Origin of the sequence: Comamonas faecalis (assembly GCF_039538025.1) — a bacterium.
GTDB classification, from domain to species: domain Bacteria; phylum Pseudomonadota; class Gammaproteobacteria; order Burkholderiales; family Burkholderiaceae_C; genus Comamonas_C; species Comamonas_C faecalis.
Genome location: NZ_BAABBP010000009.1, coordinates 1 through 114224, shown reverse-complemented (window position 1 = coordinate 114224; position 114224 = coordinate 1). Strand labels below are relative to the sequence as shown.

The window sequence follows — 114224 nt, the reverse complement described above, 5'->3', positions numbered from 1 at the left end:
AAGCCGGCATGCCGGCGATAGCCGACCCCGGCAGCTCGGTGGTGCGCGCCGCGCATGCGCTGGGCGCGCGCGTCGTGCCGCTCGTGGGCCCGGTGTCTCTCTTGCTGGCGCTGGCGGCCAGCGGCCTCAATGGCCAGAACTTCGCCTTCGTCGGCTACCTGCCGCAGGACGCGGGCGAGCGCGCCCAGCGCATCCGCGCACTGGAGGCGCTGGCGCTGAAGACCGGACAGACGCAACTGTTCATCGAGACGCCCTATCGCAACGCCGCGCTGTGGCAGGCCTTGCTGCAGCACCTGCAGCCGGACACGCGCCTGGCGATTGCCGCCGGCCTGACGCTGGCGGACGCCCAGGTGCACTCGCGCAGCGTGCGCGACTGGCAGCAGCTGCCGCTTCCCGCCGGCAAGCACACACCCGCGGTCTGGGCGCTGGGCCTGTAGCCGCCGCCCGCGCATGCCAGCCACTCGGGCGCCCATGCCCTGCCCCGCCGATGCTCTGGATTGAAGCCGCCGCCGCGCTGCTGGGCGTGCTCTCGGTGACCCTGATGGCGCGCCAGCAGCCGCTGGCCTGGCCGGTCGGGCTGGCCATGGTGCTGCTGTACATCGCGGTATTCCAGAACGCGCGGCTGTACTCCGAAATGCTGTTGCAGATGGTCTATGCAGTGCTGCAGCTGTATGGCTGGTGGTGCTGGCGCCGCGGCACCCCTGCCCGCACTGCGCTTGCCGTCACCACGCTGGCCTGGCCGCGCGCCGCGCGCGACCTGCTTGCCGGGCTGCTCGTCACGGTGGCGCTGGGCTGGCTGATGAGCCGCCATACCAACGCCCAGCAGCCATGGCTGGATGCGGCGCTGACCGGATTCAGCCTGGTCGGCCAGTACTGGATGGCGCACAAGCGCCTGCAGTGCTGGCCGCTGTGGCTGGTGGTCGATTGCGTCTACGTCGGCATGTTCCTGGCCGTCGGCCTGCAGCTCACTGCGCTGCTCTACCTGGTCTTCATCGCACTGGCGCTGTACGGCTGGCGCCAGTGGCACATGGCCGCACGAACGACGCAACGCGCGCCGGTGCCGGCATGAAGGTGGTGGTGCTCACCGGCTCCGAGTCGGCCGGCAAGAGCAGCCTGTGCCGCGCGCTGGCACAGCGCTTTGGCGCCCCCGTGGTGCATGAATACGTGCGCGAATACATCGAGGCGCACCAGCGCGACACCTGCTACGACGACGTCGAGCCGATTGCCCGCGCCCAGTGGCAGCGTGAACAGGCAGCTCGCGCGCTGCGCCCCCCGCTACTGCTGCTCGACACCCACCTGCTGAGCAACCGCCAGTGGAGCCGCACACTGTTTGGCAAAAGCCCGGCATGGATCGACGCCGTGCTGGCGCGCCAGCGCTATGACGCCATTTTTTTGCTGCCCCCCGAGGGCCTGCCCTGGCAAGCCGACGGCCAGCGCTGCCAGCCGCAGCTGGAACAGCGCCAGGCCTTTCATGCGCAGCTGCGCGACTGGCTGCAGGGCCACGGCCAGGCATTTACTGACGTGCCGGGCAGCTGGCAGCAGCGCTACCAGCAAATGGAACACGCCATCGCCGGCATGCTGCGCCCCTGTGCTTCCTGACCCATGGGCGGGCAGCTGGGCAAGCTCATGCCGCCGAGGCCCATGGGCATGCTTCAGGGGGCGGTGGTGCGTGGGGCAGCTTTCCTGGCCGGGGCTTTTTTCGCCTTCTTCGCTGCAACCTTCTTCACGGGCACTTTCTTCACGGCGGGCGCCGCGGTCTTTTTCGCCACCGCCTTTTTTCCACGCTTGGCAGGCTCCTCCGCCACGGCCAGATCGATGCCAAACACATCCGCCAACGCAGAATCGTCGAGCACCCTGGCCTTGGCCGGCTTTTTCTTCGGGGCGGACAGCACCGCCGCCTGGGCCGTCAGCAGCTCGCCCGCATCCACCTGGCGCAGCACGAACAGCAGCTCGGGCTTTTCGTCCAGGCGCGCGCCCACGCCGTAGAGCACGGCGGCCGCATGCTTGCACATCTGCGCCCAGTCGGGGCAGGAGCAGCCCAGGCCGATCTCGCCCGGCTTGGGGAACATGCCCTTTTCGCGCTCGCACACCCTGGCCATCACCGCCTGTGACAGCCTGCCCTGCAGCAGCTCGACCAGCGTGGCGATGGAGCCCGTGCAATCCGCCACCAGCGCCTGCCACTGCGCGGCCGGCAGGGGTGCAATGGCCTAGTAGAGATCCGAGCCCATGACCTTGGCGATGACCTTGCCCGGCGCGATCTGCAGGTCGATGACCGAGCCGTTGCGCACATAGGTTCTGCCGCGCGGCAGGCGGTTTTCGAAATCGCTATAAGTCTCCAGGTTGTCGCACCAGGCCTTGCCCCAGAAGGTCTTGGCGATGCTGCGCCCCTGCACGGCCACGGGTGACAGGCTCTGGCCCGCCTTGGCGGCCTCTTGCGCGGCGCGCTGCGCCTGTGCACGCCGCTTGGCGACGGGTACATATGGTTGCCAGCCCCAGCTCATGCTTCGATCCCCTGCAAGTCAAGTTTCACCAGGTCGAGCAACGCCTCGTCGCTCATCTCCGTCAGGTTGATTTCACCGCCGCCCTCCACCACGTCCTGCACCAGCTGCTGCTTGGTCCGGATCAGGGCGTCGATGCGCTCTTCGACGGTGCCGCGGACGATGAATTTGTGCACCAGCACGTTGCGGTGCTGGCCGATGCGGTAGGCGCGGTCGGTGGCCTGGTTTTCCACCGCCGGGTTCCACCAGCGGTCGAAGTGCACCACGTGCGAGGCGGCCGTCAGGTTCAGGCCCGAGCCGCCGGCCTTGATCGAGAGCACGAAGAACGGAACCTGCTCGTCCTCCTGGAAGCGCTTGACCAGCTCGCGCCGCCGCGCCACGGGGGTGCCGCCGTGCAGCACCAGGCCTTCGCGCCCGAAGACGCCGCCCAGAAACGCCGCCAGCGGCGCCGTCGTCTCCTGGAACTGAGTGAAGACCAACATCTTTTCCTGCCGCGCGGCCACGGTCTCGGCGATCTCGCGCAGGCGCGCAAACTTGCCGCTGGCCTCGGGCAGCCAGGCGCCGTCGCCCAGCCATTGCGAGGGGTGGTTGCAGATCTGCTTCAGGCGCATCAAGAACGAGAGCACCAGGCCCTTGCGCTCCATGCCGTCAGACCGTTCCAAGACCTGCTCCAGCGCCTTGACGGCCTGCTGGTAATGCGTGGCCTGCACGGCGCTCAGGCTGCACCAGGCGGTGACTTCGGTCTTGTCGGGCAGGTCGGCGATGACACGCTTGTCACTCTTCAGGCGCCGCAATATGTAGGGCCCCACCAGTTGGCGCAGCGGCGCGTACTGACCCGATTGCGCCAGCCGCTTGGCGAAGTTGGCAAGCACGCGCTCGCTGCTCAGCAGGCCGGGGTGGGTGAAGTCAAAGATCGACCACAGGTCGGACAGGCGGTTTTCCACCGGCGTGCCCGTGAGCGCGATGCGCGTGCCGGCCAGCAGCTTCTTCACCGCGCGGGTCTGCCGGGCCGCGGGGTTTTTGATGGCCTGGGCCTCGTCCAGCACGGCCAGGCGCCAGCGCTGCGCAGCCAGGGCCGGGGTGCGCGACAGCTGGCCGTAGGTGGTGATGACGAGGTCATGCCCTGCCAGCGCATCCGCATCGAGCGCCTGCAGCTCGGCGCGCGCCAGCGCCGACGGGTGGGCCAGCAGGCAGCGCAGGCTGGGGGCAAAGCGCTCGGCCTCTTGCGCCCAGTTGGCCAGCAGCGACGCCGGCGCCACCAGCAAGCTGGGGCCGGCGCCGGGCGCGGCCTTCTTCAAGACCAGCAGCAGGGCCAGCACCTGGATGGTCTTGCCCAGGCCCATGTCGTCGGCCAGGCAGGCGCCCAGCCCCAGGCGCGTGAGAAAGTGCAGCCAGCGCACGCCCTCCTGCTGGTAGGGGCGCAGCTGGCCCTTGAGCAGTCGGCCCGGATCGACGGCGGCCAGCGCCGCGGGCGTGCGCAGGCCGCGCAGCGCCTCGGCCAGCCAGGGGCCGGCGCTGATGCTGCTCCAGTCGGGGTCGGGGTCGGAGGCGTCCTCGGCCAGCGTCGCGCCCGAGAGCAGGCGCATGGCCTGCGCCAGCGGCATGCCGCCCTCGGCGTCCTGCTGCATCCGGCGAAAGCGATCGAGCAGGCCCGACAGGCGCTCGGCATCGACCTGCACCCATTGGCCGCGTATCCACTGCAGGCCGCCGGACTGCTCCAGCAGCTGGCGGATCTCCTCGGGGCTGAGCGGCTCGCCATCCAGGCTCACGTCCATCTGGAAGTCGAGCATGGCAGAAAGCCCCACGCCGCCAGCGAGCTGGCTGCCCAGCGCCACGCGCACCTGGGGCCGCGCCGGGCGGCCGCTGCGCCACTGCGCCGGCATGCGCACGACGATGCCCGCGGCCTCCATGCGCGGCAGGTCGGCGAGAAAGCGCAGCGCGTCATCCACCTCCCAGCGCAGCGGGTGGTAGATCTCGCCGGCCTCCACCATCTCGGCGATCCAGGCGCAGTCGGCCGCGGCGCGCTGCACCGGCGTCAAGAGCGACAACAGCTGCGCCTTTTTGCGCGTACCCGAAAACTCCTTGAGCGCCTGCGACAGCGGCACATGCTGGGCCTTGCCATGGGCCGACAGCCGCGTGGTGTAGGTGGCCAGGAAGGCAAAGGGCGCGTCCGGATCCTTGCGGTTCTCGGCCAGGTTGAAATGCACGCGGCCCACCAGATTCCAGGCGGGGTAATGGCTGGCGAGGAATGGCTGCAGGGGCTGGCCTGCCGCTGCGCAGGCCGCGTGCAGCGCGGCGTCCATGCCTTGCCACAGGGCCAGCAAGACCTCGGCGCTCAGGTACTCTGCCCCGGCCATGGGCGGCGCGTTCAGCAGTTGGGCCTGCAACGCCTCGGCGTCGGGTGGGGGCACGGCCGCTGCCGCGCCCTCATCGCCCGGCTGCGTGGTACGCAGCACCGTGAAATAGCGCACGGCCCAGTCCCGCCACCAGGCCCAGACCGGAGGCAGGGCACTGGCGGCGCACACACCGCCCAGGTGCAGCAAGCCCGGCCCCGCGCCTTGCGCGAAGGCCGCGGCAATGGCGCCCTGCAGGCCTTCGGGCAAAGGCGCGGCATCGGACTCGGGACGGCAGGAGAGATGGCCCGCCGGGGACAGGACAAGGGCCAGAGGTGCGGCTGGGGGCGTCATAACGCGAGAAGTGCCGCGGGCAGGCAATTGAAGGGAAAAACCGGCCGCAGCCCAATACCATCAAGCGCTGGCGGCTACGGTTTTCAAAACGGCCGGGCGCAGCCCTCAGCGCAGCGCTGGCGCCGCTTGCATGCCGCGCAGCACGGCCTCGCCAAAGGTGGCGCCAAAGCGGCGCGCCAGGCGCTCTGCCACGTTGTCGCGGCGCGTGTAATCGACGATGTCCTCGGCCTTGACCACCTCGCGCGCCACGTAGTCCAGGCTGCCCAGGTGGTCGGCCAGGCCCATGTCCACGGCCTGCTGGCCAGTCCAGAACAGGCCGCTGAAGGTGTCGTCGGTCGCCTTCAGGCGCTCGCCGCGCCCCTTCTTGACCGCGTTGATGAACTGCTGGTGGATCTGGTCGAGCATGGTCTGGGCGTAGGCGCGCTGCTCCTCGGTCTGCGGGCTGAACGGGTCGAGAAAGCCCTTGTTGCGCCCGGCCGTGAGCAGGCGGCGCTCGACGCCGAGCTTCTCCATCGTGCCGGTGAAGCCGAAGCCGTCCATCAGCACGCCGATGCTGCCGACGATGCTGGCCTTGTCGACGTAGATGTCATCGGCCGCCGCGGCGATGTAATAGGCCGCCGAGGCGCAGGACTCCTCGACCACCGCGTACAGCGGCTTGTCGTACTGAGCGCGCAGTCGCACGATTTCATCGTTGATGATGCCCGCCTGCACCGGGCTGCCGCCGGGCGAGTTGATCAGCAGCACCACGGCACGCGATCCGGAGTCGTCGAAGGCGTTGCGCATGGCCTCGACCACGGCGTCGGCGCCGGCGGCCGCGCCCGAGGCGATCTCGCCCTTGATGTCGATCACCGCGGTGTGCGGCGTGCTCTTGGTGGTGCTGGCCATGTCGCGCGTCATTGCTGCCCACACCAGCGCCAGCGCCAGCGCTATCCAGGCAAAGCGCCAGAAGATGCGCCAGCGGCGCGCGGCGCGCTGCTCGGCCACCGTGGCCAGCACCAGCTTCTCAAGCACCTGGCGCTCCCAGTTCGCCTCAGGGGCCGCAGAGGCTGGCCGCGCCTGCGAGGACCACAGGTCAGGGGCGGATGAGGCGTCGTCTTGTCCGCGGAAAGTGGGTTCGGTCATCGTGCTAGAACTCTACGGGTTGCAGTGTCGGGGCAGTATGCCAGTACACCTGCCCTGCTTCTTCGGTGATGTCGATCTTGGTCAGCGGCCCGCGCCCGGGCCCGCCGACGCAGGCGCCGGTGTCGGGCGCGAACACCGCGCCATGGGTGGCGCACACCAGCCAGCAGCCGCTGTCGTCGAAGAAATGGCCTTCCCGGTAGTCCATCTCCATCTGCACATGGGTGCAGCGGTTCAGGTAGGCGTGCACCTGCCCCTGGTGGCGCACCGCAAAGGCGCGCAGCACCTCGCCGCGCCAGCACACGTCAAAGGCCACGGCCAGGCCGCCGTCGGCCAGATCGGTGCTGGCGCACAGTGCGATGCGCCGGCTGGCTTCGTCGGCCATCAGGCGTTCTCCTGCAGCCAGCTGCGCAGCGCAGCCACCGTCGGCGCGACATACAGAGGCGCGAACGCGGCAAAACCCCGCGTGTCGTGCGCGCCATAGGCCACGCCCACGCTGGCGCAGCCGGCGGCGCGCGCCATCTCCAGGTCGTGCGTGGTGTCGCCAATCATCAACAGGCGCTGCGGCGCTACGTCGAACTCGGCCATCAGCTCCTGCAGCATCAGCGGATGGGGCTTGCCGGCGGTCTCGTCGGCGGTGCGCGAGCCGTCGAACACTCCGCGCAGCTGCGCCTGCGCCAGCGCCTGATCCAGCCCGCGCCGGCTCTTGCCGGTGGCCACGGTGAGCAGGTAGCCGTTGGCGCGCAAGTCGCGCAGCAGGTCGAGCACGCCGTCGAACAGGCTCAGCTCGTCCTGGTGCTGCAAATAGTGGTAGCGGTAGCGCAGCCCCAGATCGCGGTATTTCTCGCGCGGCACGTCGGGCGCGGCATGCGCCAGCGCGGGCTCCAGCGCCATGCCGATGACCCAGGACGCGGCCTCGTCGCTGGGCACGGCGTATCCCAGGTCGCGCACCGCCCCCTGGATGCTGCGCACGATGATGGCGGTGGAGTCGAACAGCGTGCCGTCCCAGTCGAAGGCGATCAGGTCGAAGCGGCGCGGGCGGGATTCAGGCATGGATGGGATCGGTAGAGAGAAAGGCCGCCAGCTCGGGCGGCAGCTCGGCGTGCAGGGTCAGGCGCTCGCCGCTGGCCGGGTGGTCGAACTGCAGGCGCCAGGCGTGCAAAAACATGCGCTTCAAACCCTGCTTGGGCAGCCGCTTGTTCAGCTCGAAGTCGCCATATTTGTCGTCACCCGCGATGGGGTGGCCCTGGCTGGCCAGGTGCACGCGGATCTGGTGCGTGCGCCCGGTCTTGATGGTCACCTCCAGCAGGCTCATCGCGGGCAGGCCCTGGAGCGGGCGGGCGGGGAGCTGCTCGCGCACCCTGACCAGGGTGATGGAGCGCATGCCGTCCGGATCCTGGGGCGTGGTCACGCGCACGCGGCGCTCGCCGTCTGCCTGCAGATATTTGTGCAGCGGCAGGTCGATGACCTTTTTATTGGCCGGCCAGGCGCCCTGCACCAAGGCCAAATAGGTCTTGCCGGTCTCGCGCTCGCGGAACTGATCCTGCAGGTGCTTGAGCGCCGAGCGCTTCTTGGCCACCAGCAAAATGCCCGAGGTCTCGCGGTCCAGCCGGTGCACCAGTTCCAGAAAGGGTGTCTGCGGCCGGGCGCGGCGCAACTGCTCGATGACGCCGAAGCTCACGCCGCTGCCGCCGTGTACGGCAACGCCTGCGGGCTTGTCGATGGCAATCAGCTGCTCGTCTTCGAGCAGGATGGGGAATTCGCGCGCCGGTGCGGGGCGCTCGGCCTTCTCCTGCACCTTGTCCGACACGCGCACCGGCGGCAGGCGCACCAGATCGCCCGCGGCCACACGCGCGTCGGCGCTGGTGCGGCCCTTGTTCAGTCGCACCTCGCCGCTGCGAATGATGCGGTAGACATGGGTCTTGGGCACGCCCTTCAGGTGGCGCATCAGGAAGTTGTCCAGGCGCTGGCCGGCACTGTCGGGGTCGACTTCCAGCAGCCGGGCGGCCGGGGCAGGCTTTGAATTGCCCCCTATAATCGGTTTCACCTGCGTGGCGGATGTGTAAGCGGTTGAAGCGTCTGGAGTGTACCGGACACGGCCCGACTAGCCGCGCAGCGTGGTCGATGCCGGCGATCGCGGTGCGGATTCAATCAAGCGCACCACGAGCGAAGGGCAGACGCATAGACACCAAGATACGGAATTTTCAAGCCGGTACGCGCTGATGCAACAGGGCGTGCCGGCCAATCAAAGCGAAATCATGTGGGTTGTACTGGTCTGGATCATGTCGCTGGGGCAAGGACGCGCGTCCTTGCCCCAGCCATGCGCCGTCCGGCCGCAGCCCGCGCACAAGACGCCCCGCGTGCCGTCCGGCACCATTGAGGCGTCGATTTTGCGACTCGCTCCCCTTCACGCACCGCCCTTGCGCGCGCGCAGCAGCAGCTAGTCGGCCCGCCCGGGCGCGCCCAGCGCGCCGGCGTTTCCTGGTGTTCTCATGCCTTGCCCGCGGCATCCCTGGCCTCTTCGGAGGTCGCTGGATGTTTGACGCGGCCCTGCACGGAGTGCAGGCCGCACGACAAGAACTGAAACAAAGGACACGCATCATGAAACGGATGCTCATCAACGCCACGCAGCCCGAAGAGCGCCGCCTGGCCATCGTGGACGGCCAGAAGCTGCTGGACTACGAGATCGAGATCGAAGGGCGCGAGCAGCGCAAGGGCAACATCTACAAGGCGGTGGTGACGCGCGTCGAGCCGTCGCTCGAAGCCTGCTTTGTCGACTACGGCGAGGATCGCCACGGCTTCCTGCCGTTCAAGGAAATCTCCAAGCAGTATTTCGCCGAGGGCGTCTCGCCGTCGCAGGCACGCATCCAGGACGTGATCAAGGAAGGCCAGGAGCTCATCGTCCAGGTCGAGAAGGAAGAGCGCGGCAACAAGGGCGCGGCACTGACCACCTTCATCAGCCTGGCCGGCCGCTACGTGGTGCTGATGCCCAACAACCCGCGCGGCGGTGGCGTCTCGCGCCGCATCGAGGGCGAGGACCGCGCCGAGCTCAAGGAGGCGATGGATCAGCTCGAATACCCCAAGGGCATGAGCATCATCGCGCGCACCGCCGGCATTGGCCGCTCGGCCCCCGAGCTGCAGTGGGACCTGAACTACCTGCTCAAGCTGTGGAGCGCCATCGACGGCGCCGCCAAGGCGGCCAAGGGCGCCTTCCTGATCTACCAGGAATCGAGCCTGGTGATCCGTGCGATCCGCGACTACTTCAACAATGACATCGGCGACATCCTGATCGACACCGACGACATCTACGAGCAGGCGCAGCAGTTCATGGCGCACGTCATGCCCGAGCATGCCGCCCGCGTCAAGCGCTACCGCGACGACGCGCCGCTGTTCTCGCGCTTCCAGATCGAGCACCAGATCGAGTCCGCCTACGCGCGCACCGTCACGCTGCCGTCCGGCGGCGCCATCGTCATCGACCACACCGAGGCGCTGGTCAGCGTGGACGTGAACTCGGCGCGCGCCATCAAGGGCGGCGACATCGAGGAGACCGCCACGCGCACCAACCTGGAGGCCGCCGACGAGGTGGCGCGCCAGATGCGCCTGCGCGACCTGGGCGGCCTGCTCGTGATCGACTTCATCGACATGGAAGAGTCGAAGAACCGCCGCGAAGTGGAGAACCGCCTGCGCGACGCGCTGCGCCAGGATCGCGCCCGCGTGCAGTTCGGCACGATCAGCAAATTCGGCCTGATGGAGATGAGCCGCCAGCGCCTGAAACCGTCGCTGTCCGAAGGCGCCCACATCCGCTGCCCGCAGTGTGACGGCACCGGCCACGTGCGCGACACCGAAGGCTTCTCGCTGCAGATGCTGCGCATGATCCAGGAGGAGTCGATGAAGGACAACACCGCCGCCGTGCACTGCCAGGTGCCGGTGGAGGTGGCCAGCTTTCTGCTCAACGAGAAGCGCAACGAGATCGCCAAGATCGAGCTGCGCAAGCGCGTGTCGGTCATGCTCATCCCGAACAAGAGCCTGTCCACGCCGCACTACCGCCTCGAGCGCTTGAAGCACGACGATCCGCGCCTGGACAACCTGGACGCAAGCTATCAACTGGCCGAAGTGCAGGAAGAGCAGACCCAGGTCACGCGCCGCTCGCAGGAGCCGACCAACAAGCAGCAGCCGGTGATCAAGGGCGTTCTGCCCGACGCGCCGGCGCCGGTCGCGCCCCCACGGCCCGAGCCCGCCGCGCGCAGCCAGGGCCAGGGTGGGGGCCAGCGCAGGACTGGCGCTCAGGGCGGCAGCGCCAGCGCGCCGCGCCCCGCGCCCGCCGCGCCGGTGCAGGAACAGGGCTTTTTCGCCTGGATCAAGAGCCTGCTGGGCTTTGGCCCGGCGCCCGCGCCACTGGCCCCTGTGCAGACTGCACAGCCGGCCGAGCCCGCCACGGCCGAAGGCCGCCGCGACGGCCGCGGCCGCCGCGGTGGCGAAGGCCGCGGCGAGCGCAGTGGCAGCGGCCGTAACGGCGAAGGCCGTGGCCGCCGCGGCGAAGGCAGAAACGCTGACACCCGCAATGGCGAAGCTCGCAACGGCGACGGCCGCAGCGGCGAGGCACGCAGCGGTGAAGCCCGCGAAGAACGCAGGGAACGCAGCGAGCGCCGCCCGGCCCGCGGTGACGGCGAGAGCCGCCGCGACGGCCGCAGCAGCCGCGACCGCGACGCAGCAGGCGTGAACGCAGCAGCCGACGACAGCGCCGCGCCCACGCAGCGCAGCGACGCCGGCGAGGGCCGCGAGCGGCGCGAGCGCAGTGAACGCAGCGAACGCGGTGAGCGCCGCCCGCGCGGCACGGCTCAGGAGCAGGCCGAAACCACCAATGCGAATCTGCTGCCCGAGCAGGCCGCCGACCAACTGCCCGCCGACGCCAGTGCACCCGCCAATGGCGAGGACGGCGCCGAGCAGCGCCGCGAGCGCCGCTCGCGCGACCGCTATGGCCGCGACCGTCGCCGCAGCGGCGGCCCGCGCACCATCGACGCCGACGCGCCGGCAGCCGCGCTGGATGGCGAGCCCGCAGAGGATCAGGCACTGGCAGCCGCCGCGCCCGCTGGCGAGGCTGCCGAGCCGCCGCGCCGCAGCTACTTTGCGGCTCCCGCACAGCAACCCAGCCCTGCGCCGGTCGCGGAACTGACCGAGACGGCCGAGGCCGCGCCGCAGCCAGCAGCTGATGCCACCGACAGCGCAAGCGCCGCCACACCCGCGGATGTGCAGGAGCCGGCCCAGCCCGAGCAAGCCACGCAAGTGGCACAGGAGGCAGATGCGGCAACGGCACCGGCCGAAGCGGTCACGCCGGCCAAAACGGCTGAAGTCGAGGCTGAATCCGCGCACCTGCCGCAGATACAGGGCTTCGAGCTTCCGATCCAGAAGCTGCAGGACATCGCCCAGGCTTCCGGCCTGCAGTGGGTCAACTCCGACGCCGACAAGGTGGCCGCGGTGCAGGCCGCGATTGCCGCCGAGCCGCAGCCCATCCACGTACCGCGCGAGCGCCCGCCGATGGTGGAGATCGACGAGACGCCGCTGATTCTGGTGGAAACCCGACGCGACCTGTCGGCCATGAAACTGCCGTTCGACACACCGGCCGACCGGGCCTGAACCACCGCGCCAACGCGCGCCGGGCGGCCCAGCCCCCGGCAACCCGCGCCATCGCCGTCGCCGCGGCGGTGGCGTTTTTTTCTGCTACGCTGGCCCGCTCCCATTCACGCACCGCCCACAGGAAGCCGTCGCATGCTGTTCGTTCTCTCGCCCGCCAAGTCACTGGACTACGACAGCCCCATCGACGCCGCCCTGCCCCACACCCTGCCGCAGTACGCGGCGCAGGCGGGCGAGCTGGTCGAGGTGCTGCGCGAGAAGTCGCCGCAGGACGTTGCGTCGCTGATGTCGATCAGCGACGCACTGGCCGCGCTCAACGTCGCGCGCTATGCCGCCTGGAGCCCCAGCTTCACGCCGGCCAACGCCCGCCAGGCGGTGCTGGCCTTCAACGGCGACGTGTACGAGGGGCTGCAGGCAGCCACGCTATCGGCACGCGACCTGGACTGGGCGCAGCAGCACCTGCTGATCCTGAGTGGCCTGTACGGCGTGCTGCGCCCGCTCGACCTGATGCAGCCCTACCGGCTGGAGATGGGTACGCGCCTGGCGACCGCGCACGGCGCCAATCTCTACCAATTCTGGGGCGGCCGCATTGCCGAGCACATCGACGCGCTGCTGCACGCCGACGGCCACAAGGGCGATCCGGTGCTGGTCAACCTGGCGTCGCAGGAGTATTTCAAGTCGGTCGACCGCAAGACGCTGCGCGCACGCGTCGTCGAATGCGTGTTCGAGGACTTCAAGGGCAGCGGCTACAAGATCATCAGCTTCTACGCCAAGCGCGCGCGCGGCCTGATGGCGCGCTGGGCGATCACCGAGCGCGTCCGCCACGTGCAGCAGCTGCAGCGCTTCGACCTGGACGGCTACGCGTTCGCGCCGTCGGCCTCCAGTGCCGACCGCCTGGTGTTTCGCCGCGGCGGCGTCTGAACGCGACCGCCGCCATGGCAACACAGTCCCCACAGCCATCCGAACCCTTCATCGCGCCGCAAGGCGCCCACATCGACCTGGATGGCCACCCCACCGACGTGCTGATGCGCCTGGAACACCCGCGCGTGGCGCTGCTGGGCGGCCTGCTCACGCCGGCGGAATGCCAGGCGCTGATCGACTGCGCCCGCCCGCGCCTCGCGCGCTCGCGCACCGTGGTGGCAAGCACCGGCGGCGAGGAGATCAACGCCGACCGCACCAGCCGCGGCATGTTCTTCGAGCGCGGCGAAACCGCGCTGATCTCGCGCATCGAGCAGCGCATTGCCCGCCTGCTGCATTGGCCGGCCAGCCACGGCGAGGGGCTGCAGGTTCTGCACTACCGCCCGGGCGAGCAGTACCACCCTCATTACGACTATTTCGACCCGGCACAGCCCGGCGCGGCCACGCTCTTGAGTCGCGGCGGCCAGCGGGTGGCCACGCTCATCCTGTATCTGAACCAGCCCGCACTGGGCGGCGACACCGACCTCCCGCAGGCCGGCCTGCACATTGCCGCGCACCCGGGCAACGCACTGTTCTTTGCCTACCCCCAGGCCCACCCCGACAGCGCCACGCTGCACGCGGGCGCGCCGGTGCTGGAGGGCGAGAAATGGATTGCCACCAAGTGGCTGCGTGAACGGGTTTTCTGAAAACCCGTTGGGATTCTGAAGAAACCTACTGCGCCACCAGCCGCCACAGCGACGTGATCTCGGCCGCGCGGGCGGCATGCAGCACGTCACCGGCGTCCCGCGCCTTGGCGTGGCCCGGGCGAGCATCCTGCCGACCGGCAACGCGCAGGCCTGCGTCCTCCACCCACTGCAGCAGCTGCGCGCGCGTGCGCAAGCCCAGGTGCTCGGCCAGATCCGACAGGATGAGCCAGCCCTCGCCACCGGGCGCCAGATGAGCGCGCAGGCCGGCCAGAAAGCCGCGCAGCATGCGGCTGTCCTCGTCGTACACCGCGTGCTCCAGTGGTGTGGCCGGGCGCGCCGGCAGCCACGGCGGGTTGCAGACGACGAGCTGCGCCTGCCCTTCGGGATACAGATCGGCGTCACGCAGTTCGACCTGTGCGCTGCAGCCCAGGCGCTGCAGGTTCTCGCGCGCGCAGGCCAGTGCGCGCGGCGACTGGTCGGTCGCCACGACGCGCGCCACGCCCCGGCGCACCAGCAGCGCCGCCAGCACGCCGGTGCCGGTGCCCAGGTCGAAGGCCAGGCGGCAATCGGCGGGCAGCGGCGCCTGGGCGACCAGGTCGACATATTCGCCGCGCACCGGCGAAAACACGCCGTAGTGCGGGTGGATGCGGTCATGCGGCGCGTCGCCCAGCGCCGGCACCGCCACGCCCTTCTTGCGCCATTCATGCGCGCCCACCAGGCCCAGCAGCTCACGCAGCGACGCCACCACGGCCTGCCCTGGCGGCGGCCCCCAGGCTTCCAGGCAGGCCTGGCGCCAGTCGGGAGCGCGGCGCAGCGCAATGCCGTAGTCGCCCTGCAATTCGACCAGCACCTGGCCCAGCAAATGGGCACGCTGGCCGCGCGCCTGGCGCTCGCGGTGAAATGCCTGGGCGCTGGCCTGCTCGGGAGTGGGCTGCGGCGGTTCCTGCAGCGCGGTGCGCTGGCGGCCACGCTTGCGCTGCTGGCCACGCTCTATGCGCCGCGCCATCGCCTGCAGCAGGTGGCGCGCCTCCTGAAAGTCGCCGCGCCACAGCAGCGCCGTGCCTTCGCGGGCCAGGCGCAGCGCCACATCGGCGCTCAGCCCGGCGTCCACGCACTGCACGCGCCGCGGCGGCGCGCTGCCCGCCTCGCTGCGCCACAGCGCACTGCACGCTGCGCCCTGCCCGCTCCAGGAGACGAGGGCACGCGCATCGGACGCGGCGCCTGGCGTCACATCCGGTGCTGTCTGTGGGCCGTTCTGTGTCATGGCTGCTTGCGGCCCGTGGCGCAGGGGCTCAGTTGATCGTGCGCTGCAGGCGCACTTCCTCGATCTTGATGGAGCCGACGACCGAGGTCTTGGCCGTGGTCATCTCGCGCTTGAAGCCGGCGATTTCATGAAAGCGCAGCGCGCGCTCGTTGCGCAGCGGCACCCATGCGGTCACCGTGGTGCAGCCCTCCTCGGCCAGGCCGTCGCGCGCCGCGTCCCACAGCGCCAGGCCCACGCCCTGATCCCAGTGAGTGGGCGAGGCGTAGATGGCCCAGATCTCCCCGGTGGTCTGGCGGGTCTTGGGGTCGCGCGAGCGGTCGAAGCCGACGAAGCCAACGATCTTGTCGCCGTCGATCGCCACCTGCACCTGCGGCTCGCAGTATTCGATGGCCTCGCGCCAGTAGGCCTGGCGCTTCTCGACGGAGGACAGCATCTTCAACTGCTCATCGGGCAGCATGCCGCGGTAGGCCTCCTGGGTGGACGTGGAGTGGATTTGTGCAATGGCCTTGGCGTCACGCAGCGTGGCCGGACGTACCTGAATGTTCGACATGGGGAAAACGAGATAACGGGATATACGAGAAAACCCGGCATTCTCGCAAATTCACGGTTCTGCGCCAATCCCTGTGCAACTGCCCCGCGCATATACACCAGTTTGCACTCCAAACTTGACAAATGGCGCACAACCGCGTTTACACGCGTTTACAGCCAGCGTCGCAGCAAACCCATGACCCGGTCGAAGCGCGCGCCATAGGGCGGATACAACAGCGCGCCACCAGACCAGCGCGGCTGCACCAGCACCGCCTTTTCATGGCTCAGGCGCGCAAAGCCCCGCTCGCCGTGGTAGTTGCCCCAGCCGCTGTCGCCAACGCCGCCAAAGGGCAGCCTGTCATGCGCGATGTGCAAGAGCGTGTCGTTGACGGTGACGCCGCCGCTGACGGTGCGGCGCAGCACCTCGGCCTGCGCCTGCGTGTTGCGGCCGAACCAGTACAGCGCCAGCGGTCGCGCGTGCGCGTTGATGAAGGCCACCGCGTCGTCGAGCCGCTCGTAGCTGACCACCGGAAGCACCGGGCCGAAGATCTCCTCCTGCATCAGCTGCATCTGGGCGGTCACGCCCAGCACCAGCGCTGGCGCCATCTGGCGCCCCACGCCGTCGCCAATGCTTTGCGCGGGCGCTGCGGGAGCGCCGGCGACCGGCGCCATGGTCTGCACCTGCGCGCCCAGCGTCTGCGCCTGCTGCACCAGGGTGCGCAGGCGCGCCAGGTGGCGCGGCGTGATGATGGAGGCGTAGTCGGGGTTGCCCGCGAAATAGGGGTACAGCCGGGCCACGGCGGCGCGAAAGGCGTCGGCAAACGCCGCCTCGCTGCCGCGCGGCAGCAGCACGTAGTCGGGCGCGATGCAGGTCTGGCCGCCGTTGAGCAGCTTGCCATGCGCGATCTTGAGCGCCGCGTCCTGCAGGTCGCAGTCAGCGTCGACGATGGCCGGCGACTTGCCGCCCAGCTCCAGCGTCGTCGGCGTCAGGTTGGCCGCCGCCGCCAGCGCCACCTTGCGCCCGACGGCCGTGGAGCCGGTGAAGATCAGGTGATCCAGCGGCAGCGACGCGATGAGCGCGGCGATCGCCGCGTCGCCCTGCACGACTGCCATCTCCTCTGGGGCGAAGAACTGCCCGACCGAAGCGGCCAGCTGCGCGCTGGTGTGCGGCGTGAGCTCGCTGGGCTTGACCAGCACGCGGTTGCCCGCGGCCAGCGCGGCAATGGCCGGTGCCAGCGCCAGCTGCACCGGGTAGTTCCAGGGCGAGATGACGCCAACGACGCCCAGCGGCTGGCGCTGCACCCAGGCGCGCGCCGGCTGCAGGAAGAACGGCGTGCGCACCCGCTGCGGCCTGCTCCAGCACGCCAGATGGCGCAAAGCGTGCGCCATCTGGCTGCGCAGAACGAACAGGTCGGCCACCTCGGTCAGGCGCTGCGAGCGCATGCCGAAGTCGGCCTGCACGGCGGCGGCCAGCGCCGGGCCATGCTCGTCGAGCAGCTTGCGCAGGCGCAGCAGGCGCTCGCGGCGCAGCACGACTGGCACGTCGGGCTGGGCGCGACTGGCCTGGTGCTGGGATTCGAACAGGGCACGGATGGCTTCGGGCGTCATGCCGACGATGATAGGTGCAGCATGTCGTCCCCGCGCGGGAACCGGGCAAGCACACCGCCCGCGCAGCGGCCTATCCGTGCACCAGCGAGCTGACGATCACGACCGCGGCCGCGCCGGCGATCAGCCAGCCGATCTGCACCACGGTCTGCAGCGCGGTCAGGCGTTTTTGCAGCTGCGGAATCAGGTCGGCCAGCGCCACGTAGATGAAGCTGCTGGAAGCGACCACGAGGAAGTACGGCAGCGCCGCACTCCAGCCCTGCACCAGCCCGTAGCCGGCCATGCCGCCCAGCGCCGTGGCCGAGCCGGCCAGCGACACCTTGGTCAGCGCCAGCTTGCGGCTGCCCATGGCATGGCGCAGCACGACCAGGTCGCCGATGTGGTGCGGCACCTCGTGTGCCAGCACCGACAGCGCGGCCACCAGCCCCAGGCGCCAGTCGGCCACGAAGGCCGAGGCGATGAGCACGCCATCGCCAAAGCTGTGCACGCTGTCGCCGGTCAACAGTGCCCAGCCCGAGGGGCGCGGGCCATCGCCCGCGTGGCCATGGCCGTGGTGGTGGCCATGATGGTGGCCGTGCTGGTGGCCATGAGGGTCGTTCAGGTGCTGCGCCTCGGGCCCTTGCGTATTCTCGTGGCCGTGGTGCCACAGCTCGGCCTTCTCCAGCACGAAGAAGAACACCAGTCCCATCAGCAGCACGGCAAACAGGTCGTGCGGCTCGGCGCCGGACTCGAACGCCTCGGGCAGCAGGTGCATGAAGGCGGTGGCCAGCAGCGCGCCAGCGGCCAGGCTCAGCAAATGCTGGGCGCTGACGTTCCAGCGTCCGCCCAGCTGCAGGCGCAGTACGGCCGCAGCCAGCCAGACGCTGCCAATGCCGGCGGCCAGCGTGGCCAGGAGAATCGCGATCAAGATCATGGCGTGCTCGCCCGCTCCCTAGTACAGCAACCCGGAAGTATCGAAACATGAAAGCGCGTCTTCGCACCCATGGCGGCGTTGCAAATCCTCGCGATAGCTACGGCTATCGCTGCGGTTTGCGCCTTGCCCTGGGCACGAATCCATCGCTTTCATTGTGTTCCTCTACTTCCAGGTTGCTGTACCAGAGCAGGCATGAAAGTCCAAAAAAGAAAGCCCCGAAGGGCTCTGTGCAGAAAAAACCGGTCTGGCACTCCCGCATCGTGCGGATCTGTGTGCCACGTCCGCCGATCTTAGCGCTGCTGTCAAGCCCGCGCTGCGGTGGGGCAGCGGGGCCACCGGTCAACGCGCGTCGTGCGAATGGATCTGCAGCGCCTCCAGAAAGCGCGACACCATGTTGTACGCGGCCACGGTAGCCGTGAGCTCGACCAGGTGACGCGGCGCGAAGTGCGCGGCCACCGCGCGATAGACCGCGTCGTCCACCTGCACCTGGAGCGTCATCGCGTCGGTGTAGGCCAGCACGGCGCGGGTGCGCTCATCAAAGCAGCCGCTGGCCTGCCAGTCCTGCAGCGCATCGAGCTGCTGCTGGCTCACGCCCTCCTTGAGCGCGATCGGCGCGTGCTGGTCGGCCTCGTAGGGCGCGCGGTTGAGCTGCGCCACGCGCATGATTACCAGCTCGCGCAGGTCGCCCGGCAGGCTGCTGTGCAGGCGGATCGCGCTCAGGTAGTCGAGCCAGCCCTCGGCCACCGGCGGGCTGTGCATCAGCATCTGGTACAGGTGCAAAATGCTGCCGCGCTCGGCCACAATGCGTTCGGCCAGCGGCAACACCTCGGTGTGCGTGCAATCGGCGTATTCCAGGCGTGCCATTCCAACTCCCCAGGCTTGGACAAAAGCCGAAGTATCGCCCACGCTGCATGCAGCGCAGCGCCGGTGCACGCCGCCGGCACGGCCAGCCGGCGGCGCGGCGCGCGTCCCTCGGGCGACAATGCAGCACAGACCAGTCACACATAAGACAGACCATGGACGAGCCCATTCTTAACATCGAAGAACGTGAAGCGATCAATGCCGGTCGCTGGTTTTCCTCGCTCTCCCCCTCGCTACGCCACGACATCCTGAGATGTACCTACGTCAAACGATTCAAGAACGGCGCGCTGATTGCGGCGCGCGGCGATCCGCCCGAAGAGTGGATCGCCTGCGCCAAGGGCGCCGTTCGCGTCAGCTCGACCTCGCTGTCGGGCAAGCAGATCACGCTGACCTATGTCGAGCCGGGCATCTGGTTTGGCGACGTGGCCATCCTGGACGGCGACCGGCGCACGCACGACGCCTACGCCCATGGCGACACGACGGTGCTGTGCGTCTCGCGTGCCGACTTCAAGAAGATCCTGGCGCAGCACGTCGAGCTGTACGAGGCGCTGATCCGGCTGCAGGCACGGCGCGTGCGGCTGCTGTTCGGCCTGGTCGAGGACTTGAACACGCTGCCGCTGCGCGCGCGCCTGGCCAAGCAGTTGCTGCACCTGGTGCGCAGCTACGGCGTGGCCAGCCTGGACTTTGGCGACGAGATCCGCATCGGCCTGCAGCTGGCGCAGGAGGAACTGGCGCAGCTGCTGGGCGCCTCGCGCCAGCGCGTCAACCAGGAGCTGAAGGCGATGGAGCGCGACGACGTGCTGCGCATCGAACCGGGCGGCCTGGTGGTACGCGACCGCAAGGCGCTGCTCAAGATTGCCGAGAGCGCCGTGTAGCCCCGCGCCGCAGCGCCCCCACCCTCCACCGGCCGTCGCGCCCGGGCTTGTGCCCGGATGAGGCGGCCGGTTTTTTTATCTCCACGAAGCGACCATGAACGACTACCAGCAATTCATCGGCACCCGAGCCGTCGCCCCCCAGCACGCCTTCGACACCGCCGCGCTCGAGCGCTGGCTGGCCCACCACGTCCCCGGCTTTGCCGGCCCGGTGCAGGTGGAGATGTTCAAGGGCGGCCAGTCCAACCCCACGTACAAGCTGAGCACGCCCACGGGCAGCTACGTGCTGCGCTCCAAGCCCGGGCCGGTGGCCAAGCTGCTGCCGTCGGCGCACGCCATCGAGCGCGAGTACAAGGTGATGAGCGCGCTGGCCGCCACCGACGTGCCGGTGCCGCGCATGCTGGCGCTGTGCGAGGACGAGTCGGTCATCGGCCGCGCCTTCTATCTGATGGAATTCATGGCCGGGCGCGTGCTGTGGGACCAGGCGCTGCCGGGCATGGCGCCGGCCGAGCGCGGCGCCGTCTACGACGAAATGAACCGTGTCATCGCCGCGCTGCACAGCGTGGACTTTGCCGCGCGCGGCCTGGCCGACTATGGCCGGCCGGGCAACTATTTCGAGCGCCAGATCGGCCGCTGGAGCAAGCAGTACCAGGCCAGCATCACCCAGCCGATCGCCGAGATGGACGAGTTGATGGCGTGGCTGCCGGCGCACATGCCGGCCAGCGCCAAGGACGAGAGCCGCGTGTCCATCGTGCACGGCGACTACCGGCTGGACAACCTGGTGTTCCACCCGAGCGAGCCGCGCGTCATCGCGGTGCTCGACTGGGAGCTGTCCACGCTCGGCCACCCGCTGGCCGACTTTGCCTACCACTGCATGGCCTGGCACATCCCGCATGAGCTCAGCCGCGGCATTGGCGGACTGGATCTGCCCGGGCTGGGCATCCCCAGCGAGCGCGACTACATCCACCGCTACTGCGAGCGCACCGGCATTGCCGACAGCGACCAGTTGCACGCCGACTGGAACTTCTACCTCGCCTACAACATGTTCCGCATCGCCGCCATCCTGCAAGGCATTGCCAAGCGCGTCGAGGACGGTACCGCCGCCAGCGCCCAGGCCAAGGCCGCCGGCGCCACCGCCCGGCCGATGGCGGAACTTGCCTGGTCATTCGCGCAGCGCGGCTGACCCACCACCCCACCGATTGCCACCAACGGAGAACACCATGGATTTCGACTATTCGCCCAAAACCAAGGAACTGCGCCAGCGCCTGCTGGCCTTCATGGACGAGCACATCTATCCGTCCGAAAAGCGCTGCGCCGAGGAACTGGCTGCCAACACCGCCGCCGGCCGACGCTGGACACCGCTCAAGACGATCGAAGACCTCAAGCCCAAGGCCCAGGCCGCCGGGCTGTGGAACCTGTTCCTGCCCGTGGACACGGCCGAGGCCTCGGGCTACCACGGCGCGGGCCTCACAAACCAGGAGTACGCGCCGCTGGCCGAGATCATGGGCCGCGTGCTGTGGTCCAGCGAAGTGTTCAACTGCTCGGCGCCCGACACCGGCAACATGGAGACCATCGCCCGCTACGGCAGCGAAGACATCAAGGCCACCTGGCTCAAGCCGCTGCTGGAGGGCAAGTTCCGCTCGGCGTTCGCGATGACCGAGCCCGACGTGGCGTCCAGCGACGCGACCAACATCGAGACGCGCATCGAGCGCCACGGTGACGAATACGTCATCAACGGCCGCAAGTGGTGGACCAGCGGCGCGATGGATCCGCGCTGCAAGGTGCTCATCACCATGGGCAAGACCGACCCCGAGGCGGCCCGGCACTCGCAGCAGAGCATGGTCGTCGTGCCCGCAGACACCCCGGGCGTCAAGATCGTGCGCGCGCTCAACGTCTTCGGCTACGACGACGCGCCGCACGGCCACGCCGAGGTGCTGTTCGAGAACGTGCGCGTGCCGGCCAGCAACATCCTGCTGGGCGAGGGCCGCGGCTTCGAGATCGCCCAGGGCCGCCTTGGCCCCGGCCGCATCCACCACTGCATGCGCCTGATCGGCCTGGCCGAGCGCTCGCTGGAGCTGATGTGCAAGCGCGCCGTCTCGCGCGTGGCGTTTGGCAAGACGCTGGCGCAGCAGACCGTGACGCAGGAACGCATCGCCGAGGCGCGCTGCAAGATCGACATGGCGCGCCTCTTGACCCTCAAGGCCGCGTGGATGATGGACACCGTGGGCAACAAGGTTGCGCGCACCGAGATCGCGATGATCAAGGTCGTCGCTCCGCGCATGGCCTGCCAGGTGATCGACTGGGCCATCCAGCTGCACGGCGGCGGCGGCATCAGCGACGACTTCCCGCTGGCCTTCAACTACGCCCAGGCGCGCACGCTGCGCTTTGCCGACGGCCCGGACGAGGTGCACCGCAACGCGATTGCCAAGTGGGAGCTGGGCAAGTACGCAGCGCCCAAGGCGCATTGATGCACTGATTGCCCATGCGGCCGCCCCGGTGGCCGCCGTACTTTCCACAACGCCCTGCCCCGCCCGGCAGGGCGTTGTGTTTCATCCGGAGGGTGAACCCCGCCCGCGCCGTCCTCGTGCAGCACCGGGAAATGCCGCGGCGCAATGCACAGCGCCAGCAGCAGCAGGATCGACAGCGCCACCATGCCCCAGTACAGCGCGTCGGTGGCCGCGCCCAGCGCGCCGCGCAAATAGGCGGCGGCCGCAGCGCCTGCGTGGCCGGCCTGCAGCGCGTCGATCACGCCGTCCACCCCGGCCGGCAGCTGGCCCTGCAGCTGCGCTGGGGCCCGGGCCAGGCGCGCGCCCAGCGTGGCGTTGAAGATGGCGCCGAACAGCGCCGCGCCCAGGCTCTGCCCCAGGTAGCGCGCAAACATGTTGGCACCGGTGACGACGCCGCGCCGCCCCCAGTCGACGACCGACTGCATGCCGACCAGCAGCGGCGTGGACAACAGGCCGAAGCCCGCGCCCAGAACGATCTGGTCGAGCACCACCAGCGCCACCGGCTGCGGGCGCGGCATCAGCACGAAGGCCAGCGACGCTGCGAGGATCAGCACGCCGCCCACCAGCGCCGCGTCGCGAAAGCCCAGGCGCAGATAGACCTTGCCCGACAGCGCCGACGCCAGCGGCCAGCCTATGCTGATGCACGCCAGCACCAGGCCGGCGGCAATCGCGCCCAGGCCCTGTACCGACTGCAAGAACGTGGGCAGGTAGACGCTGGGCGCCATCATCACCAGGCCCATCGCAATCGTCGCCAGGTTGGAGCCCACCAGCGTGCGCCTGCGCCACAGCCAGCCGGGCATCACCGGCTCGCGCGCGCGCCGCTCCACCCATACCAGCGCGGCCAGCGCCAGCAGCGCTGCGCCAAAGACCAGCACCACCTGCCACGACGCCCAGGGCCAGACCTGGCCGCCCTGCAGCAGGCCCAGCATCAGGCAGGCCAGCGCGACCAGCAGCAGCGCACTGCCGGCGTAGTCGATGTGCGGATGGCGGCGCGCCAGCGACTCGTGCAGGTACACGCCGATCAGCGCCAGCGCCAGCGCGCCGATCGGCAGGTTGACCAGGAAGATCCAGTGCCAGGACACATATTCGACGAACGCGCCGCCCAGCAGCGGCCCGGCAATCGCCGCCATGCCCCAGACGCTGGACAGCCAGCCCTGCACCGCGGCGCGCTCCTCGACCGAATACAGGTCGCCGGCCAGCGTCATCACCGTGGCCATGATGGCGCCCGCGCCCAGTCCCTGCAGGCCGCGGAACACGATCAGCGCATGCATGTTCCAGGCAAACGAGCAAGCGGCCGAGCCCGCCAGAAAGATCAGCGTGCCGGCCAGCAGCACGGGCTTGCGCCCCACCAGGTCGGACAGCTTGCCGTAGACCGGAATCGTCACCGTCTGCGCGACCAGGTAGACCGAGAACACCCAGCTGACCAGCGCCAGACCGCCCAGGTCGCCGACGATCTGCGGGATGGCGGTGGAGACGATGGTGGTGTCCATGGCCGCCAGCATCATCATCGCCATCAGCCCGGCCAGCACCCAGCGGCGCGTGTCGCGCGTGGGCTGCGGTGCGGGTTGATTGGGAGAAGGCGGGGTGGCTGCGGGCGTCATGGCACTTATCGTTCGTACGGCCCGCGATTGTGGCCCCGCCGCCAAGGCCTTGCCGCGCCCACGGTCGCGGCAGGAATCGGCAAGCCCTGCCGACTAGGGCCTGTTAACGCTATTTTTGGCGGTGCGAACATACTCAAAACGGCGTCAATCGAGACGTGCGACGCAGCCCAGACTGGGTGTCTGGGCAAGGAGCGCAACGAAGAGTGGCGCCGTTTTGAGTATGTTCCCTTCGGGTTGCGATCAAAAGGGCCATCGCCGGCGTTGCCAGCCTTGCCAAGGGTGGCACCTTGGCTGCGGCTGGCGCCTTGGCGAGTGGCCCTTTTGATCACAACGCATCCGTCAAAAATAGCGTTAACAGGCCCTACAGGCCCAGCTGGCGCGCCGCCAGATCCTTCATGATTTCCTCGGCACCGCCGCCGATCATCATGACCTTGACCTCGCGGTAGATGCGCTCGCTGACGGTGCCGCGCATGAAGCCCATGCCGCCCAGAATCTGCACCGCCTGGTCGGCGCAGTGCTGCATGGTCTGCGTGGCGTGGTTCTTGAGCATGCAGACCTGCGCGACCCAGTCGGCGCCGGTGTCGCCCGCGTCGGCGCGCGCGGCGATCACCTCCAGCCAGGCGGCGGTGGACTGGATGCGCATCTGCATGTCCACCAGCTTGTGGCGAACCACCTGGTGCCCGGTGAGCAGCTGGCCAAAGGTCTTGCGCTGGCGCGCCCAGGCCAGCGCCTCGTCGTAGCAGGCCTGGGCGTAGCCCAGGGCCGACGCCGCCAGGCCGAAGCGCTCGGCGTTGAAGTTGGCCATGATGATGCGAAAGCCCTGGCCTTCCTCGCCCAGCAGGTAGCGCGCGGGCACGCGCACGCCGTCAAAGCGCAGGTGGGCGGTGTCCGAGCTCAGCCAGCCCATCTTGGACAGGCGCGAGCGCGACAGACCTGCGCTGCCGCCCGGCACCAGCAGCATCGAGATGCCGCCGGCGCCCTTGCTGCCCGGCTCGCCGGTGCGCACCGCCACGGTGATCCAGTCGGCGCGCATGCCCGAGGTGATGAAGATTTTTTCCCCATCGACGATGTAGTCGCCGCCGTCGCGCCGCGCGGTCGTTGCCAGCTGCGCCACGTCCGAGCCGCCGCCGGGCTCGGTGATGGCCAGCGCCGCGATCTGCTGGCCAGCCAGCACCGGCGGCACCACCTCGGCGCGCACCGAGGCGCTGCCATGCGCCAGCACCGGCGGCAGGCCGATGTTGTGCGAGAACAGGCTGGCCAGCACGCCGCCGCTGGCGCCATGGCGCGCCAGCGCCTGCCACAGCGGCAGGCGAAGCGCGTAGCTGGCCGGCGTGCCGCCGTATTCCTCGGGGTAGCCAATGCCCAGCAGCCCGAGTTCTGCCGCGCGTTGATAAAGCGCGCGCGGGAACTCGCCGGCCTGGTCCCAGGCATCGGCGTGCGGGGCGATCTCGGTCTTGGCGAAACGGACGATGCTGTCGGTCAGCGCCTCGCGCTCGGCGCGGTCGGTGTCGTGCAATGCGGCGGCGGTCATGCGTTGCGCTCCTGGCTTGCAGCGAACACGCGCGGCGTGACCGCGCGGTGAAAGCCATTGAACGGCTGCACCGCCGCGCGGTCCGCGCCCGGGGCCTTGAGCGGCCATCCCATGCGCGCCTGCGGGCGCGCGCCATCGACGCGCAGCGTGCTGCCGCTGATGAAGCTGGCCGCAGGGCTGAGCAGGAAGACGATGGCCGCCGACACCTCGGCCTCGGTGCCCATGCGCCCCAGCGGCACGGTGCGCGGCATGGCGCGCAGGCGCTCTGCCGCCTCGGGCGGGTAGTTGTCCATGCCGCTGGACGCGATGTAGCCCGGCGCCACGGCGTTGACGCGCACGCCGGCCTGCGCCCATTCGACGGCCGCGGTCTCGGTGAAGCTCACCATGCCGGCGCGCGCCGCTCCGCTGTGGCCCATGCCGGGCATCGAGCCCCACATGTCGGCGACGATGTTGACGATGGCGCCGCCGTGCGCCGCCATCGCCTGCTTGTAGCACTCGCGCGCCAGCAGGAAGCCGCCGGTCAGGTTGGTGTTGACCACCGCCTCCCAGCCGCGCGCCGAGATGCTCGCCAGCGGCGCCATGAACTGCCCGCCGGCGTTGTTCACCAGCGCGTCGATGCGTCCGTGCGCGGCCAGCACCTGGCCGATCAGCGCCACCACCGCGTCTTCCTGGCGGATGTCGCAGGCGTGCCGGCTGGCGAGTCCGCCGTCGGCCTCGATCTCGGCCTGCACCGCCTGCAGCTTGTCGTCCTTGCGCCCGACCAGCACAACGTGCGCGCCCAGATGGGCCAGCTCGTGCGCGGTGCAGCGGCCTATGCCCGAGCCGCCGCCGGTGACGACGGCGACCTGGCCTCGCATCAGGCCCGGCGCGAAAACCGATTGATAGGAAGGCAGCTTGCCTGCTTCTGCGTTGCTCACGTCAGTCCTTTCGGATGAACAAGGCCATGGCCTGGTCGCTGAGCTGATCCAGCGTCATGCCCTTGCGGGGTGAAAACCATTGCACCGCCCAGTGCAGCGCGCCAAAGATGTACAGCCGGGCCACGCCCGGGTCGGCCTGCAGCGCACCTTGCGCGTGCAGTTGCTCAAGCACCGGGGCCCAGACGGCCTCGTAGCGATCCTTGATGCCAGAGACGTCGTTGCGCTGCACGGCGGTGAGCGAGCGCCACTCATAGAGCATCACCGGAATGAAGCCGCTGCGCGGGCCCAGCAGCACCTCGAAGTGGTGGCGGATCAGCGTGCGCAGGCGCTCGGCGATAGGTGTGTCGGGCGCCAGCGCCTGCATGGCCTGCTGCTGGCTCAGCTCGGCCTGCAGCATGCCCTCGTGCATCACGGCGTGCAGCAGGTCGCTCTTGCTCTTGAAGAAGTAGAACGGCGAGCCGCTGTGCATGCCGACCGCCGCGGCAATGTCCCGCACGCTGGTCGCCGCGTAGCCCTGGGTCAGGAACAGCTCGGCCGCGCAGTCCATCAGCGCGCGGCGGCGGTTGCCGTCGTCGATCTCCAGCGCCGTCTTGCGCGGGCGCCCGCGCGGGCGCCGCGCCGGCTCGGCCGGCGGCGGCGTTTGCGGTGCGGGCGCCGCTGGTGCTGCGGGCTTGCGGGTGCGCGTCATGGGCGGCAGGTTAGCAAAGCCGGATATTTTCAGCAAGCATTTGCTTTGTAAAAATCGAATGCTTGCTGGAAATGGCGAATACCCGCGCACGCCATGGCCGCGGTCAGCCGGGCCGCTGCGGGTGCCCGCAGAAAGAAACGTCAGCCGCCGGGCGGCAGAAAGCGCTGCAGCTGGGGCAGCGCCTGCTCCATCGCGCGGCGGCCCTCGGCAATCGCCTCGCTCGCGCGGTGAAAGTCCAACAGCCCCAGGTGGGCCAGCTGCGGCGTGACGACCACCTCGGGCGGATCGCCCGCCATGCGGCTGCGCGTGATGCGCATCTGCATGATGTTGACGCTGGTCATCACCACGTCGAGCACCGACGGCAATGGCGGCGGCGGTTGCGCGCCGCGGCGCTGCTGCACCCAGCCGCGCAGGCGCTCCATCCAGTCGCCCTCGGCGCCGTCGACGGAATTGCTGCCGTCTGGGGCGTCGCCCTCGGGCAGCTCCTGCACCTCGGCCGGCTGCAGCTCCAACGGCTGCAGGTGGTGCTGCAGAATGTCGCTGTTCAGGTCGACCGCGATCACGATGTCCGCGCCCATGGCGCGCGCCAGCGACACCGGCACCGGGTTGACGATGCCGCCGTCGACCAGCAGCCGGCCGCCGTCCTGCAGCACCGGCGTGAACAGCCCGGGCAACGCGATCGAGGCGCGCACCGCCTCGGCGATCGAGCCCTCGCGCAGCCAGACCTCGGCGCCCGAATGCAGGTCGGTGGCCACTGCCGCATACGGCAGCGGCGAGTCCTCGATCGCGAAGTCGGAGAAATTGCGCCGCCAGAAATCGATCAGCTTCTCGCCCTTGAGCATGCCGCCGGCGAGCCTGAAATCCATGAAGCCGAACACGTCGCGCAGGCCCAGCGACTGCACCCAGTCGGCCAGGCGCTGCAGGTCGCCCGCGGCGTAGGCCGCGCCCACCAGCGCGCCAATGGAGGCGCCGCACACCACGTCAGGGCGAAGCCCCGCGTCCTGCAGCGCCTGCAGCACGCCGATGTGCGACCAGCCGCGCGCCGAGCCGCTGCCAAGCACCAGGCCCAGGCGGGGCGTGCGCCGTGCCAGCACCATGCGCTTCAGCCCTGGCCGCGCCGAAGCAGCGCGTGCAGGCCGTCCTCGTCCAGCACCGGCACGCCCAGCGCCTGCGCCTTGTCCAGCTTGCTGCCGGCCTCGGCGCCGGCAACCACATAGCTGGTCTTCTTGCTGACCGAGCCGGCCACCTTGGCGCCAGCGGCCTCCAGCAGCGCCTTGGCCTCGTCACGCGACAGCGTGGGCAGCGTGCCGGTCAGCACCACGGTGAGCCCGGCCAGCGGCAGGAGAGCGGCGCTGTCCGCCGCGGGCTCGGACTCGGTCCAGGTGATGCCGCAGTCGCGCAGCTGCTGCACCACGTCGCGGTTGTGCGGTTCGGCAAAAAAGTCGTGGATGGACTTGGCGACGATGGGGCCGATGTCGGCCACCTGCTGCAGCGCCTCGCTGCTGGCGTCCATGAGGGCGCCCAGCCCGCCAAAGTGGCGCGCCAGCTCCTTGGCCGTCGCCTCGCCGACGTGGCGCAGGCCCAGGCCGAACAGAAAGCGCGCCAGCGTCGCGCGCTTGGACTTTTCCAGCGCATCCAGCAAGTTTTGCGCAGATTTTTCGCCCATGCGATCCAGCCCCGCCAGTTGCTCCAGCTGCAGGTGGTACAGGCCGGGAAGGCTGGCGATGATGCCGTCGTCGACCAGCTGGTCGACCAGCTTCTCGCCCAGCCCCTCTATGTCCATTGCGCGGCGGTGGGCAAAGTGCAGCACCGCTTGCTTGCGCTGCGCGCTGCAGTACAGGCCGCCGCTGCAGCGGTGGTTGACCTCGCCCTTCTCGCGCACCACGGCGCTGGCGCACACCGGGCAGGCGGCCGGCATATGGAAGTTGGGCACGTAGTGCGCGCGCGCGCCGGGCACGCGGCCGACGACCTCGGGGATCACGTCGCCGGCGCGGCGCACGATGACCTGGTCGCCCACGCGCACGTCCTTGCGCCGCAGCTCGAACAGGTTGTGCAGCGTGGCATTGGTCACCGTCACGCCGCCGACGAACACCGGCGCCAGGCGCGCCACCGGCGTGAGCTTGCCGGTGCGCCCCACCTGCACGTCGATGGCCTGTACCGCGGTCACCACCTCCTCGGCCGGGTATTTGTGCGCCACGGCCCAGCGCGGCTCGCGCGTGACAAAGCCCAGCTGGCGCTGAAGCTGCAGGCTGTTGACCTTGTAGACCACGCCGTCGATGCCGTAGGGCAGGCTGGCGCGTTCGCCCCCCATGGTCTGGTGGTAGTCCGCCAGCGCCGCCGGCCCGTGCACCACGCGGACTTGCGCGGCCACCGGGAAACCCCAGGCCTTGAGCTGCATGAGCAGCGCGTAGTGCGTGGTAAACGCCGGGCCGCCCTCGGCCTCGGGCGTGACCTCGCCCAGGCCATAGGCAAAAAACGACAGCGGCCGCTGCGCCGCCACCGACGCGTCGAGCTGGCGCACCGAGCCGGCCGCGGCATTGCGCGGATTGACAAATGTCTTCTCGCCCAGCGCACGCTGGCGCGCGTTGAGCCGCTGCAGGTCGGCGCCGCGCATATAGACCTCGCCGCGCACCTCCAGCAGCGGCGGCGCGCCCGCGGGCAGGAGCAGCGGAATCTGGTGGATGGTGCGGATGTTGTGCGTCACGTCCTCGCCCACCTCGCCGTCGCCGCGCGTGGCCGCCTGCACTAGGCGCCCGCCCTCGTAGCGCAGATTCATGGCCAGGCCGTCGAATTTGGGCTCGGCAATGTATTCGACGGGCGGGTCGGACTCGGCCAGGCCCAGCTCGCGGCGCACGCGCGCGTCAAACGCCTGCGCGCCGCTGGCCTCTGTGTCGGTCTCGGTGCGGATGCTGAGCATCGGCACCTTGTGGCGCACCGGCGCCAGGCCGTCGAGCACGCCGCCGATGACGCGCTGCGTCGGCGACTCGGGCGTGACCAGCTGCGGGTAGGCGCTCTCCAGCGCCTGCAGCTGCTGGAAGAGGCGGTCGTACTCGGCGTCGGGCACCGTGGGCGTGTCCTGCACGTAGTACTCGTGCGCCCAGCGCACCAGCTGCGCGCGCAGCGCCTGCACCTTGTCGCGCACTTTGGCCGGAACCTCGGCGGGTGCCGCCGGCGGATCGAAGAAATCGGACTGCTGCGTCACGCCGCCCTCCCCTTGTGCATCAGCTGAACAGGCGCCGCGCCAGCGGCGAGCCCGCCGCCAGCTCGCGCGCGTCCAGGTGGTCGTACAGCTGCTGCAGGTCGGCGGCGATCGAGTCCAGCGCCATGGCCGGCAGCGCCACGCCGCTGTGGTCGCACAGCACGCCGTCCATGGCCCGGCACAGCGCGTCGGCCACTTCGCGCAGGCGCGCGAACGGCTCGTGCGCGCGCGCCACGTGGGCCACGTCCAGGCTGAGCGTGGTGTCGCGCACCGCGGTCTGCTCGGGCTCGTCGGACATGGCGGCCTGCGGGTCGTAGGACAGCGACAGCAGCGGCGGCAGGCCCTGGCCCGCGGGCAGCACCAGGCGCCCGGGCATGCTGCCGGGCACGAACCCCAGGCGCGCCGCGTGCTGCTGCACGTAGCCGGGGCTCCAGGCGGCCTGGCGCGCGCGCAGCACAAAGCTCAGCTGCGCGTCGTGGTCGCTGGCGAACTGGTCGAGCTCGCGCGCACGCGCCACCTCGGCGCGCATGTCGGGAAAGTCGGGCGCGGCGGCAATCGCGTCGGCAAACGCCTGCACCTTCATCACGAACTCGGAGAACTCGATGTCGTTGAGCGCGCCGCTGCGGTTGGCCAGCTGCACGCCCGCCTGCAGGTGGCGGTAGCGCTGGCCGGGCTGGGGCGTCTCCCACTGCTGCAGCGCGTCGTTGTAGCCCTCGATGGCAAATGGCTTGCTGCCGGCGCGGCGCGTGGGCGGCATGGCCGCCAGCGCTGCCTCGCCAGAGACCGGCTGGTCGGCCGCCAGCGGCGCGATCGCGTCGATCAGCGCGTCGAGCACGAACATGCGCCACTCGCCCACCGACAGCGGCCCGCGCACCGGCGCCGCGGGTTGCGCAGGCGGCTGCGCAGGCGCCCCGCCCTGCGCCGCATCCCCGGCCGCATCCGGCGCGGGCGCCGCGCCGGCCTCGCCCATGCCGGCGCCCTGGGCATATGCCTCGGCGCCGGGCTGCTCGTCGTCGCCAAACTCCAGGATGGGCTCGTGGCGCTGCAGGCCATCGCCCGGCGGGTCGCCGTCGGCACGCGCGGGCGGCGCATCGGGGCGGCGCGGCGCATGACGGCGCGCGTCCCAGGCGTTGTAGGCAATGACGGCGGCCAGCACGACGGCGCCGGCCAGGATCAGGAGAAGTTGGAAATTGCTCATGGTGTTCTTCAGGCCTCGGCCATCGACAGCGCGGACTGCATGTCCACCGCGACGATGCGCGAGACGCCCTGCTCCTGCATGGTGACGCCGACCAGCTGCTCGGCCATCTCCATCGCGATCTTGTTGTGGCTGATGAATAGAAACTGCGTGCCCTGGCCGCTCATCGCGGTGACCAGGCGCGCATAGCGCTCGGTGTTGGCGTCGTCCAGCGGAGCGTCCACCTCGTCGAGCAGGCAGAACGGCGCCGGATTGAGCTGGAAGATGGCAAACACCAGCGCAATCGCGGTGAGCGCCTTCTCGCCGCCCGACAGCAGGTGGATGGTCTGGTTCTTCTTGCCCGGCGGCTGCGCCATGACCTGCACGCCGGCGTCCAGTATCTCGTCGCCGGTCATGATGAGCCGCGCCTGGCCGCCGCCGAACAGCTCGGGGAACATGCGCCCGAAGTGGCCGTTGACGGTTTCGAACGTGCCGGCCAGCAGCTCGCGCGTCTCGCCGTCGATCTTGGCGATCGCCGCCTCCAGCGTGTCCATGGCCAGCTGCAGGTCTTCGGTCTGCGCGTCCAGAAAGGTCTTGCGCTCACGCGCCAGCGCCAGCTCTTCGAGCGCCGCCAGGTTGACCGCGCCCAGCGCCGCGATGTCGCGCTGCAGCCGGTCGATGCTCTGCTGCAAGCCGTCCAGGCGCACGCCGCCGTCCGCGATCGACTGCGCCAGCGCTGCCATGTCGGCCTGGGCGTCGGCCAGCAGCTGCTCGTACTGCTCCAGGCCCAGGCGCGCGGCCTGCTCCTTGAGCTGGAAGTCGGTGATGCGCTGGCGCAGCGGGTCGAGCGCGCGCTCGCCCTGCATGCGCTGCTCGTCGTGCGCACGCAGCTGCGCGGTGAGCCCGTCGTAGTCGCTCCTGCGCTGCGCCAGCAGCTGCTCGCACGCCAGCTTGCGCGCCAGCGCGTCCTGCAGCCCGCCCTGGGCCGCGGCGGCCGACAGGCGCTCCTGCTCCTGCAGCGCGCGCTCGCGCTCGTCGGCCAAAGCCTGGCTTTGCTGCGCCGCGGTCTGCTGGGTGCGCGCCAGCTCGTCACGACGCGCCGCCAGGCTGCGCTGCGAGAACTGCGCCTCCTGCGCCTGGCGCTCCAGCTGGCGCTGCTGCTCGCGCGCGCCCTGCAGGCGGCGCTCGGCCTCGATCACCGCGTCGCCCAGTTGCGCCTCGCGCTCCTGCTGGTCGGCCAGCTGCAGATCCAGCTCCTCGAAGCGCGCTTCGGCCTGCACGCGGCGCTCGTGCAGGTCGTCGAGCTGCGCCTGCACCTCGGCCAGGTCGCCCTCGATCTGCTGGCCACGCGCCTGCGCCTGCTCCTGCTGCTGGGCCAGGCGCAGCACCTCGACCTGCAGCGAGTGGGCGCTCTCGCGCGCCTCGGCCGCGTCGCGCCGGGCCGTGCCCAGGCGCGCGTTCGTGTCCTGGTAGGCGGCCTCGGCCTTGACCAGCGCGCTGCGCGACTCCTCGCAGATGAGCTGCTGCGCGCGCAGCTCCTTGTCCAGGTGCTCGATCTCCTGCGCGCGCGCCAGCAGGCCCGCCTGCTCGCTGTCCTGCGCGTAAAACGCCACGCTGTGCGCGCCCACGGCGTGACCGCCGGGCACGTAGATGGCCTCGCCCGCGCGCAGCAGGTGGCGCTGGGCCAGCGCTTCGTCCAGGCTGGACGCGTGGTAGCAGCCGGTCAGCCAGTCGTGCAGCAGCGCGCGCAGCGCATCGCCCTCGACGCGCAGCAGCGCCGACAGCTGCGGCAGGCGCGCCGCCCCGGCTGCTTCAGGCAGCGCGGCGGCGCCCGCACCGTCCAGGCTGTAGAAGGCCAGGCGCGCGGGCGGCGCGTCCTGGCCGCCGGCGCCGACGAAGCCGCGCACCGTGTCCAGGCGGCCAATCTCCAGCGCCTGCAGCCGGCCCTGCAGCGCGGCCTCCAGCGCATTCTCCCAGCCGTCCTGCACGTGGATGCGGCTCCACAGCGCGGCCAGGCCATCAAGCCCATGGCGCGCCAGCCAGGGCTGGAGCTTGCCCGACACGCGCACCTTCTCCTGCAGGGCCTTGAGCGCCTGCTGGCGCGCGGCCAGGTCGGCCTGGCGCGCGCCATCGCCGTTGACGCGCTGCTGCTGCTCGCGCCGCTCGTCGTCGCGCCGGGGCAGCTGCTCGGTCAGCTCCGCCAGCACCGCGTCGGCCACCTCGGCGCTCTCGCTTGCGTCCTGCAGCTGGTGGCGCAGCTGGTCGAGATGGCCCGCGTCGGGCGCGACCAGCGCCTGGCGGTCGGCGCGCAGGCGCTCGCTGCGGGTCTGCAGCGCGCGCGACTGCTCGTCGATGCTGCGCTGCTCGGCCGCCAGCACCTGGATCTGCTGCTGCACCTGCACCACGGCGGCACGCTGGCCGCTGGTGCGCGACTGCGCCTGGCGCAGCGCGTCCTCCAGATCCGGCAGGCGCATGGCCTGCTCCTCGATCTGCGCCTGCAAAATCTCGGCCTGCTCGGCCGCGTTCTCGCCCGCGCCTTCGAGCTGCTCCAGCTCGGCAGCGGCATCGCCCTGGCGCGCGCTCCACTGGGCGGTCTGCTCGGCCAGCTGCGCCAGGCGCTGCTCGATGCGCTGGCGCCCCTCGACGACGTAGCGGATCTCGGCTTCGAGCTTGCCCACCTCGGCCGTCGCCTCGTACAGCTGGCCCTGCGCCTGGTTGACCGCGTCGCCCGCGGCGTAGTGCGCCTGGCGCACCTGCTCCAGGCTGGCCTGCACATGGGCGATCTGCGCCATGCGCTCTTCCAGGTCGTTGACCGCGCGCAGGCCCTCGGTGCGCACGCGCTCCTGCTCGGCCTGGGCGTCGGCGCGCTTCAAGAACCACAGCTGCTGCTGCCCGAGCGTCACCCGCTCGTGCAGCGCGTTGTAGCGCTGCGCCACTTCGGCCTGTCTCTCCAGGCGCTGCAGGTTGGCGTCCAGCTCGCGCAGGATGTCGCTCACGCGCGTCAGGTTCTCGCGCGTGCCGGCCAGGCGGTTCTCGGTCTCGCGGCGGCGCTCCTTGTACTTGGAGACGCCGGCAGCCTCTTCCAGGAACAGGCGCAGTTCCTCGGGTCGGCTCTCGATGATGCGGCTGATGGTGCCCTGGCCGATGATGGCGTAGGCGCGCGGGCCCAGGCCGGTGCCCAGGAAGACGTCCTGCACGTCGCGCCGGCGCACGTTCTGGTTGTTGATGAAGTAGCTGCTGCCCGCGTCGCGCGTGAGCACGCGCTTGACCGCGATCTCGGCAAACTGGTTCCACTGGCCGCCGGCGCGGTGATCCTGGTTGTCGAACACCAGTTCCACGCTGGCGCGGCTGGCGGGTTTTCTACTGGTCGTGCCGTTGAAGATCACGTCCTGCATGCTCTCGCCGCGCAGCTCGCTGGCCTTGCTCTCGCCCAGCACCCAGCGCACGGCGTCCATGATGTTGGACTTGCCGCAGCCATTGGGGCCGACGACGCCGACCAGCTGCCCGGGCAACTGGAAATGGGTCGGCTCGGCAAAGGACTTGAAGCCCGAGAGCTTGATGGACTGAAGGCGCACGGACGGCGAACGCGGCAAGGGGCAGGAACAGGGGCCAAATCATACCGTGCGCCTCCCGCCGCGCCGCCCTTGCACCGCCGTCCGCCCTGCTATACCAGCGTCTCGGCGCGGCGGCGTACCAGCGCCTCGTAGTCCGGCGCCGGCACCGGGGGGCTGAGCAGGTAGCCCTGCCAGGTGTCGCAGCCGCTTTGCTCCAGAAAGGCGCGCTGCGCCTGGGTCTCCACGCCCTCGGCGACGACGCTCAAGCCCAGGCTCGCGCCCAGCGCGATGATGGTGCGCGCAATCGCCGCATCGTTGGGATCGGTGAGCACGTCGCGCACAAAGCTCTGGTCGATTTTGAGCTCCTGCAGCGGCAGGCGCTTGAGGTAGGACAGCGAGGAGTAGCCGGTGCCGAAGTCGTCCAGCGAGAAGCCGACGCCGTGGCCGCGCAGCTGCTCCATCTTGGCGATCGTGTCCTCGACGTTGTGCAGCAGCAGCCCCTCGGTCAGCTCCAGCTTCAGGCGGCGCGCCGGCGCGCCGCTGGCGGCCAGCGCGGCCAGCACCTGGGCGACGAAGTCGTCCTCGTGGAACTGGCGCGGGCTGACGTTCACCGCCACCGAAAGCCGGGCGAGCAGCGGGTCGGCGCTCCAGCGCGCCAGCTGCGCGCAGGCGCTGGCAAGCACCCACTGGCCCAGCGGCAGGATCAGGCCGCAGTCCTCGGCCAGCGGGATGAATTGCGCCGGCGAGACGAAGCCGCGCTCGGGGTGGCGCCAGCGCAGGAGCGCCTCGGCGCCAACGACGCGCCCGCGCTGCACCTTGGGCTGGTAGAACAGCACGAACTGCCCCTGCTGCAGCCCGGCGCGCATGTCCGCCTCCAGCGCCGCGCGCGCCGACACGGCCGCCTGCATCTGCGGGTCGTAGAAGCGCAGCGTGTTGCGCCCCGCGGCCTTGGCCTCGTACATCGCAATGTCGCTGCGCTGCAGCAGCTCGTCGGCCGTCACCTGCTGGCCGTCAAACACCGCAATGCCCAGACTGAGCGTGACGTAGTGCTGCGCCGTCTCGCCCGCGCCGTCGCCGCCCGGCTCTGCGGCGGCAACCGGCGCATCCAGGCGAATCGGCCGCTGCATGGCCTCAAGCAGGCTGCGGCCCGTCTCCTCGGCGCGCCGGGCGGCGGCCTGCGCATCGGCATCGAGCTGGCCCAGCAGCACGACGAATTCGTCGCCGCCCGGGCGCGCCAGCGTGTCTTCGGCGTGCAGGCAGTCGCGCAGGCGCTGCGCCACCTCGCGCAGCAGGCGGTCGCCCACGGCGTGGCCGCGCGTTTCGTTGACGGTCTTGAAGTGATCGAGGTCGAGCATCAGCACCGCGCCGCAGCGCCTGTCGTACGTGCTCTGCGCCAGCGTGCGCTCAAGGCGCTCGCGCATCAGCCGGCGGTTGGGCAGGCCGGTGAGCAAGTCGTTGTAGGCCAGGTGCAGCACCTCGGCCTCGGCCTCCTTGCGCAGGCTGTGGTCGACCAGCACCGCCACATGGCCCTGGCCCATGACCACGCCCGACAGCTCGACGCTGCGGCGAAAGCCGGCGCGCGAGGTCAGCACGAACTCGATGGGACGGATCGCGCCGTCGACCTCATCGCGCGCCGCGTTGCACGCCGCCTCCCAGGCGCCGCGGATGCGCCGGCGCTCGTGCGCGTCGGCAATCACGCTCTCCCACCAGCCGTCGACGCCGCCCACCTGCGCAAGGCTGAAGCCGGTGATCCGCGTGTGGTGCTCGTTCATGTACAGGAACTGCCCGTCCACGACCTGGCACACGCCCACCGGCATGTGCTCCAGGATGCCGCGCAGGCGCTCCTCGCTGCGCTCGAGCAGTTGCTGCACGCGTCTGCGCTCGCTGATGTCCTGCACCACGAAGATGACGTGCTGCAGGTGTTGGCCCTCGACCCGCAGCGGCGAGACCGTGAGCTCCGTCCACACCACATGGCCGTCGCGGTGCAGGTAGCGCTTCTCCATCTGCGCCTCGTCCAGCTCGCCCGCCTGCAGGCGCGCAAGCAGCTGCAGATTGGCCGGCAGGTCGCGCGCGTCAGTGACGTCCTGAAAGCGCATGTGCAGCAGCGTGCGCTCGTCATAGCCCACAATGGCGCAGAACTTCGGGTTGACCCGTACGATCCTGCCGTCGCCCACGCGCACCTGGAGAATGCCCACCCCCGCCTGGCGAAACAGCGCGCGGGTGCGCCCCTCGCTCTCGTGCATCACCGCCTCGGAGCGCTCGGCCAGCGCCTGCGCCTGGGCGCGGCGCAGCACCAGCAGGCTGACCAGCGCGGTGAGCAGCAGCACCAGCGCCAGCGCGCCGCCGGCCAGCATTGCGGGCTGGCGCGCCTCGGACGGCGACAGCAGGCTGGCCGTGGGCCACAGCTGCAGGCGCCACTGGCGCCCGCCCACCTGCACCATGAAGCGCACCAGCTCGGCCTGCGCCGGTGCGACCGGGCCGTCGCCCAGCAGCGCCATGGCGGGCTGGGGCTGGGGCAGGCCCGCCAGGCCCACGTCGTCCAGCGCCAGCGCCATGTCCTGCAACTGGCCGCTGGCGCGCATCGCGTCGACCACGTCGCGCATGCGCAGCGTCACGCCCACGGCGCCCAGAAAGTGCGGCCCGCCGCTCTGCGCCGCGCCGTCCGCGAACACCGGCAGGCGCACGATGATGCCGGTGCGCTCGCTGCTGGCCTGGACGATGTCGAACGGCGCGCTGGCCACCAGCCGGGCGCTGTCCCGGGCACGCTCCATGGATTCAAGATTGGCCGGCTGGGAGTGGTTCTCCAGCCCCAGCAGTCCGTCGTTGCCCTGCAGCGGCCAGAAGAAGTCGACCACGTAGTAGTCGCTGCGCTCTTGCGGCGGGTGGATGGCGAAGTCCCGCGGCAGGCTGCCGTCCAGGTGGGCGTCGGCGCGGGCGCGCGCCTCGAACGCCGTGCGCTCGGCCCCCGCCACCCAGCGCGTGAAGTGCACGTTGCGCACGCCCGGGTGGCGCACCTGCAGGTCGATGCCGGCGGCCGCGCGCTCGAACTGCGCGCGCGTGAGCTGCGGGTCGAGCACCAGCAGATTGCGCATGCCCTGCAGCAGGTCGTCATAGGCTCCCATGCGCGTCTGCAATGCCTGGGCAACATCCCCGGCACGCCGCTCCAGCCGCGCCTGCGCCACCTCCTGCGTGGCCTGCGTCTGCTGCCACCACAACACGGCGCAGCCCGCGACACCCGCCAAAGCCACGCCCAGGCTGGGCAGCCAGCGCCACAGCCAACAGCGCGCGACGGAAGATGGTTTCATGGGTGGAAGGGGACGCCGGCCAATCTACCGACGGGGACGATTATTTGCAAACAATTGTTTCGAATATAACCGCATACAACCATGTTGCGTGTGCATCCCTGCCACAACCTGCGTGGGGAGAATCACCAGCGTCGGTAACTGCGTACCATCGCACCGGTTCATTTTTCAGGAGTGCGCGTGCTGCGCTGGTTTGATTTCTTCGAGGCGCGCGTCGCGCCCTACCCCGAGCCTGAACCCCTGCCTGCGCCGCGGGGGTTTTTTGCCTTTGTCTGGGCCGGCACCCAGGGCATGCGCGGCTGGATTGGCCTGCTGACCTGCACCTCGGCGCTGATGGCCGTCTACGAGGCGCTGCTGTTCGCGCTGATGGGCCGCGTGGTCGACTGGCTGGCGGCCACGCCGCCGGCGCAGCTGTGGAGCGAGCGCGGCGGCGCCATCGGGCTGATGGCCGGCGTGCTGCTGGCCAGCGCGCTGCTGCTGGCGCTGCACACCACGGTGATGCACCAGGTGCTGGCGATCAACTTTCCGATGCGCCTGCGCTGGCTCTTTCACCGGCTGATGCTGGGCCAGAGCATGGCCTTCTACGCCGACGAGTTTGCCGGGCGCATCACCACCAAGATCATGCAGACCGCGCTGGCGGTGCGCGAGGTGGTGTTCCTGGTCGTCGACGTGCTCGTCGGCGTGGGCGTCTACATGGTCGGCATCCTGGTGCTGGCGGCCAGCTTCGAGTGGCGCCTGGTGCTGCCATTTGCGCTGTGGCTGGCCGGCTACACGCTGGCCTGCATCTATTTCGTGCCGCGGCTGGGGCGCATCGGCCAGCAGCAGGCGGACGCGCGCTCGCTGATGACCGGGCGCGTGACCGACGCCTACACCAACATCACCACGGTCAAGCTGTTCGCCCACACGCGGCGCGAGGCCGACTACGCGCGCAGCGCCATGCAGGCCTTCCAGGCCACGGGCGTGGCGCAGATGCGCCTGGTCAGCCGCTTCGAGATCACCAATCACCTGTTGATCACGCTTTTGCTGCTGGGCTCGACCGGCACCGCACTGTGGCTGTGGTCACACGGCCAGGCCAGCGCCGGCGTGGTGGCCGCGGTGGTGGCCATGGCGCTGCGCCTGATGGGTTATTCGCACTGGATCATGTGGCAGATGACCGGGCTGTTCGAGAACGTCGGCACCATCGAGGACGGCATTGCCACGCTGACGCGCCCGCACACGATCACCGACGCGCCGGGCGCGCCGGCGCTGCAGGTCACGCGCGGCGAGATCGCGTTCGAGAACGCCAGCTTTGCCTACACGCCGGACGGGCGGGCGGTCATCGATCACCTGCAACTGCGCATTGCGCCGGGCGAGCGCGTCGGACTGATCGGGCGCTCGGGCGCGGGCAAGAGCACGCTGGTGCATCTGCTGCTGCGCTTTCACGACGTGCAGGGCGGGCGCATCACCATCGACGGCCAGGACATCCGCAGCGTGACGCAGGACAGCCTGCGCGGCGCCATCGGCATGGTCACGCAGGACACCTCGCTCTTGCACCGCTCGATGCGCGAGAACATCACCTACGGCCGCCCGCAGGCCAGCGAAGCCGCGATGCGCGAGGCGGCCGAGCGCGCCGAGGCGGCCGACTTCATCGCCCAGCTGACCGACCGCCAGGGCCGAAGCGGCTACGACGCGCAGGTGGGCGAGCGCGGCGTCAAGCTCTCGGGCGGGCAGCGCCAGCGCGTGGCGATTGCGCGCGTGATGCTCAAGGACGCGCCCATCCTGCTGCTGGACGAAGCCACCAGCGCCCTGGACAGCGAGGTGGAGGCCGCCATTCAGCACAGCCTGGACCAGCTGATGCAGGGCAAGACGGTGATTGCGATTGCCCACCGGCTGTCGACCATTGCCGCGCTCGACCGCCTGGTCGTGCTCGACGAGGGCCGCATCATCGAAGAAGGCACGCACGCCGAGCTGCTGGCCAGGGGCGGCGTCTACGCCCGCCTGTGGGCGCGCCAAAGCGGCGGGTTTCTGGGCGAGGACGCGCCCTAAGCCGGCATCAGCCGCTGCGCCTCGCGCTGGCCCACGTCCTTGAGCAGCGCCCACACGGCCTGCACGCGAGCCAGGTGCTTGGCCTCGGCGGGCATGCTCATCCAGAAGGTGCGGGTAAAGCGCGCCTCGTGGGGCAGCACGCGCGCGAGCGTCGGGTCGCGGTCGGCGACGAAGGCGGGCAGCACGGCCAGCCCCGCGCCGGCGCGCACCGCCTCGTACTGCGCGGTGATGCTGGTCGAGCGCAGGGCAAAGCGCTCGGGCGGGTAGAGCTGGTCGATGAACTGCAGCTCCTGGGTGAACAGCAGGTCGTCCACATAGCTGATGAAGTCGTGGTGGCGCAAATCCTCGCGGCAGGTCACCAGCGGGCGGCGCGCCAGGTATTGGCGCTCGCCGTACAGGTGCAGGCTGTAGTCGGCCAGCCGGGTGACGATGACGGCGCCCTTTCTCGGACGCTCCAGCGAAATGACGATGTCGGCCTCGCGCCGGCTCAGGTGCAGCATGCGCGGCAGCGCCAGCAGGTCGATGGCCAGATGCGGGTGTTTTTGCGCCAGCCGCGCCAGGTGGGCGGCGAGGATGAGCGTGCCAAAACCCTCGGTCACGCCCACGCGCACCAGGCCCGCCGGGCCGTTGGCGGCGGCATCGGCGGGCACGGCGCGCTCGGCACCCAGCACCGCCGCCTCCATGGCCTCGACGGCCGGCAGCAGCTGGCGGCCGGCCTCGCTCAGGCGATGGCCGCTGGCCTCGCGCACGAACAAGGGCGCGCCCATTTGCTTTTCCAGCTGGCGAATGCGCCGCGCCACCGTCGTGTGCTCCACCCCCGTGCGCCGCGCCGCGCCCACCAGCGTGCCGGTGCGCGCCAGCTCCAGAAAGTAACGTAGGTTGTCCCAGTCCACGGCACCCCCTCAATGTGCAAATTTGCAAAGCCAAAGTGCATTCATGGCTATTGAAACATTAATTTTGCACAGATAACATGGGGCTATTCGCTTTATTCAACCCGCAACTTTCGGAGACAACGCCATGGACGCATCCACCTCGGTACAAGCCCCCACCGTCAAGCTCTTGATCAACGGTCAGTTGGTCGAGTCCAAGACCACGCAATGGCGTGACGTGGTCAACCCCGCCACGCAGGAGGTGCTGGCGCGCGTGCCCTTTGCCACGCCCGATGAGGTCAACGCCGCCGTCGCCAACGCCAAGGAGGCGTTCAAGACTTGGCGCAAGACGCCGATCGGCACCCGCGCGCGCATCTTCCTGAAGCTGCAGCAGCTGATCCGCGAGAACATGCAGGAGCTGGCCGCCATCCTGACCGCAGAGCAGGGCAAGACCCTGCCCGACGCCGAGGGCGACGTGTTCCGCGGCCTCGAAGTCGTCGAGCACGCCGCCGGCATCGGCAACCTGCAGCTGGGCGAGCTGGCCAACAACGTGGCCAACGGCGTCGACACCTACAGCGTGCTGCAGCCGCTGGGCGTGTGCGCCGGCATCACGCCGTTCAACTTCCCGGCGATGATTCCGCTGTGGATGTTCCCGATGGCGATTGCCACGGGCAACACCTTCGTCCTGAAACCCTCCGAGCAAGACCCCATGGTCACCATGCGCCTGTGCGAGCTGGCGCTCGAAGCGGGCGTGCCCCCCGGCGTGCTCAACGTGGTTCACGGCGGCGAGGACGTGGTCAATGCCATTTGCGACCACAAGGACATCAAGGCGATCTCCTTCGTCGGCTCGACCAAGGTCGGCACCCATGTCTACAACCGCGCCAGCCTCGCCGGCAAGCGCGTGCAGTGCATGATGGGCGCCAAGAACCACGCCATCGTCATGCCCGACGCGAACAAGGAGCAGTCGCTCAACGCGGTGCTGGGCGCGGCGTTCGGCGCGGCCGGTCAGCGCTGCATGGCGATTTCGGTGCTGGTGCTCGTCGGCGAGGCGCAGAAGTGGATTCCCGAAATCGTCGAGAAGACCAAGGCGCTCAAGGTGTCGGCCGGCACCACGCCCGGCGCCGATCTGGGCCCGCTGATCTCGTGCGCGGCGCTGGAGCGCGTCGAGAGCCTGATCGAGCGCGGCGTGGCCGAAGGGGCCAAGCTCGAACTCGACGGCCGCAAGCCGACCATCGAGGGCTACGCCAAGGGCAATTTCGTCGCGCCCACCATCTTCAGCGGCGTCAAGCCCGGCATGGCCATCTATGACCAGGAGGTCTTCGGCCCGGTGCTGGCCATTGTTGCCGCCGACGACCTGGAGCAGGCCATCGAGTTCATCAACGCCAACCCCAACGGCAACGGCACGGCCATCTTCACGCAGTCGGGCGCGGCCGCCCGCATGTTCCAGGAAGACATCGACGTCGGCCAGGTGGGCATCAACCTGCCCGTGCCTGTGCCGGTTCCGCTGTTCTCGTTCACCGGCAGCCGCGCCTCCAAGCTCGGCGACCTGGGCCCCTACGGCAAGCAGGTCGTGCTGTTCTACACCCAGACCAAGACCGTCACGGCCCGCTGGTTTGACGACAGCACGCTGCACCACGGCGTGAATACGACGATCAGCCTGAAGTAAGGCTCCTCAACTCTTTCCCCCTTTGGGGGAAGGTGGGGTTGGGGGCCAGGAGCGCCGGCGTCTCGCCGGCACAGAAGAGCTGTCGCCAGCCCCCATCCCAACCTTCCCCCACAGGGGGAAGGAGCAACAGCCAAAAAACACAAGGAGACGCCGCCCATGGACTTTGAACTGAGCGAAGACCAGCGCGCCTTTGCCGACACCGCGCGCCAGTTTGCCCAGGCAGAGCTGGCGCCGCACGCTGCCGAGTGGGACGCGCAGGCGATCTTTCCGCGCGACGCCATTGCCAAGGCGGGCGAGCTGGGCTTTTGCGGCCTGTACGCGCCTGAGCGCATCGGCGGCCTGCAACTGCCGCGGCTGGACGCCACGCTGGTCTTTGAAGAGCTGGCCGCGGTCGACCCCAGCACGACAGCCTTCATCACCATCCACAACATGGCCACCTGGATGCTGGGCACCTGGGGCCAGGACGGCGTCTGCTCCACCTGGGGCGAGCGGTTGACCAGCGGGCAAAAGCTGGCCAGCTATTGCCTGACCGAGCCCGGCAGCGGCTCGGACGCGGCATCCATCAAGACCCGCGCCGAACTCGTCGGCAGCGAATACGTGATCAACGGCAGCAAAGCCTTCATCAGCGGCGCCGGCTCCACCGACGTGCTGGTGCTGATGGCCCGCACCGGCGACGCACAATCGGGCGCCGGCGGCATCAGCGCCTTTGCCGTGCCAGCGAATCTACCTGGCATCCACTACGGCAAGAAGGAAGAAAAAATGGGCTGGAACAGCCAGCCCACGCGCCAGATCAGCTTCGACAACGTGCGCATCCCGGCCGACCACCTGCTGGGCCGCGAGGGCGAGGGTTTCAAGATCGCGATGAAGGGCCTGGACGGCGGGCGCATCAACATTGCTACCTGCTCGGTCGGCGCGGCGCAAGGGGCGCTGGCCCACGCCCAGCAGTACATGCAGGAGCGCAAGCAGTTCGGCAAGCCGTTGGCAGCTTTCCAGGCGCTGCAGTTCAAGCTGGCCGACATGGCGACCGAGCTGGTTGCCGCGCGCCAGATGGTGCGCCTGGCCGCCAGCAAACTGGACGCCGGCGCGCCTGACGCGTCCACCTATTGCGCGATGGCCAAGCGCTTTGCCACCGACGCGGGTTTTGACGTGATCAACGACGCGCTGCAGTTGCACGGCGGCTACGGTTACATCCGCGAATACCCATTGGAGCGCCTGCTGCGCGACGCGCGCGTACACCAGATCCTGGAGGGCACGAACGAGATCATGCGCGTCATCATTGGCCGCCGGATGCTCGACGGCGACGCGCCGCAGGCGATCCGCTGACACCGCCCTTCACCCCTATTGCAATCACGACACACAAGGAGACTCACATGCAAATCGCCTTCATCGGCCTGGGCCACATGGGCGGCCCGATGGCCCTGAACCTGCACAAGGCCGGCCACGTCGTGCACGCCTTCGATCTGAACGAGGACGTCTGCGACGCGCTGCAGGCCGAGGGCGTAACCATCGCCGCCAGCGCCATCAACGCCGTGCAGGGCGCCCAGGTCGTCATCAGCATGCTGCCCGCCAGCGCGCACGTCGAGGCGCTCTATCTGGGCCGCCACGGCCAGGACGCGCTGCTGCCCGCCATCGCCCGCGGCACGCTGATCATCGACAGCTCGACGATTGCCGCCGCCACCAGCCAAAAGGTGGCACAGGCCGCGCAGAACGCCGGCATCGGCTTCATCGACGCGCCGGTCTCGGGCGGCGTCGGCGGCGCCGTCGCCGGCACACTGACCTTCATGGTGGGCGGCAGCGACGCCGACCTGGAGCGCGCGCGCCCGGTACTTGAAAAAATGGGCGCCAACATCTTCCACGCGGGCGCCGTCGGCGCCGGCCAGACCGCCAAGATCTGCAACAACATGCTGCTGGGCATTCTGATGATCGGCACCAGCGAGGCGATTGCGCTGGGCGTGGCCAACGGGCTCGACCCCAAGGTGCTCAGCGAAATCATGCGCCGCAGCTCGGGCGGCAACTGGGCGCTGGAAAAATACAACCCCTTCCCCGGCGTGCACGAGAACGCACCGGCCAGCAAGGGCTATGCGGGTGGCTTTGGCACCGACCTGATGCTCAAGGACCTGGGCCTGGCGCAGGAAGCGGCCACCGCGGCGCGCTCCGCAACGCCGCTGGGCGGCCTGGCGCGCGCGCTCTACGCCGCGCACAGCCTGGCGGGCCATGGGCCGGAGGACTTTTCCAGCATCATCAAGCTCATGCAGAAAAAAGCCTGACGGCCACGGCCCACGCCGCAGGCACACACCAACAACGCCAGGGACGGCAGCCGCCGCCCTGGCGTTTTGCTATGTTCAGCGTTTTGCCATCACGATGGATATTCCCATGCGCACTGCTTCCACCCTGGTTCTTGCGGCGACCACCGTCCTCGCCGCTGCCTGCAGCACCGTCGTGCAGGTGCCGCAACAGCCCATCACCTACCGCTGCGACAGCGGCCGCGCCGTGACGGCCAGCTACCCGGATACGGACACCGCGACGGTGGATTACCAAGGCACGCGCCACGCCATGCAGATCGCGGTCTCGGCCAGCGGCGCGCGCTATACCGGCGACGGCTACGAATGGTGGACCAAGGGGGCAGAAGGCACGCTGTTTGGCCACAACGCCGACGGCACGACGGGCGAGCGCATCGAGCTATGCGCCCAGCGCTGACGCCGCCGCACTCGCGTGCAGGCAAATGGCCGCCGCCGCGGCGACGTTGAGCGACTCCTCGCCGCCGGGCTGAATGATTCGGATGCGGGCGCTGGCGCGCTGCAGCAGCGCGTCGGACACGCCCTGCCCTTCGTGACCCAGAATCCAGCCACAGGGCCAGGGCAGATTGGTGCGGTGCAGGTGCTCGCCCTGGTGCGAGCTGGTGGCCAGCAGAGGCACGCGCAGCGCATGGATCGCCGTCTCATCCAGCCCCTCGACCAGGCGCAGCGCAAAGTGCGCGCCCATGCCGGCGCGCAGCACCTTGGGCGACCACAGCGCCGCCGTGCCCTTGAGCGCCGCGATCTGCGTGAAGCCGAAGGCCGCCGCACTGCGCAGGATGGAGCCGGCGTTGCCCGCGTCCTGCAACCGGTCGAGCACCACCGTGGGCGCGTCCGGCTGCAGGCTGCCTGCAACGGGCAGGTCGAGCACAGAACCCATGCCGGCCGGCGACGGCAGCGCGCTGATGCCGGGCCACAGCGCATCGGCGACGACGACGCAGCGCGCCGCCGCCTGCGCCATGGCCGCGGGCGCGCTGTCCCACAACGACTCGGCAAACACCGCGATCGCCGGGCGCCGGCCGCGCGCCAGCGCTGCACTGCACAGGTGCTCACCCTCCAGCCAGACTCGGCCCTGCTTGCGGTAGGCAGTGGTGTCCTGCGCCAGGCGGCGCAAGTCCTTGAGCAGGGCGTTGTCGCGCGACGCGATGAAAGTGGGTTGGGCTGCAGTCATGGGCGCCCGATGATAAGCCGCGCCACTGGCGCGAACGAGCGGCGGTGCTCCTGGCACGGGCCATGCTGCTGCAGCGCCTGCAGGTGAGCGGCCGTGCCATAGCCCTTGTGGCGGTCAAAGCCGTACTGCGGGCAGCGCGCGTGCAATTGCAGACACCAGCGGTCGCGCGCCACCTTGGCCAGGATGGACGCCGCCGAGATGGCCGCCACCCGCGCGTCGCCCTTGACGATGGCCTGCGCCGGCATGGTCAGCGGCGGTAGGCGGTTGCCGTCGACCAGCACCTGCTGGGGCACAGTAGCCAGACCTTCGACCGCGCGGCGCATTGCCAGCATCGTCGCCTGCAGGATGTTGAGCGTGTCGATCTCGGCCACGCTGGCCTGGGCGATGCTGCAGGCCAGCGCGCGGGCCTGGATCCGCTCGAACAGCGCTTCGCGGCGCGCCGCGCTCAAGGCCTTGGAGTCGTTCAATCCCTCGATCGGCCGCTGCGCATCGAGGATGACGGCCGCGGCAAACACCGGCCCCGCCAGCGGGCCGCGGCCGGCTTCGTCCACGCCGGCCACCAGCCCCTCGGGCACCGGCCAGTCAAATACGGCTTGTCCGGCCATTGGTCACCCCAGCAGCTGCGCCACCGCATCGGCAGCAAGCGCCGGCGTGTCGCGCCGCAGGCTGTAGTGCAGCTCGCCAAAGCGCTGTTGCAGCTGCTGCAGGCGGGCATTGCCGGCCTGCACGTCGTCCAGCCACTGCAGTACCGCGTCGGCCAGCGCCCGGGGCGTGGCCGCGTCCTGCAGCAGCTCGGGCACGACGAAGTCGCGGCACAGGATATTGGGCAGGCCCACCCAGGGCTGCAGCTTCTTGCGCTGCATCAGCCGCCAGCTGAGCGGGTGCATGTGGTAGCCGATCACCATCGGCCGCTGGAACAGCGCGGCCTCCAGCGTGGCCGTGCCACTGGCAATCAAGGTCACGTCGCAGGCGGCCAGCACGTCGTGCGACTGGCCGGCGACGATGCGCAGGCTGTCCGCCACAGCGCATTCGCGCGCCAATTCTTCGATGCGCGCGCGCAGCGCCGGCACCGCGGGCACGACCATCTGCAAACCCGGCCGCTCCTGCGCCAGCAGCCGCGCGGCCTGGAAGAACGGGCGGGCGATGTAGGCCACCTCGGCGCGGCGGCTGCCGGGCAGGACGGCCAGCACCGGCGCGTCGTGGTTCAAGCCCAGCCGGGTGCGGGCGGCGGCGCGGTCGGGCTCAAAAGGGATGACGCCCGCCAGCGGATGGCCGACGTAGGTGGCTGCAATGCCGTGCTCGGCCAGCAGCGCGGGCTCGAACGGGAACAGGCACAGCACGTGGTCGGCCGCTGCACGGATTTTCTCGATGCGCTCGGGCCGCCAGGCCCAGATCGACGGGCAGACGAAGTGAACCGTCTTGATGCCGGCGGCGCGCAGGCCCTGCTCCAGGCCCAGGTTGAAGTCGGGCGCGTCGACACCGATGAACACGTCGGGGCGCTCCTGCAACAGGCGCGCGCGCAGCTGCTTGCGGATCTGCACGATGCCCCACAGCCGGCGCACCAGCTCCAGGCTGTAGCCGTGCACGGCCAGGCGCTCGCTGTCCCACCAGGCGTCGAAGCCCTGCGCCGCCATGCGCGGCCCACCAATGCCCATGCTGGCGACGGTGCTCCAGCGCTGGCGAAGGCCGCCCAGCAGCAGGCTGGCCAGCAGATCGCCCGAGGTCTCGCCGGCCACCATGGCCACGCGCGGCGCCTGGCCTGGTGGGCGCATGGAGTCCATCAGCGCGCGATGCCGCGGCGCGAGGCGGCGACAAAGCCGTGCAGCAGCTCGATATCGCCCGCCGCGCCCGGGTAGTCGCCCGTCAGCGCGACAATGCGCGCGAGCGCCGCCTCCAGCGTCAGGCCGTGGCGATACAGCAGGCGGTAGGCCTGCTTGAGCGCCGCCTGGCGCTCGGCCGAGAAGCCGCGCCGGCGCAGCCCCTCGCTGTTGAGGCCGCGTACCGCCAGCGGATTGCCGTCGACCATGACGAAGGGTGGCACGTCCTGCGAGATGTGGCTGGCAAAGCCGGCCATCGCGTGCGCGCCGACATGGGTGAACTGGTGCACCCCGGTCAGCCCGCCAATGATGACGTGGTCGCCCACGTGCACATGGCCGGCCAGCGTGGCGTTGTTGGCCAGAATGGTCTGGTTGCCGACGACGCAGTCATGCGCGATGTGCACATAGGCCATGATCCAGTTGTCGTCGCCGATCGTGGTCACGCCCAGGTCTTGCGCGGTGCCGGTGTTGAAGGTGCAAAACTCGCGAATCGTGTTGCGGTTGCCGATCACCAGCCGCGTGGGCTCGCCGGCATATTTTTTGTCCTGCGGCTGGGCGCCCAGCGACGCGAACTGGAAGATCTGGTTGTCCTCGCCGATCGTCGTGTGGCCCTCGATCACGCAGTGCGCGCCGACCGTGGTGCGCGCGCCGATGGCTACATGCGCGCCAATGACCGCATAGGGCCCGACGGTGACGCTGGCGTCGATCCGCGCCTGCGGATCGACGATGGCCGTGGGGTGGATCAGGCTCACGTCGCCGCGCCGCCTCAGCTGCCCACGTGGCGCATGGTGCACATCAGCTGGGCCTCGGCCGCCACCTCGTCGCCTACGCGGCCGACGGCGTTGAAACGCCAGATGCCGCCGCGCACGCGGTCGATGTTGACGTCCAGGATCAACTGGTCGCCCGGCTCCACCGGGCGCTTGAAGCGCGCACCATCGATACCGACGAAGTAATAGATGTTGCTCTCGTCGGGCACCTGGCCCATGGCGTCGAACGCCAGCAGGCCCGCGGCCTGGGCCAGCGCTTCGAGGATCAGCACCCCGGGCATGACCGGGCGGCCGGGAAAGTGGCCGGTGAAAAACGGCTCGTTGAAGGTGACGTTCTTGATGGCCCGGATGCTCTTGTTGCGCTCGAGCTCGACCACCTTGTCCACCAGCAAAAACGGGTAGCGATGCGGCAGTTGCTTGAGGATGTAGTGGATGTCCATCATTGTGGTCGCGGCGGTGTCGTGTTCTTGCATAGGTGTTCCAGGGCCTTGACGCGTTCGCGCAGCCGGTACAGCTGGCGCAGCGTGGCGGCGTTTTTCTCCCACTGGGCATTGTCGTCCATCGGAAACACGCCAGTGTAATGGCCGGGGCGGTTGATCGAGTGCGTCACGACCGTGTTCGTCGAGACGTGCACGTGGTCGGCAATGCGCAGATGGCCGATGATGGACGCGGCCCCCGCAATCTGGCAATGTGCGCCGATGTGCGTGCTGCCGGCAACGGCCGAGCAGCCGGCCATGGCGGTATGGCGGCCGATGTGCACGTTGTGCGCAATCTGGATCAGGTTGTCGAGCTTGACGCCGTCCTCGATCACGGTGTCGTCGAGCGCGCCGCGGTCGATGCAGGTGTTGGCGCCGATCTCCACGTCGTCGCCGATGCGCACCGCGCCCAGCTGGGCGATCTTGACCCATTCGCCCTGGTGTGGCGCAAAGCCGAAACCGTCGGCGCCAATCACCACGCCCGGATGGATGATGCAGCGTGCGCCAATGCGACAGCGCGCGCCCACGCTCACGCGCGAGGCGAGCACAGTCTGCGCGCCGATCACCGCGCCCTGCTCGACCACGCACAGCGGCCCGATGCTGGCGCTCGCGTCGACCTGGGCGTCTGGGTGGACGACGGCGCTCGGGTGGATGCCCGGCTGCGCAGCCTGGCCCTGGGCGCGCGCCCACAGCTGGGTGAGGCGCGCAAAGTACAGATAGGGCTCGTCGGTGACGATGGCCGCGCCACGCTCCAGTGCCTGCGCGCGCAGGGCCGGCGCGACGATGACGCAGGCCGCGCGCGACTGCGCCAGTTGCGCCTGGTAGCGCTGGTTGTTCAGAAAGCTCAGCTCAGCGGGGCCGGCGCTGTCCAGCGGCGCAATGCCCTCGATGCGCAACCCGGGGGCCGCGCCCTCCAGGCTGCCGCCCAGGGCATCGACGATGTCGGTCAGCAGCAATCCCACGGTTCAGCCGTTTGCAGCGCGCGGTGCGAACAACGGCTTATTTGCCGCCATTCATCGCCTTGAGCACCTTGTCGGTGATGTCGTGCTTGGGGTTGATGTAGACCGCTTCCTGCAGGATGACGTCGTAGTTCTCCGCCTCGGCTACTTGCTTGACGACCTTGTTGGCGTGGTCGAGCACCTGCGACAGCTCCTCGTTCTTGCGTGCGTTCAGGTCTTCCTGAAACTCACGGCGCTTGCGCTGGAAGTCGCGATCTTGCTCGACCAGCTGGCGCTGGCGCGTGTTGCGCTGGTTCTCGGACATGGTCGGCGCGTCGCGCTCGAACTTCTCGGTGGCCGACTTGAGCGCATTGCCCTGATCGACCAGTTCCTTCTCGCGGCGCGAGAACTCCTGCTCCAGCTTGGTTTGCGCAGCCTTGGCGCCATCGGCCTCGCGGAAGATGCGGTCGGTGTTGACGAAGCCGGCCTTGAAGCTTTGCGCCTGCGCGGCCAGCGGAGCGGCCAGCGACAGAGCGCCCACCAGGGCGGCAACCAGGGTGATGTGGCGGGTAAGGTGTTTCATCAGAAAGCGGTACCGATTTGGAATTGAAATTTCTGCAGCCTGTCGCCTTCCTTTTTACGGATGGGCGTGGCGAAAGCCAGGCGCAGAGGGCCAAGGGGAGAGATCCAGCTGATGCCCACGCCAGTGGAGGCGCGCATCTCGTTGGCACGGATGGGATCGTTCTCGCCGAAGACGCTGCCGACGTCGACGAAGGCGAACCAGCGCAGCGTCTTGTCGTTGCCGGTGCCTGGCAGCGGCGCGATCAGCTCGGCGTTGAAGACGGCCAGCTTGGCGCCTCCGAGGTAGGAATAGTTGTCGGGCGAGCACACGGGACTGCCGTCCACGCCCTGGTAGCAGGTCTCGCGCGGCCCCAGGCTGCCCTGGTCGAAGCCGCGCACCGAGCCCAGGCCGCCGGCGTAGAAGTTCTTGAAGATGGGGTATTTGTTGCCTCCCAGCCCCTTGCCCCAGCCCAGCTCGGTGTTGAAGGCCAGCGTCACTGCCTTGGTCACCGGCCAGTACTGCTGGAACTGGTAGTTGGCCTTGACGTACTTCATGTCGCCAGCCACGGACCAGTCGGCATTCAGGCGCTGGTAGCGGCCTTCGGTCGGCGCCAGCGCGCTGTCGCGCGAATCGCGCCCCCAGCCCAGCGTCAGCGGAATCGCGGTGTTGCTCTTGCCCGCGTACTCCTTGTACTGCCACGGCAGGTACACGCCGCGCTCGATGCGCGTCTGCTCGAAGCCCGCGCCCAGGTAGATCGTGTCCAGCTCGCTCATCGGCACGCCAAAACGCACCGACGCGCCCTTGGAGACGATCTTGTACATGTCGCTGGTGCCGATCTTCTCGTCGTCGATGTAGTACGAATACGGGCGCGAGGTGCGGTAGTACAGGTCGAAGGTGCGCGAGATGCCGTTCTGCGTGAAGTACGGGTCGGTCGTCGAGAAGACGATGGTGCGGTTGTACTTGCTGGTGTTGACGTCCACGCCCAGGTAGTTGCCCGAGCCGAACACGTTCTCCTGCTTGATGCCGAACGACAGCGTGACTTTCTCGGCGCTGGAGAAGCCCGCGCCCAGCTGCACCGAGCCAGTGGGCTTTTCAACGACGTTGATCATCAGGTCGACCTGGTCGGGCGCGCCGGGCACGTCCTGCGTCTGCACGTCGACCTCGGTGAAAAAGCCCAGGCGGTCGACACGGTCGCGCGAGAGCTTTATCTTGTCTCCGTCGTACCAGGACGCCTCGTACTGGCGGAACTCGCGGCGGATCACTTCATCGCGCGTGCGGTTGTTACCGCTCACGTGGATGCGGCGCACGTAGGCTCGGCGCGACGGCTCGGCGCGCAGCACCAGCGCGACGCGGTTGTTCTCGCGGTCGATCTCGGGAACGGCCTCGACATGCGCGAAGGCAAAGCCGAAATTGGCGAAGTGGTCGGTAAACGCCTTGGTCGTCTCGGCCACCTTGTCGGCGTTGTAGGGCTGGCCCGGCGCGATGGTGATGAGCGACTTGAACTCGTCGTCGCGGTTGAGGTAGTTGCCCTCCAGCTGCACACCGGAGACGACGTAGCGGTTGCCCTCGGTCACGTTGATCGTGATCGAGATCGACTGCTTGTCCGGCGAGATCGCCACCTGCGTCGAATCGACGCGGAACTCCAGGTAGCCGCGCGCCAGGTAGTACGAGCGCAACGACTCCAGGTCGGCATTGAGCTTGGAGCGCGCATAGCGGTCGCTCTTGGTGTACCAACTCATCCAGCCGCCGGTGTCCTGGTCGAACAGGCCGGTCAGCGTCGACTCGCTGAACGCGTGGTTGCCGACGACGCGGATGTCCTTGATGCGCGCAGGCGCGCCCTCGGTCACGGTGAAGGTGAGGTTGACGCGGTTGCGCTCGATCGGCGTCACCGTGGTCACCACCTCGGCGCCGTACAGGCTGCGGTTGATGTACTGGCGCTTGAGCTCCTGCTCGGCGCGGTCGGCCAGCGCCTTGTCGAATGGCCGGCCCTCGGTCAGGCCGATGTCGCGCATCGCCTTCTTGAGTGCGTCCTTGTCGAACTCCTTGGTGCCGGCGAACTCCACGTCGGCAATCGTCGGGCGTTCCTCAACGACCACGACCAGCACGTCGCCCGTAGCCTCCAGGCGTACGTCCTTGAACAGCCCCAGCGCAAACAGCGCGCGAATGGCGGCGGCGCCCTTCTCGTCGTTGTACTCGTCGCCCACGCGCAGCGGCAGCGACGCGAACACCGTGCCGGGCTCGACCCGCTGCAGGCCCTCGACGCGAATGTCCTGCACCTTGAAAGGCTGCAGCGCCCAGGCGGCCTGGGCCGCAAACACCATGGCGGCGAGGGCCGTGGCCGCGCGCACGCCCAATCGTTTGGAATGAGGTTTCATGGATGAAGCGAAAGCCACCAGGGCAAACAAAAAGCCTGCGGCGTGCAATTAGCCAAAGAGCCGATTGAAATCGTTGAATAGTGCAATGGACATCATCAGCAGCAGCACGGCGATGCCCCCTCGTTGCAGGCGCTCGATCCACGCGTTGGAGACGCCGTGGCCGGTCGCTGCCTCCCAAAGATAATACATCAGGTGCCCCCCATCCAGAACCGGGATCGGCAGCAGATTGAGCACGCCCAGGCTCACGCTGATCAATGCCATGAAGGCCAGGTATTGCGCCAGCCCCATGCTGGCCGAGCGCCCGGCGTAGTCGGCAATCGTCAGCGGCCCGCTGAGGTTCTTGACCGATGCCTGGCCGACCACCATGCGCCCGATCATGCGCAGCGTCAGCGCCGACACCTCCCAGGTGCGCTGGGCGCCCTTGGCGATGCCCTGCCACGGGCCGTAGCGCACCGTGGTCATCGATGGCGGCTGGCCCACATAGGCGCCAATGCGGCCCACGTAGGCGTCGCCGTCGCGCTGCAGCTCGGGCAGCACGTCCAGGTCGATGACCTGCCCGCCGCGCTCGACGCGCCAGGCCTGCGCCAGCGGCTGGCCGGCGCGCACGCTTGCGCGGATCAGCGCGCGCAGCTGCTGCGCGTCGCCCACGTCGGCGTCGCCCACGCGCAGCACACGGTCGCCCGCATGCAGGCCCGCACGCTCTCCGGCGCCGCCGGCCATCACCTCGCCGAGCACCGGCGGGCTGTAGGGCGCAAGCAAACCGATGCGCTGGTACAGCTGGTCGTCGGCCTCGCCGGGGCCGATGTGCGATGTCTGCAGCACCACCTCGCGGCGCGCCGCGCCGGCTTCGGTCTCATACTCCAGGCGCATGTCCTCGCCGCGCAGCGCCGCCTGCGCCAGCTTCCAGCGCAGGTCGTCGAACGACGCCACCGGCTCGCTGGTGCTGCTGCCGCCCATGGTCGCGGCAATGACGTGCTCGCCACCCTGCAGGCCGGCCTGCGCAGCAATCGAGCCGGCGGCGGGGCGCGCCAGCCAGGCCTGGGGTTCGGGTACGCCCATCCAGTTGACCACGCTGTAGAGCACCACGGCCAGCAGCAGATTGGCCAGCGGCCCGGCGGCGACGATGGCCGCGCGCTTGCGCAGCGGCTGGTTGTTGAACGCCAGGTGGCGCTGCGCGGGCGGTACCGGCGCCTCGCCCTCGTCGAGCATGCGCACGTAGCCGCCCAGCGGAATGGCGCCGACGACGAACTCGGTGTCCGCCCCCTTGCGCTGCCAGCGCAGCAGCGGGCGGCCAAAGCCGACCGAGAAGCGCAACACCTTGACGCCGCAGGCGACGGCCACGCGGTAGTGGCCGTATTCGTGCACGGCGATCAACACGCCCAGCGCAACGACGAACGCGACGATGGTCAGAAGCATGGCGGGCAGTTGTTGGAGGTCAAGCGGTATCAAGCCCGTATGGATCAAGGGCGCGCGCGCCAGTTCCCCACACGGCGCCTGTTCAGGCGTCGGCCGCCGTGGCCGTCACTTCGACCGCAGCTGCTGCGGCAGGCGTGGGCGCCTTGAACAGGGCCGCGACCTTGCGCCGCGGCTTGATGTTGGCCGACAGGCCGGCGCGCGTGGCCACCCTGGGTGCCGCTTCCCAGCCGGGCTGATCCGCCGCCGCGCTGGGCTCGTAGGGGCGGTCGAAGAAGGGGTCGCGCGCCGTCGGTGCGCGGTGGTAGGTGCTGCCGCCGCTGCTGCGCGCGCCGCGTCGGGCGGCGCCGCCTCGCTCGTCGTCGCCCCAGCTGCGCCGGCTGTCGTGCGAGCGCCCGCGTGGGCGCTCGCCGTCGAGCGCCAGCGCTTCGACCTCGATTTTTTTCTTGATCAGCTTCTCGATCTCGGCGACCGAGCGCGCGTCGCTGCTGGCCACCAGCGTCACCGCCAGGCCCGAGGCTCCGGCGCGGCCGGTGCGGCCGATGCGGTGCACATAGTCCTCGGCGTTGAACGGCACGTCGTAGTTGAAGACCGCCGGCACGTCCTTGATGTCCAGGCCGCGCGCGGCGACGTCGGTGCACACCAGCAGGTCGACCTCGCCGGCCTTGAAGGCTTCCAGCGCCTTCAGGCGCTCGTCCTGGCTCTTGTCGCCGTGCAGCGCCGCGGTTTTCAGCCCGTCGCGCTCCAGCGCCCGCGCCAGGCGCGCGCAGCCAAGCTTGCTGTTGACGAAGATGAAGGCCTGCTTGAGCGCTCGATCCTTCAGGATCTGGCGCACCGCGCGGCGCTTGTCGTCATCCTGGGCGCTGAAGAAACGCTGCTCGACGGTGGACGCGGTCTCGTTGGGACGCGCGACCTCAATGGTCACCGGATCCTGCAGATAGCTCTTGGCCAGGCGCTTGATCTCGGGCGAGAAGGTGGCCGAGAACAGCAGCGTGGTGCGCTCCTTGGGCAGGTAGCTGAGGATGCGCTGCAGGTCGGGCAGGAAGCCGATGTCGAGCATGCGGTCGGCCTCGTCCAGCACCACGTATTCGACCTGGTTGAGGATGGCGTTCTTGGCCTCGATGTGATCGAGCAGCCGCCCGGGCGTGGCCACCAGCACCTCGACACCTTTCTTCAGCTCCAGCGTCTGCGGCTTCATGTCCATGCCGCCAAAGACGACGGCGGAGCGCAGCTTGGTGTACTTGGCGTACTGGGCCACCTGCTGCGCGACCTGGTCGGCCAGCTCACGCGTGGGCAGCAGCACCAGCGCGCGCACCGGGTGGCGCGCTGGCGATGCAGAGCTGTTTTCGTGCTTGAGCAGGCGCTGCAGCAGCGGCAGCGAGAACGCCGCCGTCTTGCCGGTGCCGGTCTGGGCTGCGCCCATCACGTCCTTGCCCGTCAGCACCACAGGGATCGCCTCGGCCTGGATGGGCGTCATGTTCTCGTAGCCCATGTCGGCCACGGCGCGCTGCAGCGGATCCGCCAGCGCAATCGAAGAGTAGGGTTGTGTCATGAACCCGTGATTGTCGCATTGCAACAAAAAACCGGCAAATTCTTCCGCAACACGATGGGAAAGCGTCTGCCGCGCACGCAGTCGTGCCGCCGGCTATTGCCTGGTTTCGAGGAAGCGAAACGGCTCGGCCGCCTGAAAGTGCGCGAGCGCATCGCCCGCGTACACCCTGGACTGGTTCGGCCCCAGATCCAGTTTCAGGGTCTTGCCGGTTTCGGCCGAGAAATCGACCTTGCGGGTGTCGACCCAAAAGGTGTTGGGCGTGACCGCCGACTCGAAAAAGTAGAGTCCGCGCTTGTGATCCGCCACGGTGCGCCAGCGTGTCGACGAGATGTTGGGCTGATCCGGCGTGTTGATGCCAAACGGCACCGAGACGTTGCGGATCACGCTGAACGCGGTGGCCACGGCCACATCGGGCAGCAAATCCCTGGGCACCGCATCCATGTAGAACTTGGCGCGCGCAAAGCGGTCGGCCGCGCGGTTGGTGCCGGGCAAAAACACCGTGCCGCCGATGTTCTTCCAGTACTGCTCCAGCGCCAGCTGCTCGTCGAACGTGGGCGAATTGGTCATCACGTTGTAGTCGCGGCTGTGGTGGATGACCGGCCTGCCCTTGATGTATTCGACGATGGCGCTGTCGCCCGTGGCGTCCGACAGCGACAGGTGCAGCGTCGCCAGGCGCTGCTCGCCGGGCACCTTGTCGGTCACCACGACGAACGGTTCTTGGCGCAGCGCCGCCACCGCCTCGGCCACGGTGGCGAAATTGTCGAGTGCGTATTGCGCCCACAGCGAGAGGCTGAGCGTTCTCTTGCCAGCGGTCTCGACCGGGTATTCGGATTCCACCAGCCACAACAGATTGGCGCTCAGGCCCTTCTCGTTCAAGCCGTCGGTGGTGGCGATGTCGTAGCCGGTCGCCACTACGCTGCCATAGCGCGAAGTCCACTCGACCGAGGCCGGGCCGGCCGCACCGTTGCGCCGGGTGCCGCGCGGCAAAATCCACAGGTTGGTGCCCACATCGACCTTCCAGTCCATCGAACGCGTGGTGATGACCTGTCCGTCGTCGCCCAGGTAGACCGCACGCGTGCAGGCATCAGCCGCCGTGGTGGCCGCGGCTGCAGCCAGCGCACACAATGCAAAAATCCAACGCAGTGATTGCTTGTTCATCGAGTCTCCCGACGTCATAAAGGAAAACGCGCCCGAAAGCGCCCGCGCGCTCCGGACATGTCGCCCGGTATTTCACCAACCCTGTCACCGAGATGCGCCGCTCGCCCTTAGAGCGTGTTTACGCTCTTACAACGCGGCGGCGTTGAAGGTGTCGCACGACTGCACGCTGCCCGACCGGTAGCCCTGGTTGAACCAGCGCACGCGCTGCGCGCTGCTGCCGTGGGTGAAGGCGTCGGGGCGCACGGTGCCAGTCTGCTGGCGCTGCAGCGTGTCGTCGCCAATCTGTTGCGCCGCATTCAGCGCCGACTCAATGTCGCCCTGCTGCAGCCAGCCGCGTGCCTGCTGCGAGTGCTGCGCCCACAGGCCGGCGTAGCAGTCGGCCTGCAGTTCAAGGCGCACCGACAGGGCATTCTGCTCACGCTGGCTGATGCGCCCGCGCATCGAATCGACCTTGGCCGTCGTACCCAGCAGGGTCTGCACGTGATGGCCGACCTCGTGAGCGATGACGTAGGCGCGGGCGAACTCGCCCGGCGCGCCCAGCTGGCGGCTCATGGTGTCGAAGAAATCCATGTCCAGGTAGACCTTGTGATCGCCCGGGCAGTAGAACGGCCCCATCGCGCTTTGACCCGTGCCGCAGGCCGTGGGAGTGGCGCCGCGAAACAGTACCAGGCGAGGAGCCTGGTAGCGCGCGCCGCCCTGCGTAAAAATCTGGCCCCAGACGTCTTCGGTCGACGCCAGCACCGTCGAGACAAAGGCCGCCTGGCGGTCGTCCTGCGGAGGTTGCTGTGCCGGGCCCTGCTGCACCTGGGGCGCGCCCTCGCCCGACAGCATGCCGATGGTGGTCAGCGGATTGATGCCGAACACGCCCCAGCCGACCAGCGCGATCACGATGGTGCCGATGCCGATCGAGCGCCCGCCCAGGCCACGCCCTCCGCCGCTGGCGCGGCGGTCTTCGACGTTGTCGGATTGGCGGTTGCCTTCCCAGCGCATGGCCGTGCTCCGTGTAGATGGGGGCGGTGCGTCAGGTGCGCGGCAGCGTCACACCGTGCTGGCCCTGGTATTTGCCGCCGCGGTCCTTGTAGCTGACTTCGCAGGGCTCGTCGCCCTGGAAGAACAGCACCTGGGCGCAGCCCTCACCCGCGTAGATCTTGGCCGGCAGCGGCGTGGTGTTGCTGAATTCGAGCGTCACATAGCCTTCCCACTCGGGCTCGAACGGCGTGACGTTGACGATGATGCCGCAGCGCGCGTAGGTGCTCTTGCCCAGGCAGATGGTCAGCACGTCGCGCGGGATGCGGAAATACTCGACGGTGCGCGCCAGCGCGAAGCTGTTGGGCGGAATGATGCAGGAGTCGCCCTCGAAATCGACGAAGCTTTTCTCGTCGAAGTTCTTCGGGTCGACCACGGTGCTGTGGATGTTGGTGAAGACCTTGAACTCACGCGCGCAGCGGATGTCGTAGCCGTAGCTGCTTGTGCCGTAGCTGATGATTTTCTGGCCGTCGGCCTGGCGCACCTGGCCGGGCTCGAAAGGCTCGATCATGCCGTGCTCGGCCGCCATGCGGCGTATCCATTTATCGCTCTTGATGCTCATCGGGTCAGACTCCTGGCGCGCATTCTGCCATGCGGCCTGCGCGCGCCAGGCGAAAACGCCGCTGTCCGGGCATCACGGCGCCACCGGCGCGCCGCCCTCGTACCAGCGCTTGAACAGGTCGACCTCCTCGGACGTGAGCGCGTCCGGGTTGCCGAACGGCATCTTGCGCAGCTGCACGACCTGTTGGTAGATCTGCTGGGCGTGGCTCTTGACGTCCTCGGGCGTGTCGAACTTGACGCCTTTTTGCTGGATCGTCGCCTGGCTGTGGCAAACCAGGCAGTGCTGCTGCATCAGGTCGTGGATCTGCGCATAGCCCACCGGCTCGCCACTGGCGGCCAGCGCCGGCTGCGGCGCGGGCTTGAGCCACGCCAGCACGCCCAGCAGCACCGCGATGCCCACGGCCGCATAGGGCCAGGGATGCGGATTGCGGCCAAGCTTGAAGCCGTGGCGCATCACGAAGAACTGGCGGATCGCCGCGCCGGCGAACATCATCAGGATCAGCACCAGCCAGTTCTGGCCATGGTTGTAGAGCCAGCCGTAGTGCGTCGACAGCATGGCGAACAGCACCGGCAGCGTGAAATAGGTGTTGTGCACGCTGCGCTGCTTGCCGCGCTTGCCATGGATGGGGTCGACCGGCTGGCCGGCCTTGAGCGCCGCCACCACCTTGCGCTGGCCAGGAATGATCCAGAACAGCACGTTGGCGCTCATCGCGGTGGCCAGCATCGCGCCCATCAGCAAAAACGCCGCCTGGCCGGGAAAGAGGTGGCAGGCGAGGTAAGCGGCGATGCACACCAGCACCAGGACCAGCGCGCCGACGGTGGCGTCGCCATGTTCTTTTTGGCCCCAGATGCGGCAGATCGCGTCATACGCCAGCCAGAACACGGCGAGGAAGGCCAGCGCCGCGACCACGGCCATGGCTGGCGACATGATGGGGTTGGACGGGCTGACCAGGTAGATGCCGGCGTTCCACAGATAGGAGACCGCCAGCAGCGCAAAGCCCGACAGCCAGGTGGTGTAGCTCTCCCAGTAGAACCAATGCAGATGGTCGGGCAGCCTGGGCGGCGAGACGTTGTACTTGACCGGGTGGTAGAAGCCCCCGCCGTGCACCGCCCACAACTCACCGGTCACGCCGTCGCGGCGCATCTTCTCGTCAACCGGCGGCGTCAGGCTGCTGTCGAGAAAGACGAAGTAGAAAGAGGAGCCAACCCAGGCAATGGCGGTGATGACGTGCGTCCAGCGCAGCAGCAGATTGGCCCAGTCGAGCAGATAGCTTTCCATGGTGTTTCGCGCTTGTGTGCTGCTCACCACCGCGGGGCGCTCTGAGCAGGGGAATCGGCCGCGCATGGAGACCCGTCTGCTCTCCCGCTCCGCTGCGACCATAATTTGTGAACTCAAAGTGTATACAAATTACCGAACCGGTATTTCAGGGTTGACCCGCATCAGCAACTGTGCCGCCACGGCCACGGCAATCACCTCGGGCTGCTTGCCGCTGATGCCGGGCACGCCGATCGGGCAGGTCACCTGCTCCAGCTCGGCCCCGGTGTAGCCGCGCGCCTCCAACCGATGGCGAAACGTCGCCCACTTGGTCTTGCTGCCGATCAGGCCAATGAACGGCAGGTCGCTCTGTCGGCGTTGGCGCTGCAGGCAGGCGGCGACGATGTCCAGATCCTCGGCGTGGCTGAAGCTCATGATCAGCACCATCGAGCCGCTCGCCAGGTCGGCGACCGCCGCCTGCACCGGATCGGAATGCTCGCACTGCACCGAATCGGGCAGCTGTGGCGGAAAGATCTCGTCGCGGCTGTCGACCCAGGTGATCGCGAACGGCAGCGGCGTGAGCACGCGCATGATGGCGTGGCCGACATGGCCGCCGCCAAACAGCGCCAGCGGATGGCCTGGCGCGGCCAGTTCGCGGCGCAGCCGCTCGATGTCGCCCGCCTGCACGCATTCATAGTGCAGCGTGACCACGCCGCCGCAGCACTGCCCCAGGCTGGGGCCGAGCGCCTGCCGCACCAGCGGCGCGCGCGCGCCCTGCCCGGCCAGGTACGCGTCCAGGCGCTCGCGCGCCTCGCGCATGGCCTGCAGTTCCAGATGGCCGCCGCCAATGGTGCCGATCAGCACCTCGGGGTCGCTGGCGGCAATCGCCATCCAGGCGCCCACCTCGCGCGGCACCGAGCCCTTGCCCGCGTGCACCCGCACCAGGCATGCCGGCCCCTGCGCCAGCGCTTGCAGCAGTTGCTGCAGCGCGGTGACTGCCAGGGCATTCATGTCCATGAGAAGCACGGCTCAGGAGCCGCGGTAGGTGGAGTAGCTCCAGGGGCTGACCAGCAGCGGCACGTGGTAATGCTGGTCGGCGTGGGCAATGCCGAAATCCAGGTTCACCCGGCCCAGGAAGTTGGGCTCGGGCAGCTGCACGCCCCTGGCCTTGAAGTAGGCTGCCACGTCGAAGGTCAGCCGGTAGGTGCCGGTGCGCAGGCTGTCGTCGCCGAACAGCGGCGCGTCGGTGCGGCCGTCGTGGTTGAGCACCAGGCGCTTGACCAGCGTGGCGTCGTCGCCGTCGGTGGCGTACAGCGCCACCGCCATGCCGGCCGCGGGGCAGCCGTGCATGGTGTCCAGAACGTGGGTACTCAGGCCCATGGTGTCGTCTCCTGTCTTGGGGTTGCAAATTAAAGTGTATACAAATCTTGTACTCGCTTGGCATGGAGGCATCGGTCGTTTACCCTGCCCGCTCCCACCGACAACCCGAGGAGACAAGCATGACTTTGCGCAGCACATTGCTGGCCGCCAGCGTCGCGCTGGCGCTGGCCAGCCTGGCCGGCTGCACCAGCACCGCCCCGTCGTCCCAGGCCGCCGCCCCCGCCGTCGTCCAAAGCAGCGCCGCCCAGGCGGCAGCAGCGGCCTACGACTTCGACATGGACATTTTCCACTCGGTGGTGGCGCACAACGGCATGGTGGCCAGCGAGCAGGCGCTGGCCTCGCGCATCGGGCTGGACACGCTCAAGGCCGGGGGCAACGCGGTCGACGCGGCCGTCGCGATGGGCTTTGCGCTGGCCGTGGCGCTGCCCAATGCGGGCAACATCGGCGGCGGCGGCTTCATGGTGGTGCATGACGCGAAGACCGGGCGCGACGTGGCGCTGGATTTTCGCGAAGTGGCGCCGCAGGGCGCGCACCGCACCATGTACCTGGACGCGCAGGGCAAGGTGATCGACGGCAAGTCGCTCTATACCCACTACGCCGTCGGCGTTCCCGGCACCGTTGCCGGCCTGGCGCACGCGCTGCAGCGCTGGGGCAGCCTGCCGCTGGAGCGCGTCGTCGCTCCGGCCGCCGACCTGGCCGAGAAAGGCTATCCGGTCAGCGAAACCCTGGCCAAGGTGCTCCGCCAGGAGACGAAGACGCTGGCGCCCTGGCCGGCCAGCCAGGCCATCTTCTGGAAGAATGGCGCGCCGCTGCAGCAGGGCGACCTGCTGGTGCAAAAAGACCTGGCCGCCTCGCTGCGCATGATCGGCAAGGAAGGCCCCAAGGCCTTCTACGAGGGCTCAATCGCGCAAAAAATTGCCGCCGAGATGGCGCCGCACGCCGGCGGCATCACGCTGGCCGACCTGAAGAACTACAAGGTGGTCGAGCGCGAACCAGTACGCGGCCACTACCGCGGCTACGAGATCGTCACCATGCCGCCGCCGTCCTCGGGCGGCGCGCACCTGGTGCAGATCCTGAACATGATGCAGCGCTGGCCGATGAAGGACTGGGGCGTCAACAGCGCGCAGAGCATCCACCACATGACCGAGGCGATGAAGCTGGCCTACGCCGACCGCGCCGAGTACCTGGGCGACCCGGACTTCGTCAAGGTGCCGCTCAAGGGCCTGACCTCGATGCGCTACGCCGACCACCTGGCCGCCGGCATCGATCCAGCAAAGGCGCGCCCGGCCCAGTCCATCAAGCCGGGCCAGCCCCAGGCCTACGAGAGCGACCAGACCACGCATTTCTCGGTGGTCGACAAGGCGGGCAACGCGGTGGCCGTCACCTATACGCTGAACACCAACTTCGGCAGCGGCATCGTCGCAGCAGGCACCGGCATCATGCTCAACAACGAGATGGACGACTTTGCCGCCAAGCCCGGCGTGGCCAACGCCTACGGCTTGGTCGGCGGCGACGCCAATGCGGTGCAGGCGGGCAAGCGCCCGCTGTCGTCGATGACGCCCACCATCGCGCTCAGGGACGGCAAGGTGGCGCTGGTCACCGGCAGCCCCGGCGGGCCGCGCATCATCACCACGGTGCTGCAAACCCTGGTCAACATCGTCGACTACGGCATGAACCCCTCTGAAGCCGCCGCCACGCCGCGCTTTCATCACCAGTGGACACCCGACGAGCTGCGCCTGGAGAAAGGCTTTTCCAACGACACGCTGGCGCTGCTGCGCGAGCGCGGACACAAGATCGCCGTCAAGCCCACGATGGGGCGCACGCAGACCATCCAGGTGCGCGAGGGCGTGCTCTACGGCGCGTCCGACCCGCGCAACCCGGACGGGCGCACGCTGGGGTATTGATCCGGCGCGGCCCGGCACGCGCGCCGGGCCGTGGCGGATCGAGCCGGTTGCCGGGAACCTGTTGGCGAGTGCGGGAATGGCTCACAAACACAAACATATATTTACAATAAGTTTCCCATCGCCAACACCTTCCCAGCACCTTGTCTGACGGCCCCACACACCCCACGCAACCCCCAGGCGCCGGCAGGTCTTCCATGCGGGTGCTTGGCCAGGCCCGGCTGCGGCAGGTGCTGACCGCCATTCTTGCCGCCTTCATGCTGCTGGCGGCGATGAACCTGGCCAAGGGCGCCTGGCTGGCCGCCGGCCTGGAGCTGACCACGGTCGCGCTGCTCGTGGCGGCCTATCGCCTCAACGAGCGCCACCGGGCAATGGCCAGCGCCTGGCTGACGCTGGGCTCTCTGCTACTGATGCTGCTGGGGCTGATGGTGGCCGGCCAGGGTTTGTATGACGAAGCCTTCATCGCCTTTCCCGGCCTGCTGCTGTTTGCCAGCATGTTCGGCTCGCACCGGCTCTCGGCCGCGCTACTGGCGGTCATGCTGGCGGCACTGGCCGGCCTGTACGGGGCGCACCAGCTGGGCTTCCTGCCCAGCGTGCCGCACGCGATCGACGCCTCGCGCCCACTGGCGCTGGCCACCATCCTGGTCGCCACCGGCATCTTCGTCATGGTCGTCAAGGCCGACCAGCGCCACCTGCTGGCGCAGCTGGACATCGAAAAGCACGAGCTGATGCGCTCGCACGCCCGCATCGAGGAGCTGGCCTACCGCGACATGCTGACCGGCCTGCCCAACCGCACGCTGGCGCTGCACCGCCTCGACGGCCTGCTGGCCCAGGCGCAGCGCGACCAGACGCTGGTGGGCGTCATGCTCCTCGACCTGGACCATTTCAAAACCATCAACGACGGGCTGGGCCACGCCAGGGCGGACGCGCTGCTGCGCGCCGTGGCCACGCGGCTGCGCGCCTGCGTGCGCCCGGGCGACACGGTGGCGCGGCTGGCAGGCGACGAGTTCGCGGTACTGCTGGGCGGCGTGCGCGACGAGCAGGCGTTCACCACGATCGCCAACAAGCTGCTCGCGCAGTTCGACCAGCCCTTTGCGCTGGACGACATGCCGGTGCACACCAGCTGTTCGCTGGGCATCGCCATCCATCCGCGCGACGGTGGCGACGGCACCACCTTGCTCAAGCACGCCGACCTGGCCATGTCCCAGTCCAAGAGCGCCGGGCGCAACACGTTTCGCTTCTTCGACGAGCAGATGAACGCCAGCCTGGCCGAGCAGCTGCAGCTGAGCGCCGGCCTGCGCAACGCGCTGGAGTGCGGCCAGCTGCAGCTGCACTACCAGCCCAAGATCGACCTGGCCAGCGGGCGCATCACCAGCGCCGAGGCGCTGATGCGCTGGCACCACCCCGAACAGAGTTGGATCTCGCCCGAGCGCTTCATCCCGGTGGCCGAACGCGCCGGAATGATCGAGCAGCTGGGCAACTGGGCGCTGCACCAGGCCTGCACCGACCTGCTGCGCTGGCAGGCGCAGGGGCTGCACGGCATCCGCGTGGCGGTCAACGTCTCGCCGCTGCAGTTTCTGCGCACCGACATGGCGCACACGGTCACCCAGGTGCTGCGCCAGCATGGCGTGACCGCGACATCGATCGAGCTGGAGATCACCGAATCGGTGCTGCTGGGCGACACCGCCCGCCTGAGCCAGACTTTGGATCGGCTGCACGACCTGGGCGTGCAGGTGGCCATCGACGACTTCGGCACCGGCTACTCCAACCTGGCCTATCTGCAGCGCCTGGCGGTACAGCACCTGAAGATCGACCGCTCGTTCACCCGCGACATCGCGCACGAGCCGCAAACGTGCGAGCTGGTGCGCGCCATCATCGAGATGGCGCGCTGCCTGGGCCTGCGCACCGTGGCCGAGGGCGTCGAAGACGCGCCCACGCAGCAACTGCTGCAGACGCTGGGCTGCGACGTCGGCCAGGGCTTTCACTGGTCGGCGGCGCTGCCGGCGCAGTCGTTTGCCGACTTCGTTCGCCGCCACCACAGCGCCCTCCAGCCTGCCCTGGCCACGGCGGGCTGACCGCCTGCCTCCTTCCGCCCGCCACCGATGTACTGCGCTGGCGGCTCGGTACAGACCGGGTTTTCCTTGGATTTGCGGTGCACCAAAAGTGTATACACATTTGGTCGCCAGCGCTATCATGGCGCCATGCAAACGACCACCACCAGCCAAATCGTCGAGCAGCTCACGCGCGCCATCATCGAGCACCGCCTGCACCCCGGCACCAAGCTGGCCGAGCAGAAGCTGGCCGATCACTTCGGCGTCTCGCGCACCCTGGTGCGCCAGGCGCTGTTCCAGCTGTCGCAAAACCGGCTGGTGCGCCTGGAGCCGGCGCGCGGCGCCTTCGTCGCCGCACCCACGGCCGAGGAGGCGCGCCAGGTCTTTGCGGTGCGCCGCATGCTGGAGGCCGAGATGACGCGCAACCTGGCCGCCCAGTGCACACCGGCGCAGCTTCGCGCGCTGCGCGACCACGTGGCGCGCGAGCAGGCCGCCGTGGAGCGCGCCGACGTGTCCGGGCGCAGCGAACTGCTGGCCGACTTCCACGTCGCCATGGCGCGGCTGACCGGCAACGAGGTGCTCGCCCAGCTGCTGGGCGAGCTGATCTCGCGCTGCGCGCTGATCGTGCTGATGTACCAGAGCGCCAGCGCCGCCGCGCACTCGCACGAGGAGCACGAGGCCATCGTCGACGCACTGGCCGCACGCGACGCCGAGCGCGCGGTGCGCCTGATGGACGAGCACCTGCAGCACGTCGAGGCCAGCCTGGTATACGACCGCGAACAACCGGCCAACGAGCTGTCGCTGGCGCTTTCCTGAAAGTCCCCACCCATGTCCCTGCCCATCTACGACGCCACCGCACCCTACCCCCGCGACCTGCACGGCTACGGCCGCAATCCGCCCCATCCCCACTGGCCAGGCCAGGCGCGCGTTGCGGTGCAGTTCGTGCTCAACTACGAGGAAGGCGGCGAAAACTGCGTGCTGCACGGCGACGCGGCGAGCGAGCAGTTCCTCTCGGAGATGTTCAACCCCGCGGCCTACCCAGCGCGCCACATGAGCATGGAGGGCATCTACGAATACGGAGCGCGCGCCGGCGTGTGGCGCATCCTGCGCGAGTTCGAGCGCCGGGGCCTGCACCTGACCGTCTTCGGCATTGCCAGCGCGCTGCAAAAACACCGAGAGGCCGCCCAAGCCTTCGACGAACTGGGCCACGAAGTGGCCTGCCACGGCCTGCGCTGGATCCACTACCAGGATCTGCCCGAAGCCGTCGAACGCGCCCACATGCAGCAGTGCCTGGATATCTTCGAAGACCTCTATGGCAGCGGCGGCGACCACGGCCTGGGCTGGTACACCGGCCGCGACAGCCCCAACACCCACCGCCTGGTGGCCGACGCCGGGCGCTTTGCCTACGACAGCGATTACTACGGCGACGACCTGCCGTTCTGGATGAAAGTGAGCAAGAGCGACGGCAGCGCCGCGCACCAGCTCATCGTGCCCTACACGTTGGACGCCAACGACATGCGCTTTGCCCTGCCCCAGGGCTACTCGCACGCCGACCCGTTCTTCCAGTACCTGAAGGACAGCTTCGACACGCTCTACGCCGAGGGCGATCCGGACGACCTGAACGCGCCCAAGATGATGAGCATCGGCATGCACTGCCGCCTGCTGGGCCGCCCCGGGCGCATCACCGCGCTGCAGCGCTTTCTGGACTACATCCAGCGCCACGACCGCGTCTGGATCTGCCGGCGCATCGACCTGGCGCGCCACTGGGCCGAGCGCTTCCCCGCACCGCTCTGACCGGCGCTGCCGGCGCCCCATCGACAAGACGACAACGACACCGATAGGAGACATTCCCCGTGGCATTGACCCTGGAACAACTGAACGCAGCCCCGCTCTCCGAAGCCGTGCAACTGCTGGACGGCGTGTACGAGCATTCGCCCTGGATTGCCGAGGCGGCGCTGGCGCGGCGCCCGTTCACCAGTCTGGCGCAGCTCAAATACGCAATGGTACAGGCGCTGGACGCCGCGGGCGAAGAGCGCCAGCTGCAACTGATCCGCGCCCACCCGGAGCTGGCCGGCAAGGCCATGGTCGGTAAGACGCTGACTGCCGAATCGACCAACGAGCAGAACAAGGCCGGGCTGACCGACTGCACGCCAAAGGAGTTCGAGCGCATCCAGCAGCTCAACCAGGACTACAACGCGCGCTTCGGCTTTCCCTTCATCCTGGCAGTGCGCGGCCCGCGCGGGCTGGGCCTGTCCAAGCGGCAAATCATCGACACCTTTGCCCGCCGCCTGGACAACCCCCGGGACTTCGAGCGCGCCGAGGCGCTGCGCAACATCCACCGCATTGCAGAAATTCGGCTCAACGACAAGTTCGACGCCGAGCCCGTGCTCGGCAACGACGTCTGGGACTGGCACGAGCGCCTGGCCCAGCACAGCGATGCCGGCTTTGCCGAACTGGGCCAGCTCACCGTCACTTACCTGACCGACGCCCACCGCGCCTGCGCCCAGCGCATCAGCCACTGGATGCGCGAGGCGGGCTTTGACGAAGTCAGTATTGACGCCGTGGGCAACGTCGTCGGCCGCTACCACCCGGCGCAAGAAGGCGGCAAATACCTGCTTACCGGCAGCCACTACGACACTGTGAGAAACGCCGGCAAGTACGACGGCCGGCTGGGTATCTTCGTGCCAATGGCCTGCGTGCGTGCCCTGGCCCGCGAGAAGCGGCGCCTGCCGTTCGGCATCGAGCTCGTCGCCTTTGCCGAGGAAGAAGGCCAGCGCTACAAGGCGACCTTCCTCGGATCGGGCGCGCTGGTCGGCGACTTCGATCCCGCGTGGCTCGACCAGCAGGACGCGGACGGCATCACGCTGCGCGACGCCATGGTGCATGCCGGCCTGTGCATCGACGACATCCCCAGGCTCAAGCGCGATGCGGCGCGCTACCTGGGCTTCATCGAGGTGCATATCGAGCAGGGCCCGGTGCTCAACGAGCTGGGCATTCCACTGGGCGTGGTCACCAGCATCAACGCCAGCAGCCGCTACCAGTGCCAGGTCACCGGCATGGCCAGCCACGCCGGCACCACGCCAATGGACCTCCGCCGCGACGCCGCGCTGGCCGCCGCCGAGCTTGCGCTGTACGCCGAGCAGCGCGCGCTGCGCGACGTGGGCAGCGTGGCCACCGTCGGCATGCTGCAGGTGCCCAACGGCTCGGTCAACGTGGTGCCGGGGCGCTGCCTGTTCAGCCTGGACATGCGCGCGCCCAGCGACGCGCAGCGCGACGCGCTGGAGGCCGACGTGCTGGCCGAATTTGCCTCCATCTGCCAGCGCCGCGGCCTGCGCTACGAGAGCACGCGCTCGATGCAGGCCAGCGCCGCGCCCAGCAACCCCGTGTGGCAGATGCGCTGGGAGGCGGCCGTGCAGGCACTGGGTCTGCCGCTGCACCGCATGCCCAGCGGCGCCGGCCACGACGCGATGAAGATCCACCAGATGCTGCCCCAGGCCATGCTGTTCGTGCGCGGCGAGAACAGCGGCATCAGCCACAACCCGCTGGAATCGAGCACCGCCGACGACATGCAGCTGGCCGTCGACGCCTTCAGCCATGTCTTGCACCAACTCGCACAGGAAAACCCATGAACACCTACGAACGACTGGACGCCTGGATCGACCAGCACTTTGACGAGCAGATCACGTTTTTGCAGCAGCTGGTACGCGTGCCCACCGACACGCCGCCGGGCAACAATGCGCCGCACGCCGAGCGCACCGCCGAGCTGATCGCCGCCTGGGGCTTTGACGCCGAGAAGCACGCCGTGCCCGAGCAGGAAGTGCGCGACTACGGCATGCAGTCCATCACCAACCTGATCGTGCGCCGCCCCTATGGCGACGGCGGGCGCACCGTGGCGCTCAACGCCCACGGTGACGTCGTACCCCCGGGCGAGGGCTGGCAGCACGACCCCTACGGCGCAGAAATCGACAGCGGCGCGATGTACGGGCGCGCCACCGCGGTGAGCAAGAGCGATTTTTCGACCTTCACCTTCGCGGTACGCGCGCTCGAAGCCGTCGCCAAACCCAGCAAGGGCGCCATCGAACTGCACTTCACCTATGACGAAGAGTTCGGCGGCTTGCTCGGCCCAGGCTGGCTGCTGGCGCAAGGGTTGACCAAACCCGACCTGCTGATTGCCGCCGGTTTCTCCTACGAGGTCGTGACCGCGCACAACGGCTGCCTGCAGATGGAGGTCACGGTGCACGGCAAGATGGCGCACGCCGCCGTGCCGCACACCGGCGTCGACGCACTGCAGGGCGCCGTGGCCGTCATGGGCGCGCTGTACGCGGAAAACACCGCGTATAAACAGATCAGCTCCCGGGTGCCCGGCATCAAGCACCCCTATCTGAACATCGGGCGCATCGAGGGCGGCACCAATACCAACGTCATTCCCGGCAAGGTGGTGCTCAAGCTCGACCGCCGCATGATCCCCGAGGAAAACCCGGCCGAGGTCGAGGCCCGCATCCGCGCCGTCATCGCCCAGGCGGTGCAAGACTTCAACGCGCAGCGCGGCTACACCGGCGACGACGCGGTGCGCGTGGACATCCGCCGCATCCTGCTGGCCAACGCCATGACGCCGCTGGCCGGCAACGCGCCGCTGGTCGACGCCATCCAAAAGCACGGCGAGGCGGTCTTCGGCGAAAAGCCACCGGCCGTCGGCACGCCGCTGTATACCGACGTGCGCCTGTACGTCGAACAAGGCATTCCCGGTGTGATCTACGGCGCCGGCCCGCGCACCGTGCTGGAGTCCCACGCCAAGAGAAACGACGAGCGCGTGCAGCTCGAAGACCTGCGCCGCGCCACCAAGGTCGTCGCGCGCACGCTGGCCGATCTGCTGGCATAGGCCAGCGGCCTCTGATGCCCGCCCCACCCGGGCGCGGGCAGTTCTCTTGCACCGGCACGGCCGCCCGCCCATACTCAGGCCATGCCTTCCACCCTCCCAGACGACCTCAGCGACGCCACCATCCCCGCAGCCAAGGTGCACCAGTGGCGCCGCCAGCGCCTGCACCAGGTGCTGTGGATTCTGATCGTCGCCTTTGCCGCACTGGCCGTGGCCAGCGCCACGCACCACGCCTGGGCCGCCGTGGCGCTGCACCTGTGCGCGGCCGCCGTGCTGGCGCTGGGCGTGCACTGGAGCCGCCGCGGCCATCCGCAGCTGGCCACCGCGGCGCTGCTGGGCGCGCCCACGGTGGCGCTGCTGGCACTGGCCAGCGAGGGGCTGTACGACGCCACGCTGCTGGCGCTGCCTGCCCTGCTGGTGTTTGCCGGGCTGTTCGGCTCGCGCCGGCTGCTGGCGCTGCTGCTGGTGTGCATGCTGGCTGCGCTCGCCCTGCTCTACGGCATGCACCTGCGCGGCATCCTCCCCAGCACGGCTGCGCCGCTGGGACCGCACCGCATCGTGCTGATGTCGGCCATGCTGGTGGTCACCGCATTTTTCGTCTGGCTGCTGGTGGCCGACCTGGGCCGGGCGCTGGAGCAAATCGAGACCGACCGCCAGGCGCTGATCGGCTCACACGCGCGCATCGAGCTGCTGGCCCACCGCGACAGCCTCACGCAGTTGCCCAACCGCACGCTGGCCAAGGATCGCCTCGGCCATCTGCTCGAGCATGCCCAGCGCAGCGGCACGCAGGTGGCGGTCGTCCTGCTCGACCTGGACACGTTCGGCCAGGTCAACGAACGCCTGGGCCACGACGAGGGCGACAGCCTGCTGGTGCAGTTGGCCCAGCGGCTGCGTACCAGCATGCGCGCGTCCGACACGGTGGCGCGCTTCTCGGGCGACGAGTTCCTGATCACCGCCGGCGACCTGCAGGGCAACGGCGCGGTCACCAGCCTCCTGACCAAGCTGCTGCAGGCGCTGGAGCAGCCCTTTGCCACGCAGGAGCAGCCACTGCAGCTGACGGCCTCCATCGGCATTGCCGTGGCGCCGCGCGACGGCAACGACACCGACACGCTGCTGCGCCACGCCGACCTGGCCATGCAGCACGCCAAGGCCGCGGGCGGCGACACGCTGCACTTTTTTGCGCCCGGCATGGACGAGCAGGCCCGCCAGCGCCTGGAGCACACCCAGCGGCTGCGCAAGGCGCTGGTGGACGACGCTCTGCAGCTGCACTACCTCCCGCAGGTGGCGCTGGGCCGCACGCGCGTGGCCGCCGCGCAAGCGCGCATCCTGTGGCAGGACAGCCGGCTGGGTGCGCAATGGCTGGACGCGGACGCGCCGCTGGTTGCCAGCAGCGGGCTGGTCGACATGCTGGGCACCTGGGCGTTGCGCCGCGCCTGCCAGGACGCACGCGCCTGGCGCGCCCAAGGCCTGGAGGACGTGGCGGTGAGCGCTCCGGTCTCGGCGCTGCAGTTTCGCCACGGCGCCATCGAACGCCAGGTGGCCGAGGCGCTGGCCGCCGCCCAGCTGCCGGCCAGCGCGCTGATACTGGAGCTGGCCGAGCCGCAAAACGGCACCGAAGTGGCGCAGCTTGCCGCGCCGCTGCAGCGCCTGGCCGCCAGCGGCGTGCGTATCGTCATCCGCCGCTTTGGCAGCGGCGCGGCCAGCCCGCTGTGGCTGGATCACCTGTCGGCGGCGGCGCTGGAGCTGGACGCCCCCCTGGTGCGCAGCAGCGACGCGGCGCACGCGCGCACTCTGCAGACGCTGGCGGCCGTCGCCCGGTCGCTGCAGCTGCCGGTCAGCGCCGGCGGTGTGGACGATGCAGCCGCGCTGCAGCGCATGCAGGCGCTGGGCTGCAGCGCCGGCAGCGGGTCGTACTGGACGGAGCCGCTGGCGCCCGCGCAGCTCGTTGCCTGGGTGCGCCAGCACGAAGCGCACGCCGAGAGCGTAAACACGCTTTGAGAGCGTGTTTACGCTCTGAGCAACTGCGCCTTCGCCGGCCTACCACTGGCCCGGGTTGGGCTGGCGCTTGCGGATGGCCTGCAGAATCAGCTCATGCATGTCGGGGCGCTTGGCCTGCTGCGCAAACGCCAGTGCATCGAGCCCCAGCTCGTTCTTGATCGCCGGGTCGGCGCCCTCGTCAACCAGCAGCCGCGCCACCTCGGGGCGGCCGTAGCGCACGGCCATCATCAAAGGCGTCGTGCCATTGGGAGATGCCGCATCGATATAGGCATGGTGCTCCAGCAGCAGTGCGGTCACCGCCGGCGCGTCGTCGCCCAGGCTGGAGGCGGCGTAGTGCAAGGGCGTCCAGCCGACCTGGTTCACGTCGGCGTCGCGCTCGATCAATGCCCTGGCCGTGGCCAGGTCGCCCTGCAGCGCGGCCAGCATCAGCGCGGTCTCGCCCTTGGCGCTGGCGGCATTGACCTGCAGGCCGGGCGCGGCCAGCAGCGCCGCGACCGCCTTGCGCGCCTTTTCGCGCTGCGCCAGCAGCAACGCCGGCTCGCCGCCGGCGGTGCGCGCATTGGGGTCGAAGCCGCGGCGCAGCAGATTTGCCACCGTGGCACCGTCGTCGACCTGCAGCGCACGAAAGAAATCCTCGTACGCGCCGGCCTGCACGCCGTGCGTGGCCAGCAGCAGCGCGGCGGGCAGCAGGGCCAGGATGCGGCGGCGCATCATGGCTGCGGCTCCCCGCGCAAAAACAGCCGCTCGAAGTTGCGGCTGGTCAGCTCGGCCACTTCTTCGACCGGCAGGCCGCGCAACTGCGCGATCTGCTGCGCGACGAACGGCACGTACGACGGGTTGTTGACCTTGCCGCGGTAGGGCACGGGCGCGAGATACGGGCTGTCGGTCTCGATCAGCAGACGATCGAGCGGCACGAAGGCCGCCACGTCGCGCAGATCCTGCGCGTTCTTGAAGGTCAGGATGCCCGAGAACGAGATGTAAAAACCCATGTCCAGCGCGGCGCGTGCCACGGCCTGCGTTTCGGTGAAGCAGTGGAACACGCCGCCTGCGCTGCTCGCGCCACCATCCTCGCCCTCCTCGCGCAGAATGCCCAGCGTGTCGTCGCTGGCGCTGCGCGTGTGGATGACCAGCGGCTTGCGCGCCGCGCGTGCCGCGCGGATGTGGGTGGAAAAGCGCGTGCGCTGCCAGTCCAGATCGGCAATGCTGCGCCCGCCCTTGCGATCCTGCATGCCGTAGTAGTCCAGCCCTGTCTCGCCAATGGCGACGACGCGCGCCAGCGCCGCGCGATCGAGCAAATCCTGCACTGTGGGCTCGCGCACGCCCTCCTCGTCAGGGTGCACGCCGACGGTGGCCCAGAAATTGTCATAGCGGGTGGCCAGCGCGTGCACACCGTCGAACTCTTCCAGCGTGGTGCAGATGCACAGCGCCCGATCGACCTGGGCGGCCTGCATGGCGGCGCGTATCTGCGGCAGCTGCGGCGCCAGCGCCGCATCGTTCAAATGGCAGTGGGAATCGACAAACATCGGCAAAGCATACGCACCGGGTGGCCGCCTGTGCGCGGCCGCCCGGCGCAGGGTGGAGAAATCAAATGGTCTGAGTCGGCTTGTCCATGCCGAGGCTGGCGCCCAGCAGTTCCTCGATCTTGAGCCGCAGCTCGCGCGACTTGTCGTCGTTGGGAAAGCGCACGCCCACACCCTGGCTGCGGTTGCCCGAGGCATGCGCCGGCGTGACCCAGGCCACGCGCCCGGCCACCGGGTAGCGCTGGGGGCTGTCGGGCAGCGACAGCAGCACGTAGACATCGTCGCCCAGCCGGTAGTCCTTGGTCGTCGGCACGAAGATGCCGCCCTCGGTAAAGAACGGGATATAGGCTGCGTACAGCGCGGCCCGCTCCTTGATGTTGAGCTGCATGACGCTGGGGCGCGGCGTGGTGGCTGTGGTGTTCATGGCGCGGGCGGTACAGAAGTCAAGTATCAAAGTGTAGTAGTGCGCGCGCCTGGCCCACAAGCGCCTCCAGCATCAGGGTGGCGTTGTAGGGGTGATCGGCGGTGCGCGCCTGCTGCGCCAGCGTGTGCGACCAGCGCACCAGCACGGTGAGTTGCGGCAGCAGCTGCGCCGCGGGCAGATCCTGCGGCTCGAAATAGCGCGGCGCGGCACCCGCGCGCAACGCCATCAGGTCGTGGCACAGCTTCTGCAGCACGTCGACCGCCTGTGCCGGCGCCAGGTCGGCCAGCGCCGCCGCGTCGCCGCGCGCCAGCGTGCGCGGCAACTGCGCCCACGACGCAGGAGCGCGGCCGCTGCGCGCCAGGGCCAGCGCATCGTCGGGGCGCCCGCCGCAGGCGCGCAGCCACACTTGCGCGGCCTGCGCGTCCACGCCCTGCTGCGCCAGCCAGTGCAGGATGGCGTCCTGCTGTGGCCACAGCATGGTGTGCGCCAGGCAGCGGCTGCGAATCGTCGGCAGCAACTGGTGCGCCGCCTCGCTGGCCAGCACGAAGCGCAGGTCGCCCGCGGGCTCCTCCAGCGTCTTGAGCAAGGCGTTGGCCGCCACCGCGTTCATCTGCTCTGCCGGGTAGACCAGCACCGCCTTGCCGCGCCCGCGTGCGCTGGTGCGCTGGGCAAACTCGACCGCATCGCGCATCGCGTCGACCCGGATCTCGCGGCTGGGCTTGCGCTTCTTGTCGTCGATGTCGGCCTGCGCCTTCTCGGGCAGCGGCCAGCCCAGTGCCAGCATCTGGGTCTCGGGCATCAGCACGCACAGGTCGGCGTGGGTGTGCACGTCGATGGCGTGGCAGCTGGCGCACTGGCCGCAGGCACCGCCCTGCGTCGGCGCATCGCACAGCCAGGCGCGCACCAACGACAGCGCCAGCGCGTACTGTCCCAGGCCCGACGGCCCCTGCAGCAGCCAGGCATGGCCGCGCTGGGCCAACAGCGCCTGGCGCTGCGCGGCTATCCATTCGGGCACGGCGCCCTGCCCGCTCATGCCCCGCCTCCGGGCGCCGCCAGCCAGCCGCGCGCCTGCAGCGCCGCGCGCACCTGGGCGGCCACCTGCGCACGCTCCTGGTCGGCGTCGATGCGCACGATGCGCTGCGGCGCCTGCGTGGCGCGCGCGGCATAGCCCGCGGCCACGCGCTCGAAGAACGCCGCCGGCTCGGCCTCGAAGCGGTCGGGGCTGCGCGCGGCCTGCAGGCGCTGCGCCGCCACCGCGGGCGGCAGGTCGAACCACAGCGTCAGGTCGGGCTCGCGCAGCCGCTGCGCGTCGGCACCGGCGCCGGTCTGCACCAGGCGCTCCATCAGTGCCAGCGTCTGCAGGTCAAAGCCCCGCCCTGCACCCTGGTAGGCAAAGCTCGCGTCGGTGAAGCGGTCGCACAGCACCACCTCGCCGCGCGCGAGCGCCGGCTCGATGACACAGCGCAAATGGTCGCGCCGCGCGGCGAAGACGACCAGGATCTCGGTGAGCGCATCCATGCCCTCGTGCAGCAGAAGCTCGCGCAGCTTCTCGGCCAGCGGCGTGCCGCCGGGCTCGCGCGTGAGCAGCACGCGCGAGCCCGCATCCTGCAGCGCCTGCGCCAGCGCCTGGATGTGCGAGGATTTGCCCGCGCCGTCGATGCCTTCGAAGGTGATGAACAGGCCGGCTGCACTCATTTGCGTCCTCGCTGGTAGCGGTTGACCGCGCGGTTGTGCTCGTCCAGCGTGGCGCTGAAGTGGCTGGTGCCGTCGCCACGCGCGACGAAATACAGCGCCTTGGTCGGCGCCGGCTGCACCGCAGCCAGCAGCGCCGCCTTGCCCGGCATTGCGATCGGCGTGGGTGGCAGGCCGGCGCGAGTGTAGGTATTCCAGGGCGTGTCAGCCTGCAGGTCGCGCTTGCGCAGGTTGCCGTCGAAGGCCTCGCCCAGGCCGTAGATCACCGTCGGGTCGGTCTGCAGCAGCATGCCGCGGCGCAGGCGGTTGGTGAACACGCCGGCAATCTGTGCGCGATCCTCGGCGCGGCCGGTTTCCTTCTCGACGATGCTCGCCAGAATCAAGACTTGGTCGGCCGACTTGAGCGGCGTGTCCGGCGCGCGCAGCGCCCAGGCCGCATCCAGGTGCCGATCCATCGCGTGCAGCGCGCGGCGCAGCACGGCCAGGTCCGAACTGCCCTTGGCGTAGGCGTAGGTGTCGGGGAAGAACCGGCCCTCGGGCGCGACGCCTGCGCGTTCCAGCGCCGCCATGATGGCGGCGTCGTCCATCGCGGCCGTATCGTCCTTGAGCTGCTGGGCCTGCGCCAGCGCCTGGCGCACCTGGCGAAACGTCCAGCCCTCGACCAGCGTCACCGTGCTCAGCGATTGTTCGCCGCGCACCAATTTCTGCAGCAATTCATAGGGCGTGGTGCCCTGCGTGATCTCGTAATTGCCGGCGCGGATCTGACGATCCTTGCCCGAGATGCGAAACCACAGCCACAGCCAACGCGGCTGCACCTGCACGCCCGCCTGTGCCACCGCCTGCGCCACCCTGCGCGGCGCGGTGCCGGGCTCGATCTCCAGCTCGACCGCCTGCCCGCCCGGCAGCCGCAGCGGCGCGTGCAGCCACCAAGCCGCACCGGCACCAGCAGCAAGCACAATCAGCAGCAGTACAAGCAGAAAACGGCGCACGAAACAACCCCAACCCACGTCAAACCAAACCGGTCATCATAATTCAGCCCATGAACGATTTGCCTTCTCCAGCGCTCGACGGCGCCGCCCCGCTGAGCCATCTGGGCGTGATCCGCGTCCAGGGCGACGACGCCGCTCCTTTTCTGCACTCACAACTCACCCAGGACTTCCTGCACCTGGCGGCCGACCAGGCCCGCCTGGCCGCATTGCTCAGCCCCAAGGGCCGCATGCTGACCAGCATGATCGGCGTGTGGCTTGCCAACGACGACATCGCGCTGGTCTGCAGCCGCGACCTGCTGGTCGCCACGCTCAAGCGCCTGTCGCTGTTCGTGCTGCGCGCCAAGGCAAGGCTGAGCGACGCCACGGCGCAATTCCAGCTCTGGGGCCTGGCCGGCTCCGCCGCGCAGGCCGCCCTGCCTCCGGGGGCCACACCGTGGCAGCAGCATGTGCAGGGCGGCGCAGCCAGCGTGCGGCTCTACCCCGCGGCCGGCCAGTCGCGCGCGCTGTGGCTGGCGCCCGCGGATCACGCCGCGCCCGACGCGCCGTCGCTGGCACAGGCGCACTGGCTGTGGAGCGAAGTGGCCAGCGGCGTCGCCACGCTCAGCGCCGCACTGACCGACAAGCTGGTGCCGCAAATGCTCAACTACGAATCCATTGGCGGCGTGAGCTTCAAAAAGGGCTGCTACCCCGGCCAGGAGGTGGTGGCGCGCAGCCAGTTTCGCGGCGCGATCAAACGGCGCACCTACCTGGCACACTTGCCAGCCCACTGCGCGCCCGGCACCGAAATCCATGCCGCCGGCCACCCCGACGAGCCCGCCGGCCTGGTCGCCCAATGCGCCAACGCCCCGGACGGCAGCGCCGCAGCACTGGTCGTGCTGCAGATCGCCGCAGCCGACGCCACGCTGCAAACTGCCACCGGCGTACCGCTGACGCTGCAGCCCCTGCCCTACGCTTTGCTGCAGGACATTTGAAGCGGCATGAAAAAACGCACTGGTCTTGAAAGATCAGTGCGTTTCCAGAGTGGTGGGTCGTGTTGGATTCGAACCAACGACCAACGGATTAAAAGTCCGCTGCTCTACCGGCTGAGCTAACGACCCGTATTCTTGCGAAGCCTGTGATTCTAATTCAAAAAATTGCCGTTTCTGCGGAAACAGCCAGATTTTCCATCACCCATCCTGCCGCGCACTGGCCAAACGTGGCAGTGACCGCAACGGACGACCCGTAGCCGCGGCAGTTGAGCGAGCCGTCGCCGCCCTGCAGGTCGCACGATGCGTGGGGCGCGGCAACGGCCTCACGGCTGAAGATGCAGGCGATGCCGATGCGCTTGCCGCCCTGCGGCGCGCCGTGCTCACGGCGCAGGCGGTAGCGCAGTTGCGCGAGCAGTGGGTCGTGCGTGGTTTGCGACAGGTCGGCCAGATCGACCTTGTGCGCCAGGCGCTTGCCGCCGGCCGCGCCTACGCTGACGAAGGCGCAGGAGCGCCGCCGCTGGCGCAGCGCCCAGGCGGCCAGCGCGGTCTTGGCGCGCACCTGGTCGCAGGCGTCGATCACCGCGTCCACCGTCTGGCCCTGCAGCAGCGCAGGCCAGTTGGCCTCATCGACGAAGTCCTCAATGCACTGCACCTGGCAGTCCGGGTTGATCTGTGCGATGCGCTCGGCCATGGCCTGAACCTTGGCCTGCCCCAGCGTGCCGGTCAGCGCATGGATCTGACGGTTGACGTTGGACTCGGCCACATGGTCGAGGTCGATCAGCGTCAGCCGCCCCACGCCGCTGCGCGCCAGCGCCTCCGCAGCCCAGGAGCCTACGCCGCCGATGCCGATGACGACCGCATGGGCGGTGCGAATACGCGCGGCGCCCGCCACGCCGTACAGCCGCGCCAGGCCGCCAAAGCGCCGCTCCAGGCTGGCCTGGACGCCATCGTCCTCGGCCACCTCCGGGAGGATGCTGGTCTCGGCGCCCGCGTCCACGGCGCTTACTTCAGGCGCGCCAGGCGCTCCTTGGCGGCGCTGGCGGCTTCGGACTGAGGGTAGACCTTGATCAGGTCTTCCAGCGTCTTGCGTGCGGCCTTGGTGTCCTTGAGCTCGACCTGGCAATTGGCGATCGACAGGGCGGCCTCTGGCGCGCGCGCATGGTTGGGGTTGGCGGCCAGCAGCGCCTTGAAGTTGTCGATGGCGCCCTTGTAGTCGCGCGTGGCATATTGGGCATTGCCCAGCCAGAAGCGCGCCGAAGGCAGGTAGCCCGACTGCGGGTACTGGCGCACGAAGCCATCGAAAGCAGTGGCCGCCTCGGCGAACTTGCCCGAGCGGAACACGCCCAGCGCGGCCTCGTAATCCTGGCGCTCCTTGGGCTCGGCGACGAACTCCATGCCGTCGACCTGCACCGTCGTGGGCTCGAACTGGTGCAGGCGCTGCTGCGTGTCCTTCTGGCTGCGCTGCAGATCGGCCACGTCGCGCTGCAGCTTCTCGTTGGCGCCGCGCAGGTTGGCTACTTCGACGCGCAGCGCCTCGATCTGGGTCTGCATGTCCAGCAGGCTGCGGCGCAGCTGCGCCGCGTCGGTGCTTGAGCGCTCGCCGCTTTGCTGACTGGACTGCGTGAGCGCATCCACGCGCTCGCGCAACTCCAGGATGGCGCGGCGCGCGTCGCCGTCTTCGAACAGCGCGTAGCTGGGCGTGGCCCACAGCGCCGCCGTCGCGCAGGCGGCCACGGTGAGCGCACGCAAGGCCGCGCGTGGGTGCACGTACCCGGCCATCACTTGTGGTAATTCAGCTCAACGCGGCGGTTCTTCGCGTAGGCGTCTTCGTTAAAGCCATGGACCGCGGGCTTTTCCTTGCCGAAGCTCACCGCCTCCATCTGCGCGTCGCTCACGCCCATCACCGCCAGCGCACGGCGCACGGCCTCGGCACGCTTTTGGCCCAGTGCCAGGTTGTACTCGCGCCCACCGCGCTCGTCGGTGTTGCCCTCAAGCATGACCTTGCGCGAGGGCTCGGCCTTCAGAAAGCGTGCGTGCTGCTCAAGCGTGGACTGGTACTCGGGGCGCACGGCGTAGCTGTCGAAGTCGAAATAAACGATGCGCTCCACGCCCACGGGGCCCACGTCGGCGCCGCTTTGTCCCGTCAGGTCGACCGGCGCCACCGCGCCGCTGCCCGCACCGCCCTGGCCGTTGGTGGAGATGGCACCCTTGTCCTCGACGGGCACTTGGTCCAGGTTGACGCCCGAGCTGCAACCAGCGAGCACGGCAGCCATGGACAGCACCAGCGCGGCAGGCTTCAAACGCAAACGGTTCATGATGAAAAAACTCCTGAAAAAGGAAAGCGAAAATCCGGTGACCCGGTGGTTGTGGAAAAGGGAACGAGCAGGCGTTACTGCTTCTGGAACGGCCCCCAGTCGGGCTCGCGAATGTCGCCGCCCTGACCGGCCAGGCGTGTCTTGATGCGCCCGTCCAGCGTGGTCGTCATCAGCGCCTCGCGTCCCTGGAACTGGGTGGCGTACATGATCAGGCGGCCGTTGGGGGCAAAGCTGGGGCTCTCATCTGCGCTGGTGTCGGTCAGCGATGTGACTGCGCCGCTCTTGATGTCCATCACCTGCAGCTTGAACGCACCGCCGCTGCGCGTAATGAAGGCCAGCCACTGGCCGTCGGGGCTGATGGCCGGGGAGATGTTGTAGTTGCCGCTGAAGGTCACGCGCTGGGCGGCACCGCCGCTGGCAGGCACGCGGTAGATCTGCGGCGAGCCGCCGCGGTCGCTGACGAAGTAGATGCTGGCGCCGTCGCTGGAGAACACCGGCTCGGTGTCGATGCCGCTGCTTTGCATCAGGCGGCGCGGCTCGCCGCCCTGGGCGTCGATGCTGTAGAGCTGCGAATTGCCGTCGCGCGTGAGCGTGACCGCCAGGCGCTTGCCGTCGGGCGACCAGGCCGGCGCGCTGTTGGAGCCGCGGAAGTTGGCGATCAGGCGCCTGCGGCCGGTGGCCACGTCGTGCACGTAGACGACTGGCTTGCGCGACTCGAACGACACATAGGCCAGTTGCGCCCCGCTGGGCGACCAGGCCGGCGAGATGATGGGCTCGGTGCTCGACAGCGCCGACTGCGCGTTCTCGCCGTCGGCGTCGGCCACCCACAGGCTGTAGCGCGGGCCGACCTTGGTGACGTAGGCGATGCGGGTGGAGAACACGCCGCGCTCGCCGGTGAGCTTTTCGTAGATGAAATCGGCCATGCGGTGCGCGACCAGGCGCAGGTCGCCCGTCGTGACGGCAAAGCTCTGCCCGCCCAGATCCTCCATGCGCACCACGTCCCACAGGCGAAAGCGCACCTCCCAGCGGCCGTCGGCCAGGCGGGTGATGCTGCCGGCGCTGAGAGCGTCGGCCTTGCGCTCGCGCCATATGGCCATGTCCGGGCGGGTGGCTTCGTCCAGCGCCACGCCGTCGCTGTTGACGCCGACGAAGCGGCCGCTGCGCTGCAGGTCGGCCAGGACGATTTGCGAGATTTTCTGGGGCGACTGATCCTCGCCGCGCAGCGGGGCAATCGCGATCGGCATCTGGTTGAGGCCAACACCGGTGATCTCGACGCGAAACTGCGCCAGCGCCGGAAGCGCTCCCGAGGCGGCGACGGCGCCAATCACGCTGCGCCGGCGCAGGGTGGCGAAAGATTCTGCGGCAAGGGGAGAAAGAGAACGGTCAAAAGACATGGACGACCATCAAACAAACAGGAAATGCCGACAAACCAAAGCCGCGCATGGTACACAGGCGCGGCGGGCGGCGCAGTGACAAACTGTGCGGGAATGCAGTGTGGCCAAACGTAGAATCCGAACCGATGCAAAAGCAAAACCATGATCATAGCGCTGCGCAGACACCCGCGCCGCAGCCCTTGATGGCCAGGCTGCGCCGCCTGCACGCCTATTTCGGCTACCAGCGCCTGGAGTGGACCATGGCCGTGCTCGCCACCCTGGTTGCAGCGATCACCGAGCCGCTGATTCCCGCACTGCTCAAGCCCCTGCTCGACCAGGGCTTTACCGAGGGGTCGCTGCAACTGTGGATGGTTCCCGTGGCCATCGTGGGCGTGTTTCTGGTGCGCGGGCTGGCGCAATTCACCGGCCAGTACGCGCTGGCGCGCATTGCCAACGAGGGCATGCTGCGCCTGCGCACCGCGCTGTTCGACCGGCTGTTGGTCACGCGCATGGGGCTGTTCGGCCAGCAGTCGGCCAGCACCCTGTCCAACACCGTCGTCTACGAGGTACAGACCGGCTTCAACGCCCTGGTGCAGGCGCTGCTGGGGCTGTCGCGCGACGGCTTTACGCTGCTGGCGCTGCTGGGTTACCTGATTTATTTGAACTGGCAGCTGACGCTGATCGTCGCCGTGATGGTGCCGGGCGTAGCCTGGATCATGAAGACGCTGTCGCGTCGCCTGTACAAAATCACCAAGACCAGCCAGCAGGCAACCGACGACCTGGCCTACGTGGTCGAGGAGAATGTGTTGGCCCACCGCATGGTGCGCCTGCACGGCGCGCAGGAGCAGCAGGCCGGGCGCTTCAATGTGCTCAGCCGCCAGCTGCGCCGCCTGGCCATCAAGTCCACCATCGCCTCGGCCGCAATGACGCCAACCACGCAGTTGCTGGCCGCCGGCGCGCTGTCGGCGGTGATCTGCATCGCGCTGTGGCAAAGCCATGGCAGCGCCGGCGTGCAGTCGGTCACCGTCGGCGGTTTTGCCGCCTTCATTGCCGCCATGCTGATGCTGATCGCGCCGATCCGCCGCCTGGCCGACGTGGCCAACCCGATCACGCGCGGCGTCGCCGCGCTCGAACGCGGGCTGCTGCTGCTGTCGAGCACCGAACCCGAAACCGAAGGCACGCACCAGAGCGCACGGGCCCAGGGCGCCATCGTGCTGCAGGATGTGCGGCTGTCGTTCGACAGCGACCACGCGCCGGCGCTGGCCGGCGTGTCGCTGACCATCGCCCCGGGCGAGGTGGTCGCGCTGGTCGGCCCCTCGGGCGCGGGCAAGACCACGCTGGTCAACCTGCTGCCGCGCTTTCTCACGCCCGACGCCGGGCGCATCACGCTCGACGGCGTGGCGCTGCAGGACTGGCAGCTCGCGTCGCTGCGCGCGCAGTTCGCACTCGTCAGCCAGGACGTGGTGATGTTCAACGACAGCATTGCCGCCAATGTGGCGCTGGGCGCCCACGTCGACCGCGAGCGCGTGCAGGCCTGCCTGCAGGCGGCCAACCTGGCCGGCCATGTCGACGGCCTGCCCCAGGGCATGGACACGCTGGTGGGCCACAACGCGGCCCAGCTGTCGGGCGGGCAGCGCCAGCGCCTGGCGATTGCCCGCGCGTTGTACAAGGACGCGCCCATCCTGATCCTGGACGAGGCGACCTCGGCCCTTGATACCGAGTCCGAGCGCCTGGTGCAGCAGGCGCTCACGCGGCTGATGCAGGGCCGCACCACGCTGGTCATCGCCCACCGGCTGTCGACCATCGAGCACGCCGACCGCGTCGTCGTGATGGAACGCGGCCAGATTGTCGAGCAGGGCACGCACGCCGCGCTGATGGCCGCCGACGGCCTTTACGCGCGGCTGCAGGCGCACACCGGCGCCGCTGCGGGCACGCCCTCCAACACATAAAAAACCTGGGCCGCGCGCGGCGCTACAGCACTTCCGGTGCCCGCCCGCGCTGCCCGCGCACGCGCAGCGAGCTGGTCACACCGGCGGCCAGTGCGCAAGCCGCGCCCAGCGCCAGCGCCAGCGACTCGGCGCGCCCGTCGTGCGCCGGATGCAGCATGAAGATCGCCGCCAGCCCCACCGCGCCCAGCGTCTGCCCGGTCAGCCGCGCCGTGCCCAGCATGCCGCTGGCCGCGCCGCTGCGGTGCAGCGGCGCCGACGAGACGATGGTGTGGTTGTTGGGCGACTGGAACAGCGCAAAGCCCGCGCCGGCCAACGCCATGCGCCAGACCACGTCAACCATCGACGGATGCTGCGGCATCAGCGACAGCGCCAGCAGGCCGGCGGAGAACACCACCATGCCGATGCCGCCGAGCAGTCCATCCGGGTAGCGCCCGATCAGCCGCCCAGCCAGTGGCGCCACCAGCATGATGGCCAGCGGCCAGGCGGTGATCAAAAGGCCCGCTTCCAAGTGGCTGCGCCCCTGCACCTGCAGCAGCAGGAACGGCAGGCTCAAAAAGCCCAGCGTCTGGGCGCAGAACGCGCCGACCGAAGACGCCATCGACAGCGCAAACACCGGAATGCGCAGCAAGTCGACCGGGACCAGCGGCACCGTGCGCCGGCTCTGGCGCCACAGGTGCAGCGCCCCGACCAGCAAGCCCGCGCCCAACAGCGCCCAAGCCATAGCGCCGCCCCCCTGGCCCGCGCCAGCCCCCAGCCCGGCGCCGCCCAGGAAGACCAGCGTGAACATTGCGCTGTTGAGCACCAGGTCCAGCGCCGACATGCGCGCCGCGGCATGGCTGGCCGGTGGGTTGGCAGGCAGCGCCCGCCTGCCCTGCCAGCAGGCCAGCAGTCCCAGCGGCAGGTTCATCACGAACAGCCAGTGCCAGGACGCGAACGACAGAATGGCCGCCGCCACCGTCGGCCCGGCCATGGCCGACGTGGCCACGACCATGGAGTTGATCGCCATGCCACGCCCCAGCTGCGCCGGCGGGTAGATCAGCCGCACCAGCGCCGCGTTGACCGCCATCACGCCCGAGGCGCCCAGACCCTGCAGCGCCCGCGCGGCGATCAGCGCGGCCATGCTGTTGGCCAGCATGGCCGCGATCGACGCCACGGTGAACAGCGCCATGCCGGCAAGGTAGACGCGGCGGTAACCCAGGCGCTCGCCCAGCGCCGACAGCGGCAGCAGCGACACCAGCGTGGCCAGCTGGTAGGCGTTGACCACCCAGACGCTTTCGGCGGCGTTGGACTGCAGCAGCCGGGCGATGTCGGGCAGCGCCAGATTGACGATGCTCGCGTCGAGCACCGCCAGCGTCAGCCCCAGGATGATGACGCGCATGGCGCGCCAGCGCTCCTGCGGCGGCAGGCCCTGCTCGGTTGCGACGGGCGCACTCACTACCGACATGGCAGACACCGCAGGCGGGTTCGGCCCCAACTGGAAAGACGGGGAAACAACAACATGGCGGCGATTTTCACCGCCGCGCCGCCGCCGCGCTGTCGCGCAACGGCAAGCCATGGCACAGTCGCAGGGCATAGGCCAGCCACCGCCAACCGCCCATGACACCGATCGCTCTCGACCACCGCTCCCGCCTCCATCGCCCGGCCGCCTCGTGCGCAACAGCCTTGCTGATGAGCGCAGCCTTGACCGCCCTGGCGGCATCCGCGGATGCGGCGCAGCCGGAGCCAGCACGCCAGGCACCCGTAGCGGCGTTGCAGCCATCGCCCGACGCGGCGCTGGTCATCGACGCTCGCGCCCGCCTGGCCTGGCCGCGCTGCGTCGAGGGCATGCGCTGGAATGGCGGCCAATGCACCGGCGTGGCCCAGCGCTTCACCTACGCCGAGGCCCAGGCGCTGGCACGCGAGCGCGCCCAGGCCGACGGCGTGCGCTGGCGCCTGCCACGGGTCAACGAATTGCGCCGCCTGGTCGAGCGCAGCGCAAAGCCGCCAGCAGTCGACGCTGCGCTGTTTCCCGCGGCGCCGCCCGACTGGCACTGGAGCGGCACGGCCAGCGTGAACGCGCAGAAAGTCAACCCCTACGCCTACGGCAACGTAGCGCGCGCCGGCGGGGGCGAGCACCAGCTGGCGGTGCAGCAAAGCTGGGCGGTGGACATGGCCAGCGGCCAGGCGCGCGGCGACGTGGGCCGCGCAACGGCGCTGTTCGTGCGCCTGGTGCGCCCGGCGCCCTGAAGCGGGAACGCGGGCGCGGGAAGGTGCGCCGGAGGATGGCCGCCGCAGCGCCCGAACGGCGCGTCAGCCCGCTGGTTTTTTCAAACCGAAGGCATCCAGCATCTGCTCGGTCTGTTTCTGCATCTGCTGCTGCATCTGCACGAACATGTTCTGCGACTGCTCGGTGTAGTTGCCCATCAGGTTTTGCAGCATCGGCGACTGCAGGTTCATGTACTGCGTCCACATCTCGGGCGTCAGGCCCTTGGACTGCTCGGCCATGCGCTTTTGCAGCTCGGTGAACATCTGTACGTTGCGCTCCAGGTAGGCGCCCATGAAGCCCTGCATCGCGTGGCCGTAGAAGCGGATGATGTTGGCCAGCACCGCCTCGCTGAACATGGGAGCGCCGCCGGCCTCCTCCTCCAGAATGATCTGCAGAAGAATGGAGCGCGTCAGGTCGTCGCCGCTCTTGGCGTCGCGCACCACGACGCTCTCGCCGTCCATGACCAACTGCTTGACCTCGGCCAGCGTGATGTAGGTGGACGTCGACGTGTCATACAGGCGGCGGTTGGGGTATTTTTTGATGACGCGCTCGCCACTCTTGGCTTCGCTCTTGCTCTCTTTATCGGATGCGGGTGCGGTGTTCTTGTCGGACACAACCTCTCCTGAAATCGTTATTGCACTGCAACACATTCTAGGCAAGGCCCGGCCGGCGGCGGAACAGGATTACCCTGCCCCGCTTCTGGCGCTGCAGCATTTGAGCGCCCGTCAGGCATCGATTGCCGCGGCCGATCCAGCCTGGCGGCGCAGCTCGAACTTCTGGATCTTGCCGGTGCTGGTCTTGGGCAGCTCGCCAAACACCACGGTGCGCGGCACCTTGAAGCCGGCCAGGTGCTTCTTGCAATGCTGGACGATGTCCTCGGGCGTGGCCGTCGCGCCGGCCTTGAGCTCGACGAAGGCGCAGGGCGTCTCGCCCCACTTCGGATCGGGGCGGGCGACGACGGCGGCGGCCAGCACGTCGGGGTGGCGGTAGAGCACGTCTTCCACCTCGATCGACGAGATGTTCTCGCCGCCCGAGATGATGATGTCCTTGCTGCGGTCCTTGATCTTGATGTAGCCGTCCGGGTACTGCACCGCCAGGTCGCCGCTGTGGAACCAGCCGCCGGCAAACGCCTCGGCGGTGGCCTGGGGATTCTTCAGGTAGCCCTTCATCGTGATGTTGCCGCGGAACATGATCTCCCCCATGGTCTCGCCGTCGTGGGGCACCGGCTGCATGGTCTCCGGGTCGAGCACGGCGGCCGCACGCTGCAGGTGGTAGCGCACGCCCTGTCGGGCGTTCAGGCGCGCACGCTCGCCAATGTCCAGGTCGTTCCAGGCGTCATGCTTGGCGCATACCGTGGCCGGGCCATAGACCTCGGTCAGGCCGTAGACATGGGTCAGGTCGAAGCCCATCTGCTCCATGCCTTCGATCATCGCCGCCGGCGGCGCAGCGCCCGCCACCATGGCCTTGACACCGGCGGGCACGCCCTCCTTCATCGCCGCCGGCGCGTTGACCAGCAGGCCGTGCACGATGGGCGCGCCGCAGTAATGGGTGACACCGTGGTTGCGGATGGCGTCAAAGATCGCCTGCGCATCGACCCGGCGCAGGCAGACATTGACCCCGGCACGCGCCGCCACGGTCCACGGAAAGCACCAGCCGTTGCAGTGGAACATCGGCAGCGTCCACAGATAGACCGCGTGCTTGGGCATGTCCCACTCCAGCACGTTGCTCACCGCGTTGGTGTGCGCGCCGCGGTGATGGTAGACCACGCCCTTGGGGTTGCCCGTGGTGCCGCTGGTGTAGTTCAGCGCGATCGCGTCCCACTCGTCGCCGGGCAGCTCCCAGGCGAACTGCGGGTCGCCCGCTGCCAGAAAGTCCTCGTAGCGCACGCCGCCCAGGCTTTGCTGCGCGGGGCCGTACAAATCATCCTCGACCTCGATGATTGTCAGCGGCACAGTGCTCTGGCGCAGCTCCAGCGCCTTGCCCATGGCGGCGCTGAATTCGGGGTCGACGATCACCACCCTGGCCTCGCCATGGTCGAGCATGAAGGCAATGGTCTGCGGGTCCAGCCGCGTGTTGAGCGTATTGAGCACGGCGCCGGCCATCGGCACGCCAAAATGCGCCTCGACCATCGGCGGCGTGTTGGGCAGCATCGCGGCGACGGTGTCGTTCTTGCCAATGCCGGCGCGGCGCAGGCTGCTGGCCAGGCGGCGGCAGCGCTCATAGGTCTGGCCCCAGGTCTGGCGCAGGTCGCCGTGCACGATCGCCAGGCGCTCGGGATAGACCTCGGCGGTGCGCTCGATGAACGACAGCGGCGTCAGCGGCGCATGGTTGGCCTCGGTGCGGGGCAGATCCTGATCGTAGATGCTGGTGGTATTCATACGGTTTCTTTCTGTGAGCGCGTCGAAAAATGCCCGCCATTACAGCAGAGCATGCTGACGCGGCCCTGAAGCGATCATGTCCCTGGGCGAAAATACCGCCCGTGTCCATTCCCCAGTCATTCATCCAGGAGCTGCTCGCGCGCACCGACGTGGTCGACGTGGTCGGCCACCATGTGCAGCTCAAGAAAAGCGGCGCCAACTACATGGGGCTGTGCCCCTTCCACGGCGAAAAATCCCCCTCGTTCAGCGTCAGTCCGTCCAAGCAGTTCTATCACTGCTTTGGCTGCGGGCGTAACGGCAACGCCATCGGCTTTCTGATGGAGCACGCCGGCATGGGCTTCGTCGAAGCGGTGCAAGACCTGGCGCAGCAGGCTGGCCTGCAGGTACCGCGCGACGACCAGTCGCCGCAGGAGCGCGCGCGCGCCGCCGCCCAGCAGCGCCAGCAGGCCACGCTGACCGAGCTGCTGGAGCAGGCCGCCAGCGCCTGGCGGCGCCAGCTGCCGGCACATGCGCATGCAGTCAACTACCTGAAGGCGCGCGGCGTCTCGGGTGCGGTCGCGCGCACTTACGGCCTGGGCTATGCGCCGTCCGGCTGGCACGGCCTGGCCAGCGTGTTCGCCCAATACGACAACCCCCAGCTGGTCGAGGCCGGCCTGGTGTTGCAGGGCGAGGAGGACGGGCGCCGCTACGACCGCTTTCGCGACCGCATCATGTTCCCGATCCGCAACGTCAAGGGCGAATGCATCGCCTTTGGCGGGCGCGTGCTGGGCGACGAAAAGCCCAAATACCTGAACTCGCCCGAAACCCCGGTGTTCCACAAAGGGCGCGAACTCTATGGTCTGTTCGAGGCGCGCCAGGCGATCCGCGAGGCGGGCTACGCGCTGGTGACCGAGGGTTATATGGACGTGGTCGCGCTGGCGCAGCTGGGCTTTGGCAACGCCGTGGCCACGCTGGGCACGGCTTGCACGCCAGACCATGTGCACAAGCTGTTTCGCTTCACCGAGCAGGTGGTGTTCAGCTTTGACGGCGACGGCGCGGGCCGGCGCGCTGCGCACAAGGCGCTGGTGGCCGCTCTGCCCTACGCCAGCGACACGCGCTCGATCAAATTCCTGTTCCTGCCGCCCGAGCACGACCCCGACAGTTTCATCCGCGCCCACGGCGCCGACGCCTTCGCCCGCCACGTCGGCGACGCCACGCCGCTGTCGCGCTTTTTGATCGAGGCGGCCAGCCAGTCGTGCGACCTGGGCGTGCCCGAGGGGCGCGCCCACATGCTCAGCAACGCCCAGCCGTTATGGGCCCTGCTCCCCGACGGCGCGCTCAAACGCCAGCTGCAGGGTGAGCTGGCGCAACTGGCGCAGCTGCCCGCGCATGAGCTGGCCCAGCTGTGGTACCAGGCGCCGGACACGCCCGGCAGCCACGCCGCTGGCGCCCGCGCGCCAGCCCACCCGGGCGCCGGCCCCCGGGCGCGCCACGGCAGCTACCGGCGCCCGGCCATGGCGCAACCTCTGGCCGGCGCCTCCATGGTGCGGCGCGCCGACCACGCGCTGCGGCTGCTGCTGTCGCACATGGCATTCCTGGAGACGCTGACGCACGAAGACCACGCCGCGCTGGCTGCGCTGCCCGCCCCTCATGGCCCACTGTTTGCATGGCTGGAGATGCAGTGGCTGGAGCACGGCCCGCGCCCCTGGGCCGTGCTGCGCGAGCAGCTGCAAGACCAGGAGTACGACGGCCGCGCCTCTGGCAGCCAGGCGCTTGCCGAGCGCGTGATGACCGGCTCGCACGCGCAGACCGAAGGCGACGAGGCCGAGCTGCGCTGCGAGTTGCGCGACCTGCTCAATCGCATGCTGGTCGACACGATCAAGCACGAGCAAAGCGCGCTGATTGCCGCCGCCGCGCACGACCCGCAGGCCCTGCAGCGCTACCGCCTGCTGCAGGAGCGGCGCCATGCACTGGAAAATACCAAGGCGCTCGACTCTTGAAATTGCCGGAAAAGATATAATCTACGGTTTGTCGGCAAGAGCGACAGCAGTACCTCCGGACCGGGCAACCATGGCAAACGCAGACCATCGCCCACCTCACCGCAAGGGCTGCACACCAAATGATCGCCCAGACATCTTGCCTCGCGGGGATTCGCTCCGCATCTGCAAGGCGCGCACGCCTTGCCCGCGCCCGCAGCACTGCGCTTTCACGGGCAGCGGTTCGTCTCGATTCGTTCGGTGTGTCCTTTTTTGACCCAGAGGTTGTCCATGCCAGCCCAAAAAACTGCTTCTTCTCCTGCCAGCACGCCCGCCAAAAAGGCAGCGTCGACCAAAAAAACCAAGGCCAGTGAGGTCGAGGATCAACTGACCTCGGCCCAGCCGCTGGACGGCGACGCGTCCGCCGCCAAGAAAAAGCCCGCGCGCGCCAAAACCACCAAGGCGGCTGCCGCAGACGCCGGCGACGACAAGGCCAAGCCGGCGGCCAAAAAGCGCGCCACCAAAACTGCCGCGAAAACCGCCACCAAGCCGGCAGCCAAGACCACCGGCAAGGGCAAGAAGACCTTGCCGGGCGACGAGGACTTCTCCGACGCCGACATCGAAGCCGACCTGGAGGGCGAACCCGAGCCGGCAGCCGAGGCCAGCGCCGATGCGCCCGCCGAAAAGGTCAAGCCCCTGCGCATGAAGATCAGCAAGGCCAAGGAACGCGCCTTGATGAAGGAGTTCGGTCTCGACGAAACCGTGCTGTCCGAAGAGGACATGGCCAAGCGCCGCTCGCAGCTGAAGAAGCTGATCACGCTGGGCAAGACGCGCGGCTACCTGACGCAGGTCGAAATCTCCGACCACCTGCCCGACAAGCTGGTCGACGCCGAGACGCTGGAAGTCGTCGTCTCCATGCTCAGCGACATGGGCGTGGCGGTGTATGAGACCACGCCCGACGCCGAGACGCTGTTCCAGAACAACGTCACGCCGACGGCCACCACCGTCGAAGAGGCCGAGGAAGAGGCCGAGGCGGCGCTGTCCACCGTCGACAGCGAATTCGGCCGCACCACCGACCCGGTGCGCATGTACATGCGCGAGATGGGCACTGTGGAGCTGCTCACGCGCGAGGGCGAGATCGAGATCGCCAAGCGCATCGAGGGCGGCCTGATGGACATGATGGAGGCGATCAGCGCATCGCCCGCCACCATCGCCGAAATCCTGGCCATGGCCGAGGAAATCCGCGAGGGCAAGACCGTCATCTCGGCCATCGTCGACGGCTTCGCCGACCCCGAGGAAGCCGATGACTATGTCGCCGAGGAAGACTTCGACGAATACGACGACGAGGATGACGACGACGGCAAGGGCGGCTCCAAGGCCATGACGCGCCTGCTGGAAAAGCTCAAGAACGATGCGCTCGAGCGCTTTGACGAGCTGCGCGCGCTGTTCGAGAAGATGCACAAGATCTACGACAAGGAAGGCTATGGCAGCCCGACGTACATGAAGGTGCAGCATGAGATCTCGACCAAGCTGATGACGATCCGCTTCACCGCCAAGACCATCGAAAAGCTGTGCGACATGGTGCGCGCCCAGGTCGACGACGTGCGCAAGAAAGAGCGCGAGCTGCGCCGCATCATCGTGGACAAGTGCGGCATGCCGCAGGAGATATTCATCAAGGAATTTCCGGCCAACCTGCTGAACCTGCCCTGGGTGGAGAAACAGGCCGCCGCCGGCAAGCCCTGGAGCGCCGTAATGCAGCGCAACATCCCGCCGATCCAGGAACTGCAGCAGCACCTGCTGGATCTGCAGTCGCGCGTCGTCGTGCCGCTGACCGAGCTCAAGGCGATCAACAAGCGCATGAACGCAGGCGAGACCAACTCGCGCCACGCCAAGAAGGAGATGATCGAAGCCAACCTGCGCCTGGTGATCTCGATTGCCAAGAAGTACACCAACCGCGGCCTGCAGTTCCTCGACCTGATCCAGGAGGGCAACATCGGCCTGATGAAGGCGGTCGATAAATTCGAATACCGCCGCGGCTACAAGTTCTCGACCTACGCGACGTGGTGGATCCGCCAGGCCATCACCCGCTCGATCGCGGACCAGGCCCGGACCATCCGCATCCCGGTGCACATGATCGAGACCATCAACAAAATGAACCGCATCTCGCGCCAGCACCTGCAGGAGTTCGGCTTCGAGCCCGACGCCGCGCTGCTGGCCGAAAAGATGGAGATGCCCGAGGACAAGATCCGCAAGATCATGAAGATCGCCAAGGAGCCGATCTCGATGGAAACCCCCATCGGCGACGACGACGACAGCCACCTGGGCGATTTCATCGAGGACAGCAACAACACTGCACCAATCGAAGCGGCGATGCAGGCCGGCCTGCGCGACGTGGTCAAGGACATCCTGGACGGCTTGACGCCGCGCGAAGCCAAGGTGCTGCGCATGCGCTTTGGCATTGAAATGTCGACCGACCACACGCTGGAAGAAGTCGGCAAGCAGTTCGACGTGACGCGCGAGCGCATCCGCCAGATCGAGGCCAAGGCGCTGCGCAAGCTGAAGCACCCCAGCCGCAGCGACAAGCTGCGCAGCTTCATCGATTCGCTGTAAACCAGCCGCGCGCCTGCGCGTGATCACAAACCCGGGCCCGCCGATGGCAGCCCGGGTTTTTTGTGCCCGTCGCACATCGCTGGTATCGGCGGCGACAATGACCGCTTCATTGAACGCACGCGAGAGCCCACTGCCATGACCGCCACCGCCCACGACACCTACTCCTCAGACCGGTTGCGCTTTGCCGTGATGGGCGCGGGATCGGTCGGCTGCTACTTCGGCACGCTGCTGGCGCGCGCAGGCCACCAGGTCACGCTGATCGGTCGCCCGGCCCATGTCCAGGCCATCCAGGCCCGGGGGCTGCGCCTGCAGACGGCCACCGAGGACATCCACGTCCCCATCAGCGCCAGCACCGACCCGGCCGCGATCACGGGTGCGGACGTGGTGCTGCTGAGCGTCAAGTCGACCGACACCGAAAGCGCAGCCCGGCAAATCCAACCCCACCTGGGCGCGCACACGCTGGTGCTCACGCTGCAAAACGGCGTGGACAACGACGAGCGCGTGCGCAGCGTGCTGGGCCCCCGGCAGCCGGTGGGCGCAGCCGTCGTCTATGTGGCCACCGCCATGGCCGGCCCCGGCCACGTGCGCCATTACGGGCGCGGCGACCTGCTGCTGCCCCCATCGCCGGTCAGCGAGCGACTGGTTCGCGAACTGGCCGCCGCCGGCATTCCCGCCCAGGTCTCGTCCAACGTCCGGGGCGCGCTGTGGTCCAAGCTGGTCATCAACTGCGCCTACAACGCGCTGTCGGCCATCGTCCAGAAACCCTATGGCTGGCTGGTGCAGCAGGACGGGGCGCTGCAGCTCATCGACAACCTGGTCGCCGAATGCCTGGCGGTCGCGCAGGCCGAAGGGGTGGAGATGGCCGACGACATCCACGCTGCCGTCCAGGGCATCGCCGCATCCATGCCGGGGCAGCTTTCATCGACCGCACAGGATCTGGCGCGCGGCCACCCCAGCGAGATCGAGCACCTGAACGGCCATATCGTGCGCCGCGGCGCAGCCCTCTCCGTAGCCACGCCGGTCAACCAGGCCATGCTGGTGCTGGTGCGCATGCTGGAGACGCTTCGACCCGAGGCCGCCTCACGGCCCTGATTGCTCTGCAGAAAGCAAAAAGCCCGGGGAGCGAGCCCCGGGCTTTGGATATGTGTGGTGGACCGAATGAGGATCGAACTCACGACCTCTGCATTGCGAACGCAGCGCTCTCCCAGCTGAGCTATCGGCCCGTAGACGGATATTTTAATACCTGTCCCAGCCGCCGCGAGGCGGGTGCAGCATAAATTACGCCACGGCCGGGCGCACCCAAGCGCCCGGCGGGGTTGCACTCAGGCAGTGACGCCCTTGGCGACTTCGGCGTATTCCTCGATCTGGTCGAAGTTCATGTAGCGGTAGACGCTCGCCTTGTCCGCGTCGATGATGCCCATCTCCTTGAGGTATTCCTCGCGCGTGGGCAGCTTGCCCAGGCGGGATGCGATGGCGGTCAACTCGGCCGACCCCAGGAACACGTTGGTGTTGCGTCCCAGGCGGTTGGGGAAGTTGCGCGTGCTGGTGGAGATCACGGTCGCGCCCTCGCGCACCTGGGCCTGGTTGCCCATGCACAGCGAGCAGCCAGGCAGTTCGGTACGCGCGCCGGCGGTGCCGAATGCCGCGTAATGGCCTTCCTTGATCAGCTCGTTCTGGTCCATCTTGGTCGGCGGCGCGATCCACAGCTTGGCCGGAATGTCGCGCTGGCCCTGCAGCAGCTTGGCTGCCGCACGGAAGTGGCCGATATTGGTCATGCACGAGCCGATGAACGCCTCGTCGATCGGGGTGCCGGCCACTTCGGACAGGAACTTGGCGTCGTCCGGGTCGTTGGGGCAGCAGACGATGGGCTCCTTGATCTCGTTCATGTCGATCTCGATCACGGCTGCGTACTCGGCATCCTTGTCGGCTTCGAGCAGTTCGGGCTTGGCCAGCCAGGCCTCGACCTTCTCGATGCGGCGCTGCAGCGTCTTGGCGTCCGCGTAGCCGTCGGCAATCATGTTCTTCATCAGCACGATGTTGCTGGTGAGGTATTCCTTGATCGGCTCGGGGTTGAGCTTGATCGTGCAGCCGGCGGCAGAACGCTCGGCCGAGGCGTCGGACAGCTCGAATGCCTGCTCTACCTTCAGGTCTGGCAGGCCTTCGATTTCCAGCACCTTGCCCGAGAACACGTTCTTCTTGCCGGCCTTGGCGACGGTGAGCAGCCCTGCCTTGATGGCGTACAGCGGAATCGCGTGCACCAGGTCGCGCAGCGTCACGCCCGGCTGCATCTCGCCCTTGAAGCGCACCAGCACCGATTCGGGCATGTCCAGCGGCATGACGCCGGTGGCGGCGGCAAACGCGACCAGGCCGGAGCCCGCCGGGAAGCTGATGCCGATGGGGAAGCGCGTGTGCGAGTCACCGCCCGTGCCCACGGTGTCGGGCAGCAGCAGGCGGTTGAGCCAGCTGTGGATCACGCCGTCGCCCGGGCGCAGCGCAACGCCGCCGCGGTTGCTGATGAAGGCGGGCAGCTCGCGGTGGGTCTTCACGTCCACGGGCTTGGGATAGGCGGCGGTGTGGCAGAAGGACTGCATCACCATGTCGGCGGAGAAGCCCAGGCAGGCCAGATCCTTGAGCTCATCGCGGGTCATGGGGCCGGTCGTGTCCTGGCTGCCCACGGTGGTCATCTTGGGCTCGCAGTAGGTGCCGGGGCGAATGCCCTGTTGCACGCCGTCGATGGTCGGCAGGCCGCAGGCACGGCCGACCATCTTCTGCGCCAGCGTGAAGCCTGCCTTGGTTTCGGCGGGCGCCTGGGGCAGGCGGAAGGCGGTCGATGCAGGCAGTCCCAGGAATTCACGCGCCTTGGCGGTCAGCGCGCGGCCGATGATCAGGTTGATGCGGCCGCCGGCCTGCACTTCGTCGAGCAGCACCTGGCTCTTGAGCTCGAAGTCGGCGATCTTGGCGCCGGCCTTCTCGATCTTGCCCGCGTAGGGGTAGATGTCGATCACGTCGCCCATCTCCATCCTGGAGACGTCGACCTCGATCGGCAGCGAGCCGGAATCCTCTTGCGTGTTGAAAAAGATCGGGGCGATCTTGCCGCCCAGCGTCACACCGCCAAAGCGCTTGTTGGGCACGAAGGGAATGTCGTCGCCCGTGGCCCAGATCACGCTGTTGGTGGCCGATTTGCGGCTCGAACCCGTGCCGACCACGTCGCCCACGTAGGCAACGGTGTGGCCCTTTTTCTTCAGATCCTCGATGAACTGCATCGGGCCGCGCACGCCGTCTTGCTCGGGCTTGAAGGCCGCGTCGGGACGGGTATTCTTGAGCATCGCCAGGTAGTGCATCGGGATGTCGGGGCGCGTCGTGGCGTCGGGCGCGGGCGACAGGTCGTCGGTATTGGTCTCGCCCGGCACCTTGAAGACGGTGACCGTGATTTTTTCCTCGACCTTGGGGCGGCTGGTAAACCACTCGGCGTCGGCCCAGCTCTGCATGACCTCCTTGGCGCGGGCGTTGCCGGCCTTGGCCTTGTCGGCGACGTCGTTGAAGTAGTCGAACATCAAGAGCGTCTTCTTGAGCGCCTCGGCCGCCACGCCGGCGACTTCTGCGTCGTCCAGCAACTCGATCAGCGGGTGCACGTTGTAGCCGCCCACCATGGTGCCCAGCAGCTCGGTGGCGCGCGCCTTGCTGATCAGGCCAACCTGGATGTCGCCGTGCGCGACCGCAGCCAGAAAGCTGGCCTTGACCTTGGATGCGTCGTCCACGCCCGGCGGGACGCGGTACGTCAGCAGGTCGAGCAGGAAGGCCGGATCCTCGCCAGCAGGCGGGCTCTTGATCAGCTCGATCAGCGCGGCCACCTGCTTGGCATCCAGCGCCAGCGGCGGAATGCCCAGTTTGGCGCGCTCTGCGGCATGTTCGCGGTAGGCTTTCAACATGGTTCTCAATCTCCAAAGGGTGGGTTCTTCAATCGTGGGGCAACACTGCGCTGGGCGCACCCGCCCGCAAGCGGGCGCACCAACCACCGTCGCGCGGCGTGCTCGGGCTTATTTCTGCGGCAGCGCGTCGATCAGGCTGGGCGGCGGATTGGTCTTGTAGGCCTCGACCACCGCCATCTGCTGCGCGCTATGGCATTCATCGGCCATGCGCTGGCCCAGTTTCTGGTTCAGCAGCATGGATTTGTTGGCAATCTGTACCCAGATGGCACCGGCGCGCTCGTCTTCCATGCGCACCGCACCTGTGGAGGTGGCCACCGGCGTCATGTGGTATTTGAAATTTTTTCCGTACACATGAAAGCGCCCCGGCGACTGCGCATCGTGCTCGATGTTGACGAAGGCACCCAGCTCGCACGGAATACGGCCGGTATGCACTTCTTGCGCAATCGTGCGCTGCTCATCGGTGAGCGGGGTATCGGCGACGACCGCAGCGACCACCGCGGCCGCCGCTGGTGTAGCCGTCGCCACGACTGCCTTGCGGGCGCTCTTGGGCGCCGTCTTGGCCGTTTTAGCCGCTGGCTTGGCCGCAGTCGCTGCGGCCTTGGCACGCGGCTGCGCCTGCTGGGGCTGGGCGACGGCCAGGCCGCAAAACAGGGCCAGGGCAGCGCAGGTGGTGAAGATCTTCATGGTTGCATCCACAAGGAGAAAGAGACTTCCCATTTTACGAGTCGGCACCCGCACCAACGGCCTCAAACCATGGCTTGACGCCGTCCGGCAACGGGCGCGCGGTACGCCAGGCGCGTTCAAGCACCTGCCAGAAATAGCGGTAGCTGGCGCGGTCGTGCAGCACGCCGTCGTCGCTGATCGGCGCCCAGTCGGCGCCGGCGGCGGCCACCAGAATGCGCGCGGCCTGGGCGATCTCCGCGTCCTGCGGCGCAAACGCAGCAAGAATGGGGCGGATCTGCGCCGGGTGGATGCTCCACATGCGGGTGTAGCCCAGCTGCTGCGCGGCATGCGCGGCGGCCGCCTGCATCGCTGCAGCGTCCTTGAACTCGGTCACCACGCAGTGCGACGGCACCTTGCCATGGGCGTGGCAGGCGCTGGCGATCTCCAGCTTGGCGCGCAGTACCAGCGGGTGCGCGAACTGCCCGCTCGAACCCATGGCGCTGGCGGGAATGGCACCGCCATGCGCCGAGACGAAGTCCATCAGCCCGAAGCTCAGGCTCTGGATGCGCGGGTGCGCGGCAATGTCGAAGGCCTGCTGCACCGCAGCGGGCGACTCTATCAGCGCATGCAGCGCCAGATCGGGGCAGCCGGCCGCGGCCAGCGCGCGCTCGGCGACCAGCACGTCGTCGACCGACTCGACCTTGGGCAGCATGATGTGCGTCAGGCGACGGCCGGCCTGGCCGGCGATGATGGCGATATCGTCGAAAAATGCCGGGTGATCCACCGTGTGCACGCGCACCGCGACGCGTGCCTCGGGCGCGGCCTGCCCGGCCAGGCGGGCCACCAGCTCGGCGTGCGCCCTCTCCTGCCCCACGGGCGCGCCGTCCTCGCAGTCCAGCGTGACGTCGAATACGCAGTGACCGAATTCGGCGGTCATCTCGGCCTGCAGCTGCAGGCTCTTGACCATGCGCTGCTCGACGCCGCTGTAGTGGTCGCACACGGGCAGCACGACGGCGCCGGCCTGCGCATCGCGCAGAACCTGGGCGGGGTGGGCACTGGACAGAGGGGTCATGGCTTGCGTTGCGCGACGATGAAAATACGGGGGAAGGCCAGCAGGCGGGTGCCGTCGGTGCGCGCCGGGTAGGCAGCGTCGATGCGGCGCTCGTACTCGGCCAGAAAGGGCGCCTGCAATGCAGTGGGCAGCGCGTCGACGAAGGGCTTGATGCCCGCGCCCCGCACCCACTGCACGATGGCCGCAGGCGAGGCCAGCGGCTGCTGGTAAATGGTGTGCCAGACATCGACCGACGCGGCGGCCATTGCGGGGGCTGCCAGCAGGTCGTAATAGGCGGCAGCAGGCAGCAACGCGGTGCGCGCCTGCGCGGCATCTGCGCCGATATGGCTGGCGTATTGCGGCAGGGCGGCCACCTCGCGCACCAGCCGGTGCACGGGTTCGCCCAGGTTGTCGGGCATCTGCACGGCCAGAACGCCGCCGGGCGCAAGGCAGGAGAACAGGCGCGGGAACAGCACCTCGTGATCCGCCGCCCATTGCAGCGAGGCGTTGGCAAAGATCAGGTCGGGGCGCTCATTGGCGGCCGGCTCCCACCCGGCCATGTCGGCCAGCACGAAGCCCGCCTGCGGCAGCTGCCGGCGCGCCTGCGCCAGCATGGCCCGGGAGTTGTCGACGCCGGTGGCCTGCGCGCCGGCAAAGCGCTGCAGCAGCAGGGCCGTGGAATTGCCCGGGCCGCAGCCCAGATCCGCCACGCGGCGGGCCTGGATCAGCGGCACCCGCGCCAGCAGCTCTGCCGCCGGGCGCGCACGCTCGTCGGCAAAGCGCAGGTACAGCGCGGGGTTCCAGTCCTGCATGGGCGTTGCTTACAGCAGGTGCTTGACGCCGTCCTGCTCGCCCTGCAGCTCGGCCAGGGTCTTGTTGATGCACTCCTGCGAGAAGGCATCAATCGGCAGATCCTTGACGATGGTGTACTTGCCGCCCTCGGTCGTGACCGGGAAGCCGAACACCACATCCTTGGGAATGCCGTATTCGCCGTTGGATGGGATGCCCATCGTGACCCACTTGCCGCCCGTGCCCAGAGCCCAGTCGTGCATGTGGTCGATGGCGGCGTTGGCGGCCGACGCAGCCGAGGACAGGCCGCGCGCAGCAATGATGGCCGCGCCGCGCTTGCCGACGGTGGGCAGGAACACGTTGGCGTTCCAGTCCTGGTCGTTGATCGCGTCCTTCACCGACTTGCCGTTGACCGTGGCGAAGCGGTAGTCGGCGTACATGGTGGGCGAGTGGTTGCCCCAGACGCACAGCTTCTCGATGTCGCCCACGGCCACGCCCATCTTGGTGGCGATCTGGCTGGCGGCGCGATTGTGATCCAGGCGCAGCATGGCGGTGAAATTCTCGCGCGGCAGGTCGGGCGCGCTCTTCATCGCGATGTAGGCGTTGGTGTTGGCGGGGTTGCCCACGACCAGCACCTTGACGTTGCGGCTGGCCACGGCGTTCAGCGCCTTGCCCTGGGCGGTGAAGATCTGGGCATTGGCAGCCAGCAGGTCGGAGCGCTCCATGCCGGGGCCGCGCGGGCGGGCACCGACCAGCAGCGCGTAATCGGTGTCCTTGAACGCGGTCATCGGATCAGAGTGGGCCTCGATGCCGGCCAGCAGCGGGAAGGCGCAGTCTTCCAGCTCCATGATCACGCCCTTGAGCGCGTTCTGCGCCTTTTCGTCCGGAATCTCGAGCAATTGCAGGATGACGGGCTGATCCGCACCCAGCATGGCACCGGAGGCAATGCGAAACAGCAGTGCATAACCAATTTGACCGGCAGCACCAGTGACTGCGACGCGGACGGGCTTCTTGCTCATAAAAGGGCTCCAAAAGGGCTAAAAAATCAGGTGCGAGGGGTGCATTCGCCGCCCTTGACAGGCAGCCCGACGCCCCGCAAACAGTCGTGTATTTTACGGTTGAATCGGGGTCTTGGTCAATTTATCTTATGTCTTATATAAGATATGATCGTCCACCAGGTACGCACTGCCCGGCAGCGCCCGCACCATCGCGAACACACCATGTCCAGCCTCCCACCCACCGCCACGCCCGCTGCTGCACGCACGCCTGCACCGGCCGCAGTCGCGCCGGCCTTCAGCCCGCTGTACCAGCAGATCAAGGGGCTGATACTGCGCAGCCTGCAGGAAGGCGAATGGAAGCCCGGCGAGTCCATTCCGAGCGAGATGGATCTGGCCGGGCGCTTTCGCGTCAGCCAGGGGACGGTGCGCAAGGCCATCGACGAGCTGGCGGCCGAAAACCTGGTGATACGCCGCCAGGGCAAGGGCACCTTCGTCGCCACCCACGCCGAGCACCAGGTGCAGTACCGCTTTCTCAAGCTGCTGCCCGACCAGGGCGACGCACGCGAAGAAGGCCCGGCCCAGCGTACCGTGCTCGAATGCCGCCGCGCGCGCGCCAGTGCCGACGTGGCCCGCGCCCTGGCGCTGCGCACCGGCGATACGGTCATCCTGGCGCGGCGCATTCTCGCGTTTGCCGGTGTGCCCACCATCCTGGAGGAATTGTGGCTGCCCGGCCAGGCCTTCAAGGGCCTGAGCGCCGAGCAGATGGCCAGCTACCAGGGGCCGACCTACGCGATGTTCGAGCTGGAATTCGGGGTGCGTATGGTGCGCGCCGACGAGAAAATCCGCGCGGTACTGCCCGATGCCGCCCAGGCGCAGTCGCTGGGCGTGAGCGAGACGACGCCGCTGCTGAGCGTCGAGCGCCTGGCCTACACCTACAACGACGCGCCCATGGAGCTACGCCGCGGCCTGTACCGCACCGACACGCATTACTACTTCAATGCCCTGAATTGACCCGTTTCTGATCCAGCGCAGCAGCCCCCGGCACGGCAAAGACCACAATACGGCGCCGCGCTTCGCTGCATTGCAATAGAATTTTGGGTTGTCTGCACCCGTTCCGATTACAACGCAGTTACATCAACGAAAGACCCACGACATGTCAGAGATCGCCAAAAAGCCGCGGCCCGAGTTCCGCAACCTGAACCTGTTCACCGATGTACGCACCTACCGCCTGCCGCTGGCGGCGCTGGTGTCCATCCTGCACCGCGTCAGCGGCATGCTGCTGTTCTTGCTGCTGCCGTTCATCGTCTGGCTGTTCGATACCTCGGTGTCCTCGGAGATCTCATTCGGCAAGTTCACCGCCGCCTTCAACGTGGGCCTGGGCATCCTGCCCGCCTGGTTCATCAAGCTGGTGGTACTGGCGCTGATCTGGGCCTACCTGCACCACCTGGCCGCTGGCGTGCGCCACCTGGTGCTGGACGTGACGCACCGCACCACCAAGGATTTCGGCCGCCACTCCGCAGTCGCCACGCTGGCGTTCAGCATCGTGCTGACGCTGATCCTGGGCGCCAAGCTGTTTGGCCTGTACTGATTCGTTGCATCCAAGGAGAACCATTCCATGTCGACTACTTACGGCTACAAACGCACCGTCGTCGGTGCCCACTACGGTTGGAAAGACTTCCTGGTGCAGCGCATCAGCGCGCTGCTGCTGGGCCTGTTCACCCTGCTGGTGCTGTGCCAGGTGCTGTTCAGCTCGGGCCCCATCGGCTACGACACCTGGTCGGGCATCTTCGCGCCGCAGTGGATGAAGGCGCTGACTTTCTCGGTCATCGTCGCGCTGATCTGGCACGCCTGGGTGGGCATCAACAGCATCTGGTACGACTACGCCAAGCCTGCGGGCCTGCGCCTGATCCTGCAGGCTTTGAGCGCCGTCTGGCTGGTCAGCTGCGGCGGCTGGGCCGTTCAGGTGCTGTGGCGCCTGTAACCCAAAGCACCGCCCGTCCACGATTTTTCAGATTCGATACCCCACCATGAGCTACACCAAAAAAGATATTGCTGTCCGCAAGTTCGACGTCGTGATCGTCGGCGCCGGCGGCTCGGGCATGCGCGCTGCGCTTGAACTCTCGCGCGCCGGCCTGTCCGTCGCCTGCCTGTCCAAGGTCTTCCCCACGCGCTCGCACACCGTCGCCGCCCAGGGCGGCGTGTCGGCCTCGCTCGGCAACATGAGCGAGGACAACTGGCACTATCATTTCTACGACACCATCAAGGGCGGCGACTGGCTGTCCGACCAGGACGCCGTCGAATTCATGTGTCGCGAGGCGCCCAACGTCGTGATCGAGCTGGAGCACTTCGGCATGCCGTTCGACCGCAACGCCGACGGCACCATCTACCAACGCCCCTTCGGCGGCCACACCGCCAACTACGGTGAGAAGCCGGTGCAGCGCGCCTGCGCCGCGGCCGACCGCACCGGCCACGCCATGCTGCACACGCTGTACCAGCAGAACGTGAAGACGCACACCAACTTCTTCGTCGAGTGGATGGCGCTGGATCTGCTGCGCAACACCCAGGGCGACGTGGTCGGCGTCACCGCGCTGGAGCTGGAGACCGGCGACCTGTACGAACTGCGCGCCAAGGCCGTGCTGCTGGCCACCGGGGGCGCGGGCCGCATCTTCGCCGCATCGACCAACGCCTTCATCAACACCGGCGACGGCCTGGGCATGGCCGCGCGCGCCGGCATCCCGCTGCAGGATCTGGAGTTCTGGCAGTTCCACCCCACCGGCGTGGCCGGCGCGGGCGTGCTGCTGACCGAGGGCTGCCGCGGCGAGGGCGCCATCCTGCTCAACAGCAACGGCGAGCGCTTCATGGAGCGCTACGCGCCCACCTTGAAGGATCTGGCGCCGCGCGACTTCGTCTCGCGCTCGATGGACCAGGAGATCAAGGAAGGCCGTGGCTGCGGCCCGAACAAGGACTACATCCTGATGAAGCTCGACCACCTGGGCGCCGAGACCATCCACAAGCGCCTGCCCTCGGTGGAGGAGATCGGCCACAACTTCGCCAACGTCGACATCACCAAGGAGCCGATCCCGGTCGTCCCCACCATCCACTACCAGATGGGCGGCGTCCCGACCAACATCCATGGCCAGGTCGTCACCTGGGACGGCGAGAAGAACAACGTCGTCAACGGCCTGTACGCCGTGGGCGAATGCGCCGCGGTGTCGGTGCACGGCGCCAACCGCCTGGGCACCAACTCGCTGCTGGATCTGCTGGTCTTCGGCAAGTCGGCGGGCAAGCACATCGTGCAGTTCGTCAAGGACTTCGGCGACCTGCACGAGGTGCCGGCCGACGCCTGCGACCGCACGCTGGCGCGCCTGAACGAGCTGGAGAACTCCAAGGACGGCATCTACGCCCAGGATCTGGCCAATGAAATCCGCCAGACCATGCAAGCGCATGCCGGCGTGTTCCGCACGCAAAAAGGCATGGACGAAGGCGTCGAGAAGATTGCCGCCATCCGCGAGCAAGTGGCCCAGGTCGCGCTCAAGGACAAGTCCAAGGTCTGGAACACCGCCCGCATGGAGGCGCTGGAAGTCGACAACATGATCGAAGTGGCGCAGGCGACGATGGTGTCGGCCGCCGCGCGCCACGAATGCCGCGGCGCCCACACCGTGGACGACTACGAGCACCCCGCCGACCACCCCACCGCGCCGCTGGGCCGCGACGACGTCAACTGGCTCAAGCACACGCTGTGGCACAGCGCCACCAACAGCCTGACCTACAAGCCGGTGACCATGAAGCCGCTGACGGTAGACAGCATCCCCCCGAAGGTGCGCACGTTCTGAAGCCCGCCCGTCCCACGAAAGAAATACACCATGCAACGCACTTTCAAGATCTACCGCTACGACCCGGACAAGGACGCCAAGCCCTACATGCAGACCATGCAGGTCGAGCTCGACGGCCATGAGCGCATGCTGCTGGACGCACTGCTCAAGCTCAAGAAGCAGGATCCGTCGCTGTCGTTTCGCCGCTCCTGCCGCGAAGGCGTGTGCGGCTCGGATGCGATGAACATCAACGGCAAGAACGGCCTGGCCTGCCTCACCAACATGAAGACGCTGCCCGGCGACATCGTTCTGCGCCCGCTGCCGGGCCTGCCGGTGATCCGCGACCTGATCGTGGACATGACGCAGTTCTTCAACCAGTACCACTCGATCAAGCCCTATCTGCAAAACGAAGAGCCGACGTCGCCCTCCAAGGAGCGCCTGCAGTCGCCCGAGGAGCGCGAGGAGCTCGATGGCCTGTACGAGTGCATTCTGTGCGCCAGCTGCTCCACCGCCTGCCCCAGCTTCTGGTGGAACCCGGACAAGTTCGTCGGCCCCGCCGGCCTGCTGCAGGCCTACCGCTTTATCGCCGACAGCCGCGACACCCACACCGGCGAGCGCCTCGATAACCTGGAAGACCCGTACCGGCTGTTCCGCTGCCACACCATCATGAACTGCGTGGACGTGTGCCCCAAGGGCCTCAAGCCCGCCGCCGCCATCAGCAAGATCAAGGAGCTGATGGTGCGCCGCGCCATCTGATGCACATGACCGCAGAGCAGCCGCTCGGCGAACGCGAGATCGCCATCCTGCGCTGGCGCAGCCGCCGTGGCCTGGTGGAGAACGACTTGTTCATCGAGCGTTTTTTCGACCGCCACGGCGCGCGGATCACGCCCAGCCAGGCCGACGCCATCACGACGTTGATGAACCTGGCGGACAACGACCTGCTGGACTTGCTGCTGCGACGCAGCGAGCCGGCAGGCGAGCTGGACACCGACACCGTCCGCACCGTGCTGGAGCTGCTGCGCGAACGCACCTGAGAGGTTGGAAAAATTCTCAACCTCTCAGCGCCCGGATCGGGTGTCCACTATTTACAGAGCAACCAACCCAAGGAATCAGCAAATGAAACTGGCAGACAACAAAGCGACGCTATCGTTCAGCAACGGCAAGCCCAGCGTGGAGCTTCCCGTATACCAGGGCAGCATCGGTCCGGACGTCATCGACATCCGCAAGTTGTATGGCCAGACGGGCATGTTCACCTACGATCCGGGTTTTCTGTCGACGGCATCGTGCCAGTCGGCCATCACCTACATCGACGGCGACAAGGGCGAGCTGCTGTACCGCGGCTACCCCATCGAGCAGCTGGCCACCCAGTGCGACTACCTGGACACCTGCTACCTGCTGCTCAACGGCGAGCTGCCCAACGACAGCCAGCGCAACGAATTCCACGGGTTGGTGCTCAAACACACCATGGTGCACGAGCAGATGCAGTTCTTTCTGCGCGGTTTTCGCCGTGACGCCCACCCGATGGCCGTGCTGACGGGCCTGATCGGCGCGCTGTCGGCCTTCTATCACGACAGCACCGACATCACCAACCCCAAGCACCGCGAGATCGCCGCCATCCGCCTGATCTCCAAGCTGCCCACGCTGGTGGCCATGGCCTACAAGTACGGCATGGGCCAGCCCTACATGTACCCGCGCAACGACCTGTCCTACGCCGGCAACTTCCTGCGCATGATGTTCGGCACGCCCTGCGAGGACTACGTGGTCAATCCCGTGATCGAGCGCGCGATGGACCGCATCTTCATCCTGCACGCCGACCACGAGCAGAACGCCTCCACCTCCACCGTGCGCCTGTGCGGCAGCTCGGGCACGAATCCGTTCGCGGCGATTGCCGCTGGCGTCGCCTGCCTGTGGGGCCCGGCCCACGGCGGCGCCAACGAAGCCTGCCTGAACATGCTCGAACACCTGCAGGCCAACGGCGGCGTCGCCAAGGTCGGCGAATTCATGGAACAGGTCAAGGACAAGAACAGCGGCGTCAAGCTGATGGGCTTTGGCCACCGCGTCTACAAGAACTACGACCCGCGCGCCAAGCTGATGCAGGAGACCTGCAACGAGGTTCTGGCCGAACTGGGCCTGGAAAAAGACCCGCTGTTCGCGCTGGCCAAGCAGGTCGAGAAGATCGCGCTGGAAGACGAATACTTCGTCGAGCGCAAGCTCTACCCGAACGTGGACTTCTACTCCGGCATCGTGCAGCGTGCCATCGGCATTCCGGTCAGCCTGTTCACCGGCGTGTTCGCGCTGGCGCGCACCGTCGGCTGGATCGCCCAGCTCAACGAAATGCTGGCCGACCCCGAGTACAAGATCGGCCGCCCGCGCCAGCTGTTCACCGGCTCGCCGCGCCGCGACATCGCATAATTCCGTTTCTATATCGATCGAGTACGCGAAGGCGAAGCGCAGACAGTGCTATAGCACGACAAGCGAAGCCGACAAAGTAATCGGTTGATATGGAAATGGAATAACACTCTGGTTCGCGCTACCCCCAATGCCCGCAGGCACCCGCCTGCGGGCTTTTTCGTCTCTTGCCGCCCGCATGCGCGCCATGGCCTACAGTGCAGGGTTGATTGAATAGGAGAGAGCAATGAAATCGCGCGCCGCCGTGGCCTTCAAGGCCGGAGAACCCCTGCAAATCGTCGAGATCGACGTCGCTCCGCCGCAAAAAGGCGAGGTACTGGTCAGGATCACCCACACCGGTGTGTGCCACACCGACGCCTTCACCCTCTCGGGCGACGACCCCGAAGGCGTTTTCCCCGCAGTGCTCGGCCATGAGGGCGCAGGCATCGTCGTCGAAGTGGGTGAAGGCGTGACCAGCGTGAAGCCCGGCGACCACGTCATTCCGCTGTACACCGCCGAATGCGGCGAATGCCTGTTCTGCAAGAGCGGCAAAACCAATCTATGCGTGTCCGTGCGCGCCACCCAGGGCAAGGGCGTGATGCCCGACGGCACGACGCGCTTCTCCTACAACGGCCAGCCCATCTACCACTACATGGGCTGCTCGACGTTTTCTGAATACACCGTCGTCGCCGAGGTGTCGCTCGCCAAGGTCGACCCACAGGCCAACCCCGAGCAGGTGTGCCTGCTGGGCTGCGGCGTCACCACCGGCCTGGGCGCGGTCAAGAACACTGCCAAGGTACAGGAAGGCGACAGCGTGGCCGTGTTCGGCCTGGGCGGCATCGGCCTGGCGGTGATCCAGGGCGCAAAGCTTGCCAAGGCCGGGCGCATCATTGCCGTCGACACCAATCCGGGCAAGTTCGACCTGGCCCGCACTTTTGGTGCAACCGACTGCGTCAACCCCAAGGATTTCGAGCAGCCGATCCAGCAGGTCATCGTCGAGATGACCGGCTGGGGCGTGGATCACAGCTTCGAGTGCATTGGTAACGTCAACGTGATGCGCGCCGCGCTGGAGTGCGCGCACCGCGGCTGGGGCCAGAGCGTCATCATCGGCGTGGCAGGCAGCGGCCAGGAGATCAGCACCCGCCCGTTCCAGCTCGTCACCGGCCGGCGCTGGCTGGGCACGGCCTTTGGCGGCGTCAAGGGCCGCAGCGAGCTGCCCGGCATGGTGCAAGACGCGATGAGCGGCAAGATCCAGCTGGCACCCTTCGTCACCCACACCATGGGGCTGGCCGACATCAACCAGGCCTTCGACCTGATGCACGCGGGCAAATCGATTCGCTCGGTCGTCCACTACGCACCGTGACCGCCATGAAGAAAGACCACCCCCTGACCCTGCGCAGCGCCCACGCCTGTTTTGGCGGCGCGCAGCGCTATTACGAGCACGCGAGCAGCACCATTGGCCTGCCCATGCGTTTTTCCGTCTACCTGCCGCCCACAGCCGTCGCCGCGCAGGCGCACAAGGTGCCGGCCCTGGTCTACCTGGCGGGCCTGACCTGTACCGAAGAGACCTTCATGACCAAGGCCGGCGCCCAGCGGCTGGCCAGCCAGCTGGGCCTGGCGCTGATCGCGCCCGACACCAGCCCGCGCGGCGCAGGCATCGAGGGCGAGGCCGACAACTGGGACTTTGGCGTCGGCGCGGGCTTCTACCTGGACGCGACGCAGGCGCCCTGGTCACGCCATTGGCGCATGGAAAGCTATCTGATCGACGAGCTGCTGCCGCTGCTGGGCCAGTACCTGCCCATCGACACCACGCGGCTGGGCCTGTGCGGCCACAGCATGGGCGGGCACGGCGCGCTGACTCTGGCGCTGCGCCACCCCGGCGTGTTCGCCAGCCTGTCGGCGTTCGCACCGATCAGCCACCCCAGCCAGTGCCCCTGGGGGCGCAACGCCTTCCAGCGCTACCTGGGCGACGACCCGGTGCGCTGGGCCATGCACGACGCTACGCTGCTGATGCGCCAGCAGGAGCGCGCGCCCTACCCCGCCGGCATCCTGGTCGACCAGGGCCTGGCCGACCAGTTCCTGCACGACAACCAGTTGCAACCCGACGCGCTGGAGGCCGCCTGCGCCGCCGCCAGCCAGCCGCTGACGCTGCGCCGCCACGCCGGCTACGACCACGGCTACTACTTCATCCAGACCTTCATGGATGACCATCTGCGCCACCACGCACGGCAGGTAGGAGCGTAAAACTCTGGAAAACACCTTGAGAACACCTGACTACCCCAGCGCCGACGGACCCCGATGGGCCGCCGTGGATGCATATTTCTCCGACCTCCTGGCGCCGCAAGACAATGCGCTGAGGCACGCGCTGGCCGCAAATGCTGCGGCAGGCCTGCCAGCGCACGATGTTTCCGCCGTCCAGGGGAAATTCTTGGCCATCTTGGTTCAATTGACCAGGGCCAGGCAGGTGCTAGAAATCGGCACGTTAGGCGGCTACAGCACGATCTGGATGGCTCGTGCCCTACCCGCCGGGGGCTTGGTGACATCGATCGAGCGGGAGCCGACCCGGGCAAAAGTGGCGATCGCGAACTGCACCGCTGCCGGGTGCGCTGACAAGGTGGAGATTCGCACGGGAGAGGCGTCCGACGTGCTGTGCTCGCTCCAGGGACCATTCGATCTCGTCTTTATTGATGCCGACAAGCCAAACAACCCCGTCTATCTCGAACAGGTCTTGAAGCTCGTACGCCCGGGGTCGGTGATCGTTGGAGACAACGTTGTCCGAGGAGGCGCCGTGGTCAATGACACAAGCTCCGACCCGAATGTCTTGGGCGTCCGACGCTTTACCAACATGCTGTCTGCCAATCCCAGGCTGGACAGCACCGCGCTCCAGACAGTCGGTGAAAAGGGATGGGACGGTTTCACGATTTCAATCGTCACAGCGTAGATATTCAGCCCCTGGAGATCAGCATCAGAACAACACGCCCTGCCCCTGCTGCCCTGACGGCGCAGGCGGGCGAAACTGCGTGGCATCCAGCGGTGGGCGTTCGCGCACCAGGCCCAGCTGGCGGCAGGCGTGCTCGAAACGCTGGCGCAGCAGATCTGCCCATAGCCCCTGGCCCTTCATGCGCGTGGCGCGGTTGCTGTCGTATACGCGACCTGCCTTGCGCTGATCCGCATCGACGCCATGCAAATCCTGGATGCGCGCCAGCACGCGCGCGGCGCGCTCCGGGTAGTGCTGCTGCAGCCACTGACGCATCAGGCCATTGAGCTCCCAGGGCAGGCGTACCACGCTGTAGAACGCGCTGCTGGCGCCCGCCTCGCGCGCGGCGGCCAGCACCTGCTCCATGTCTTCGGTGATGAAGGGGATTTGCGGCGCCACGCTCACGCCCACGGCAATACCCGCCTGCGCCAGCCGGCGGATGGTCAGCAGCCGCCGGTGCGGCGCGGCGGCGCGCGGCTCCAGCACCCGCGCCAGGCGCGCGTCCAGCGTGGTGATCGTCAGGTTCACCGCCACCAGGCGCGCCTGGGCCAGCGGCGCCAGCAGATCGATGTCGCGCTCCACGCCGCTGCCCTTGGTGATGATGGCAAACGGGTGGCGCGCCTGGGCCAGCACCTCGATCAGCGCGCGCGTGAGCCCCAGCTGACGCTCGATGGGCTGGTAGGCGTCGGTGGCTGATCCGATATTGATCACGCTGGGGCGGTAGGCCGGCCGCGCAAGCTCGGCGCGCAGCAGTGCCGCGACGTTGCGCTTGGCGATCAGCCGGGTTTCAAAATCCAGCCCGGGCGAAAGATTCAAATAGCTGTGCGTGACGCGCGCATAGCAGTAGATGCAGCCGTGCTCGCAGCCGCGGTAGGGGTTGACCGCCTGGTCGAAGAAGATGTCGGGCGAATCGTTGCGCGTGAGCGCACTACGCGCTTCTTCCCACACCCATTGGGTTCGGGGCGCGGGCGCCGCGTCCTGCGCCGCCGCGCCATCGCCCCAGCCGTCGTCGAACGCCTCGCGCGCCCAGGCCTCGAAACGGTGGGGTATGCGGCACGCAGCGCCCCGCCCCTTGATGGGCGCCTCGGCGTCGCTGTTGATCGTGCGATGGATTGGCGTCATAACTGTATGAATATACAGTTTTCTAATTTTGTTGTCTGCTGGTGGCAGCGGGAATGCTTGGAAAAATCAGCACAATCCCCGATAATCCGAGACGCTGCGCCAGCTTGGCGCCAACCACTTGCCTAGGCCCGGACAACTCCGTTGCCCGGGCTTTCGTCCGTTTGCAACGGAAGCCGCACCCCATTGAAGGCCCCGGCGGGACGCTGGCCGCACACACTGCGCCACTCCAGCCGGGCCCAGACCAAAGGCGGCCTCCCTTCGCCGGACAGCCAGAATTACCAAGGAAACCTGACCATGTTGCGCAAACCCGCCATCACCCTGTCGACCCTGGACGTCGACCGTATCGAAGCCCTGCTGGAGAAGCAAACCGCCGACTTTCCTGGTCGTGAGGCGCTGGAGGCCGAGCTGCTGCGCGCCGACATCCAGGAGCCCAAGGACATGCCAGCCAACGTGGTGACGATGAACTCCACGGTGCGCTTCACGCTGATCGAAAGCGGCAAGACCAATACGCTCACGCTGGTCTACCCCAAGGAAGTGGATGGATCCGGCGACAAGGTATCGATCTTCGCGCCCGTGGGCATTGCCCTGCTGGGCCTGAGCGTGGGCGACGAGTTTGAGATGCCCAACCCCACGGGCCAGGTGACGGTGCGCGTGGACGCGATCACCTTCCAACCCGAGAGCGCTGGCGAGTTGCACCGCTGACCGAAGACTTCGCCTCCAAAACAACAAAGGCAGCCTCGGCTGCCTTTGTTGTTTTAGCTGCGGCTCAGCGCGCGCGGGATCAGGCGACCGCCAGGTCGGCCTGCTCTGCCAGGCCCAGGCGCTCACGGGCCTGCTGGTATTCGCGGCGCAGGCGCGCGACCAGCTCGGCTGCCCCGGTGACGGCATCGACCGCGCCAATGCCCTGGCCGCAGCCCCAGATGTCCTTCCAGGCCTTGGTGGCACCGCCGCCGAAATTCATCTTGCTCGGGTCGGACTCGGGCAGCTTGTCGGGATCGAGGCCAGCCGCACGAATCGACGGCGCCAGGTAGTTGCCATGCACGCCGGTGAATAAATTGCTGTAGACGATGTCGTCGGACGTGGCGTCGACGATGGCCTGCTTGTAGGCGTCGCTGGCGCGCGCCTCGTGCGTGGCGATGAAGGCCGAGCCGATGTAGGCGAAGTCCGCCCCCATGGCCTGCGCGGCCAGCACGCCGCCGCCGGTGGCGATGGCCCCGGACAGCGCCAGCGGGCCATCGAACCACTGGCGGATTTCCTGGATCAGTGCAAACGGGCTCTTCACGCCCGCGTGGCCGCCAGCGCCGGCGGCTACCGCAATCAGGCCGTCGGCGCCCTTTTCTATGGCTTTCCGGGAGAATTTGTTGTTGATCACGTCATGCAGCACCACGCCGCCCCAGCCGTGGACGGCCTGATTGACGTCCTCGCGCGCGCCCAGGCTGGTGATGACGATCGGCACCTTGTACTTGGCGCAGACCTGCATGTCGTGCTCCAGCCGGTCGTTGCTCTTGTGCACGATCTGGTTGATGGCGAACGGCGCCGACGGACGCTCGGGGTGGGCCTTGTCCCAGGCGGCCAGGGTCTCGGTGATCTCGGCCAGCCAGTCGTCAAGCAGTTCGGCCGGGCGGGCGTTGAGCGCCGGCATCGCGCCGACGATACCGGCCTGGCACTGGGCGATGACGAGCTGGGGGTTGCTGATGATGAACAGTGGCGAGCCGATCACCGGCAGCGTGGGCCGGCGCAGAACGGGTGGCAGAGCCATGGGACGGTCTCCTTGGAATGGGATGGGTGTGGGCGGCAGCTTCGCAGCCCGCACCCGGGGGTCAAAACACGATGCGCAGGAACCGCTCAGAACGCATCCAGCGCCAGCGCACAGGCGCTGTCGCCCCCGAGCACAACAGCGTCGCGCAGGCCATGCACCCGCACCAGGATGTGCTCGGCGTAGAAATGCGCCGTCGCGATCTTCGCCTGCATGAAAGCCACGTCCTGTCCCTTGGCCGACAGTTGCTGCGCCACCAGCAGAGCACGCGCCATCTGCCAGCCGGCCACCAGCATGCCCGACAGCATCAGATAGGGCACGCTGCCGGCAAACACGGCGTTGGGCTGGCTCCTGGTCTGGGTGGCAACGAAATCAACCACCTCTACAAAGGCAGCGCGCGCACGCGCCAGCTCACGCGCCATGGCCTGCGCGGCCGGAGTTCCGCTGGCCAGCAGTTCACCCTCGGTCTTTTCGATTCGCGCGGCCACCGCCTTGGCCATCTGGCCGCCGTCGCGCGCGGTCTTGCGCCCGACCAGGTCGTTGGCCTGGATCGCGGTCGTGCCTTCGTAGATGGTAAGAATGCGCGCGTCGCGGTAGTGCTGGGCAGCGCCGGTCTCTTCGATGAAGCCCATGCCGCCATGCACCTGCACGCCCAGGCTGGTGGCTTCCTGGCTCATCTCGGTGCTGTAGCCCTTGACCAGCGGCACCAGGAATTCATAGAAGGCCGCGCTGTCCTTGGCGATCTGCGCATCGGGATGGTGATGCGCCGCATCGTAGGCTGCAGCGGCGACACTGGCCATTGCGCGGCAGGCCTCGATCTGGCTGCGCATCGTCATCAGCATGCGGCGCACGTCCGGATGGTGAACGATGGTGGAGCTGGCGCTGCTGCTGCCGTCGACCGGGCGGCTTTGCACCCGCTCGCGCGCATAGGCCACGGCCTGCTGGTAGGCGCGCTCGGCCACCGCAATACCCTGCACGCCCACGCCGTAGCGCGCTGCGTTCATCATGATGAACATGTATTCGAGGCCGCGGTTCTCTTCGCCCACAAGGTAACCGACGGCGCCGCCCTGGTCGCCGAATTGCAGCACGGCTGTGGGGCTGGCCTTGATGCCCAGCTTGTGCTCAATGGAGACGCAGTGCACATCGTTCCTCGCGCCCAGGCTGCCATCCGGGTTCACCAGGAATTTGGGCACGACGAACAGGCTGATGCCTTTGACGCCCTCGGGCGCGCCGGCCACGCGCGCCAATACCAGATGGACGATGTTCTCGGCCATGTCGTGCTCGCCGTAGGTGATGAAGATCTTGGTGCCGAAGAGCTTGTAGGTGCCGCCCTTCTGCGACTCGGCGCGGGTGCGCACCAGCGACAGATCCGAGCCCGCCTGCGGCTCGGTCAAGTTCATCGTGCCGGTCCACTCGCCCGACACGAGCTTCTCCAGGTAGGTGGCCTTGAGTGCGTCGCTGCCGGCGATCAGGAGCGCCTCGATCGCGCCGTCGGTCAGCAGCGGGCACAGGGCAAAACTCAGGTTGGCGCCGTGCAGCACCTCGCCGCAGGCCGCGCCGATCGTCTTGGGCAGGCCCTGGCCGCCAAAATCAGCCGGGTGCTGCAACCCTTGCCAACCGCCTTCGGTGAACTGGCGGTAGGCCTGCTTGAAACCCTCGGTCGTCGTGACCACGCCGTCTTGAAAGGACGAGGGGTGCTCGTCGCCCACGCGGTTGAGCGGCGCGATCACGTCCTGGTTGAAGCGGGCGCACTCTTCGAGCACAGCGGCGGCCGTGTCCAGGCCGGCGTCTTCAAAACCGGGCAGTTGCGCAACCTGGTCAATCTGTGCCAGGTGTTCGATGGCAAACAGCAAATCCTTGACGGGGGCGGTATAGCTCATGGGGCTCTCCAACGGGGATCGGGAAATCGGATGAAAAAAAGGCATCGCGCACGATGCCTTGGCTGCTGTGCAGATTCTTACAGGGCCTTGACCAGTTCCGGCACGGCCGCAAACAAATCCGCCTCCAGCCCATAGTCGGCCACGCCAAAGATCGGCGCCTCCGCGTCCTTGTTGATCGCAACGATCACCTTGCTGTCCTTCATCCCCGCCAGGTGCTGGATCGCACCCGAGATGCCGCAGGCAATGTACAGCTGG

98 protein-coding genes and 2 tRNA genes (1 of these 100 running past the window's edge) are annotated in these 114224 nt (G+C 68.4%); 38 read left to right on the top strand and 62 right to left on the bottom strand.

The features are described 5' to 3' along the window. The 3 genes in view from ABD767_RS07075 to ABD767_RS07065 are tightly spaced (at most 50 nt apart) and all read left to right on the top strand, a layout consistent with a single transcriptional unit that may run on beyond the window. Positions 1–437 carry the 3' portion of an SAM-dependent methyltransferase gene (locus tag ABD767_RS07075; RefSeq protein WP_344868980.1) on the top strand. The gene continues 349 nt to the left of window position 1, outside the view, so the window shows 437 of its 786 coding nt (coding positions 350–786); the start codon falls outside the window, past its left edge; the stop codon is at positions 435–437. A 50-nt stretch (positions 438–487) separates the two neighbouring features. Beyond that, positions 488–1069 (top strand): nicotinamide riboside transporter PnuC, encoded by a 582-nt coding sequence (gene pnuC, locus ABD767_RS07070; protein ID WP_344868978.1) that lies wholly within the window; start codon positions 488–490, stop codon positions 1067–1069. Then, entirely contained in the window at positions 1066–1599 is a 534-nt protein-coding gene (locus tag ABD767_RS07065) for an AAA family ATPase (RefSeq protein ID WP_344868976.1), read from the top strand. Before pnuC ends, ABD767_RS07065 begins: the two co-directional genes overlap by 4 nt. Positions 1600–1652: 53 nt before the next feature. Here the strand turns inward: ABD767_RS07065 and ABD767_RS07060 are convergent, their stop codons facing one another. The 7 genes from ABD767_RS07060 to ABD767_RS07030 all read right to left on the bottom strand — a co-directional run bounded on the left by ABD767_RS07060 (position 1653) and on the right by ABD767_RS07030 (position 8351). Further along, on the bottom strand, positions 1653–2168 hold the full coding sequence (locus tag ABD767_RS07060) for an SWIM zinc finger family protein (protein ID WP_344868974.1): 516 nt from the start codon (positions 2166–2168) through the stop codon (positions 1653–1655). Positions 2169–2207: 39 nt separating this feature from the next. Then, entirely contained in the window at positions 2208–2501 is a 294-nt protein-coding gene (locus ABD767_RS07055) for a hypothetical protein (protein ID WP_344868972.1), read from the bottom strand. Beyond that, on the bottom strand, positions 2498–5185 hold the full coding sequence (locus tag ABD767_RS07050; protein WP_425549903.1) for a DEAD/DEAH box helicase: 2688 nt from the start codon (positions 5183–5185) through the stop codon (positions 2498–2500). Before ABD767_RS07050 ends, ABD767_RS07055 begins: the two co-directional genes overlap by 4 nt. Positions 5186–5290: 105 nt before the next feature. Beyond that, a complete protein-coding gene (locus tag ABD767_RS07045; RefSeq protein ID WP_103044354.1) occupies positions 5291–6307 on the bottom strand; it encodes a S49 family peptidase in 1017 nt (338 codons plus the stop codon). 4 nt (positions 6308–6311) lie between these two features. Continuing rightward, positions 6312–6689, bottom strand: coding sequence for a Rieske 2Fe-2S domain-containing protein (locus ABD767_RS07040; protein WP_103044353.1), 378 nt, complete (start codon positions 6687–6689; stop codon positions 6312–6314). Then, the gene (locus ABD767_RS07035; protein WP_344868967.1) at positions 6689–7357 is read right to left on the bottom strand and encodes an HAD-IIIA family hydrolase; all 669 of its coding nucleotides are present in this window, start codon (positions 7355–7357) and stop codon (positions 6689–6691) included. Before ABD767_RS07035 ends, ABD767_RS07040 begins: the two co-directional genes overlap by 1 nt. Beyond that, a complete protein-coding gene (locus ABD767_RS07030; RefSeq protein WP_103044351.1) occupies positions 7350–8351 on the bottom strand; it encodes an RluA family pseudouridine synthase in 1002 nt (333 codons plus the stop codon). Before ABD767_RS07030 ends, ABD767_RS07035 begins: the two co-directional genes overlap by 8 nt. 554 nt (positions 8352–8905) lie before the next feature. Between ABD767_RS07030 and ABD767_RS07025 the strand changes: the two genes are divergently transcribed. From ABD767_RS07025 to ABD767_RS07015, 3 genes are all read left to right on the top strand, one after another. Next, positions 8906–11938, top strand: coding sequence for an Rne/Rng family ribonuclease (locus ABD767_RS07025; RefSeq protein ID WP_344868965.1), 3033 nt, complete (start codon positions 8906–8908; stop codon positions 11936–11938). 132 nt (positions 11939–12070) lie between these two features. Beyond that, a complete protein-coding gene (gene yaaA / locus ABD767_RS07020) occupies positions 12071–12856 on the top strand; it encodes a peroxide stress protein YaaA (protein ID WP_103044349.1) in 786 nt (261 codons plus the stop codon). A 14-nt stretch (positions 12857–12870) separates the two neighbouring features. After that, entirely contained in the window at positions 12871–13539 is a 669-nt protein-coding gene (locus ABD767_RS07015; protein ID WP_425549902.1) for a 2OG-Fe(II) oxygenase, read from the top strand. Between the two features lie 25 nt (positions 13540–13564). On the opposite strand, the gene ABD767_RS07010 is transcribed toward ABD767_RS07015, so the two are convergent. The 5 genes from ABD767_RS07010 to ABD767_RS06990 form a co-directional block, all read right to left on the bottom strand. After that, positions 13565–14803, bottom strand: coding sequence for a methyltransferase (locus tag ABD767_RS07010; RefSeq protein WP_344868963.1), 1239 nt, complete (start codon positions 14801–14803; stop codon positions 13565–13567). Between the two features lie 28 nt (positions 14804–14831). Next, the gene (locus ABD767_RS07005; protein WP_103044346.1) at positions 14832–15353 is read right to left on the bottom strand and encodes a GNAT family N-acetyltransferase; all 522 of its coding nucleotides are present in this window, start codon (positions 15351–15353) and stop codon (positions 14832–14834) included. Positions 15354–15502: 149 nt separating this feature from the next. Further along, a complete protein-coding gene (locus ABD767_RS07000) occupies positions 15503–16939 on the bottom strand; it encodes an aldehyde dehydrogenase family protein (RefSeq protein WP_344868960.1) in 1437 nt (478 codons plus the stop codon). Between the two features lie 70 nt (positions 16940–17009). Beyond that, complete coding sequence (locus ABD767_RS06995; RefSeq protein ID WP_103044344.1) at positions 17010–17849, bottom strand: ZIP family metal transporter; 840 nt, start codon at positions 17847–17849, stop codon at positions 17010–17012. A 339-nt stretch (positions 17850–18188) separates the two neighbouring features. Next, positions 18189–18713 carry a carboxymuconolactone decarboxylase family protein gene (locus ABD767_RS06990; protein WP_103046565.1) on the bottom strand — a complete coding sequence of 175 codons (525 nt, stop codon included), beginning with the start codon at positions 18711–18713 and terminating at the stop codon, positions 18189–18191. A gap of 152 nt (positions 18714–18865) precedes the next feature. On the opposite strand from ABD767_RS06990, the gene ABD767_RS06985 reads away from it, so the two are divergent. The 3 genes from ABD767_RS06985 (at position 18866) to ABD767_RS06975 (ending at position 22050) form a co-directional block, all read left to right on the top strand. Next, positions 18866–19585 carry a cyclic nucleotide-binding domain-containing protein gene (locus ABD767_RS06985; protein ID WP_103046566.1) on the top strand — a complete coding sequence of 240 codons (720 nt, stop codon included), beginning with the start codon at positions 18866–18868 and terminating at the stop codon, positions 19583–19585. 94 nt (positions 19586–19679) lie between these two features. Further along, entirely contained in the window at positions 19680–20765 is a 1086-nt protein-coding gene (locus ABD767_RS06980; RefSeq protein WP_103046567.1) for a phosphotransferase, read from the top strand. A gap of 37 nt (positions 20766–20802) precedes the next feature. Further along, the gene (locus ABD767_RS06975) at positions 20803–22050 is read left to right on the top strand and encodes an acyl-CoA dehydrogenase family protein (protein WP_103046568.1); all 1248 of its coding nucleotides are present in this window, start codon (positions 20803–20805) and stop codon (positions 22048–22050) included. Here ABD767_RS06975 and ABD767_RS06970 read toward each other — a convergent pair. The 9 genes from ABD767_RS06970 to ABD767_RS06930 form a co-directional block, all read right to left on the bottom strand. Further along, entirely contained in the window at positions 21942–23690 is a 1749-nt protein-coding gene (locus ABD767_RS06970) for an MDR family MFS transporter (protein ID WP_344868955.1), read from the bottom strand. The genes ABD767_RS06975 and ABD767_RS06970 overlap by 109 nt on opposite strands. Before the next feature lie 361 nt (positions 23691–24051). After that, positions 24052–25221: an acyl-CoA dehydrogenase family protein gene (locus ABD767_RS06965; RefSeq protein WP_103046238.1), complete on the bottom strand. Its 1170-nt coding sequence runs from the start codon at positions 25219–25221 to the stop codon at positions 24052–24054. Then, positions 25218–26078 carry an SDR family oxidoreductase gene (locus tag ABD767_RS06960; RefSeq protein ID WP_103046240.1) on the bottom strand — a complete coding sequence of 287 codons (861 nt, stop codon included), beginning with the start codon at positions 26076–26078 and terminating at the stop codon, positions 25218–25220. The genes ABD767_RS06965 and ABD767_RS06960 overlap by 4 nt, the downstream gene beginning before the upstream one ends. A gap of 61 nt (positions 26079–26139) precedes the next feature. Further along, on the bottom strand, positions 26140–26826 hold the full coding sequence (locus ABD767_RS06955; RefSeq protein WP_344868953.1) for a TetR/AcrR family transcriptional regulator: 687 nt from the start codon (positions 26824–26826) through the stop codon (positions 26140–26142). Between the two features lie 140 nt (positions 26827–26966). After that, positions 26967–27923 (bottom strand): patatin-like phospholipase RssA, encoded by a 957-nt coding sequence (gene rssA, locus ABD767_RS06950; RefSeq protein WP_103046236.1) that lies wholly within the window; start codon positions 27921–27923, stop codon positions 26967–26969. 5 nt (positions 27924–27928) lie between these two features. Beyond that, on the bottom strand, positions 27929–30028 hold the full coding sequence (gene ligA, locus ABD767_RS06945; protein ID WP_425549901.1) for an NAD-dependent DNA ligase LigA: 2100 nt from the start codon (positions 30026–30028) through the stop codon (positions 27929–27931). Between the two features lie 19 nt (positions 30029–30047). Beyond that, positions 30048–31223 carry a cell division protein FtsZ gene (locus ABD767_RS06940; RefSeq protein ID WP_344868950.1) on the bottom strand — a complete coding sequence of 392 codons (1176 nt, stop codon included), beginning with the start codon at positions 31221–31223 and terminating at the stop codon, positions 30048–30050. 8 nt (positions 31224–31231) lie between these two features. Continuing rightward, positions 31232–34774: a chromosome segregation protein SMC gene (gene smc, locus ABD767_RS06935; protein WP_103046239.1), complete on the bottom strand. Its 3543-nt coding sequence runs from the start codon at positions 34772–34774 to the stop codon at positions 31232–31234. An 89-nt stretch (positions 34775–34863) separates the two neighbouring features. Beyond that, entirely contained in the window at positions 34864–38058 is a 3195-nt protein-coding gene (locus ABD767_RS06930; RefSeq protein WP_344868947.1) for a bifunctional diguanylate cyclase/phosphodiesterase, read from the bottom strand. Positions 38059–38229: 171 nt separating this feature from the next. On the opposite strand from ABD767_RS06930, the gene ABD767_RS06925 reads away from it, so the two are divergent. Next, positions 38230–40080 carry an ABC transporter ATP-binding protein gene (locus tag ABD767_RS06925; RefSeq protein ID WP_344868945.1) on the top strand — a complete coding sequence of 617 codons (1851 nt, stop codon included), beginning with the start codon at positions 38230–38232 and terminating at the stop codon, positions 40078–40080. Here ABD767_RS06925 and ABD767_RS06920 read toward each other — a convergent pair. Beyond that, positions 40077–40973 carry a LysR substrate-binding domain-containing protein gene (locus tag ABD767_RS06920; RefSeq protein ID WP_103043819.1) on the bottom strand — a complete coding sequence of 299 codons (897 nt, stop codon included), beginning with the start codon at positions 40971–40973 and terminating at the stop codon, positions 40077–40079. The genes ABD767_RS06925 and ABD767_RS06920 overlap by 4 nt on opposite strands. Before the next feature lie 124 nt (positions 40974–41097). Here ABD767_RS06920 and ABD767_RS06915 point away from each other — a divergent pair, with 124 nt between their 5' ends. The 4 genes from ABD767_RS06915 (at position 41098) to ABD767_RS06900 (ending at position 45312) form a co-directional block, all read left to right on the top strand. Further along, complete coding sequence (locus ABD767_RS06915) at positions 41098–42615, top strand: CoA-acylating methylmalonate-semialdehyde dehydrogenase (protein ID WP_103043818.1); 1518 nt, start codon at positions 41098–41100, stop codon at positions 42613–42615. 156 nt (positions 42616–42771) lie between these two features. Further along, the gene (locus ABD767_RS06910; RefSeq protein WP_103043817.1) at positions 42772–43938 is read left to right on the top strand and encodes an acyl-CoA dehydrogenase family protein; all 1167 of its coding nucleotides are present in this window, start codon (positions 42772–42774) and stop codon (positions 43936–43938) included. A gap of 47 nt (positions 43939–43985) precedes the next feature. Next, positions 43986–44882 carry a 3-hydroxyisobutyrate dehydrogenase gene (gene mmsB, locus ABD767_RS06905; RefSeq protein ID WP_103043816.1) on the top strand — a complete coding sequence of 299 codons (897 nt, stop codon included), beginning with the start codon at positions 43986–43988 and terminating at the stop codon, positions 44880–44882. A 106-nt stretch (positions 44883–44988) separates the two neighbouring features. Beyond that, entirely contained in the window at positions 44989–45312 is a 324-nt protein-coding gene (locus ABD767_RS06900; RefSeq protein ID WP_344868940.1) for an MliC family protein, read from the top strand. On the opposite strand, the gene ABD767_RS06895 is transcribed toward ABD767_RS06900, so the two are convergent. The 16 genes from ABD767_RS06895 to uraH all read right to left on the bottom strand — a co-directional run bounded on the left by ABD767_RS06895 (position 45295) and on the right by uraH (position 61360). After that, a complete protein-coding gene (locus tag ABD767_RS06895; protein WP_103043814.1) occupies positions 45295–46080 on the bottom strand; it encodes a TrmH family RNA methyltransferase in 786 nt (261 codons plus the stop codon). The two genes, ABD767_RS06900 and ABD767_RS06895, sit on opposite strands and share 18 nt — an antisense overlap. Beyond that, positions 46077–46685, bottom strand: coding sequence for a ribonuclease HII (rnhB, locus tag ABD767_RS06890; RefSeq protein WP_103043813.1), 609 nt, complete (start codon positions 46683–46685; stop codon positions 46077–46079). Before rnhB ends, ABD767_RS06895 begins: the two co-directional genes overlap by 4 nt. A gap of 3 nt (positions 46686–46688) precedes the next feature. Further along, on the bottom strand, positions 46689–47852 hold the full coding sequence (gene lpxB / locus ABD767_RS06885) for a lipid-A-disaccharide synthase (protein WP_344868937.1): 1164 nt from the start codon (positions 47850–47852) through the stop codon (positions 46689–46691). Positions 47853–47860: 8 nt separating this feature from the next. Then, positions 47861–48649 (bottom strand): acyl-ACP--UDP-N-acetylglucosamine O-acyltransferase, encoded by a 789-nt coding sequence (gene lpxA, locus ABD767_RS06880; protein WP_103043812.1) that lies wholly within the window; start codon positions 48647–48649, stop codon positions 47861–47863. 14 nt (positions 48650–48663) lie between these two features. After that, a complete protein-coding gene (gene fabZ / locus ABD767_RS06875; RefSeq protein WP_103043811.1) occupies positions 48664–49107 on the bottom strand; it encodes a 3-hydroxyacyl-ACP dehydratase FabZ in 444 nt (147 codons plus the stop codon). Then, complete coding sequence (gene lpxD / locus ABD767_RS06870) at positions 49104–50102, bottom strand: UDP-3-O-(3-hydroxymyristoyl)glucosamine N-acyltransferase (RefSeq protein ID WP_103043810.1); 999 nt, start codon at positions 50100–50102, stop codon at positions 49104–49106. Before lpxD ends, fabZ begins: the two co-directional genes overlap by 4 nt. Positions 50103–50139: 37 nt before the next feature. Further along, positions 50140–50661 carry an OmpH family outer membrane protein gene (locus ABD767_RS06865; protein ID WP_103043809.1) on the bottom strand — a complete coding sequence of 174 codons (522 nt, stop codon included), beginning with the start codon at positions 50659–50661 and terminating at the stop codon, positions 50140–50142. Further along, complete coding sequence (bamA, locus tag ABD767_RS06860) at positions 50661–53015, bottom strand: outer membrane protein assembly factor BamA (protein ID WP_103043825.1); 2355 nt, start codon at positions 53013–53015, stop codon at positions 50661–50663. The genes ABD767_RS06865 and bamA overlap by 1 nt, the downstream gene beginning before the upstream one ends. 48 nt (positions 53016–53063) lie before the next feature. After that, positions 53064–54431 (bottom strand): RIP metalloprotease RseP, encoded by a 1368-nt coding sequence (gene rseP, locus ABD767_RS06855; protein WP_103043808.1) that lies wholly within the window; start codon positions 54429–54431, stop codon positions 53064–53066. An 82-nt stretch (positions 54432–54513) separates the two neighbouring features. Then, complete coding sequence (locus ABD767_RS06850; protein ID WP_103043807.1) at positions 54514–55980, bottom strand: DEAD/DEAH box helicase; 1467 nt, start codon at positions 55978–55980, stop codon at positions 54514–54516. A 93-nt stretch (positions 55981–56073) separates the two neighbouring features. Next, positions 56074–57138 (bottom strand): linear amide C-N hydrolase, encoded by a 1065-nt coding sequence (locus tag ABD767_RS06845; RefSeq protein ID WP_103043806.1) that lies wholly within the window; start codon positions 57136–57138, stop codon positions 56074–56076. A gap of 126 nt (positions 57139–57264) precedes the next feature. Beyond that, complete coding sequence (ypfJ, locus tag ABD767_RS06840) at positions 57265–58128, bottom strand: KPN_02809 family neutral zinc metallopeptidase (protein WP_103043805.1); 864 nt, start codon at positions 58126–58128, stop codon at positions 57265–57267. Between the two features lie 31 nt (positions 58129–58159). Next, a complete protein-coding gene (dcd, locus tag ABD767_RS06835; RefSeq protein ID WP_103043804.1) occupies positions 58160–58726 on the bottom strand; it encodes a dCTP deaminase in 567 nt (188 codons plus the stop codon). Between the two features lie 72 nt (positions 58727–58798). Beyond that, on the bottom strand, positions 58799–60004 hold the full coding sequence (locus ABD767_RS06830) for a urate hydroxylase PuuD (RefSeq protein ID WP_103043824.1): 1206 nt from the start codon (positions 60002–60004) through the stop codon (positions 58799–58801). Positions 60005–60133: 129 nt separating this feature from the next. After that, positions 60134–60997 carry a xanthine dehydrogenase accessory protein XdhC gene (gene xdhC, locus ABD767_RS06825; RefSeq protein ID WP_344868926.1) on the bottom strand — a complete coding sequence of 288 codons (864 nt, stop codon included), beginning with the start codon at positions 60995–60997 and terminating at the stop codon, positions 60134–60136. A gap of 12 nt (positions 60998–61009) precedes the next feature. Then, complete coding sequence (uraH, locus tag ABD767_RS06820; protein ID WP_103043803.1) at positions 61010–61360, bottom strand: hydroxyisourate hydrolase; 351 nt, start codon at positions 61358–61360, stop codon at positions 61010–61012. Positions 61361–61479: 119 nt separating this feature from the next. On the opposite strand from uraH, the gene ggt reads away from it, so the two are divergent. The 7 genes from ggt (at position 61480) to ABD767_RS06785 (ending at position 72186) form a co-directional block, all read left to right on the top strand. Further along, positions 61480–63264, top strand: coding sequence for a gamma-glutamyltransferase (ggt, locus tag ABD767_RS06815; RefSeq protein ID WP_103043802.1), 1785 nt, complete (start codon positions 61480–61482; stop codon positions 63262–63264). A gap of 194 nt (positions 63265–63458) precedes the next feature. Then, positions 63459–65336 carry an EAL domain-containing protein gene (locus ABD767_RS06810; protein ID WP_103043801.1) on the top strand — a complete coding sequence of 626 codons (1878 nt, stop codon included), beginning with the start codon at positions 63459–63461 and terminating at the stop codon, positions 65334–65336. 126 nt (positions 65337–65462) lie between these two features. Beyond that, positions 65463–66128 carry an FCD domain-containing protein gene (locus ABD767_RS06805; protein WP_103043800.1) on the top strand — a complete coding sequence of 222 codons (666 nt, stop codon included), beginning with the start codon at positions 65463–65465 and terminating at the stop codon, positions 66126–66128. A 12-nt stretch (positions 66129–66140) separates the two neighbouring features. Further along, entirely contained in the window at positions 66141–67106 is a 966-nt protein-coding gene (puuE, locus tag ABD767_RS06800) for an allantoinase PuuE (protein WP_103043799.1), read from the top strand. 59 nt (positions 67107–67165) lie between these two features. After that, positions 67166–68941 (top strand): 2-oxo-4-hydroxy-4-carboxy-5-ureidoimidazoline decarboxylase, encoded by a 1776-nt coding sequence (gene uraD, locus ABD767_RS06795; protein WP_103043798.1) that lies wholly within the window; start codon positions 67166–67168, stop codon positions 68939–68941. Continuing rightward, positions 68938–70191, top strand: coding sequence for a M20/M25/M40 family metallo-hydrolase (locus ABD767_RS06790; protein ID WP_103043797.1), 1254 nt, complete (start codon positions 68938–68940; stop codon positions 70189–70191). Before uraD ends, ABD767_RS06790 begins: the two co-directional genes overlap by 4 nt. An 81-nt stretch (positions 70192–70272) precedes the next feature. Beyond that, the gene (locus tag ABD767_RS06785) at positions 70273–72186 is read left to right on the top strand and encodes a diguanylate cyclase domain-containing protein (RefSeq protein ID WP_103043796.1); all 1914 of its coding nucleotides are present in this window, start codon (positions 70273–70275) and stop codon (positions 72184–72186) included. 39 nt (positions 72187–72225) lie between these two features. Here the strand turns inward: ABD767_RS06785 and ABD767_RS06780 are convergent, their stop codons facing one another. From ABD767_RS06780 to mltG, 6 genes are all read right to left on the bottom strand, one after another. Beyond that, entirely contained in the window at positions 72226–72900 is a 675-nt protein-coding gene (locus ABD767_RS06780) for an ankyrin repeat domain-containing protein (RefSeq protein WP_103043795.1), read from the bottom strand. Next, on the bottom strand, positions 72897–73709 hold the full coding sequence (locus ABD767_RS06775; protein WP_103043794.1) for a YchF/TatD family DNA exonuclease: 813 nt from the start codon (positions 73707–73709) through the stop codon (positions 72897–72899). The genes ABD767_RS06780 and ABD767_RS06775 overlap by 4 nt, the downstream gene beginning before the upstream one ends. A gap of 61 nt (positions 73710–73770) precedes the next feature. Then, the gene (locus ABD767_RS06770) at positions 73771–74130 is read right to left on the bottom strand and encodes a PilZ domain-containing protein (protein WP_103043793.1); all 360 of its coding nucleotides are present in this window, start codon (positions 74128–74130) and stop codon (positions 73771–73773) included. 19 nt (positions 74131–74149) lie between these two features. Next, the gene (locus tag ABD767_RS06765; protein ID WP_103043792.1) at positions 74150–75163 is read right to left on the bottom strand and encodes a DNA polymerase III subunit delta'; all 1014 of its coding nucleotides are present in this window, start codon (positions 75161–75163) and stop codon (positions 74150–74152) included. Next, positions 75160–75825, bottom strand: coding sequence for a dTMP kinase (tmk, locus tag ABD767_RS06760; protein WP_103043791.1), 666 nt, complete (start codon positions 75823–75825; stop codon positions 75160–75162). The genes ABD767_RS06765 and tmk overlap by 4 nt, the downstream gene beginning before the upstream one ends. Next, positions 75822–76811, bottom strand: coding sequence for an endolytic transglycosylase MltG (mltG, locus tag ABD767_RS06755; protein WP_103043790.1), 990 nt, complete (start codon positions 76809–76811; stop codon positions 75822–75824). Before mltG ends, tmk begins: the two co-directional genes overlap by 4 nt. Before the next feature lie 50 nt (positions 76812–76861). Here mltG and ygfZ point away from each other — a divergent pair, with 50 nt between their 5' ends. After that, on the top strand, positions 76862–77782 hold the full coding sequence (gene ygfZ, locus ABD767_RS06750; RefSeq protein ID WP_103043789.1) for a CAF17-like 4Fe-4S cluster assembly/insertion protein YgfZ: 921 nt from the start codon (positions 76862–76864) through the stop codon (positions 77780–77782). Positions 77783–77832: 50 nt separating this feature from the next. Here ygfZ and ABD767_RS06745 read toward each other — a convergent pair. From ABD767_RS06745 to tolB, 5 genes are all read right to left on the bottom strand, one after another. Further along, a tRNA-Lys gene (locus ABD767_RS06745) sits at positions 77833–77908 on the bottom strand. A gap of 28 nt (positions 77909–77936) precedes the next feature. After that, a complete protein-coding gene (locus ABD767_RS06740) occupies positions 77937–78776 on the bottom strand; it encodes a tRNA threonylcarbamoyladenosine dehydratase (RefSeq protein WP_103043788.1) in 840 nt (279 codons plus the stop codon). Between the two features lie 5 nt (positions 78777–78781). Next, complete coding sequence (gene ybgF / locus ABD767_RS06735; RefSeq protein WP_344868916.1) at positions 78782–79558, bottom strand: tol-pal system protein YbgF; 777 nt, start codon at positions 79556–79558, stop codon at positions 78782–78784. Then, a complete protein-coding gene (pal, locus tag ABD767_RS06730; RefSeq protein ID WP_103043786.1) occupies positions 79558–80094 on the bottom strand; it encodes a peptidoglycan-associated lipoprotein Pal in 537 nt (178 codons plus the stop codon). The genes ybgF and pal overlap by 1 nt, the downstream gene beginning before the upstream one ends. A 74-nt stretch (positions 80095–80168) precedes the next feature. Next, positions 80169–81488 carry a Tol-Pal system beta propeller repeat protein TolB gene (gene tolB / locus ABD767_RS06725; protein WP_103043785.1) on the bottom strand — a complete coding sequence of 440 codons (1320 nt, stop codon included), beginning with the start codon at positions 81486–81488 and terminating at the stop codon, positions 80169–80171. A 125-nt stretch (positions 81489–81613) separates the two neighbouring features. Between tolB and msbA the strand changes: the two genes are divergently transcribed. Then, positions 81614–83416, top strand: a complete 1803-nt coding sequence (gene msbA, locus ABD767_RS06720; RefSeq protein WP_103043784.1) for a lipid A export permease/ATP-binding protein MsbA — start codon at positions 81614–81616, stop codon at positions 83414–83416. Positions 83417–83438: 22 nt separating this feature from the next. Here the strand turns inward: msbA and ABD767_RS06715 are convergent, their stop codons facing one another. Next, entirely contained in the window at positions 83439–84860 is a 1422-nt protein-coding gene (locus tag ABD767_RS06715; protein WP_344868911.1) for an MFS transporter, read from the bottom strand. Positions 84861–85084: 224 nt separating this feature from the next. On the opposite strand from ABD767_RS06715, the gene ABD767_RS06710 reads away from it, so the two are divergent. Continuing rightward, the gene (locus ABD767_RS06710; protein ID WP_344868909.1) at positions 85085–85642 is read left to right on the top strand and encodes an Lcl C-terminal domain-containing protein; all 558 of its coding nucleotides are present in this window, start codon (positions 85085–85087) and stop codon (positions 85640–85642) included. A gap of 63 nt (positions 85643–85705) precedes the next feature. On the opposite strand, the gene phaR is transcribed toward ABD767_RS06710, so the two are convergent. Next, positions 85706–86275, bottom strand: coding sequence for a polyhydroxyalkanoate synthesis repressor PhaR (gene phaR / locus ABD767_RS06705; RefSeq protein WP_344868907.1), 570 nt, complete (start codon positions 86273–86275; stop codon positions 85706–85708). A gap of 111 nt (positions 86276–86386) precedes the next feature. After that, positions 86387–88039 (bottom strand): AMP-binding protein, encoded by a 1653-nt coding sequence (locus tag ABD767_RS06700; protein ID WP_103043781.1) that lies wholly within the window; start codon positions 88037–88039, stop codon positions 86387–86389. 101 nt (positions 88040–88140) lie between these two features. Here ABD767_RS06700 and dnaG point away from each other — a divergent pair, with 101 nt between their 5' ends. The 3 genes from dnaG (at position 88141) to ABD767_RS06685 (ending at position 93696) form a co-directional block, all read left to right on the top strand. After that, positions 88141–90018 carry a DNA primase gene (dnaG, locus tag ABD767_RS06695; RefSeq protein ID WP_103043780.1) on the top strand — a complete coding sequence of 626 codons (1878 nt, stop codon included), beginning with the start codon at positions 88141–88143 and terminating at the stop codon, positions 90016–90018. Between the two features lie 267 nt (positions 90019–90285). Continuing rightward, complete coding sequence (rpoD, locus tag ABD767_RS06690) at positions 90286–92604, top strand: RNA polymerase sigma factor RpoD (protein WP_103043779.1); 2319 nt, start codon at positions 90286–90288, stop codon at positions 92602–92604. A 135-nt stretch (positions 92605–92739) separates the two neighbouring features. Continuing rightward, positions 92740–93696 (top strand): 2-dehydropantoate 2-reductase, encoded by a 957-nt coding sequence (locus tag ABD767_RS06685; protein ID WP_103043778.1) that lies wholly within the window; start codon positions 92740–92742, stop codon positions 93694–93696. A 55-nt stretch (positions 93697–93751) separates the two neighbouring features. Here ABD767_RS06685 and ABD767_RS06680 read toward each other — a convergent pair. The 6 genes from ABD767_RS06680 to ABD767_RS06655 form a co-directional block, all read right to left on the bottom strand. After that, positions 93752–93827 (bottom strand) — tRNA-Ala (locus ABD767_RS06680). Between the two features lie 99 nt (positions 93828–93926). After that, a complete protein-coding gene (gene acnB / locus ABD767_RS06675) occupies positions 93927–96533 on the bottom strand; it encodes a bifunctional aconitate hydratase 2/2-methylisocitrate dehydratase (protein WP_103043777.1) in 2607 nt (868 codons plus the stop codon). Between the two features lie 108 nt (positions 96534–96641). Then, positions 96642–97217: a hypothetical protein gene (locus ABD767_RS06670; protein WP_103043776.1), complete on the bottom strand. Its 576-nt coding sequence runs from the start codon at positions 97215–97217 to the stop codon at positions 96642–96644. Between the two features lie 34 nt (positions 97218–97251). Continuing rightward, entirely contained in the window at positions 97252–98268 is a 1017-nt protein-coding gene (locus tag ABD767_RS06665; RefSeq protein ID WP_103043775.1) for an aldolase/citrate lyase family protein, read from the bottom strand. Further along, complete coding sequence (tam, locus tag ABD767_RS06660) at positions 98265–99059, bottom strand: trans-aconitate 2-methyltransferase (protein WP_103043774.1); 795 nt, start codon at positions 99057–99059, stop codon at positions 98265–98267. The genes ABD767_RS06665 and tam overlap by 4 nt, the downstream gene beginning before the upstream one ends. A 9-nt stretch (positions 99060–99068) precedes the next feature. Next, on the bottom strand, positions 99069–100055 hold the full coding sequence (locus ABD767_RS06655; RefSeq protein WP_103043773.1) for a malate dehydrogenase: 987 nt from the start codon (positions 100053–100055) through the stop codon (positions 99069–99071). A gap of 201 nt (positions 100056–100256) precedes the next feature. Between ABD767_RS06655 and ABD767_RS06650 the strand changes: the two genes are divergently transcribed. The 10 genes from ABD767_RS06650 to ABD767_RS06605 all read left to right on the top strand — a co-directional run bounded on the left by ABD767_RS06650 (position 100257) and on the right by ABD767_RS06605 (position 109175). Further along, the gene (locus ABD767_RS06650; RefSeq protein WP_103043821.1) at positions 100257–101045 is read left to right on the top strand and encodes a UTRA domain-containing protein; all 789 of its coding nucleotides are present in this window, start codon (positions 100257–100259) and stop codon (positions 101043–101045) included. Between the two features lie 142 nt (positions 101046–101187). Further along, entirely contained in the window at positions 101188–101622 is a 435-nt protein-coding gene (gene sdhC / locus ABD767_RS06645) for a succinate dehydrogenase, cytochrome b556 subunit (protein WP_103043772.1), read from the top strand. A 27-nt stretch (positions 101623–101649) separates the two neighbouring features. Next, on the top strand, positions 101650–102015 hold the full coding sequence (gene sdhD, locus ABD767_RS06640; protein WP_103043771.1) for a succinate dehydrogenase, hydrophobic membrane anchor protein: 366 nt from the start codon (positions 101650–101652) through the stop codon (positions 102013–102015). 46 nt (positions 102016–102061) lie between these two features. Continuing rightward, positions 102062–103867 (top strand): succinate dehydrogenase flavoprotein subunit, encoded by a 1806-nt coding sequence (sdhA, locus tag ABD767_RS06635; protein WP_103043770.1) that lies wholly within the window; start codon positions 102062–102064, stop codon positions 103865–103867. 30 nt (positions 103868–103897) lie between these two features. Continuing rightward, positions 103898–104602, top strand: coding sequence for a succinate dehydrogenase iron-sulfur subunit (locus ABD767_RS06630; RefSeq protein WP_103043769.1), 705 nt, complete (start codon positions 103898–103900; stop codon positions 104600–104602). A 5-nt stretch (positions 104603–104607) separates the two neighbouring features. Then, complete coding sequence (locus tag ABD767_RS06625; protein ID WP_425549904.1) at positions 104608–104880, top strand: FAD assembly factor SdhE; 273 nt, start codon at positions 104608–104610, stop codon at positions 104878–104880. An 82-nt stretch (positions 104881–104962) separates the two neighbouring features. Further along, positions 104963–106258, top strand: coding sequence for a citrate synthase (locus ABD767_RS06620; protein WP_103043767.1), 1296 nt, complete (start codon positions 104963–104965; stop codon positions 106256–106258). Between the two features lie 223 nt (positions 106259–106481). Continuing rightward, on the top strand, positions 106482–107597 hold the full coding sequence (locus tag ABD767_RS06615) for an S-(hydroxymethyl)glutathione dehydrogenase/class III alcohol dehydrogenase (RefSeq protein ID WP_103046449.1): 1116 nt from the start codon (positions 106482–106484) through the stop codon (positions 107595–107597). 5 nt (positions 107598–107602) lie between these two features. Further along, positions 107603–108478 (top strand): S-formylglutathione hydrolase, encoded by an 876-nt coding sequence (fghA, locus tag ABD767_RS06610; protein WP_103046450.1) that lies wholly within the window; start codon positions 107603–107605, stop codon positions 108476–108478. Positions 108479–108494: 16 nt separating this feature from the next. Beyond that, positions 108495–109175, top strand: a complete 681-nt coding sequence (locus ABD767_RS06605) for a class I SAM-dependent methyltransferase (RefSeq protein ID WP_103046451.1) — start codon at positions 108495–108497, stop codon at positions 109173–109175. 24 nt (positions 109176–109199) lie between these two features. On the opposite strand, the gene ABD767_RS06600 is transcribed toward ABD767_RS06605, so the two are convergent. Continuing rightward, entirely contained in the window at positions 109200–110333 is a 1134-nt protein-coding gene (locus tag ABD767_RS06600; protein ID WP_103046452.1) for a PA0069 family radical SAM protein, read from the bottom strand. A 294-nt stretch (positions 110334–110627) separates the two neighbouring features. Here ABD767_RS06600 and rnk point away from each other — a divergent pair, with 294 nt between their 5' ends. After that, positions 110628–111035, top strand: coding sequence for a nucleoside diphosphate kinase regulator (gene rnk, locus ABD767_RS06595; protein ID WP_103046453.1), 408 nt, complete (start codon positions 110628–110630; stop codon positions 111033–111035). A 79-nt stretch (positions 111036–111114) separates the two neighbouring features. On the opposite strand, the gene ABD767_RS06590 is transcribed toward rnk, so the two are convergent. The 3 genes from ABD767_RS06590 to ABD767_RS06580 all read right to left on the bottom strand — a co-directional run. Further along, positions 111115–112092 carry a nitronate monooxygenase gene (locus tag ABD767_RS06590; protein ID WP_103046454.1) on the bottom strand — a complete coding sequence of 326 codons (978 nt, stop codon included), beginning with the start codon at positions 112090–112092 and terminating at the stop codon, positions 111115–111117. An 86-nt stretch (positions 112093–112178) separates the two neighbouring features. Then, complete coding sequence (locus ABD767_RS06585; RefSeq protein WP_344868888.1) at positions 112179–113969, bottom strand: acyl-CoA dehydrogenase; 1791 nt, start codon at positions 113967–113969, stop codon at positions 112179–112181. 77 nt (positions 113970–114046) lie between these two features. Further along, positions 114047–114224: FAD-binding protein (locus tag ABD767_RS06580; protein WP_344869006.1), on the bottom strand; the 178-nt coding region annotated here is incomplete at its 5' end.

Coding starts and splice junctions, on each gene's coding strand:
- pnuC (WP_344868978.1), top strand. CDS start 488: ATGCTCTGGATTGAAGCCGCCGCCGCGCTGCTGGGCGTGCTCTCGGTG.
- ABD767_RS07065 (WP_344868976.1), top strand. CDS start 1,066: ATGAAGGTGGTGGTGCTCACCGGCTCCGAGTCGGCCGGCAAGAGCAGC.
- ABD767_RS07055 (WP_344868972.1), bottom strand. CDS start 2,501: ATGAGCTGGGGCTGGCAACCATATGTACCCGTCGCCAAGCGGCGTGCA.
- ABD767_RS07050 (WP_425549903.1), bottom strand. CDS start 5,185: ATGACGCCCCCAGCCGCACCTCTGGCCCTTGTCCTGTCCCCGGCGGGC.
- ABD767_RS07045 (WP_103044354.1), bottom strand. CDS start 6,307: ATGACCGAACCCACTTTCCGCGGACAAGACGACGCCTCATCCGCCCCT.
- ABD767_RS07040 (WP_103044353.1), bottom strand. CDS start 6,689: ATGGCCGACGAAGCCAGCCGGCGCATCGCACTGTGCGCCAGCACCGAT.
- ABD767_RS07035 (WP_344868967.1), bottom strand. CDS start 7,357: ATGCCTGAATCCCGCCCGCGCCGCTTCGACCTGATCGCCTTCGACTGG.
- ABD767_RS07025 (WP_344868965.1), top strand. CDS start 8,906: ATGAAACGGATGCTCATCAACGCCACGCAGCCCGAAGAGCGCCGCCTG.
- yaaA (WP_103044349.1), top strand. CDS start 12,071: ATGCTGTTCGTTCTCTCGCCCGCCAAGTCACTGGACTACGACAGCCCC.
- ABD767_RS07015 (WP_425549902.1), top strand. CDS start 12,871: ATGGCAACACAGTCCCCACAGCCATCCGAACCCTTCATCGCGCCGCAA.
- ABD767_RS07010 (WP_344868963.1), bottom strand. CDS start 14,803: ATGACACAGAACGGCCCACAGACAGCACCGGATGTGACGCCAGGCGCC.
- ABD767_RS07005 (WP_103044346.1), bottom strand. CDS start 15,353: ATGTCGAACATTCAGGTACGTCCGGCCACGCTGCGTGACGCCAAGGCC.
- ABD767_RS07000 (WP_344868960.1), bottom strand. CDS start 16,939: ATGACGCCCGAAGCCATCCGTGCCCTGTTCGAATCCCAGCACCAGGCC.
- ABD767_RS06995 (WP_103044344.1), bottom strand. CDS start 17,849: ATGATCTTGATCGCGATTCTCCTGGCCACGCTGGCCGCCGGCATTGGC.
- ABD767_RS06990 (WP_103046565.1), bottom strand. CDS start 18,713: ATGGCACGCCTGGAATACGCCGATTGCACGCACACCGAGGTGTTGCCG.
- ABD767_RS06985 (WP_103046566.1), top strand. CDS start 18,866: ATGGACGAGCCCATTCTTAACATCGAAGAACGTGAAGCGATCAATGCC.
- ABD767_RS06980 (WP_103046567.1), top strand. CDS start 19,680: ATGAACGACTACCAGCAATTCATCGGCACCCGAGCCGTCGCCCCCCAG.
- ABD767_RS06975 (WP_103046568.1), top strand. CDS start 20,803: ATGGATTTCGACTATTCGCCCAAAACCAAGGAACTGCGCCAGCGCCTG.
- ABD767_RS06970 (WP_344868955.1), bottom strand. CDS start 23,690: ATGACGCCCGCAGCCACCCCGCCTTCTCCCAATCAACCCGCACCGCAG.
- ABD767_RS06965 (WP_103046238.1), bottom strand. CDS start 25,221: ATGACCGCCGCCGCATTGCACGACACCGACCGCGCCGAGCGCGAGGCG.
- ABD767_RS06960 (WP_103046240.1), bottom strand. CDS start 26,078: ATGCGAGGCCAGGTCGCCGTCGTCACCGGCGGCGGCTCGGGCATAGGC.
- ABD767_RS06955 (WP_344868953.1), bottom strand. CDS start 26,826: ATGACGCGCACCCGCAAGCCCGCAGCACCAGCGGCGCCCGCACCGCAA.
- rssA (WP_103046236.1), bottom strand. CDS start 27,923: ATGGTGCTGGCACGGCGCACGCCCCGCCTGGGCCTGGTGCTTGGCAGC.
- ABD767_RS06940 (WP_344868950.1), bottom strand. CDS start 31,223: ATGAGCAATTTCCAACTTCTCCTGATCCTGGCCGGCGCCGTCGTGCTG.
- ABD767_RS06930 (WP_344868947.1), bottom strand. CDS start 38,058: ATGAAACCATCTTCCGTCGCGCGCTGTTGGCTGTGGCGCTGGCTGCCC.
- ABD767_RS06915 (WP_103043818.1), top strand. CDS start 41,098: ATGGACGCATCCACCTCGGTACAAGCCCCCACCGTCAAGCTCTTGATC.
- ABD767_RS06910 (WP_103043817.1), top strand. CDS start 42,772: ATGGACTTTGAACTGAGCGAAGACCAGCGCGCCTTTGCCGACACCGCG.
- mmsB (WP_103043816.1), top strand. CDS start 43,986: ATGCAAATCGCCTTCATCGGCCTGGGCCACATGGGCGGCCCGATGGCC.
- ABD767_RS06900 (WP_344868940.1), top strand. CDS start 44,989: ATGCGCACTGCTTCCACCCTGGTTCTTGCGGCGACCACCGTCCTCGCC.
- ABD767_RS06895 (WP_103043814.1), bottom strand. CDS start 46,080: ATGACTGCAGCCCAACCCACTTTCATCGCGTCGCGCGACAACGCCCTG.
- rnhB (WP_103043813.1), bottom strand. CDS start 46,685: ATGGCCGGACAAGCCGTATTTGACTGGCCGGTGCCCGAGGGGCTGGTG.
- lpxB (WP_344868937.1), bottom strand. CDS start 47,852: ATGCGCCCACCAGGCCAGGCGCCGCGCGTGGCCATGGTGGCCGGCGAG.
- fabZ (WP_103043811.1), bottom strand. CDS start 49,107: ATGATGGACATCCACTACATCCTCAAGCAACTGCCGCATCGCTACCCG.
- ABD767_RS06865 (WP_103043809.1), bottom strand. CDS start 50,661: ATGAAACACCTTACCCGCCACATCACCCTGGTTGCCGCCCTGGTGGGC.
- bamA (WP_103043825.1), bottom strand. CDS start 53,015: ATGAAACCTCATTCCAAACGATTGGGCGTGCGCGCGGCCACGGCCCTC.
- rseP (WP_103043808.1), bottom strand. CDS start 54,431: ATGCTTCTGACCATCGTCGCGTTCGTCGTTGCGCTGGGCGTGTTGATC.
- ABD767_RS06850 (WP_103043807.1), bottom strand. CDS start 55,980: ATGACACAACCCTACTCTTCGATTGCGCTGGCGGATCCGCTGCAGCGC.
- ABD767_RS06845 (WP_103043806.1), bottom strand. CDS start 57,138: ATGAACAAGCAATCACTGCGTTGGATTTTTGCATTGTGTGCGCTGGCT.
- ypfJ (WP_103043805.1), bottom strand. CDS start 58,128: ATGCGCTGGGAAGGCAACCGCCAATCCGACAACGTCGAAGACCGCCGC.
- dcd (WP_103043804.1), bottom strand. CDS start 58,726: ATGAGCATCAAGAGCGATAAATGGATACGCCGCATGGCGGCCGAGCAC.
- ABD767_RS06830 (WP_103043824.1), bottom strand. CDS start 60,004: ATGGAAAGCTATCTGCTCGACTGGGCCAATCTGCTGCTGCGCTGGACG.
- xdhC (WP_344868926.1), bottom strand. CDS start 60,997: ATGGACATGAATGCCCTGGCAGTCACCGCGCTGCAGCAACTGCTGCAA.
- uraH (WP_103043803.1), bottom strand. CDS start 61,360: ATGGGCCTGAGTACCCACGTTCTGGACACCATGCACGGCTGCCCCGCG.
- ggt (WP_103043802.1), top strand. CDS start 61,480: ATGACTTTGCGCAGCACATTGCTGGCCGCCAGCGTCGCGCTGGCGCTG.
- ABD767_RS06810 (WP_103043801.1), top strand. CDS start 63,459: ATGCGGGTGCTTGGCCAGGCCCGGCTGCGGCAGGTGCTGACCGCCATT.
- ABD767_RS06805 (WP_103043800.1), top strand. CDS start 65,463: ATGCAAACGACCACCACCAGCCAAATCGTCGAGCAGCTCACGCGCGCC.
- puuE (WP_103043799.1), top strand. CDS start 66,141: ATGTCCCTGCCCATCTACGACGCCACCGCACCCTACCCCCGCGACCTG.
- ABD767_RS06790 (WP_103043797.1), top strand. CDS start 68,938: ATGAACACCTACGAACGACTGGACGCCTGGATCGACCAGCACTTTGAC.
- ABD767_RS06785 (WP_103043796.1), top strand. CDS start 70,273: ATGCCTTCCACCCTCCCAGACGACCTCAGCGACGCCACCATCCCCGCA.
- ABD767_RS06780 (WP_103043795.1), bottom strand. CDS start 72,900: ATGATGCGCCGCCGCATCCTGGCCCTGCTGCCCGCCGCGCTGCTGCTG.
- ABD767_RS06775 (WP_103043794.1), bottom strand. CDS start 73,709: ATGTTTGTCGATTCCCACTGCCATTTGAACGATGCGGCGCTGGCGCCG.
- ABD767_RS06770 (WP_103043793.1), bottom strand. CDS start 74,130: ATGAACACCACAGCCACCACGCCGCGCCCCAGCGTCATGCAGCTCAAC.
- ABD767_RS06765 (WP_103043792.1), bottom strand. CDS start 75,163: ATGAGCGGGCAGGGCGCCGTGCCCGAATGGATAGCCGCGCAGCGCCAG.
- tmk (WP_103043791.1), bottom strand. CDS start 75,825: ATGAGTGCAGCCGGCCTGTTCATCACCTTCGAAGGCATCGACGGCGCG.
- ygfZ (WP_103043789.1), top strand. CDS start 76,862: ATGAACGATTTGCCTTCTCCAGCGCTCGACGGCGCCGCCCCGCTGAGC.
- ybgF (WP_344868916.1), bottom strand. CDS start 79,558: ATGGCCGGGTACGTGCACCCACGCGCGGCCTTGCGTGCGCTCACCGTG.
- pal (WP_103043786.1), bottom strand. CDS start 80,094: ATGAACCGTTTGCGTTTGAAGCCTGCCGCGCTGGTGCTGTCCATGGCT.
- tolB (WP_103043785.1), bottom strand. CDS start 81,488: ATGTCTTTTGACCGTTCTCTTTCTCCCCTTGCCGCAGAATCTTTCGCC.
- msbA (WP_103043784.1), top strand. CDS start 81,614: ATGCAAAAGCAAAACCATGATCATAGCGCTGCGCAGACACCCGCGCCG.
- ABD767_RS06715 (WP_344868911.1), bottom strand. CDS start 84,860: ATGTCGGTAGTGAGTGCGCCCGTCGCAACCGAGCAGGGCCTGCCGCCG.
- ABD767_RS06710 (WP_344868909.1), top strand. CDS start 85,085: ATGAGCGCAGCCTTGACCGCCCTGGCGGCATCCGCGGATGCGGCGCAG.
- ABD767_RS06700 (WP_103043781.1), bottom strand. CDS start 88,039: ATGAATACCACCAGCATCTACGATCAGGATCTGCCCCGCACCGAGGCC.
- rpoD (WP_103043779.1), top strand. CDS start 90,286: ATGCCAGCCCAAAAAACTGCTTCTTCTCCTGCCAGCACGCCCGCCAAA.
- ABD767_RS06685 (WP_103043778.1), top strand. CDS start 92,740: ATGACCGCCACCGCCCACGACACCTACTCCTCAGACCGGTTGCGCTTT.
- acnB (WP_103043777.1), bottom strand. CDS start 96,533: ATGTTGAAAGCCTACCGCGAACATGCCGCAGAGCGCGCCAAACTGGGC.
- ABD767_RS06670 (WP_103043776.1), bottom strand. CDS start 97,217: ATGAAGATCTTCACCACCTGCGCTGCCCTGGCCCTGTTTTGCGGCCTG.
- ABD767_RS06665 (WP_103043775.1), bottom strand. CDS start 98,268: ATGACCCCTCTGTCCAGTGCCCACCCCGCCCAGGTTCTGCGCGATGCG.
- tam (WP_103043774.1), bottom strand. CDS start 99,059: ATGCAGGACTGGAACCCCGCGCTGTACCTGCGCTTTGCCGACGAGCGT.
- ABD767_RS06655 (WP_103043773.1), bottom strand. CDS start 100,055: ATGAGCAAGAAGCCCGTCCGCGTCGCAGTCACTGGTGCTGCCGGTCAA.
- ABD767_RS06650 (WP_103043821.1), top strand. CDS start 100,257: ATGTCCAGCCTCCCACCCACCGCCACGCCCGCTGCTGCACGCACGCCT.
- sdhC (WP_103043772.1), top strand. CDS start 101,188: ATGTCAGAGATCGCCAAAAAGCCGCGGCCCGAGTTCCGCAACCTGAAC.
- sdhD (WP_103043771.1), top strand. CDS start 101,650: ATGTCGACTACTTACGGCTACAAACGCACCGTCGTCGGTGCCCACTAC.
- sdhA (WP_103043770.1), top strand. CDS start 102,062: ATGAGCTACACCAAAAAAGATATTGCTGTCCGCAAGTTCGACGTCGTG.
- ABD767_RS06630 (WP_103043769.1), top strand. CDS start 103,898: ATGCAACGCACTTTCAAGATCTACCGCTACGACCCGGACAAGGACGCC.
- ABD767_RS06625 (WP_425549904.1), top strand. CDS start 104,608: ATGACCGCAGAGCAGCCGCTCGGCGAACGCGAGATCGCCATCCTGCGC.
- ABD767_RS06620 (WP_103043767.1), top strand. CDS start 104,963: ATGAAACTGGCAGACAACAAAGCGACGCTATCGTTCAGCAACGGCAAG.
- ABD767_RS06615 (WP_103046449.1), top strand. CDS start 106,482: ATGAAATCGCGCGCCGCCGTGGCCTTCAAGGCCGGAGAACCCCTGCAA.
- fghA (WP_103046450.1), top strand. CDS start 107,603: ATGAAGAAAGACCACCCCCTGACCCTGCGCAGCGCCCACGCCTGTTTT.
- ABD767_RS06600 (WP_103046452.1), bottom strand. CDS start 110,333: ATGACGCCAATCCATCGCACGATCAACAGCGACGCCGAGGCGCCCATC.
- rnk (WP_103046453.1), top strand. CDS start 110,628: ATGTTGCGCAAACCCGCCATCACCCTGTCGACCCTGGACGTCGACCGT.
- ABD767_RS06590 (WP_103046454.1), bottom strand. CDS start 112,092: ATGGCTCTGCCACCCGTTCTGCGCCGGCCCACGCTGCCGGTGATCGGC.
- ABD767_RS06585 (WP_344868888.1), bottom strand. CDS start 113,969: ATGAGCTATACCGCCCCCGTCAAGGATTTGCTGTTTGCCATCGAACAC.